106 protein-coding genes (2 of these 106 only partly in view) are annotated in these 111,626 nt (G+C 67.3%); 62 read left to right on the top strand and 44 right to left on the bottom strand.

From position 1 onward, the window contains the following. The 3 genes from rpsB to pyrH all read left to right on the top strand — a co-directional run. A protein-coding gene (rpsB, locus tag QSJ34_RS10905; protein ID WP_285575059.1) for a 30S ribosomal protein S2 crosses the window boundary here: on the top strand, positions 1-446 show its 3' portion. 307 nt of this gene lie to the left of the window's left edge; the window shows 446 of its 753 coding nt (coding positions 308-753); its start codon lies off the left edge, out of view; its stop codon occupies positions 444-446. An 87-nt stretch (positions 447-533) separates the two neighbouring features. Then, a complete protein-coding gene (gene tsf / locus QSJ34_RS10900) occupies positions 534-1,184 on the top strand; it encodes a translation elongation factor Ts (protein WP_285575058.1) in 651 nt (216 codons plus the stop codon). 79 nt (positions 1,185-1,263) lie between these two features. Next, positions 1,264-1,968 (top strand): UMP kinase, encoded by a 705-nt coding sequence (pyrH, locus tag QSJ34_RS10895; protein ID WP_285575056.1) that lies wholly within the window; start codon positions 1,264-1,266, stop codon positions 1,966-1,968. Between the two features lie 112 nt (positions 1,969-2,080). On the opposite strand, the gene QSJ34_RS10890 is transcribed toward pyrH, so the two are convergent. Further along, entirely contained in the window at positions 2,081-2,527 is a 447-nt protein-coding gene (locus QSJ34_RS10890; protein WP_285575054.1) for an SRPBCC family protein, read from the bottom strand. A 90-nt stretch (positions 2,528-2,617) separates the two neighbouring features. Next, positions 2,618-5,092: an ATP-binding protein gene (locus QSJ34_RS10885; protein ID WP_285575052.1), complete on the bottom strand. Its 2,475-nt coding sequence runs from the start codon at positions 5,090-5,092 to the stop codon at positions 2,618-2,620. Between the two features lie 90 nt (positions 5,093-5,182). On the opposite strand from QSJ34_RS10885, the gene QSJ34_RS10880 reads away from it, so the two are divergent. Next, entirely contained in the window at positions 5,183-6,520 is a 1,338-nt protein-coding gene (locus QSJ34_RS10880) for an FAD-binding oxidoreductase (protein WP_285575050.1), read from the top strand. A 45-nt stretch (positions 6,521-6,565) separates the two neighbouring features. Here QSJ34_RS10880 and QSJ34_RS10875 read toward each other — a convergent pair whose 3' ends face one another. Then, the gene (locus QSJ34_RS10875) at positions 6,566-7,765 is read right to left on the bottom strand and encodes a response regulator (RefSeq protein ID WP_285575048.1); all 1,200 of its coding nucleotides are present in this window, start codon (positions 7,763-7,765) and stop codon (positions 6,566-6,568) included. A 130-nt stretch (positions 7,766-7,895) separates the two neighbouring features. Between QSJ34_RS10875 and QSJ34_RS10870 the strand changes: the two genes are divergently transcribed. Continuing rightward, positions 7,896-8,555: a glycerophosphodiester phosphodiesterase gene (locus QSJ34_RS10870; protein ID WP_285575046.1), complete on the top strand. Its 660-nt coding sequence runs from the start codon at positions 7,896-7,898 to the stop codon at positions 8,553-8,555. A gap of 148 nt (positions 8,556-8,703) precedes the next feature. After that, a complete protein-coding gene (locus QSJ34_RS10865; RefSeq protein ID WP_285575044.1) occupies positions 8,704-9,123 on the top strand; it encodes a c-type cytochrome in 420 nt (139 codons plus the stop codon). Between the two features lie 58 nt (positions 9,124-9,181). On the opposite strand, the gene thrC is transcribed toward QSJ34_RS10865, so the two are convergent. The 5 genes from thrC to QSJ34_RS10840 form a co-directional block, all read right to left on the bottom strand. Then, positions 9,182-10,450 carry a threonine synthase gene (gene thrC / locus QSJ34_RS10860; protein ID WP_285575043.1) on the bottom strand — a complete coding sequence of 423 codons (1,269 nt, stop codon included), beginning with the start codon at positions 10,448-10,450 and terminating at the stop codon, positions 9,182-9,184. After that, on the bottom strand, positions 10,447-11,487 hold the full coding sequence (locus QSJ34_RS10855; protein ID WP_285575041.1) for a homoserine kinase: 1,041 nt from the start codon (positions 11,485-11,487) through the stop codon (positions 10,447-10,449). The genes thrC and QSJ34_RS10855 overlap by 4 nt, the downstream gene beginning before the upstream one ends. Continuing rightward, positions 11,487-13,964 (bottom strand): bifunctional aspartate kinase/homoserine dehydrogenase I, encoded by a 2,478-nt coding sequence (gene thrA / locus QSJ34_RS10850; protein WP_285575037.1) that lies wholly within the window; start codon positions 13,962-13,964, stop codon positions 11,487-11,489. The genes QSJ34_RS10855 and thrA overlap by 1 nt, the downstream gene beginning before the upstream one ends. Before the next feature lie 68 nt (positions 13,965-14,032). Beyond that, entirely contained in the window at positions 14,033-14,164 is a 132-nt protein-coding gene (locus QSJ34_RS10845) for a hypothetical protein (RefSeq protein ID WP_285575035.1), read from the bottom strand. Positions 14,165-14,195: 31 nt separating this feature from the next. Further along, positions 14,196-15,476, bottom strand: a complete 1,281-nt coding sequence (locus tag QSJ34_RS10840) for an NTP/NDP exchange transporter (protein WP_285575033.1) — start codon at positions 15,474-15,476, stop codon at positions 14,196-14,198. 101 nt (positions 15,477-15,577) lie between these two features. Here QSJ34_RS10840 and QSJ34_RS10835 point away from each other — a divergent pair, with 101 nt between their 5' ends. Further along, positions 15,578-16,717 carry an SDR family oxidoreductase gene (locus QSJ34_RS10835; protein ID WP_285575032.1) on the top strand — a complete coding sequence of 380 codons (1,140 nt, stop codon included), beginning with the start codon at positions 15,578-15,580 and terminating at the stop codon, positions 16,715-16,717. 12 nt (positions 16,718-16,729) lie between these two features. Here the strand turns inward: QSJ34_RS10835 and QSJ34_RS10830 are convergent, their stop codons facing one another. From QSJ34_RS10830 to QSJ34_RS10820, 3 genes are all read right to left on the bottom strand, one after another. Continuing rightward, positions 16,730-17,206, bottom strand: coding sequence for a hypothetical protein (locus tag QSJ34_RS10830; RefSeq protein ID WP_285575030.1), 477 nt, complete (start codon positions 17,204-17,206; stop codon positions 16,730-16,732). Between the two features lie 17 nt (positions 17,207-17,223). Next, positions 17,224-17,694 carry a hypothetical protein gene (locus QSJ34_RS10825; protein WP_285575028.1) on the bottom strand — a complete coding sequence of 157 codons (471 nt, stop codon included), beginning with the start codon at positions 17,692-17,694 and terminating at the stop codon, positions 17,224-17,226. A gap of 86 nt (positions 17,695-17,780) precedes the next feature. Beyond that, entirely contained in the window at positions 17,781-18,209 is a 429-nt protein-coding gene (locus QSJ34_RS10820) for a CBS domain-containing protein (RefSeq protein WP_285575026.1), read from the bottom strand. A 236-nt stretch (positions 18,210-18,445) separates the two neighbouring features. Between QSJ34_RS10820 and QSJ34_RS10815 the strand changes: the two genes are divergently transcribed. The 7 genes from QSJ34_RS10815 (at position 18,446) to QSJ34_RS10785 (ending at position 25,198) form a co-directional block, all read left to right on the top strand. Further along, the gene (locus tag QSJ34_RS10815; protein ID WP_420798844.1) at positions 18,446-19,969 is read left to right on the top strand and encodes an acyl-CoA carboxylase subunit beta; all 1,524 of its coding nucleotides are present in this window, start codon (positions 18,446-18,448) and stop codon (positions 19,967-19,969) included. A gap of 76 nt (positions 19,970-20,045) precedes the next feature. Beyond that, entirely contained in the window at positions 20,046-20,369 is a 324-nt protein-coding gene (locus QSJ34_RS10810; protein WP_285575022.1) for an acyl-CoA carboxylase biotin carboxyl carrier protein subunit, read from the top strand. A gap of 80 nt (positions 20,370-20,449) precedes the next feature. Then, a complete protein-coding gene (locus QSJ34_RS10805) occupies positions 20,450-21,385 on the top strand; it encodes a polysaccharide deacetylase family protein (RefSeq protein ID WP_285575020.1) in 936 nt (311 codons plus the stop codon). Between the two features lie 116 nt (positions 21,386-21,501). Beyond that, on the top strand, positions 21,502-22,494 hold the full coding sequence (gene argF / locus QSJ34_RS10800) for an ornithine carbamoyltransferase (protein WP_285575018.1): 993 nt from the start codon (positions 21,502-21,504) through the stop codon (positions 22,492-22,494). 230 nt (positions 22,495-22,724) lie between these two features. After that, the gene (locus tag QSJ34_RS10795) at positions 22,725-23,222 is read left to right on the top strand and encodes a hypothetical protein (protein WP_285575016.1); all 498 of its coding nucleotides are present in this window, start codon (positions 22,725-22,727) and stop codon (positions 23,220-23,222) included. Between the two features lie 32 nt (positions 23,223-23,254). After that, a complete protein-coding gene (locus QSJ34_RS10790) occupies positions 23,255-23,671 on the top strand; it encodes a nuclear transport factor 2 family protein (protein ID WP_285575014.1) in 417 nt (138 codons plus the stop codon). 63 nt (positions 23,672-23,734) lie between these two features. Then, positions 23,735-25,198: an MFS transporter gene (locus QSJ34_RS10785; protein ID WP_285575012.1), complete on the top strand. Its 1,464-nt coding sequence runs from the start codon at positions 23,735-23,737 to the stop codon at positions 25,196-25,198. 6 nt (positions 25,199-25,204) lie between these two features. Here the strand turns inward: QSJ34_RS10785 and QSJ34_RS10780 are convergent, their stop codons facing one another. Next, positions 25,205-26,548 (bottom strand): metallophosphoesterase, encoded by a 1,344-nt coding sequence (locus tag QSJ34_RS10780; RefSeq protein ID WP_285575010.1) that lies wholly within the window; start codon positions 26,546-26,548, stop codon positions 25,205-25,207. A gap of 165 nt (positions 26,549-26,713) precedes the next feature. On the opposite strand from QSJ34_RS10780, the gene QSJ34_RS10775 reads away from it, so the two are divergent. After that, entirely contained in the window at positions 26,714-27,469 is a 756-nt protein-coding gene (locus QSJ34_RS10775; RefSeq protein WP_285575008.1) for a cytidylate kinase-like family protein, read from the top strand. Positions 27,470-27,533: 64 nt separating this feature from the next. Here QSJ34_RS10775 and nuoF read toward each other — a convergent pair whose 3' ends face one another. The 3 genes from nuoF to QSJ34_RS10760 form a co-directional block, all read right to left on the bottom strand. Further along, positions 27,534-28,904, bottom strand: a complete 1,371-nt coding sequence (gene nuoF / locus QSJ34_RS10770; protein WP_285575006.1) for an NADH-quinone oxidoreductase subunit NuoF — start codon at positions 28,902-28,904, stop codon at positions 27,534-27,536. A gap of 13 nt (positions 28,905-28,917) precedes the next feature. Further along, positions 28,918-29,493 (bottom strand): NADH-quinone oxidoreductase subunit NuoE family protein, encoded by a 576-nt coding sequence (locus QSJ34_RS10765; RefSeq protein ID WP_285575004.1) that lies wholly within the window; start codon positions 29,491-29,493, stop codon positions 28,918-28,920. A gap of 376 nt (positions 29,494-29,869) precedes the next feature. Further along, positions 29,870-30,439 (bottom strand): YceI family protein, encoded by a 570-nt coding sequence (locus QSJ34_RS10760; RefSeq protein WP_285575002.1) that lies wholly within the window; start codon positions 30,437-30,439, stop codon positions 29,870-29,872. A gap of 114 nt (positions 30,440-30,553) precedes the next feature. Here QSJ34_RS10760 and QSJ34_RS10755 point away from each other — a divergent pair, with 114 nt between their 5' ends. Further along, positions 30,554-31,045, top strand: a complete 492-nt coding sequence (locus QSJ34_RS10755; protein ID WP_285575000.1) for a MarR family winged helix-turn-helix transcriptional regulator — start codon at positions 30,554-30,556, stop codon at positions 31,043-31,045. 59 nt (positions 31,046-31,104) lie between these two features. On the opposite strand, the gene QSJ34_RS10750 is transcribed toward QSJ34_RS10755, so the two are convergent. The 5 genes from QSJ34_RS10750 to QSJ34_RS10730 all read right to left on the bottom strand — a co-directional run bounded on the left by QSJ34_RS10750 (position 31,105) and on the right by QSJ34_RS10730 (position 34,654). Continuing rightward, positions 31,105-31,608 (bottom strand): hypothetical protein, encoded by a 504-nt coding sequence (locus tag QSJ34_RS10750; protein WP_285574998.1) that lies wholly within the window; start codon positions 31,606-31,608, stop codon positions 31,105-31,107. Positions 31,609-31,923: 315 nt separating this feature from the next. Beyond that, positions 31,924-33,096, bottom strand: coding sequence for an NADH dehydrogenase (quinone) subunit D (nuoD, locus tag QSJ34_RS10745; protein ID WP_420798843.1), 1,173 nt, complete (start codon positions 33,094-33,096; stop codon positions 31,924-31,926). A gap of 39 nt (positions 33,097-33,135) precedes the next feature. After that, positions 33,136-33,627: an NADH-quinone oxidoreductase subunit C gene (locus QSJ34_RS10740; protein ID WP_285574995.1), complete on the bottom strand. Its 492-nt coding sequence runs from the start codon at positions 33,625-33,627 to the stop codon at positions 33,136-33,138. 36 nt (positions 33,628-33,663) lie between these two features. Continuing rightward, the gene (locus QSJ34_RS10735; RefSeq protein WP_338001171.1) at positions 33,664-34,272 is read right to left on the bottom strand and encodes an NADH-quinone oxidoreductase subunit B; all 609 of its coding nucleotides are present in this window, start codon (positions 34,270-34,272) and stop codon (positions 33,664-33,666) included. Between the two features lies 1 nt (position 34,273). Next, on the bottom strand, positions 34,274-34,654 hold the full coding sequence (locus QSJ34_RS10730) for an NADH-quinone oxidoreductase subunit A (RefSeq protein WP_285574994.1): 381 nt from the start codon (positions 34,652-34,654) through the stop codon (positions 34,274-34,276). Between the two features lie 174 nt (positions 34,655-34,828). Between QSJ34_RS10730 and QSJ34_RS10725 the strand changes: the two genes are divergently transcribed. The 13 genes from QSJ34_RS10725 (at position 34,829) to QSJ34_RS10665 (ending at position 49,983) form a co-directional block, all read left to right on the top strand. After that, complete coding sequence (locus tag QSJ34_RS10725; protein WP_285574992.1) at positions 34,829-35,086, top strand: phosphopantetheine-binding protein; 258 nt, start codon at positions 34,829-34,831, stop codon at positions 35,084-35,086. 8 nt (positions 35,087-35,094) lie between these two features. After that, positions 35,095-35,502 (top strand): 3-hydroxyacyl-ACP dehydratase FabZ, encoded by a 408-nt coding sequence (fabZ, locus tag QSJ34_RS10720; protein WP_285574991.1) that lies wholly within the window; start codon positions 35,095-35,097, stop codon positions 35,500-35,502. Beyond that, a complete protein-coding gene (locus tag QSJ34_RS10715) occupies positions 35,499-36,698 on the top strand; it encodes a beta-ketoacyl-[acyl-carrier-protein] synthase family protein (RefSeq protein WP_285574990.1) in 1,200 nt (399 codons plus the stop codon). The genes fabZ and QSJ34_RS10715 overlap by 4 nt, the downstream gene beginning before the upstream one ends. After that, complete coding sequence (locus tag QSJ34_RS10710) at positions 36,695-37,801, top strand: beta-ketoacyl synthase N-terminal-like domain-containing protein (protein WP_285574988.1); 1,107 nt, start codon at positions 36,695-36,697, stop codon at positions 37,799-37,801. Before QSJ34_RS10715 ends, QSJ34_RS10710 begins: the two co-directional genes overlap by 4 nt. Positions 37,802-37,871: 70 nt before the next feature. Continuing rightward, positions 37,872-38,426, top strand: coding sequence for an SPOR domain-containing protein (locus QSJ34_RS10705; RefSeq protein WP_285574985.1), 555 nt, complete (start codon positions 37,872-37,874; stop codon positions 38,424-38,426). 438 nt (positions 38,427-38,864) lie between these two features. Beyond that, a complete protein-coding gene (locus tag QSJ34_RS10700; protein WP_285574983.1) occupies positions 38,865-40,322 on the top strand; it encodes a 4-hydroxyphenylacetate 3-hydroxylase family protein in 1,458 nt (485 codons plus the stop codon). 85 nt (positions 40,323-40,407) lie between these two features. Next, complete coding sequence (locus QSJ34_RS10695; RefSeq protein WP_285574981.1) at positions 40,408-41,721, top strand: acetyl-CoA hydrolase/transferase family protein; 1,314 nt, start codon at positions 40,408-40,410, stop codon at positions 41,719-41,721. Position 41,722: 1 nt separating this feature from the next. Beyond that, the gene (locus tag QSJ34_RS10690; protein WP_285574979.1) at positions 41,723-42,838 is read left to right on the top strand and encodes a 4-hydroxybutyrate dehydrogenase; all 1,116 of its coding nucleotides are present in this window, start codon (positions 41,723-41,725) and stop codon (positions 42,836-42,838) included. Positions 42,839-42,867: 29 nt separating this feature from the next. Next, positions 42,868-44,223, top strand: a complete 1,356-nt coding sequence (locus tag QSJ34_RS10685; RefSeq protein ID WP_285574977.1) for an aldehyde dehydrogenase family protein — start codon at positions 42,868-42,870, stop codon at positions 44,221-44,223. An 83-nt stretch (positions 44,224-44,306) separates the two neighbouring features. After that, positions 44,307-46,121 carry an acyl-CoA dehydrogenase gene (locus tag QSJ34_RS10680; RefSeq protein ID WP_285574974.1) on the top strand — a complete coding sequence of 605 codons (1,815 nt, stop codon included), beginning with the start codon at positions 44,307-44,309 and terminating at the stop codon, positions 46,119-46,121. A 21-nt stretch (positions 46,122-46,142) separates the two neighbouring features. After that, positions 46,143-48,200, top strand: a complete 2,058-nt coding sequence (locus QSJ34_RS10675; protein ID WP_285574972.1) for a (Fe-S)-binding protein — start codon at positions 46,143-46,145, stop codon at positions 48,198-48,200. A gap of 23 nt (positions 48,201-48,223) precedes the next feature. Next, entirely contained in the window at positions 48,224-49,012 is a 789-nt protein-coding gene (locus QSJ34_RS10670; RefSeq protein ID WP_285574970.1) for an electron transfer flavoprotein subunit beta/FixA family protein, read from the top strand. Then, on the top strand, positions 49,012-49,983 hold the full coding sequence (locus QSJ34_RS10665; protein WP_285574968.1) for an electron transfer flavoprotein subunit alpha/FixB family protein: 972 nt from the start codon (positions 49,012-49,014) through the stop codon (positions 49,981-49,983). The genes QSJ34_RS10670 and QSJ34_RS10665 overlap by 1 nt, the downstream gene beginning before the upstream one ends. 85 nt (positions 49,984-50,068) lie before the next feature. Here the strand turns inward: QSJ34_RS10665 and QSJ34_RS10660 are convergent, their stop codons facing one another. Continuing rightward, positions 50,069-51,553 carry an NFACT RNA binding domain-containing protein gene (locus QSJ34_RS10660; protein WP_285574965.1) on the bottom strand — a complete coding sequence of 495 codons (1,485 nt, stop codon included), beginning with the start codon at positions 51,551-51,553 and terminating at the stop codon, positions 50,069-50,071. A gap of 164 nt (positions 51,554-51,717) precedes the next feature. On the opposite strand from QSJ34_RS10660, the gene QSJ34_RS10655 reads away from it, so the two are divergent. The 4 genes from QSJ34_RS10655 to QSJ34_RS10640 all read left to right on the top strand — a co-directional run bounded on the left by QSJ34_RS10655 (position 51,718) and on the right by QSJ34_RS10640 (position 57,016). After that, complete coding sequence (locus QSJ34_RS10655) at positions 51,718-53,175, top strand: GGDEF domain-containing response regulator (protein WP_285574962.1); 1,458 nt, start codon at positions 51,718-51,720, stop codon at positions 53,173-53,175. Positions 53,176-53,271: 96 nt separating this feature from the next. Further along, positions 53,272-55,053, top strand: coding sequence for a DUF2339 domain-containing protein (locus QSJ34_RS10650; protein WP_285574959.1), 1,782 nt, complete (start codon positions 53,272-53,274; stop codon positions 55,051-55,053). Further along, a complete protein-coding gene (locus tag QSJ34_RS10645; RefSeq protein WP_285574957.1) occupies positions 55,050-56,264 on the top strand; it encodes a hypothetical protein in 1,215 nt (404 codons plus the stop codon). Before QSJ34_RS10650 ends, QSJ34_RS10645 begins: the two co-directional genes overlap by 4 nt. Beyond that, positions 56,261-57,016 carry a hypothetical protein gene (locus QSJ34_RS10640; RefSeq protein ID WP_285574954.1) on the top strand — a complete coding sequence of 252 codons (756 nt, stop codon included), beginning with the start codon at positions 56,261-56,263 and terminating at the stop codon, positions 57,014-57,016. Before QSJ34_RS10645 ends, QSJ34_RS10640 begins: the two co-directional genes overlap by 4 nt. A gap of 8 nt (positions 57,017-57,024) precedes the next feature. On the opposite strand, the gene QSJ34_RS10635 is transcribed toward QSJ34_RS10640, so the two are convergent. After that, on the bottom strand, positions 57,025-57,351 hold the full coding sequence (locus tag QSJ34_RS10635) for a sll1863 family stress response protein (protein ID WP_285574952.1): 327 nt from the start codon (positions 57,349-57,351) through the stop codon (positions 57,025-57,027). Positions 57,352-57,572: 221 nt separating this feature from the next. Then, complete coding sequence (locus QSJ34_RS10630; RefSeq protein ID WP_285574949.1) at positions 57,573-59,189, bottom strand: sigma-54 interaction domain-containing protein; 1,617 nt, start codon at positions 59,187-59,189, stop codon at positions 57,573-57,575. Positions 59,190-59,552: 363 nt separating this feature from the next. On the opposite strand from QSJ34_RS10630, the gene QSJ34_RS10625 reads away from it, so the two are divergent. From QSJ34_RS10625 to QSJ34_RS10610, 4 genes are read left to right on the top strand one after another with little or no spacing between them, the layout of a single operon-like run. Then, complete coding sequence (locus QSJ34_RS10625; RefSeq protein WP_285574946.1) at positions 59,553-60,335, top strand: 4Fe-4S dicluster domain-containing protein; 783 nt, start codon at positions 59,553-59,555, stop codon at positions 60,333-60,335. Then, positions 60,332-61,537 carry an NrfD/PsrC family molybdoenzyme membrane anchor subunit gene (nrfD, locus tag QSJ34_RS10620; protein ID WP_285574944.1) on the top strand — a complete coding sequence of 402 codons (1,206 nt, stop codon included), beginning with the start codon at positions 60,332-60,334 and terminating at the stop codon, positions 61,535-61,537. The genes QSJ34_RS10625 and nrfD overlap by 4 nt, the downstream gene beginning before the upstream one ends. 39 nt (positions 61,538-61,576) lie before the next feature. Then, the gene (locus tag QSJ34_RS10615; protein WP_285574941.1) at positions 61,577-61,735 is read left to right on the top strand and encodes a hypothetical protein; all 159 of its coding nucleotides are present in this window, start codon (positions 61,577-61,579) and stop codon (positions 61,733-61,735) included. A gap of 11 nt (positions 61,736-61,746) precedes the next feature. Then, the gene (locus QSJ34_RS10610) at positions 61,747-61,911 is read left to right on the top strand and encodes a hypothetical protein (RefSeq protein ID WP_285574939.1); all 165 of its coding nucleotides are present in this window, start codon (positions 61,747-61,749) and stop codon (positions 61,909-61,911) included. Positions 61,912-61,920: 9 nt separating this feature from the next. On the opposite strand, the gene QSJ34_RS10605 is transcribed toward QSJ34_RS10610, so the two are convergent. The 3 genes from QSJ34_RS10605 to QSJ34_RS10595 are packed head-to-tail and all read right to left on the bottom strand — an operon-like array spanning position 61,921 to position 63,640. Beyond that, on the bottom strand, positions 61,921-62,802 hold the full coding sequence (locus tag QSJ34_RS10605; protein WP_285574936.1) for an EamA family transporter: 882 nt from the start codon (positions 62,800-62,802) through the stop codon (positions 61,921-61,923). Continuing rightward, positions 62,802-63,140 (bottom strand): antibiotic biosynthesis monooxygenase family protein, encoded by a 339-nt coding sequence (locus QSJ34_RS10600; protein WP_285574933.1) that lies wholly within the window; start codon positions 63,138-63,140, stop codon positions 62,802-62,804. The genes QSJ34_RS10605 and QSJ34_RS10600 overlap by 1 nt, the downstream gene beginning before the upstream one ends. Further along, the gene (locus tag QSJ34_RS10595) at positions 63,137-63,640 is read right to left on the bottom strand and encodes an Lrp/AsnC family transcriptional regulator (protein ID WP_285574930.1); all 504 of its coding nucleotides are present in this window, start codon (positions 63,638-63,640) and stop codon (positions 63,137-63,139) included. The genes QSJ34_RS10600 and QSJ34_RS10595 overlap by 4 nt, the downstream gene beginning before the upstream one ends. 117 nt (positions 63,641-63,757) lie before the next feature. Here QSJ34_RS10595 and kdsA point away from each other — a divergent pair, with 117 nt between their 5' ends. From kdsA to QSJ34_RS10580, 3 genes are read left to right on the top strand one after another with little or no spacing between them, the layout of a single operon-like run. Continuing rightward, positions 63,758-64,588 (top strand): 3-deoxy-8-phosphooctulonate synthase, encoded by an 831-nt coding sequence (gene kdsA / locus QSJ34_RS10590; RefSeq protein WP_285574927.1) that lies wholly within the window; start codon positions 63,758-63,760, stop codon positions 64,586-64,588. Between the two features lie 8 nt (positions 64,589-64,596). Continuing rightward, a complete protein-coding gene (locus QSJ34_RS10585) occupies positions 64,597-65,145 on the top strand; it encodes a GNAT family N-acetyltransferase (RefSeq protein WP_285574922.1) in 549 nt (182 codons plus the stop codon). A gap of 31 nt (positions 65,146-65,176) precedes the next feature. Next, positions 65,177-65,626: a hypothetical protein gene (locus QSJ34_RS10580; protein ID WP_285574919.1), complete on the top strand. Its 450-nt coding sequence runs from the start codon at positions 65,177-65,179 to the stop codon at positions 65,624-65,626. A gap of 119 nt (positions 65,627-65,745) precedes the next feature. Here the strand turns inward: QSJ34_RS10580 and QSJ34_RS10575 are convergent, their stop codons facing one another. Further along, the gene (locus tag QSJ34_RS10575; RefSeq protein ID WP_285574917.1) at positions 65,746-66,606 is read right to left on the bottom strand and encodes a bifunctional 5,10-methylenetetrahydrofolate dehydrogenase/5,10-methenyltetrahydrofolate cyclohydrolase; all 861 of its coding nucleotides are present in this window, start codon (positions 66,604-66,606) and stop codon (positions 65,746-65,748) included. Positions 66,607-66,677: 71 nt separating this feature from the next. Between QSJ34_RS10575 and nth the strand changes: the two genes are divergently transcribed. Continuing rightward, positions 66,678-68,219 (top strand): endonuclease III, encoded by a 1,542-nt coding sequence (gene nth, locus QSJ34_RS10570; protein ID WP_285574914.1) that lies wholly within the window; start codon positions 66,678-66,680, stop codon positions 68,217-68,219. A 78-nt stretch (positions 68,220-68,297) separates the two neighbouring features. Beyond that, positions 68,298-69,341, top strand: coding sequence for a TlpA family protein disulfide reductase (locus tag QSJ34_RS10565; protein ID WP_285574911.1), 1,044 nt, complete (start codon positions 68,298-68,300; stop codon positions 69,339-69,341). Positions 69,342-69,426: 85 nt separating this feature from the next. Here QSJ34_RS10565 and QSJ34_RS10560 read toward each other — a convergent pair whose 3' ends face one another. Beyond that, a complete protein-coding gene (locus QSJ34_RS10560) occupies positions 69,427-71,091 on the bottom strand; it encodes a protein-disulfide reductase DsbD family protein (protein ID WP_285574908.1) in 1,665 nt (554 codons plus the stop codon). Between the two features lie 192 nt (positions 71,092-71,283). Between QSJ34_RS10560 and QSJ34_RS10555 the strand changes: the two genes are divergently transcribed. From QSJ34_RS10555 to QSJ34_RS10535, 5 genes are all read left to right on the top strand, one after another. Next, the gene (locus QSJ34_RS10555; RefSeq protein WP_285574906.1) at positions 71,284-71,949 is read left to right on the top strand and encodes an HD domain-containing protein; all 666 of its coding nucleotides are present in this window, start codon (positions 71,284-71,286) and stop codon (positions 71,947-71,949) included. A gap of 15 nt (positions 71,950-71,964) precedes the next feature. Next, positions 71,965-72,315, top strand: a complete 351-nt coding sequence (locus QSJ34_RS10550; protein ID WP_285574903.1) for a 6-carboxytetrahydropterin synthase — start codon at positions 71,965-71,967, stop codon at positions 72,313-72,315. After that, the gene (locus tag QSJ34_RS10545) at positions 72,312-73,904 is read left to right on the top strand and encodes a polysaccharide deacetylase family protein (RefSeq protein ID WP_285574900.1); all 1,593 of its coding nucleotides are present in this window, start codon (positions 72,312-72,314) and stop codon (positions 73,902-73,904) included. Before QSJ34_RS10550 ends, QSJ34_RS10545 begins: the two co-directional genes overlap by 4 nt. A gap of 201 nt (positions 73,905-74,105) precedes the next feature. After that, complete coding sequence (locus tag QSJ34_RS10540; RefSeq protein ID WP_285574897.1) at positions 74,106-76,685, top strand: FtsK/SpoIIIE family DNA translocase; 2,580 nt, start codon at positions 74,106-74,108, stop codon at positions 76,683-76,685. 143 nt (positions 76,686-76,828) lie between these two features. Then, positions 76,829-78,205: a rhodanese-like domain-containing protein gene (locus QSJ34_RS10535; RefSeq protein WP_285574895.1), complete on the top strand. Its 1,377-nt coding sequence runs from the start codon at positions 76,829-76,831 to the stop codon at positions 78,203-78,205. Between the two features lie 47 nt (positions 78,206-78,252). Here QSJ34_RS10535 and QSJ34_RS10530 read toward each other — a convergent pair whose 3' ends face one another. After that, on the bottom strand, positions 78,253-79,233 hold the full coding sequence (locus QSJ34_RS10530; protein ID WP_285574892.1) for a hypothetical protein: 981 nt from the start codon (positions 79,231-79,233) through the stop codon (positions 78,253-78,255). Between the two features lie 89 nt (positions 79,234-79,322). Between QSJ34_RS10530 and gmhA the strand changes: the two genes are divergently transcribed. From gmhA to QSJ34_RS10490, 8 genes are all read left to right on the top strand, one after another. After that, positions 79,323-79,886, top strand: a complete 564-nt coding sequence (gene gmhA, locus QSJ34_RS10525; RefSeq protein ID WP_285574889.1) for a D-sedoheptulose 7-phosphate isomerase — start codon at positions 79,323-79,325, stop codon at positions 79,884-79,886. A 9-nt stretch (positions 79,887-79,895) separates the two neighbouring features. Further along, on the top strand, positions 79,896-80,654 hold the full coding sequence (locus tag QSJ34_RS10520) for a DUF4124 domain-containing protein (protein ID WP_285574887.1): 759 nt from the start codon (positions 79,896-79,898) through the stop codon (positions 80,652-80,654). Further along, entirely contained in the window at positions 80,644-81,822 is a 1,179-nt protein-coding gene (gene hemW, locus QSJ34_RS10515) for a radical SAM family heme chaperone HemW (RefSeq protein ID WP_285574885.1), read from the top strand. The genes QSJ34_RS10520 and hemW overlap by 11 nt, the downstream gene beginning before the upstream one ends. 53 nt (positions 81,823-81,875) lie before the next feature. Beyond that, positions 81,876-82,763 carry a DMT family transporter gene (locus QSJ34_RS10510; protein ID WP_285574882.1) on the top strand — a complete coding sequence of 296 codons (888 nt, stop codon included), beginning with the start codon at positions 81,876-81,878 and terminating at the stop codon, positions 82,761-82,763. Between the two features lie 43 nt (positions 82,764-82,806). Further along, entirely contained in the window at positions 82,807-83,772 is a 966-nt protein-coding gene (pip, locus tag QSJ34_RS10505) for a prolyl aminopeptidase (RefSeq protein WP_285574880.1), read from the top strand. 46 nt (positions 83,773-83,818) lie between these two features. Continuing rightward, positions 83,819-84,559: a glycosyltransferase family 2 protein gene (locus tag QSJ34_RS10500; protein WP_285574878.1), complete on the top strand. Its 741-nt coding sequence runs from the start codon at positions 83,819-83,821 to the stop codon at positions 84,557-84,559. A gap of 69 nt (positions 84,560-84,628) precedes the next feature. Beyond that, complete coding sequence (locus QSJ34_RS10495) at positions 84,629-86,698, top strand: ATP-binding protein (protein ID WP_285574876.1); 2,070 nt, start codon at positions 84,629-84,631, stop codon at positions 86,696-86,698. Between the two features lie 102 nt (positions 86,699-86,800). After that, positions 86,801-87,067 carry a hypothetical protein gene (locus tag QSJ34_RS10490; RefSeq protein ID WP_285574874.1) on the top strand — a complete coding sequence of 89 codons (267 nt, stop codon included), beginning with the start codon at positions 86,801-86,803 and terminating at the stop codon, positions 87,065-87,067. A gap of 7 nt (positions 87,068-87,074) precedes the next feature. Here the strand turns inward: QSJ34_RS10490 and QSJ34_RS10485 are convergent, their stop codons facing one another. Then, a complete protein-coding gene (locus QSJ34_RS10485) occupies positions 87,075-87,731 on the bottom strand; it encodes a DedA family protein (RefSeq protein WP_285574872.1) in 657 nt (218 codons plus the stop codon). 46 nt (positions 87,732-87,777) lie between these two features. On the opposite strand from QSJ34_RS10485, the gene smpB reads away from it, so the two are divergent. Together smpB and QSJ34_RS10475 are read left to right on the top strand one after the other, a co-directional pair. Next, entirely contained in the window at positions 87,778-88,233 is a 456-nt protein-coding gene (gene smpB, locus QSJ34_RS10480; RefSeq protein WP_285574868.1) for an SsrA-binding protein SmpB, read from the top strand. A 53-nt stretch (positions 88,234-88,286) separates the two neighbouring features. Further along, entirely contained in the window at positions 88,287-89,621 is a 1,335-nt protein-coding gene (locus QSJ34_RS10475) for an MFS transporter (protein ID WP_285574865.1), read from the top strand. Here QSJ34_RS10475 and QSJ34_RS10470 read toward each other — a convergent pair. From QSJ34_RS10470 to QSJ34_RS10455, 4 genes are all read right to left on the bottom strand, one after another. After that, positions 89,618-90,046, bottom strand: coding sequence for a type 2 periplasmic-binding domain-containing protein (locus QSJ34_RS10470; protein ID WP_285574862.1), 429 nt, complete (start codon positions 90,044-90,046; stop codon positions 89,618-89,620). The two genes, QSJ34_RS10475 and QSJ34_RS10470, sit on opposite strands and share 4 nt — an antisense overlap. A 13-nt stretch (positions 90,047-90,059) precedes the next feature. Continuing rightward, positions 90,060-91,277, bottom strand: a complete 1,218-nt coding sequence (locus tag QSJ34_RS10465; protein ID WP_285574859.1) for a hypothetical protein — start codon at positions 91,275-91,277, stop codon at positions 90,060-90,062. Positions 91,278-91,407: 130 nt separating this feature from the next. Then, positions 91,408-92,055, bottom strand: coding sequence for a riboflavin synthase (locus QSJ34_RS10460; protein WP_285574857.1), 648 nt, complete (start codon positions 92,053-92,055; stop codon positions 91,408-91,410). 27 nt (positions 92,056-92,082) lie between these two features. Then, positions 92,083-93,693, bottom strand: coding sequence for an amino acid permease (locus QSJ34_RS10455; protein WP_285574855.1), 1,611 nt, complete (start codon positions 93,691-93,693; stop codon positions 92,083-92,085). 34 nt (positions 93,694-93,727) lie between these two features. On the opposite strand from QSJ34_RS10455, the gene QSJ34_RS10450 reads away from it, so the two are divergent. The 3 genes from QSJ34_RS10450 to QSJ34_RS10440 all read left to right on the top strand — a co-directional run bounded on the left by QSJ34_RS10450 (position 93,728) and on the right by QSJ34_RS10440 (position 97,964). Beyond that, the gene (locus tag QSJ34_RS10450) at positions 93,728-94,681 is read left to right on the top strand and encodes a DUF58 domain-containing protein (protein WP_285574852.1); all 954 of its coding nucleotides are present in this window, start codon (positions 93,728-93,730) and stop codon (positions 94,679-94,681) included. Between the two features lie 16 nt (positions 94,682-94,697). Then, complete coding sequence (locus tag QSJ34_RS10445) at positions 94,698-95,114, top strand: cytidine deaminase (RefSeq protein WP_285574849.1); 417 nt, start codon at positions 94,698-94,700, stop codon at positions 95,112-95,114. A 69-nt stretch (positions 95,115-95,183) separates the two neighbouring features. Beyond that, on the top strand, positions 95,184-97,964 hold the full coding sequence (locus QSJ34_RS10440) for a tetratricopeptide repeat protein (RefSeq protein WP_285574848.1): 2,781 nt from the start codon (positions 95,184-95,186) through the stop codon (positions 97,962-97,964). Between the two features lie 144 nt (positions 97,965-98,108). Here QSJ34_RS10440 and fmt read toward each other — a convergent pair whose 3' ends face one another. Then, positions 98,109-99,029 (bottom strand): methionyl-tRNA formyltransferase, encoded by a 921-nt coding sequence (gene fmt, locus QSJ34_RS10435; protein WP_285574846.1) that lies wholly within the window; start codon positions 99,027-99,029, stop codon positions 98,109-98,111. A gap of 2 nt (positions 99,030-99,031) precedes the next feature. Next, on the bottom strand, positions 99,032-99,535 hold the full coding sequence (gene def, locus QSJ34_RS10430) for a peptide deformylase (protein WP_285574844.1): 504 nt from the start codon (positions 99,533-99,535) through the stop codon (positions 99,032-99,034). Between the two features lie 74 nt (positions 99,536-99,609). Between def and QSJ34_RS10425 the strand changes: the two genes are divergently transcribed. Beyond that, a complete protein-coding gene (locus QSJ34_RS10425) occupies positions 99,610-101,505 on the top strand; it encodes a peptidylprolyl isomerase (protein ID WP_285574842.1) in 1,896 nt (631 codons plus the stop codon). Here QSJ34_RS10425 and QSJ34_RS10420 read toward each other — a convergent pair. The 6 genes from QSJ34_RS10420 to QSJ34_RS10395 all read right to left on the bottom strand — a co-directional run bounded on the left by QSJ34_RS10420 (position 101,502) and on the right by QSJ34_RS10395 (position 109,453). Next, positions 101,502-102,194, bottom strand: coding sequence for an ABC transporter ATP-binding protein (locus QSJ34_RS10420; protein WP_285574839.1), 693 nt, complete (start codon positions 102,192-102,194; stop codon positions 101,502-101,504). The two genes, QSJ34_RS10425 and QSJ34_RS10420, sit on opposite strands and share 4 nt — an antisense overlap. A 68-nt stretch (positions 102,195-102,262) precedes the next feature. Continuing rightward, positions 102,263-103,852, bottom strand: a complete 1,590-nt coding sequence (gene serS / locus QSJ34_RS10415) for a serine--tRNA ligase (RefSeq protein WP_285574836.1) — start codon at positions 103,850-103,852, stop codon at positions 102,263-102,265. Between the two features lie 105 nt (positions 103,853-103,957). Further along, positions 103,958-104,965, bottom strand: coding sequence for an asparaginase (locus QSJ34_RS10410; RefSeq protein ID WP_285574833.1), 1,008 nt, complete (start codon positions 104,963-104,965; stop codon positions 103,958-103,960). Positions 104,966-105,057: 92 nt separating this feature from the next. Continuing rightward, positions 105,058-105,648 (bottom strand): hypothetical protein, encoded by a 591-nt coding sequence (locus QSJ34_RS10405; RefSeq protein WP_285574829.1) that lies wholly within the window; start codon positions 105,646-105,648, stop codon positions 105,058-105,060. Between the two features lie 36 nt (positions 105,649-105,684). After that, positions 105,685-108,771, bottom strand: a complete 3,087-nt coding sequence (locus QSJ34_RS10400; protein ID WP_285574826.1) for a TonB-dependent receptor — start codon at positions 108,769-108,771, stop codon at positions 105,685-105,687. A gap of 34 nt (positions 108,772-108,805) precedes the next feature. Next, positions 108,806-109,453, bottom strand: a complete 648-nt coding sequence (locus tag QSJ34_RS10395; RefSeq protein WP_285574823.1) for a hypothetical protein — start codon at positions 109,451-109,453, stop codon at positions 108,806-108,808. A gap of 261 nt (positions 109,454-109,714) precedes the next feature. On the opposite strand from QSJ34_RS10395, the gene QSJ34_RS10390 reads away from it, so the two are divergent. Then, positions 109,715-110,623 (top strand): YoaK family protein, encoded by a 909-nt coding sequence (locus tag QSJ34_RS10390; RefSeq protein ID WP_285574820.1) that lies wholly within the window; start codon positions 109,715-109,717, stop codon positions 110,621-110,623. A gap of 10 nt (positions 110,624-110,633) precedes the next feature. Here QSJ34_RS10390 and QSJ34_RS10385 read toward each other — a convergent pair whose 3' ends face one another. Both QSJ34_RS10385 and QSJ34_RS10380 read right to left on the bottom strand, forming a co-directional pair. Further along, positions 110,634-111,278 (bottom strand): hypothetical protein, encoded by a 645-nt coding sequence (locus tag QSJ34_RS10385; RefSeq protein WP_285574817.1) that lies wholly within the window; start codon positions 111,276-111,278, stop codon positions 110,634-110,636. Between the two features lie 54 nt (positions 111,279-111,332). Then, positions 111,333-111,626, bottom strand: the final stretch of a protein-coding gene (locus tag QSJ34_RS10380; protein WP_285574815.1) for a response regulator. Its footprint extends 1,065 nt past the window's final position; only the last 294 of its 1,359 coding nucleotides appear in the window; its start codon lies off the right edge, out of view; the stop codon is at positions 111,333-111,335.

Genomic DNA, 111,626 nt, shown 5'->3' with positions numbered 1-111,626 from the left:
ACTTCGCGACCATCAAGAAGAGCCTGGAGAAGTTCCGCGAGATCGAGGCCACCCTGGCCGATCCCGCCCGCACGGCCATGCTCTCCAAGAAGGAACTGCTGACCCTGAACCGCACCCGCCTGAAGCTGGAGGCCTCCTTCCACGGCATCCGCGACATGCGCTCGCTGCCCGATGTCATCTTCGTCATCGATCCCCATCGCGAAGACATCGCCGTCACCGAGGCCAAGAAGCTCGGCATCAAGGTCGTGGGCATCGTCGACACCAACTGCGATCCCGACATGGTGGACTACGTGATCCCCGCCAATGACGACGCGATCCGCTCCATCCTGCTCTTCTCCGAGCGCGTGGCCGACTCCATCCTCGAGGGCCGCCAGTCCTTCCGCGACAAGGGCGACAGCGACGAGATGAAGAAGATGATGGCCGAAAAGATGGAAGCCGAGGGCTAGACCCTTTCCCATGACCTTCGTCAGCCATCAGAGGGTTCGCCCGCTGGTGGCTGATGCTCTGAAGCCCCCAATGATTCAGGAGATGACATGGCATTCACCGCCCAAGACGTGAAGACCCTGCGCGAAAAGACCGGCCTCGGCATGATGGATTGCAAGAAGGCCCTGGAAGAGAGCAACGGCGACATGGAACAGGCCAACGAGTGGCTGCGCAAGAAGGGCCTCGCCGCCTCCGCCAAGAAGGCCGACCGCATCGCCGCTGAAGGCATCGTGGAAGCCTACATCCACCCCGGCGGCCGCGTGGGCGTGCTCGTCGAAGTGAACTCCGAGACGGATTTCGTGGCTCGCAACGAGGCCTTCCAGCGCCTGGTGAAGGAAATCGCGATGCACATCGCGGCCGCCGATCCCGCGCCCCGCTTCGTCACCAAGGAAGAGGTCACCCAGGAATTCCTCGACACCGAGAAGCGCATCGCCACCGAGCAGGCCCTGGCCACCGGCAAGCCCGCCAACATCGTCGAGCGCATCGTCGAGGGCAAGATGAACAGCATCTTCAAGGAGGTCTGCCTCCTCGAACAGCCCTTCATCATGAATCCCGACCTCACCATCCAGCAGTACCTGTCCCAGAAGACCGCGGAGATTGGCGAGAAGCTGAGCATCCGCCGCTTCACGAAGTACATCATGGGCGAGGGCCTCGAGAAGCGCAGCGAGAACTTCGCCGCCGAAGTCGCCGCCGCCAAGTAAGGTTCATTTCGACCAAACGAGGGCGGCATCCGTGCCGCCCTTTTTTTGGGCTAGGCTTTATTCAATCTCCGGAGTACCCATGAAATTCAAGCGCATCCTGCTCAAGCTCTCTGGCGAAGCCCTCATGGGCGAGCAGAAGGGCGGCATCGATCCGGCCGTGGTCTCCATGATCGCCGACCAGGTGAAGACCATCTGCGAAATGGGCGTGCAGGTGGGCCTCGTCATCGGCGGTGGCAACATCTTCCGCGGCGTCGCCGGCGCCACCAAGGGCATGGACCGCACGACGGCCGATCACATGGGCATGCTGGCCACCATGATCAACGCCCTGGCCCTGCAGGACTCGCTGGAGCACAAGGGTGTGCACACCCGCACCCTCTCGGGCCTGGAGATGCCCAAGGTTACCGAGACCTACATCCGCCGCCGTGCCACCCGCCACCTCGAGAAGGGCCGCGTCGTCATCTTCGGCGCGGGCACCGGCAACCCCTACTTCAGCACCGACACCGCCGCCGCGCTGCGCGCCAACGAGGTGAACGCCGAGGTGGTCATGAAGGCCACCAACGTGGACGGCATCTACACTGCCGATCCCAAGAAGGATCCGACCGCCACGCGCTTCGACCACATCAGCTTCCAGGAAGTGCTGGAGAAGGGCCTGAAGGTCATGGACGCCCCCGCCATCGCCCTGTGCATGGACAACAAGCTGCCCATCCTCGTCTTCGACATGAACAAGCCCGGCAACCTCGTCGCCGCCGTCAAGGGCGAGGCCGTCGGCACCCTGGTCGACTAAACCGACTGCCCAAAAAAAATCAAACCGCCCATGGCGCGAGTGAAGCACCGGATCGCGATACCGTCCGTGCTTTTCATTCGCGCCCATTCGCGTCATTCGCGGTTTCCTTCCTTCAATCCGGGATGTCGGGCTCGACGAGCTGGGCCAGCAGCGTGAGCGATTCCTGCCAGCCCAGGTAGCAGGCTTCAGTTGGAATGACCTCGGGGACGCCTTCCTGCAGAATGCTGAGTTCGGTGCCGCAGAAGACGGGCCTGAGGGTGATCGTCGTCGTCATCTCGCCGGGCAGGTTGGCGTCCTCGAATTTGTCCGTGTGCCGGATCCGTTCGTGGGGCACCAGCTCGAGGAAGGTCCCGCCGAAGCTGTGGCCGTGGCCGGTGCTGAAGTTCGTGAAGGACATCCGGTACGTGCCGCCAACCTTCGCGTCGAGATGGTGGACCCGGCAGGTGAAGCCATGGGGCGGAAGCCACTTGGCCATGGCGTCGGCATCCAGGAAGGCCCGGTAGATGCGCTCGGGCGCCGCGCGCAGCACCCGATGCAGTCGGATCGTGTTCGTGGGCATGGCCGGTCTCCTTTTCGAAGGTGACGCGTGATGAAGGGGCGGGCATCCCTTGGATGGCCGCGTCCAACGGGCTGTGACGCCCCCTGCAGTTCAGGCCAGGGCTTCCCGCACGCCCGCCAGCAGATCCTCCGCGCTGAAGGGTTTGTGGAGGAAGGTGGCGCGGTGGTCCCTGGTCGCGTCGTGCTGCGTGTACCCGCTCCAACGGATGACGGGGCCGAGGAAGCCCATGGCGCGCATCTCCGCCAGGGCCTCGTCTCCGCCCAGCCGCGGCATGGTCAGGTCCAGCAGCACGAGCCGCAATTCCCGCTGATGGGCCCGGACGTGCTCGACCGCCTCCTGGCCGTCGGCGGCAGCCACCGTTTCGAAGCCCGCGCGCTCCAGCACCCGCCGCGCGAAATCGCGGATGCCGGGTTCGTCGTCGGCCACCAGCACCAGGCCGGCGCCCACCACCTCGCCGACCAGGCCGGGTGCCGTGGTCTCCTCATGCGGCACCAGGCCCTCCTGCGCGGGCAGGTAGATCCGAAAGACGGTGCCCGCCCCCGGGCTGCTCTGGATCTCCACGCCTCCGCCGTGGCCGCGCACGATGCCCTGCATGGCGGCCAGGCCCAGGCCCCGCCCGGCGAACTTGGTGGTGAAGAAGGGATCGAAGATCCGCGCCAGCGTGGCGGCATCCATGCCCGAGCCCGTGTCCGCCACCTCCAGGAAGACGAAGGGCCCCGGCTCCAGGGTCTCGGCCACGCGCAGGCCGGTGACGTCCGTCTCGCCCAGCATGCGCAGACCCGAGCGCAGCGTGATCTGGCCTTCCGCCTCACCGATGGCCTCTGCGGCATTGGTGACGAGGTTCATCACCACCTGGTGGAGCTGGGCCGCATCTCCCGAGACGGGAGGCAGGCCCGCAGCCCATTCGTAGCGAAGGGTGATGGTCTTCGGAATCGAGACGCTGAGCAGCTGGGCGATCTCCTGCACGAGACGATTCAGATCGAGGAGCTGCACCTCGACCCGGCCGCGTCCCGAGTAGGCGAGCATCTGGCGCACCAGGTCCGCCGCGCGGCGGCAGGTGTCCTCGATGTTCCGCAGGCAGGTCGCGGCCACCTCGGGTTCGTCCAGGGCCTCGCGCACCATCCCCGCATTGCCCTGGATGACCGTGAGCAGGTTGTTGAAGTCGTGGGCCACGCCGCCAGCGAGCAGGCCCAGGCTTTCGAGCTTCTGGGCCTCCAGCAGCTTGCGCTCGACCTTGAGTCGGGCCTCGTTGGCCCGCACCCGCTCGGTGACGTCGAAGGCCGTGCCCAGGCCGAGCACGCGGTCGCCCAGGGCCACCGTCCCGGCGGCGAAATCGATCCAGCGGGTCTCGCCCTCCTTCGTCAGGAGCCGGAACTCGTAGCGCAGGGGCACCGAGTCCCCCCGCAGGCGGGCCTGGGCGCGGGAGCGCACGAGCTCCTGATCCAGGGGGTGGACCAGTTTCAGCAGGGGGTGGCCGACGATCTCGCCGAGGGAGTACCCCGTGATCCTCGATCCCGCCTCGTTCATGTACTCGATGCGATCGGAGAAGATGAAGATCGCGCAGGAGGCCGTCTCCGCCACGGACCTGAAGCGCGCCTCGCTTTCTCCCAGCTGGTGGGTCAGCACCTCGAGCCGCGAGCGGCTGTAGGCCAGGAAGAGCGTGAGGGCGAAGGTCAGCAGGCTCAGCGCGGTGCCGGCCACGACCACCATCCGTGGCCGGTTTTGGAAGGTGCCGACGGCGGCCTTGGGCAGGAAGCCGACGACGAGCGTCCAGTACCGGCCTCCGATGATCATGGGCATGTGCCTGGATCCGGGCCGCACCGCCATGGCCGTGCCGTTGGTGGCCAGGCAGAGGTCCCGGTCGTAGATCAACCCGTCCTCGCGGCAGGTGGCGTCGTCATAGATCTCCACGTCCAGTTCCGCGATGGGGCTGGCGCCATACATGGGCCGGAACATCTCGTGGCCATCCGCCACGCAGACCACCAGGCCCTGGAAGCCCGAACGGCGGGCGTCCGTGTGGTTCGGCACGGCGAAATCCCGGAACACCGGAAGCACCAACAGGATGGATGACGCGTGTTCCCCGGGCAGGGTGAGACGGCCGCTGACGGAGAACTCCCCGTGGTCCCGGGCCCGGGAGGCCACCTCCCGGAAGCCCGGCAGCGCGAAGAGGCCGGCGCCGTTGAGCCCCAGGGCCGCGGCATCGGCTTCGGGTTCCAGCAGGGGCAAAGCCGCCGGGCGGCCCTCCAGGGCCTCGCGGGACACATAGCCCATGATGCGGGTGCCGGGGGAAAGGCGCCGGAGTTCGAGGCTCTGCACGAAGGCCCGCCAGTCCTCGGCACCGAGGCGCGGCCGCCCCGCCACGAGGCCCTGGGCCGCGAGCAGCAGCTTGGTCTGTTCCTCGATGCGGTGGTCCACCGCCTCGCGGGTCTGGGCCACGGCGGCATCCAGGCGGCCCACCTGGTAGGCCCGCTCCTGCAGGCGCACGACCCTCCAGGCCCAGGCCGTGCCGCCCAGCCCCAGAAGCAGCACCAGCCAGGGCGTGGCCTGGCCGAGGATCTGGGACATCCATCCTCGGTGGGACCGGGCCGACAGCGCTTGAAACGGAGGCATGAGGGCAGCTTACCTGGGGCCGCATCCTTCCGTCACACTGGAAGTATGGACGTTCTCAAGGGCCTGCCCGAGGCCACCCTCCTGTCGGATCCCGAGGATCTGGAAGCCTATCTCCGGGACGAATCCCATGTGCGCGGCACCGCGCCCCTGGCCGTGGTGAAGCCCCGCGGGCCCGCGGCCCTGCGGGAACTGGTGCGCCTCGCCAAGGCCGAAGGTTTCGGCCTCGTGCCCCGGGGCGCGGGCACGGGCAAGGCCGGTGGCTGCCTGCCCACGGCCCGTACGGTCGTCGTGGACTTCTCCCAGTGGCCCGGCGAGATCGCCGTCTCCCCCCAGGATCTCTGCCTGTACGCCCCCGCCAGCGCGCCCCTGCGCGACGTGAAGGCCGCCGCCGAGGCTCACGGGCTCTTCTATCCGCCGGATCCCAACTCCTGGGAGAGCTGCGCCCTGGGCGGCACCCTGGCCACGAACGCAGGCGGACCCAACGCCTGCAAGTACGGCATGACGCGCCACTGGGTGCTGGCCGTGGACGTGCTGCTGGAGGACGGCGAGATCCACCGCTTCGGCATCAGCAGCGTGAAGGCCAATGCGGGCCCGGCCCTCGGCCAGCTCTTCATCGGCAGCGAGGGCATTTTCGGATTCATCGTCGGTGCCACCCTGCGCCTGGCGCCCCTGCCCCGGGAGCACACGACCCTGCTGCTGCCGGTAAAACGCTGGAGCGACCTGCTGGATCTGCCGGGACGTTTATGCGGCGCGGGTTTCCTGCCCAGCGCCTTCGAGTTTTTCGATCCCGCCGTGCTCGCGGAACTGCGCGCCCACGGCCCCGAAGCGGCCCGGCGCCTGCCCGGGGAGGCCCTGGCCATCCTCGAATTCGACGAGCGGGGCTGCCGCTCTGACGCCTTTCTCGAAGGCCTGCTGGACCTGCTGGGCCCCGTCTCCGAGGGCCTGGAAGTCGCCACCGACGAGCGGCAGCGGCAGGACATCTGGGCCGTGCGCCGCATGACGAGCGTCTTCCTGAAGGAACGCCATCCCAAGAAGGTGAGCGAAGACATCGTCGTGCCCCGCAGCCGCCTGCGCGAATTCTTCGAGGGCCTCGAGCGCCTGGGCTGTCCCGCCGTGACCTACGGCCACCTGGGCGATGGCAACCTGCACGTGAACCTGCTGGCCGCCGGCGAGACCGAGCCCGGCCTGCTGGACACCCAGCTCATGGGCCTCTTCCGCCTCGCCGTGAGCCTCGGCGGCACCCTCAGCGGCGAGCACGGCATCGGCCTCGCCAAGCGCGAGGCCTTCCTCGCCCTCGGCGACCCGGCCCACATCCAGACCCTCCGCAGCCTCAAGCAGGCTCTGGATCCCCAGGGCATCTTCAATCCCGGGAAGGTCATCTAGAGGGTCCGCCCGCTCAGCTTCCGGCCGCGTTCCGGTGCCTCAGATTCACACGTACGAATTGGACTCGCTGGTGTCCAGGGCCAGGCAGGCTTTCCATCGCTCGAAGCGCGCGGAATCGCTCAGGGCATGCGGATGCAGGCCCCATCGGCCGTCCGCGAAGATGCCCGCCATGGCCCCGCCGCCATGGCGGGCGTCCGACAGGTGCAGGGCCAGCGACAGCGGGAAGCCCTCGCCCGCGGCGGGCGGGGCGTGGTGCTCCCGGACGGGCCGGCAGAACGTGGGTGGAAGCCCCCAGAGGCTGAGAAGGTGGGCACCGATCTGGGCGTGGTCCACGCCGTAGGTATCGTGTTCCAGCACGGCCAGGGGAATCCGGCTCGATTGGGCCTGCTGGAGGATGCCCTGGTAGCGACCCACCGGATCCGTGGCCAGCACCACGAGCCCGATGTCATGCAGCAGGCCCACGGAAAAGGCCAGGTCCGTCAGTTGCGTTTCGCCCTCCAGGGCCGCCAGCTTGCGCACCCCCATGGCCACCTGGAAGGAGTGGAACCAGAGCTGCTCCAGATCCAGCCCCTGGGGGCTCGGCGACTCGAAGCTGGAGATGAAGCCGCGGAACAGCACGAGGGATTTCAGGGAATCCACCCCCAGCATGGCGAGGGCCTGGCCGATGTCGACCACGGGCCGGTTCGAGCCGAAATGCCCCGAGTTGGCCAGCTTCAGCACCTGGCTGGCCATGCCGAGGTCGCGGCGGATCAGCCGGGCGACTTCGCCCATGCCCGCCTCGTCGCGGTGCAGCAGGTCCACGAGTTCCGCGTAGAGGCTCGGCAGGCTCGGCACCTGCCTCAGGCCGCCCACGAAGGCGCGGACGGCGCGCACATTGGTCGCGTCGTCCTCGATGTCCAGGCTTTCCACCACCCCGATGAGGAATTCCGCCTCCACAGGCTTGGCGAAGAGCCGGTGCAGATCGCCATCGCCATCTTCAGGCCACTCCGAGGCGGCCTGGTCTCCCAGGGCGATGCGCACGGCGCCCGGCTGCATCTTCCGCACCCGGCGGAACAGGTCGATCCCCTCCATGGTCCCGAGCTTCAGTTCCGCGATCACGATATCGACGGCATCGCGGTCCAGCACCTCCAGCGCCTGGGCGCCCGTCGTCGCCAGGATCACCTCCCAGCCGCGGTGGCGCCTCCAGAAGACCTGGCGCAGGCGCTGCAGCATGGTCTCGTCGCCATCCACCAGCAGGATCCGCATGTATTGATTCCTCCCCTGGGACGCCCCGGCGCGGAAATCCCTTCATCGGCAGGGGAGGGCTCGAAGTCGAATCCTGTCCAACTGCCCGTGTCATTTCCAGGCAAAATCAAGCCTCCGCCTGGGAGTTTCCATGTCCTCCGCCCGTCCCCTCCTGCTCGGCCACCGCGGCCTGTCCTCGAAGCACCTGGAGAATTCCATGGAGGCCTTCCGCGCGGCCCTGGCCGCGGGCATGGACGGCTTCGAGCTGGATGTCCAGCCCACCCGCGACGGCGTCTGCCTCGTGCTGCACGACGAGGACCTGGCCCGCACGGCGAACGGATCGGGCCTCCTGCGCCACATGAAGGCCACGGAACTGCCCGCCCTCAAGAACGGCGAGCCCCTGCCGCGCCTGGCCGATGTCCTCGACCTGCCCGCCCGGCTCATCAACGTCGAACTCAAGGGCGAACCCGGCTGGCAGCAGGCCCTCGCCGCGGTGGAAGCCGCCGAGGCGCTGGACCGCGTGCTGTTCAGCAGTTTCGAGCACAGCGAGGTCCTGCAGCTCTGGGCCGCCTGCGAATCCGCCCGCTGCGGCTTCCTCTGGGAAACCGACGAGGCCCTGGAGCTCAGTGCCGAAGAACTGGCCGACCTGCCCGCGGCCCTCTGGTTCCACCCCCCCCTCAAGGCCGTGAAGGCCCGGCCCGAACTCTGGGCCCCCCATGCCGGCCGCCTGGCCCTGTGGGGCATGAAGACCCCCGCCGAAGCCAAGGACCTGCCCTTCCAGCCCGCCGCCCTCATTGCCGACGGCATCTGAACGGGGAAAAACAGGCCCCTCGGGATCTGTGCCCTCCATCACTGGCCATTCCGCACCGGCGAACCCAACCTATGGCCGATGCCCTGGCCGGGGCCCCGCCTCGGGCCGTTCGATCGTCATCCCCCCTCGACGAATCCCTGGAGCCCCCATGTCCCGTTCCGCTGCCGCATTCCTCCTGGCGGGCGTCTTCGCCCTATCCGCGTCGGCCCAGGCCGAAATCAAGAAGGTCCCTGCGCGCTACACCTCGCCCGCTTCCGGCGCCGAGATGTACGCGTCCTACTGCGCCAGCTGCCACGGCCCCAAGGGCCAGGGCGACGGCCCCGTCGCCGCGCACCTGAAGACGCCGGTGCCGGACCTCACCCAGCTCTCCAAGCAGAACAAGGGCGTCTTCCCCAAGGAGCGCGTGGGCCAGGTGATCCGCGGCGAAGCGGGCGTCCAGACCCACGGCCTGCGCGAGATGCCCGTGTGGGGGCCCTTCTTCCGCACCATGAACAACAGTCAGGAACCCGTCGTCCGCATCCGCGTCGCCAACCTCACCCAATACCTCGAAAGCCTGCAGGCCAAGTAGCCTCAGGCTCGACGTCCCCGGCCCGAGGTTTCGGGCCCGAAGTCTCAGGCCCGATGCCTCAACTCAGCCGGCGCTTCAGGGCCGCCTGATCCGCCGGCAGCGGTTCGTTCAACAGGGGCCGGGACAGCAGGTCGCCCAGCGCCTTCGGCAGCGGAATCTCGCGGCCGAGGGCGGGGGCCAGGGCCTCGCGGAACTTCGCCGGGTGGGCCGTCGCGAGGAAGATGCCCCGCTCACCCCCGCGCAGGTTGGCGCGAAGCACGCGGTGGGCCACGGCCCCGTGGGGATCCGCCAGATAGCCCGCGCGATCAAGTTCGACCACGGTGGCTTCCGTCTCCGCATCGCTGCAGCTGCCCCAGCGCAGGGCCGCGGCCATGGCGTCGTGATCGCCCTTGAACAGCGCGTGGATGCGCTCCCAGTTGCTGGGCGAACCCACGTCCATGGCGTTGGAGAGCGTGGCCACCGAGGGTCGCGGCTGGTACCGGCCGGTGTCAAGATAGTCCGGCACCACGCGGTTGGCGTTGGTGGACGCCACGAAGGCGTGGATGGGTGCGCCCATGGCCTGGGCCCAGAGGCCCGCCGTAAGGTTGCCGAAGTTGCCGCTGGGCACGGACACCACCAGGGGCGCCTCCCCATCGGCCTGGGCCGCCGCTTCGAAGTAGTAGAGCGTCTGGGCCAGCAGCCGCGCGATGTTGATGCTGTTGGCCGAGGTGAGGCCCAGCTCTGCGACCAGCTCCGCATCCTCGAAGGCGCCCTTCACCAGCCGCTGGCAGTCGTCGAAACTGCCCTCCACGGCGAGGGCCAGCACATTCCCGCCGCAGGTGGCGAACTGGCGCTCCTGCAAGGGTGACACGCGGCCCGCGGGGTAGAGCACCACCACCTGCACGCCGGGCAGGCCGTGGAAGGCGCTGGCCACCGCCGCACCCGTATCGCCCGACGTGGCCGTGAGCACCGTGCGGCCCCGCCCACCCGTGCCCAGCGCCAGCACGCGCGCCAGGAAGCGGGCGCCGAAATCCTTGAAGGCCAGCGTGGGCCCGTGGAAGAGTTCCAGCGCCGAGATGCGATCATCCACCTTCACCAGCGGCGCGGGAAAAGTGAAGGCGGAGCGCGCCAGGTCCTCGATGACGGCGCGGGGGAATTCATCGCCGAGCAGGCGGTGGAGGATCTCCGTGGAGCGCGTGGCGAAGCCTGATTTCATCAGGTCGGGGACATCCTCGAAATGCGGAAGGGCCTCCGGCACGTAGAGGCCGCCATCCGGCGCGAGGCCCGCATGGACCGCTTCGAGGAAGGTGGCGCCGAGTGTGGATGTGCGTGTGCTGAGCAGCTTCATGGATGGGCCTCGCGCCAGGGGTGTCGTGAACCGGGGGTGAGGACGCGAGCGCCTTCGGGGTCCAGGGCGCAGACCCAGCCCTGGCTGCCGAGGCCCGCCTCCTCGAAGGCGATCTGCATGGCGGATGCGATGGCGGAGGCCTGGGCCTCGTCCTCGACCACCGCGAACACCGATGGCCCCGAGCCCGATAGGCTGCAGCCCAGGGCGCCCAGGCCCATCGCCGCCGCCTGGGCCGCGCGGAAGCCGGGCACCAGGGGCGCGCGGTGCACCTCCACGATGGGATCGCGCAGGCAGCGCGCCAGCAGCGCGCGGTCGCGGGTGTGCAGCGCGTGGACGAGGCTCGCGAGGTTGCCCGCGAAGTCCACCGCTTCACCCCAGCCCGGCCGCTCGGGCAGCGCCTTGCGGCTGTCCGCCGTGGCCAGCTGGCAGTCGGGATGCACCACCACCAGCAGGAGATCCGAGGGCCAGGGCAGGCGCCGCGCGGCGGGCGCGCCCTCGCGGCCCGGCACCATGAGTTGCAGTCCCCCGAGCAGGGAGGGCGCCACGTTGTCCAGATGCCGGTCGCCGCTGGTGAAGCCTTCGGCCCTTCCCGCCAGATCCAGCAGCTCCGAGCCGCGCAGGGGATCGCCGCAGAGGGCCTGGAGGCCCACGAGGGTGGCCACGATGGAGCTGGCGCTGGAACCCAGACCGCTGGACACGGGCAGCCGTTTCTCCAGCGTGATGGCGAAGGGCCCGGCCTCGCCGCCGGCCGCGCGCACGGCCTCGACGAAGAAATCTCGCGCCCGCAGCACCAGGTTGGGCCGCCGGTCGTCCGCCAGGGCGGCGGCGAAAGGACCCGTCACCCGGAAGCTGGATTCCGGGGCGCGGGCCACCTGCACCAGATCCCCCAGCAGGCGGCCGTCCAGGGGCGCGAGGGCCGCGCCCATCAGATCGAATCCCGCGGCCATGTTGCCGATGCTCGCGGGCGCGTAGGCCACCAGGCCCGGCGTCGACGATCCAGATAGGGATTCGGAAAGGGTTTCGGAAAGCCCCGTCATCACAGCCTCCGCGCGGGCCGGGCGCCGGGGGGCACCAGGCGCAGGATGTCGGCCAGCACGCCCGCCGCCGTCACCTCGGCGCCTGCGCCGTACCCGCGGATCACCATGGGATGGGGCTGATAGCGCTCGGTGAGCAGGGCCAGGGCGTTTTCGCCGCCCTTGATGGCGATGAAGGGATGATCGGCATCCACGGGCAGCAGGCCCACGCGACAACCGCTGTCCGAAAGGGAGCCCACGTAACGCAGGGTCTTGCCTTCGGCTTTCAGCGCGGTGAGACGCTCGCGGAAGGCGGCGTCCAGTTGCGGCAGGCGCGCCATGAAGGTGGGGATGTCGCCGCTGGCGTCGAAGTCCGCCGGCAACAGACCCTCCACCACTACGTCCTCCAGCTCCAGCTCGCGGCCCAGCTCCCGGGCCAGGATGAGGAGCTTGCGCGCCACGTCCATGCCGCTGAGGTCGTCGCGGGGATCGGGCTCCGTGAAGCCGCTTTCCTTGGCCCTGCGCACAGCCTCCGAAAGGGCCACGCCCTCGCCGAGCAGGCCGAGGATGTACGACATGGAGCCCGACAGGATGCCCTCGGCCCGCAGCACGCGGTCCCCCGTGAGCACCAGGTTCTTCACGGTGTCGATGATGGGCAGGCCCGCGCCGACATTGGCTTCGTAGAGGAAGCGGAGGCCCCGGCGGGAGGATCTGCGGCGCAGTTCGCGGTAGAAGGCCTGGGTGCTACTGTTGGCCTTCTTGTTGGCGGCCACCACGTGGAAGCCCGCGTCGAACAGTTCCGGATAGCGGGCCGCCAGTTCGCCACTGGTGCTGCAGTCCACCAGCACGGCGAGGGAGGGCGGCCCCTCCCGCACGATCTCCATGAGGCGGTCCAGATCCATGGGCTCGCCCTCTATCAGCGCGTCGCGCCAGCGGGACAGGTCGAGGCCCTTCGGATCCACCTTCATGCGGCGGCTCGTGGCCACCGTGGTCACGCGCAGATCGAGCCCCTGGGCCAGCAGCTGATCGTGCTGGCGCCGGATCTGGCCCAGCAGGCTGCCGCCCACGTTGCCCGCGCCCAGCAGGTGGACGTCCACCACCACCTGGGTCTGGAAGAAACGCCGGTGGATGTGGGCCATGGCGCGGGCGCCGCTGGCCTCCTCCACCACCGCCGAAATGATGCGTTCGCTGGCGCCCTGGGCGATGGCGACGACGTTGCAGCCCACCTCGGCCAGCGCATCGAAGAAGGTGCCCGCGATGCCGGGGCGGGTGCGCATGCCGTCGCCTACGATGCTGAGCACTGACAGGCCCGTGTGCAGGGTGATGGGATCCAGGAACCCCGCGGAGAGCTCCGCCGGAAAGGCCTCTTCGAGGGCCGCCACCGCCGCGGCACCATCGGCCCGGCGCACGGCGAAGCAGATGGAGAGTTCGGAGGAGCTTTGCGTGATGAGCACGACGGAGATGCCCCTGCGCGCCAGGGCGCCGAACACGCGGCCGGCGATGCCGGGCACGCCAGGCATGCCCGGGCCCGTGAGGTTCACGATGGACAGGTCGCGCAGGAAGGAGAGGCCCCGCACGCCGCTGGGGGGCGGCGGCACCTGCTCGCGGATCAGCGTGCCCGGATGGTCGGGCTCGAAGCTGCTGCACACGCGCACGGGGATGCCGCATTCGCGCACGGGCGGGATGGTCTTCGGATGAAGCACCTTGGCGCCGAAGTAGGAAAGCTCCATGGCCTCCTCGAAGCTGGCCTCCGGCAACGGAAAGGCCTCGGGCACGAGGGAGGGATCGGCGCTGTAGAGGCCGACGACATCCGTCCAGATCTCCAGCAGATCCGCGCCCAGCGCGGCGGCGGCCAGGGCCGCGCTGTGGTCCGATCCGCCCCGTCCCAGCGAAAGGATCCGCCCCTGGGCGTCGCCGCCGAAAAAGCCCGGCAGCACCCAGAGGCCGCCTTCACCCGCCTTCACGTCGGCGAAGCAGGCTTCGATCTCGGCCATGCGGGGACGGGCCTGCAGGGGATCGCCCTCCACCTTGATGTGCGCCACGGGATCGAGGTAGCGCGGTGCCAGGCCGCGGGCCTTCAGCAGACCCACGAGGATGGCGCATGCGGCCCGCTCGCCCAGACTCGAAACCTGGGCCAGCACCGAGGGCGGGCCCTCTTCCAGCAGGGCCATGCCGTGCAAGAGGCGGCGGCCCAGGGTTTCGAGGGCCTCCAGCTGCTCGCGCACGGTCGCGGCTTCGACGCCCAGGTCGCCGGCCAGATCGGCCACCACGTCCGCGTGCCGCGCCCGGAAGCCCGCGAGCAGCTCATCGGCCGCCTCGCGATCCGGCACGTGCCCCCCGTGCAGCAGCAGGTTCGTGACGCCGGCCATGGCCGAGGCGACGACGCAGACGCGGTGACTGGCGCGCGCGCGGGCCACCAGGTCCGCCACCTGACGGAACCGGTCCGCGCCGGCCATGCTGGTGCCGCCGAATTTCATGACGCGGATGGGTTGGCTGGACATGGGCGCTCCGGAAAACGAAAAGCCCCGCGGGGTTGGCGCGGGGCTGAGTCTGAGGGTTGGGAATCAGGTCAGGTGCCCCGCACGGCCAGATGGTTCGTCGTAATACCAATGGTACCCGTGGTGCAGAAGGCGGTGCGGAAGCCTTCCCGGCCGCCGAAGGGGGCGGAAGTCAGGGAGACCTTGGTCACGGGAAACGACATGTCCGCCATCATCCGGGAAGCGACAGAAAAGTCAACCCGGAACCTCGTTCGAAACACCTTTCACCCGCCGCCCGAGGGCCCAGGCACTGCCCAGCCACAGGCCCGAACAGCCCACCGTGGCGAGGCCCAGGGGGATGGCCAGGGCTGCCAGCGCCGTGGGCGCCCACACGCCCAGCAGGTCGCCGCCGCGGTAGATGAAGGTGTCGATGAAGGGCTTCGATTTGTAGCGTTCTTCGGGCCCGAGCGGAATGTAGAGGATCTCGCGGGCCGGGCGGTCCACGGCATAGTGCAGGCCGCGGCGCAGGATCTGGAAGACGGCCATGACGCCGAAGGTGGGCCACACCCACAGGGCGCCAAAGCCCGCCAGCGTCAGCACGGGCAGGATCGCCAGCACCACGGGGATGCCGAAGGCCGTGATGATGCGCCCCGTCAGCAGGATCTGCGTCGCCAGCGTGAGCACGTTCACCCAGACGTCGATGCGCGCGAAGGCGGCGGTCCGCGCCGCCGTGCCGCTGAAGGTGCGCTCGACGATGGCGCCCTGCTGCAGGTAGAGGAAGGTGCTCGTGATGGTGAAGAGCAGGATGTAGGCGCAGATGAGCTGCAGGTAGCGCGAGGTCGCGATGAGGCGCAGGCCCTCCAGCGGCCCGGGCCCCGGCTCGCGCGCGCCTTGGGCCGCGTCGCCCAGGTGGAAGAGGGCCACGAGGCGATTCACGCATTGCACGGCCAGTTCCAGCGTGAGCATGGACAGCAGCAGCAGCGAGAGCGGATCCACCTTCATCGGCAGCCCACCGAGCGTGAATCCCTTCGTGAGCGCGCCCGTCAACGCCGCGCCGGCGATGGCGCCGAGGGTACCGCCCGTGGCGATGAAGCCGAAGAGGCGCTTGCCCTGGGCTTCGGACCACACGTCCGACATGAGGCCCCAGAACACCGAGACGACGAAGAGGTTGAAGACACTGAGCCAGATGTAGAACGCGTAGCCCAGAGCCGCGCCGCCGCGCTGGGGCAGGAAGCGGAAGGCCAGGAAGAAGGCCAACATGTTGAGCGCGAAGAAGCGGTAGGCCCAGGGGATGAAGCGCCGCCGCGGCAGCCTCGAGACGAGGGTGGCGAAGGCCGGGTTGGCGAGCACCATGGCCAGCAGGGTGCCCGTCATCAGCCAGGGCAGCTTGTCGGCGCCCCGGGCGATGCCGATGGCCTCGCGCACGGGCCGCAGCAGGTAATAGCCGAAGAACAGCAGGAAGAAGTACAGCGCGGACCAGAGCAGGGCCGGGACTTCGCCCTCTTCGATCATCACGAGGCGGCGGAGGAGCTTCATGGGAGGTCCGGAAAAGAGGTTGCGGGAGCGGCTGGAGGGAGTATATATCGATTCACGATGTATCAACCCTTTCCCCATCGCGCCATCCCTCGGAGGTTGCCATGACCGTCTCCCGCCGCGAGTTCATCCAGTGGTCCGCCACCGCCACGGCCCTCGCCGCCACCGGCCTCGACCTGTCCGCCGCGCCGGCCCCCGTTGCGGGGAAGGCCGCTCCGAAGAAGATCCTCATCCTCGGCGGCACGGGCTTCCTCGGGCCCGCCACCATCGAGATCGCCCAGGCCCGCGGTCACAAGGTGACCATGTTCAACCGCGGGAAGACGCGGCCCGACCTCTTCCCCGGCGTGGAGAAGCTGCACGGCGACCGCGATCCCAAGAAGGGCGAAGGCCTGAAGGCGCTGGAAGGCGGAAGCTGGGACGCCGTCATCGACAACAGCGGCTACTACCCGCGCCTGGTGGGCGCCTCCGCCAGCCTGGTGGCGCCCCACGCGAAGCAGTACCTCTACATCTCGAGCATCAGCGCCTACAAGGAGCCCAACCCCGAGAACGGCACCGAGGATGCACCCCTGGCCACCCTGGCCGATCCCGCCGTCGAGGAGATGGGGAAGGAATTCCAGAACTACGGCGGGCTCAAGGCCCTCTGCGAGCAGGCCGTGCAGAAGGCCATGCCCGGCCGCGCCACCATCATTCGCCCCGGCTACATCGTGGGGCCCGACGATCCCACGGGCCGCTTCACCTACTGGCCCGTGCGCTTCGATCGGGGCGGCGAGATCGCCGTGCCCGGCGCGCCCGCCGATCCCGTGGAGATCATCGACGTGCGCGACCTGGCGGCCTGGCTGGTGCATCTCGTCGAGCAGGGCACCACGGGCGTCTTCAACGCCTGCGGCCCCGAGAAGCGGCTGGCCTGGGGCAGCCTCGTGGCGGATTTCCAGAAGGTGGGGAAGGCCGACGCCAAGCCGGTCTGGATCCCCGCGGAATTCGTCGCCAAGCAGGAAGGAATCGAGTTCCCCATCTGGGCGCCCTACCTGGGCGAGACCAAGGGCTTCCACACCTGGCGCAACGACCGCGCCGTGAAGGCCGGCCTCAAGTTCCGTCCCGCCCTCGAAACCGTGAAGGACACCCTCGCCTGGTTCAAGACCCAGGAGAAGGTGGAGAAGGGCCGCACCAGGCTCGCCGCCCCCAACGCCGAACAGGAAGCCAAGCTCCTCGCCGCCTGGCGCGAGGCCTCCAAGACCAAGGGCTGAGGCCCGAGCGGGTCACTCCGAACTCCACACCTTCAGCACCGCCAAATACCGATCGATCTCGCCCCCTTCCCTTTCAGCCCGGGGGCGGATCGTCGTGGTGCCGAGGATCGTGCCCTTGCCCGGTGCGGCCTTCGACGGGTCGCTTGAGAGCACCCTGGGTCCGGCAGTCTCCGCCTCCTGGAGGGCCTTCTTCCGAGCCTCGAGCACGCCGCGCAGCCACCTCGCGAAGGTCCGCTTGTCCCTGAGCACGTCTGCGTAGGCCTTCGTCAGGTCGGGGTCCGGCTGCACGAACTGGACGAGGGCCTGCTTGATGGGCGTGGGAAAGCCATAGGCGGGTTCGGGCAGGGTGAAGCCCCGTGGCGATTCGTAGCGCCACAGGACTTCGGAAGGCTTGGGCTTCACCTTGACGGCCGACTTCGCCTCCTGCGCGCCCAGCGCCGCCGCAAGAACGACGGTCCAAGTCACCAGGGCGCCGGCACGGCAGCTCAAGTTGCGCCTCTCAGACCTCAGTGATCGCGGCGGTGATCCCGCTCGTCGCGCTCCTCATGACGCTCTTCTCGCCGCTCACGGCCGCGTTCCTCCCGGCGGCGATCTTCACGCCGGTCCTCCCGGCGCTCCATGCGGCGTTCGTCTCGGCGTTCTTCCCGGCGCTCCATGCCCCGTTCGTGGTGCCAGTTGCGGTACTGGCCGCGGGGCACCTCGATCAGGCGGCGGGGCACACGGCGTTCCTCCACCCAGCCGAAGCGGGCGCGAGGCGAGCGGGCTCGGTACCAGCCGTCGTGGCGACGGCACCAGTACCAGCCGTCCGAGAAGAAGACTTCTTCCCCGAAGCCCTCCACCACCTGGATCCCGGGCCGGATCACCACCAGCGGGGGCGCCACGGGCAAGCCCAGTTCGATCTGCACATGCACCTGCGCCCAGGCGGAACTGGCGCCCACGGACAACAGGAATGCGAGGGGTAGCAGGCGTCGATTCATGGTCGTCTCCCTGAGGTGGGATCCTCCACCCCACCCAAGTATGCGCCCGGAAACCGGCCCGGTTTCCTTCGGGTTCGGCCCCGCCCTCAGTGCTGGATGTACGACACCAGCTGTTCGATGGTGAACTGCTGATCTGAGATGGTTTCCTTGACCAGGTCGCCGATGGATAGGATGCCGATCACGCTGTTGTTCGCCCCGAGCACGGGCAGGTGGCGGACGCGCTTGTCGGTCATGAGGGCCATGCACTCCTCGACGGTCTGGTCGAGGGTCACGCAGCTGACCCTGTCGCTCATGATCTCCCGCACCGGGGTGTCCTTGGAGGTCTTGCCCTTCAGGACGATCTTGCGGGCATAGTCCCGCTCGGAGAAGATCCCCACGAGCCGGCCCTGGTCCAACACCAGCAGGGCGCCGATGTCGAACTGGGCCATCAGATTGAGGGCCGTGAACACGGTGTCATCCGGCCGCACGGAGACGGGCGAGGGCTTTCCTTCGATCAGGTGGGACAAGGGCCGCATGATGCCTCCTGGGGTGCCTGGGTTGGGTCGGAATGGGTGGTCCTGAATATACGGCGAACGGCGGACGCGTGGAGGCCCGAATCCAGATTTGTGCTGACACCAACCGTGATGGATGCCTCAGCTCGACCCTGGTATCGTCTATTCAAGATGCCTTTGTCATCTTATTTGACTCTCATCGACGCTTGCTTTCATTCGATCGACCGCCACGAGGATTTTCCATGTCCCTGCCCAAGAAGATGAAAGACCACGCCGCCAAGCACGCCGAAGCCACCGTGCCCCACCCCGAAGCCGCCCGGAAGCAGGCGGCCCAGGGGAAGCTGCTGGCCCGCGAGCGCGTCACGGCCATCCTCGACCGGGATTCCTTCCACGAGTACGACCTCTTCGTCGAACACAAGTGCTCCGACTTCGGCATGGCCAAGAAGCAGCTGCCGGGGGATGGCGTCATCACCGGCACGGGCACCATCCTCGGCCACCCCGTGGCCATCTTCGCCCAGGACTTCACCGTGGCCGGCGGGTCGCTCGGCTTGGCCCACGCCCGCAAGATCACCAAGATCATGGATCACGCCATCAAGCTGGGCATCCCCCTCATCGGCATCAACGATTCGGGCGGCGCGCGCATCCAGGAGGGGGTGAACTCCCTGGCGGGGTACGGCGAGATCTTCTACCGCAACACCCTGGCCTCGGGGGTCATCCCCCAGATCTCCATCATCCTCGGCCCCTGCGCGGGGGGCGCCGTCTATTCGCCGGCCCTGACGGATTTCGTCTTTGTCGTCGACAACATCTCCAAGATGTTCATCACCGGCCCCGAGGTCATCAAGACCGTGCTGGGCGAAGAGATCTCCATGGAGGACCTGGGCGGCGCCCGGGTGCAGGCGGAAATGACGGGCAACGCGCACTTCTACGCCCAGAGCGAGGCCGAGTGCTTTGAGCAGGTCAAGCGCCTGGTGACCTACATCCCCTGGAACAACCGCAAAAAGGCCGATGCCTTCAGCGTCATCCCCTCCCGCAGCGAGGTCAGCCTCGAAAGCATCATCCCGGCCGAATCCAACAAGCCCTATGACGTGCGCGACGTCATCAAGGCCGTTTGCGACGGATCGGACTTCATGGAGGTCCAGGCGCTCTGGGCCGCCAACATCGTCGTGGGATTTGCCCGCATGGACGGCCGCACGGTGGGCATGATCGCCAACCAGCCGGCGGTGCTCGCCGGCGTGCTGGACGTGGACAGCTCCGACAAGGCCGCCCGCTTCATCCGCTTCTGCGACGCCTTCAACATCCCCCTGGTGACCTTCGTCGACCTGCCGGGCTACCTGCCGGGCATCGACCAGGAGCACGCCGGCGTCATCCGCCACGGGGCCAAGCTGCTCTACGCCTACAGCGAGGCGACGGTGCCGAAGATCACCGTGATCCTGCGCAAGGCCTACGGCGGCGGCTACATCGCCATGTGCTCGCGCCACCTCGGCGCCGACTTCGTCTTCGCCTGGCCCTGCGCCGAGATCGCCGTCATGGGCCCCGAGGGCGCGGCCAACATCATCTTCAAGGGCGAGATCGCCGCGGCGGCGGACCCCGAGGCCTTCCGCAAGGAGAAGGTGAAGGAATACACCGAGAAGTTCGCCAGCCCCTACGTAGCCGCCGCCAACGGCCACGTGGACGCCGTCATTGCGCCCCACCAGACCCGCGACTTCCTGCTCCACGCCCTGGAGATCTCGGAAGAGAAGCAGGAACTCCGCCCCCAGCGGAAGCATGGTGTGCCGCCCTTCTGAGCCGCGCTCCGACGCCCTCCCATCGATCCGCGAGGCACCAATGACTCAATCAGCGACCCACTCAATGACCCATCCGGTGACCCACCCGTCCAAGCCCCTCCGGCAGTCCATCGCTCTCAACGGCACGGTGTACGAAACCGCCCTCACGAAGAAGTACGCCCGCCGGAAGCCCTACGTGCCAAAGGATCCCAGCCGGCTGACGGCCATCATCCCGGGCCTCATCCTCGACCTGCTCGTGAAGCCCGGCGACGAGGTGCGCAGCGGCCAGGGCCTGCTCGTCCTCGAAGCCATGAAGATGCAGAACCACATCGCCGCCCACGATGCGGGCACCATCAAGGCCATCCACGTGAGCCCCGGCGAGACGGTCGCCAAGGGCCAGCTGCTGGTGGAATTCCAGTAGGTCACCTCGAAGACATGACCATCGGTTGGGTTGAGAAAAGTACACAAACTTGTATACTTCGATCCTCCCGCGAGGTTCCCATGCTTCCTTCCCGCTTCTTCCGCGCCTTCGGCCTGGCCCTGGCCCTGACCCCCGCAGCCCTGACCCAGTCCGTGGCCTTCACCTTCGACGACGGACCCCGGCTGCAGGCCACGCCCCGCCTGAACCCCGCCCAACGCAACGCGGCGCTGCTGGCGGCCCTGAAGCAGCACCAGGTGCAGGCGGCCCTCTTCGTGACCCTGGGCAACGGGGCGGACCAACCCGAGGGCCTGGCCCTGGCCCGGGCCTGGGGCGAGGCGGGCCACCTCATCGGCAACCACACGGTCACCCACCCGGATCTGGACGCCGCCACCACGACCCTGGCCGGCTACGAAGGCGAGATCCAGACCTGCGACCGGGTGATCCGCACCTTGCCGGGCTACCGTCCCTGGTTCCGCTTCACGTTCCTGCGGGAAGGCAACACGCCCGAGAAGCGGGACGGCATCCGGGCCTTTCTCAAAGCGCAGGGGTATCGCAACGCCTATGTGAGCCTCGACACCTCCGACTGGCGCCTGGACGAGGCCCTCCGCACCCGCCTCGCCAGCCAGCCCGACGCTGACCTCGGCCCCTTCCGGTCCGCGTACCTGGCCCACCTGCGCCAGCGGGCCGAGGCCTACCGCGACCTCTCCCGCAGACTCTTCGGGCGGGACATCCCCCAGGTGATGCTGCTGCATCACAACCTCATCAACGCCCTCTTCCTGGGCGACGCCCTGCAGCAGTTCAAGACCCTGGGCTGGACCTTCGTATCGCCCGAGGCCGCCTTCCAGGATTTCGTCTACTCCCTGTCGCCCCAGCGTCCTGCCCCCGGCCAGAGCCTGCTGCTCTCCGCCGCACGAAGCCTGGGCTACCGTCCCGAGGGCTGGGAGCGCCTGGTGGACGACGGCGATGCCGACATCGCGGCCCTGGTGAAGCGGGGCGCGCTGCCCGCCGCGCCTTGATGGCCACTGGGCGTCAGAACTGACACAGTGTCAATCGGCCCAGCCTTGTGACGTCGATTTCTTGTGGATTTATCGGCCTCCTGGTTACCCTTCGTCCTTACCAAGTGGAGGCTTCCATGGCCGTCAACCTCAAGGGTCGCAGTTTTCTTACGCTGATGGATTTCTCACCCGAAGAAGTCCGCTACCTCCTGGACCTGTCGCGGGACCTCAAGGCCAAGAAGCGCATGGGGGTGTTCAACTACCTGCTCAAGGGCAAGAACATCGTGCTGCTCTTCGAAAAGACGAGCACCCGCACCCGCTGCGCCTTCGAAGTGGGCGCCCTCGAGGAAGGCGCCCACGTGACCTTCCTGGACAGCGCCAGCTCCCAGGTGGGCAAGAAGGAATCCATCGAAGACAGCGCCAAGGTGCTGGGCCGCTTCTATGACGGCATCGAGTACCGCGGCTACAAGCAGGAAGTGGTCGAGGCCCTGGCCAAGCACAGCGGCGTGCCTGTGTGGAACGGCCTCACGGACACGGACCACCCCACCCAGATCCTGGCGGACTTCCTCACCATCGAAGAGCACGTGGCCAAGCCGCTGCACAAGGTGAAGCTGGTGTTCTGCGGGGACATCCGCAACAACATGAGCTACGCCCTGATGTACGGCGCCGCCAAGACCGGCATGCACATGGTGGCCCTGGGCCCCAAGGAACTGGCTCCCGATCCGAAGGTGCTGGAGGCCGCCCGCGAGGCCGCCAAGCTCACCGGCGCCACCATCGAAGTGACTGACAACGTCGAGGAGGCCGTGAAGGGCGCCGACGTCATCTACACCGATGTCTGGGCCAGCATGGGCGAGGAGGATCAGATCCCCGCCCGCGTGAAGCTGCTCACGCCCTTCAAGGTCACCATGGAGATGATCCAGAAGACCGGCAACCCCGACGTGAAGTTCCTCCACTGCCTGCCCGCCTTCCATGACTTCGAGACCAAGCTGGCCAAGGAGATGATGGCCCAGGGCCACGACATCCGCGAAGTCACCGACGAGGTCTTCCGCTCTAGGCACAGCGTCGTCTTCGACGAAGCCGAGAACCGCATGCACACCATCAAGGCCGTGATGGTCGCCACCATCGGGTAGTTCGACCCGCACCACCGGTTGATTCACCGCGGAGAACGCGGAGGGCGCAGAGGCATGCCTCGGCCCTCCGCTTTTCCTTTCATGGAAAAGCCAGGAACCGGTGATGAACGATGATGCACGGAGATTAAAATTCGCCACTCCCACCCATCACCGTTCATCACTGTCCATCACCGGTTATGGATCTTTTGCACTCCTGCTATGGTTGGGACACCATCCCAAACGGAGTCCCCATGCGCGCAGCCCGGCTGTTCCTCGTCCCTGCCCTCGCCGTCCTGTCCCTGTCCGCGCAGGAATCCGCGCTGAACGGCAGCTGGCGCCAGACCCGGACGGACGACATCGCCGCCGCCATCAACACCACCGTGGCTGACATGAACTTCATCAAGCGGCCCATCGCCCGAGGCCGCCTCACCAAGCTGAACCCCGCCTATCAGAAGGTGGCCATCACGATCTCGGGCGCGGGTGTGGACGTGAAGCTGGATGACCGGGCCCCCATCCACATGCCCCCCGGCGGTGCCGCCGCCCCCTGGACCCGTGAGGATGGCGAGAAGTTCATGGTCGCCGCCCAGGTTTCGGGAGACCAGCTCATCCAGACCTTCAAGAACGACGAAGGCGAGCGCACCAACGTCTTCAAGCTGAGCCCCGACGGCAAGGTCCTCACCCTCAGCGCCACCGTGAAGAGCCCCAAGCTGCCGAAGGCCCTGACCTATTCCATCAGCTTCGGGCGCTAACCGGGCCCTGCACCGGCCTCCCGGGGTGACCCATGAAGCCCCATCGCCTCCTCGCCCTTCCCGCTCTGGCCTTCCTCGTATCGTGCCATCCGGGGCCCGAGTCGACGCCCTTCCCCGCCGATGAGAACACCCAGACCGTGCAGGGTTTCCTCCGCGCCTACGGCCGAAGGGACCTGGAGGGCATGATGGGCTATCTGGACGACGAGGCCACCTTCGTGGGAACGGGGGTCCCCCTGAACAAGGCCCAGATCCGGGACTTCTTCCAGGCCACCTTCCGCAAGCACCCGAACCTACGGGTCGAGGTGCGGGCCCTTCGCGTCGTCCAGGGTCGTGTCCATGCCGACGTCCGGGTCGAGACCGACACCGCCTGGGCCGACACCTGGATCTTCGAATTGAGGAACCGCAGGATCCACCGCTACTCGCTGGCCTCGGGGACGCGCACCCGGTAGCCATCGGGCCCTTGTGCAGGAAGCCCTGGCGGGGCAGGCTGGGTCCCGCAGGCGAGGAGGATCATGGCTTCACCCGCTGGGCCTGAGACCGGTCACGAGCGGCGCTGGGCGCTGCTGGCCTTGACCAGCGTCGGCGCCTTCATGACGCCGCTGGACGGATCCATCGTGGCGGTGGCGTTGCCGAAGATGGGACCTCTGCTGCACCTCAGCTTCGCGGCCAGCCTGTGGGTGCAGGCGGCCTACCTGCTGAGCATCGCCATCCTTCTCATCCCGCTGGGCCGCCTGGCAGATCAGCACGGCCGCGTCCGCTTCTACCTCGGCGGCATCGTCCTCTTCACCGTGGCCTCCCTGGGCGCGGCCCTGAGCCGGAACGGCACCGCGCTGATCCTCAGCCGCATCCTCCAAGGCACGGGCGGCGCCCTGCTCAGCTCCACCTCCGCCGCCATCGTCACCTCGGTTTTCCCCGCCCGCGAGCGGGGGCGGGCCCTGGGCATCAACGTCATGGCCGTCTACCTGGGCCTCAGCGTGGGCCCACCCCTGGGTGGCTTCCTCGTCGATCACGCCGGGTGGCCCTGGATCTTCCTCGTGAACCTGCCCATCGGCCTCCTCGTCTTCCTGCGGGGCTGGTGGCTCCTTCCGCGGGTCCAGCCCCCGCCGCATCCGGCCTCCGCGGGACGGAAGCAGGGGCTCGACCTGCCCGGCGCGATCCTGCTGGCCTGCCTCCTGCTGGGCCTGCTGGTGCCCCTCACCTTCGCCTCGGAATGGGGCTGGCGTTCGCTTCGCGTGAGCGGATGCCTGGGCCTCGCCGCCCTCGCCTTCGTGGCCTTCCTGACGCGGGAATCCCGGGCCCCCATGCCTCTGGTGGATCTGGACCTCCTGCGACGGAACCGGCTCTTCGCCGCGGCCAACCTGGCGGCCCTGCTCAACTACATGGCGCTCTACGCCATCGCCATCCTCACGGCGGCCTACCTGCAGCTCGTGCTGGGGCTCCCGGCCAAGGTCACCGGCTGGATCATGCTGGGCCAGCCCCTCACCCAGGCCTGCCTGAGCCCCCTCGCGGGCCGTCTCAGCGACCGTCTGGGTTCCCGCCTCCTTAGCACCACGGGCATGGGCCTCGTGGCCCTGGGCATGGCCCTGCTGGGCGCGGCGAGCGGCAGCGCTTCCCTGGTCCTGGTCGTCACGGCGTTGGCCATCGTGGGCGTCGGCATGGCCGCCTTCAGCGCACCCAACACCAGCGCCATCCTGGGCAGCGTGGATCGCACCCAGCTCAGCGTGGCCAGCGCCTTCCAGGGCACCATGCGCGTGACGGGACAGGCCCTGAGTGTCGCGGTCCTCGGCGGCATCGCCGCGAGCCACCTGGGCCCCGGAGGCTGGCGCCTGCTGCTGCGCGCCGGGGGATCCCCCCAGGCCGCGGAGGCCTTCGTCCGGGGCTATCGCGCGGCCATGCTCACGGGAGCCGCCCTGGCCCTCCTGGGCCTGTGGGCCTCGTCCGCCCGGGGAGCCCACGGTCCTAGGGCGGAATCCTAGCGCGTCTCACTTCGTCAGCATGATCGCATCCAGCTCGCGCCCCTCGGCGTCGAGCTGGCGCAGCTTCAGCGTCTTCGCATCGACATCCAGCACGGTGAAGGAATGCTTGTCCGAGACCAGGGCTCGGGTCCAGGGCTGCCAGCTGGTCTTCACGTCGGTCTGCCAGGGATCGTAGAGTTCGGCGCCGCCGGCTCCCGTGACGATGTGGATGATGCCCTTGGCGCGGGTGACCGTCCGGCCGTCGAAGGCCTCGTCCACCGTGAAGTCACCCTTCACGGGCCGGCCGCGGGGACCCACCTGGGTGGGCTTGAAGCGGAGGGGCGCCGTGCGCTGGTAGTTGTGGACGTGGCCCGCCAGCACCAGATCCACGCCGTACTTCTCTAGAATGGGGCTGATGGGGCGCATCCACTGATCCTCCGAATGGCTGAGGGCGCTCTGAAAGAGCGGGTGGTGCAGGGCCACGATGCGCCAGGCGGCGCCCTGGGCGGCCTTCAGATCCGCCTCCAGCCAGGCTTTCAGCTTGGGGCTCTCCCAGTCGGCATAGACGTTCGAATCCAGCACGGTCCAGTGCACCTTGCCGTAGTCGAAGCTGAAACTGGCCATGCGTGGGAAGGCCGGGCCTGCGGCCGCCACCATGGCGTCATGCACACCCGCGCTCACCGGCGCGGCGCCCGCCTCGCCGGGCCTCAGCCCGGGGCCGTTGAGGGGTTGCGACCAGTAGGCGAAGTAGGCCGAGGCGTCGGGCCAGGCCTTGAAGGGCACGTCGTGGTTGCCCGGCACGCCGAGGAAGGGCACGTGGCGCATGAGCGGCGTCTCATCACTGTTGTAGACCGGGAAGAAGTGATCGCGGTATTCCGCCGCCCGGCCCCGGCCATAGACCAGGTCCCCGGTGATGAAAACCGCGTCGGGCTTCGCCGCCAGAACGGCCTTCGCGAGGGCGATCTGCTCGTGGCTGCCTGAAGCGGCGTCGCCGAACACGACCATGCGATGGGCGCCGGGCCTGCGGACCTGGGCCTCGGACTCGAAGACGACGGCCCCGTTGAAGCGCACCCGATAGGGAACCACCGCCCCCGGCGAGAGCTGCTTGAGCGTGGCGCGGTAGATGCGGTGCGCTGCCAGGGGCGGCGCATCGAGGCGCCGGTAGGTGGGGATCGCCTGGGCGACCCAGCCCTTGGAACCGCGCACCTCCACCGACCAGGCCGCCTCGGCGTCCGTGGCGTGCCACATCAGGTCGAGCCGCTCTAGGGCCGCGGGCCGGGGCGCGTCGCCCAGCTGCAGGTAGGGTTTCACGAGGAAGGCGTCCTGGGCCTGGAGGAACAGGGCCAGGAGGAGCAGAACGAGGGTGCGCATGCCTCCAGGTTAGAGCCGGGCGGCCGCAGCGTCATGCCTCGGCCTGGATGGTGGACCCGGTGATCCCCAAAAACCGCGGCGTAGGGACCTTGCCTTTCGCCCTGAAGGTCCTATGTTCCAGACGACGGTCCTCCCACCCAGGGCTCTGCAAAAGCCGGAGGTTCCATGAATACGTCCAAGTCCTACGGATCCCTGATTCCGAGCATCGAGCAGCGCGAATCCGCCTGGATCCGGGTGCGGGAACGCTTCGCCCAGACCCATCCGCGGACGCCCCTCCATCCCACCCTCACCATCGCCCGACAGTACGGGTGCGAAGGCTATCCCCTGGCCGAGCGGCTCAAGGTGCTGCTGGAAGACTGCACGGGCCAGCTCTGGAACATCTATGACAAGGCCCTCGTGGACAAGGTCGTCGCCGACGAGATGGTGTCCCGCCACCTCCTCACTCACCTGGGGGATGAAAGCCACGCCCAGGACCTGCTGATGGACCCCTTCGGTTACCACACCCACAACGAGGCCTACAACATCCTCGTCAGGCACCTCCTCCAGATCGCCGATGCCGGCTGCGCCATCATCATCGGCCGCGGTGGCGCCGTCGTCTGCCAGGACCGTCCGAACTGCTTCCACTTCCGCCTGATCGGCAGTTTCGGTTTCCGGACCGCCTCCATCGCCCATCGGCTGGACATGCCCCTCGAAGCTGCCGAGGCCTTCGTGCGCCGCCAGTCCAAGCTGCGCGAGAAGTTCCTCAGTCACTGCCTGCACACGGACATCACCTCGCCCCAGTGGTACGACGCGGTCTTCAACAACGAGCGCCAGGGCGTCGAGCCCATCGCCGAAGCCTGCCTGAGCCTCGTCATGCGCCGCTGGCCCGACAAGGGCTACTTCAAGCGTGGCTCCCTCCACGATTCGGCGGCCCTGCACTGATGGTCCATCGGAAACGAAAACGGGCGCCTTCGCGCCCGTTTTCTTTAGGCACCAAGGGCCCGGATCAGTGGACGCCGACCTTGGCCAGGAGCCGCGGACCCTGGCTGTAGCAGGTCTTGTGCGTGATGTGGTGTTCGAACTCGTGGCGGAACTTCTGCAGGGCCGAATCCATGGGCCCGCAGGCCGCATCGCCCAGGGGGCAGAGCGTGCGCAGGCCGATGCGCGGCGTGAGGCTGGCGATGAGGTCGAGGTCCTCCATCTTTCCTTCGCCGTGCTCGATGCGATAGAGGATCATCTCCAGCCAGTTGCAGCCTTCGCGGCAGGGCGTGCACTGGCCGCAGCTTTCATGGGCGTAGAACTTGATGAGGCGCAGGGTCGCCTGCACCATGCACGTGTCCTCGTCCATGACGATGAGACCACCGGAACCGGCCATGGAGCCGCGGGCCTTCACGGTGTCGAAGTCCAGCGGGCAGTCGAAGTCCTTGTCGTCGAACATGGGCGCGCTGGCGCCGCCGGGGATGATGGCCTTGATCTTCTTGCCGGTGCTCGACCCGCCCGCCAGTTCTTCCACGAGGAAATTCATGGGCGTGCCCAGGGGCAGCTCGTAGATGCCGGGGCGCTTCACGTGGCCGCTGACGCCGAAGATGCGCGTGCCCGTGTTCTTGGGCGTGCCGATCTTGGCGTACTCGGCGCCGCCCATGCGGAGGATCGGCGGCACGGCCGCGAGGGTCTCCACGTTGTTGATGGTGGTGGGCTGGCCGAAGGCGCCCTTGGCGGCCGGGAAGGGCGGCTTCACGCGCGGTTCGCCGCGGCGACCTTCCAGCGAGTTCAGCAGGGCCGTCTCCTCGCCGCAGATGTAGGCGCCGGCGCCGCGGTGCACGATGATGTCGTAATCCCAGCCCGTGCCGAGGATGTTCTTGCCGAGATAGCCGGCCTCGCGCGCCTGTTCGATGGCCGCCTCGAGCTTCTCGATGAGCCAGAGGAATTCGCCGCGGATGTAAACGTAGCCCGTCTGGCACTGCATGGCCCAGCCGCCGATGATCATGCCTTCGATGAGCTGGTGCGGGTTGTATTCGAGGATGACGCGATCCTTGAAGGTGCCGGGTTCGCCTTCGTCACCGTTACAGACCAGGTAGCGCGTGAACTTCCGCTCTGGCGTGTCCTTGGGCATGAAGGACCACTTCAGGCCCGCGGGGAAGCCCGCACCGCCGCGGCCGCGGATGCCCGAGGTCTTGACCTCCTCGGTCACGGCCACCGGCTCCATCTTCAGAGCCTTCTTCATGGCCACGTAGCCTTCGTGCTGTTGCTCGTAGACCTTCAGGTTCCAGTTGTCCAGATCGCCCGCGCCGCGAAGCATCAGGTTCGGGAACTTCTCGGAACCGAAACCGGGGAAGGTGTAGGTGTGGGGATCGCGCTTGGTGCGGATGGCTACCATGTCTCGTCTCCGCTCACTGGGCCCAAGGCCGATACTCGCCGCGCTTGCAGGCTTCCATCACATCGATGAGCTTCTGTTCGTCCACCAGCTCGTCATAGACGTCGTGGTTCACCTGGATGCAGGGCGCCACGCCGCAGCCGGCCAGGCATTCCACTTCCTCGACGCTCCACATGCCGTCGGGACTGGGGCCTTCGCCGGGACGCACGCCGGTCTTTTCGCAGACCTTCTCCAGCAGCTGGGCCGCGCCACGCAGCGCGCAGCTGATGTTGGTGCACACCGAGAAGTGGTACTTACCCACGGGCGCCTTCTGATACATCGTGTAGAAGGTCGCCACGCCGAAGACGTGCCCTTCGGGAATGCCGATGGCCTTGGCCACGGCCTTCATGGCCGACAGGCTCACGAAGCCGAATTCGCGCTGGGCGATGTGCAGGGCCGGCAGCGTGGCCGCGAGCTTGTCCGGGTACTTCGCCATGATCGCGTGGATCTCGGCGATGGCCTCGGGGCTGAGCTCCTTCCGCTCGGATTCGGGCAGCCGCTGGCCCGGGGCCAGGGGTTCGTTGGAGGTTTCGGGGGACTGGGGATGGTTCATGGGCGCGCTCGCATGAAGGGCCAGTTTATCTCGAAAAGGCGGGGGGGCGCCGGGTTTAAGAGTACCTAACGAAACCCCCACGGGGCCGCGCGAGGGACGCCGGGCGAGCGAGGCGAGGAACGCGAGTCGAAGCGTAGCGGGTACTACGCGCGACGAGCGTGACGCTGCATCGTGACGCCCGCCGGCCCTCGCCCATAGGGATGAAGCCAGGCAGGCGCCCCGCGGTGTCAGGTCCCTTGAACAACGAACCACGTTGCCCTGCGGGCCCTTCCTTGCGGTGCATCCTGCCTGGCTTCATCGCGGCCCCGTCGGGGTTTTGTTAGGCACTCGAGCCCGGTGCCCCCCGTCACGACAGGCTTTGCCTGGGATGCCGTGCTTACTTGCCGGCCTCGATGTTCAGGCTGATGGCCACTTCCTCGCCCACCAGGGGCACACCGTACTTGACGCCATACTCGCTGCGGTTGAGGGTCAGGGCGCCGTCGATGAAGCCCGCCACCACGGTGCCCGGCTTCATGCCCGCCTGGGTGCCCGCATTGGTGATGGGGAAGGTGATCTTCTTGGTCACGCCGTGCAGGGTGAAGTCGCCGGTGATCTCCAGCTTGCCCTTGGCCACTTCCTTCACCGCCGTGCTCTTGAAGGTGATGGTGGGGAACTTCTCCACATCAAAGAAATCCGGGCCCTTCAGGTGCTTGTCACGAGCCTCGTTGTCCGTGCTGATGCTGGCCGCGTCGATGCTGACTTCGACGCTGGACTTGCTGATGTCCTTCGCATCCACCTTGACGGTGCCGCTGAACTTGGAGAAGCGCCCGCTGACCTTGGCCAGGGCGTGGCGCACCTTGAAGCTGATCTCGCTGTGGACGGGGTCGATCTTGTAGGTGTCCTGGGCCAGGGCCGGCAGGGCGGCCAGGGCGAGGACGGCGAAAAGGGCGCGGAACGGGTGACGCATGGAACCTCCAAGGAAAGGTGTCTAAGCACCTTTTCAAAAGTCTAGGCAGCATTTCGCGAGTTGCAACACCTTTTTTGCAACAATTCTGTCATCCTGGTGTAGCAGGAGCCGGCCATGCACATCCGCGAAGAACTCCAGATCACCAAGCCCCTCGAACCCGGCCACGAGGTGGCCCTGGCCCTGCTGCTCACCCGGGAATACGTGGCGCGGCTCTTCGACGAGGGCCTCTACGAGCCCGAGGGCATCTCCGACCAGCAGTTCAACGTGCTGCGCATCCTCAAGGGCGGGCCCAAGGACGGCTACCTGGTGAAGGAAATCCGTTGCCGGATGATCTACCGCTTCGCCGATGTGCCCCGCCTGGTGAATCGCCTGGAGGCCCGCGGCCTCGTCAAGCGCTGCGAAAACCCCGCCGACCGCCGGGGCAGCCGCGTACAGATCACCGCCAAGGGCCTCGCCCTCGAAGCCAAGATGCACGGCCGCCACAACGCCCTCTGCCAGCAGGTGGACCGCTGCCTGAGCGCCGAGGAGCGCGAATCCCTGCTCGGCCTCCTGGAGCGCCTGCGCAACGACCACCGGGCTCAGCTGGAAGCGTTGATGAAGGCGTGAAGGCCCCGGGCTGTGATGGGTGCCGGGGGGTCTGATCATGGATCAGGAAGGACGCCCCGCTATGGCTTCACGACCGGAAAGGTATCCTCAAGCATTTTGAAGAAGCTCTGGTAGTAGCCTGGGTCTGCATCCGCTTGAACCCCTGTTTCATGGTGAGTGTTGAAACTGCTCTCCTGCCAGCTCTGGGTCAGCTTGACCCGAACGCGCGCCGAAGTGGGGGAAGCGTCCTGGAGCAGGAGGGTTCCCTCCACCACATTGACGTGGCGACGACTCCGGATAGATTTGTCTTCCTTTTGATGGCGGAAGCTGATCAAACCCAGATCCTGGTTGGCCGAAAGAATGATGTAATCCCGGTCCAACAGCAGCTCGATGAGTTTCGGAAACAGGGTCTTTGGGGGTGAGGCAAGCACCAGGGTGCGCGCGGCAGCCCCCGGTTGTGCGAACGCCTTCGAGCTAGCGGCCTCGGGGAAAACCCCTCCCGCTAGCGGCATCGGGAAGACCGCCGAGAGACAGACCAGGGAACAGCCCCCGGACACCGTACGCAACTTCATGGGAATCGCCATGAGGCCCCCGAAACAAGCGTTGAAGGTGACGTCCATTCCTTGAGACCCGCGGGCCCAACAAGGGTTGAGGGGAGTATGAGCCATGGGGGTCGAGACTAGCAAACGATGATGTTTTCGCCCACCGTTCACGGGGCTGATCGCCCTCAGACTGGAACCTCAGCAATCGAGTTCACCGGCAATGATGCTGACTCGGCCCATCCCGGGCCTCGCCCCTTCGGGGTCACGCGCTACGCGGGCGGTCGACCTTCGCTCCTGCTTCGGCCTCATGGCACCCAGACCGGCTGCGGGCTTCGCCCGCTCGCCGTCCTCGGCGCGTCAACGATCGAGCTCACCCGCAATAATGTTCATCGCGCCGAGGACGGCGACGGCATCGGCAATCAGCCCGCCCTTCACCTGATCCTCGAAGCTGCTGAAGATGGGCAGGCAGGGGGGACGGACGCGGATGCGGTAGGGGTTCTTGCCGCCATCGCTGACGAGGTAGAAGCCCAGCTCGCCGTTGGCGGCTTCGGTGGCGCTGTAGACCTCGCCCACGGGCATGTCCATGCCGTGCATGATGAGCTTGAAGTGGTGGATGAGGCTTTCCATCCGGGTGTAGACCTTCTCCTTGGGCGGCAACGCGACCTTCGGATCGTCCACCATGACGGGGCCGGGTTCGAGTCGGTCCAGCACCTGGCGGATGATGCGCAGGCTCTGGCGCATCTCCTCGACGCGCACCAGGTAGCGGTCGAACACATCGCCCGTGGTGCCGATGGGGATGTCGAAGTCGTAGGTCTCGTAGCCGAGGTAGGGCTGGGCCTTACGAAGATCCTGGGGCACACCGGCGGCGCGGAGGCAGGGGCCCGTGTAGCCCCAGTTCACGGCGTCCTCGGCGCTGATGGCGCCGATGCCCTTGGTGCGGTCGTGCCAGATGGGGTTGCGCGTGAGCAGCTTCTCCAGCTCGTCGATGCTCTCGCCGCATTCCACGAGGAAGCGCTCGGTGAGGGGCACAAAGCCCTCGGGGATGTCGCGGAAGAGGCCGCCGATGCGGGTGAAGCTGGTGTGCAGGCGCTGGCCCGCGGCCATCTCGAAGAGGTCGTAGACGATCTCGCGCTGGCGGAAGAGGTAGAGGAAGGCCGTGAAGGCCCCGATGTCCACAGCGTTCACACCCACGCACACGAGGTGATCGGCGATGCGGGCCAGCTCGGAGACGAGCACGCGGATCTGCTGGGCCCGCTTGGGCACCTGGATGCCCAGGAGCTTTTCCACGGCGCAGGCGTAGCCCACGTTGTTCATGATGGCGCTGCAGTAGTTCAGGCGGTCCGTGAGCGGGATGAACTGCTGGTAGCTCAGGTTCTCGCCGAGCTTCTCCACGCCGCGGTGGAGGTAGCCCATCTCGGGCGTCGCCTTCGTGATCGTTTCACCCTGCAGCTCGAGCACGATGCGCAGCGTGCCGTGGGTAGTGGGGTGCGAGGGCCCCATGTTGACGATCATCTTGTCGCCGTCGAGCATCTGCCGGGTCATGGCGATGGAATCCATGGTCATCGCCTCCTAGTTCCGTTCGCCGTTGTTGTAGGGCGCGGTGCAGCCTTCCATGCAGAAGACATCGCCGCCATCGAGAGGGAAGTCCTTGCGCAGGGCGTGGCCCTGGAAGTCGTCCCAGGTGAGCAGGCGCCGCAGGTCGGGATGCCCGTCGAAGCGGATGCCGAACATGTCGAAGACTTCGCGCTCGAACCAGTTGGCGGTCTTGAAGAGGCCCGCCAGGCTCGGCACGGCCTCACCATCGGCCACGGGCACCTTCATCCGCAGGCGCTCCTGGCTGGCCAGGTTGAGCCAGTGGTAGACGACGTCGAAGCGCTGGCCTTCCCGTTCGGGCCAGTCCACGGCCGTGATGTCCACCAGCAGCTGGAAGCCCTCGTGATGGAGCAGGTCCACCAGGGTCAGGAGGTTCTCCTTGGCCACCACGATGGTCTGGTCGCCGCGGAAGCTGTGGCGGTCCAGGATGGCCGCCGGCAGCTGGGTGTCGATGTGCTCGATGATCATGGTCCGTCCTGCCTGGAAGCCCGGCTAGAAGCCCGACTAAAAGATGGTTCCGACGCCGCGTTCGCCGGCATCCATCAGCATCTCGCGGATGGTCTGCTGGCTGGTGAGGCCCTTCTCCGCCTGCAGCGCGTCCTGGCGGGCGAGACTCTCGTAGAAGCGCTCGATGTGATCCTTGCGCATGGAGAGGGATTCCTTCTCGATCTTCTCCTGCAACTTCATCACGCCGTAGATGATGCTCTCGGGCCGCGGCGGGCAGCCCGGCACGTAGACGTCCACGGGAATCACGCGGTCCACGCCCTGCAGCGTCGCGTAGGTGCGGTACATGCCGCCCGAGCTGGCGCAGACGCCCACGCTGATCACCCACTTGGGCTCGGCCATCTGGGCGTAGATGGTGCGCAGCACGGGGGCCATCTTGTTGGTGATGGTGCCGAGGATCAGCATCATGTCGCTCTGGCGGGGGCTGAAGCGCATGGCCTCGGCGCCGAAACGGCTGAGGTCGTACTTCGACGACATCATGCTCATGAACTCGATGGCGCAGCAGGCCACGCCGAAGGGCATGGGCCAGAGGCTGTTCTTGCGGCCCCAGTTGACCACCGCATCCAGGCGGGTGGTCATCACGGCGTCGTTGATGTTCATTTCGGCCATCTCAGCGCTCCCACTCGAAGGCGCCCTTGCCCCAGGCGTAGATGAAGCCCACCAGCAGGGTGCCCATGAAGCTCAGCATGGCGCCGAAGGTCCAGAGCGCGTGCTTGAAGTTCACGGCCCAGGGCAGCAGGAAGGCGGCTTCCACGTCGAACAGGATGAAGAGCATGGCGGTCAGGTAGAACTTCACCGAGTACTTGTGCCGGGCGCCGGTCTGGAGGGGCGGCACGCCGCACTCGTAGACCCGCAGCTTGGCTTCCTTCGGGTTGTTCGGCTTGAGCATGGGCAGCACCCAGCCCGACAGCACGAGGATCGCGACCGCCGTCACGGCGGCGACCAACAACAGGATCAGGACCGACAAAAAGGGCGATGCGGGATGGGCCATGGCGCTCTCGGGCGGAGGATTCCGCGAAGAACAAGCTTAGCGCCCTTTGCCGAGGCGGTGCTCATGTGAAGATCACAAGGACCCTGGGGGCCGCACCCAGGATAGAATCTCCGGCCGACGCAGGCGTCGGCTAGGATCTAGGGAGACCCCTTCACCCATTCTGCCGGGATTCCCATGAGCGACCTCAAGCTGCGCGTCAAAGAGATGATCATCGAGCGGTTGAAGCTCGAGGGCATGACGCCCGACCAGATCGACGACGCCGCCCCCCTCTTCGGCGAGGGCCTGGGCCTGGATTCCATCGACGCCCTGGAGCTCGTGCTGGGCATCGAGCAGGTCTTCGGCGTGAAGATCGAGGACGAGGCCGCGGGCCTCAAGGCCTTCCGGTCCGTGCAGGCCCTCACGGACTTCATCGCCGAGCAGAACAAGGCCTAGGCCCCGACATGACGGACATCCCGGCCCACCTGCCGCACCGCTACCCCTTCCTGCTGGTGGACCGGATTCTCGAACGGGAGCCCGGCCGGCGCGTGGTGGCCGAAAAGCTCGTCACGAACGGCGAACCCTACCTGCAGGGCCATTTCGAGGGCCGCCCCCTCGTGCCGGGCGTGCTGCTGCTGGAGATGCTCGCCCAGGCCGGAGGCTTCCTGGAATCCGAATCCCTGCACGGCGCCGCCATCTTCCTGGCCGGGGTGCAGGACGCCCGCTTCAAGGCCCCCGCCCTGCCCGGCGACCGGCTGCGCCTGGAGGTCCAGGCCGAAGGCGCCTTCGCGGGGCTCATGAAGGTCCGCGGCACCGTGAGCTGCGAGGGCCACGAGCTCTGCACCGCCGCCCTCCTGGTCAAGCGCCTATGACGTCCCCGCACCGCGCACCCCAACGCGTCGTCGTCACGGGCCTCGGCCTCGTGTCCTCCCTGGCCCTGGATCGCGAAGGCACCTGGGCCGCCATGCTCGAAGGCCGCGACGGACTGGGCCCCCTCACGCGGCTCTCCCTGCCCCTGGAGCCCGCCCAGATCGCCGGCCAGGTGGCCCTCGAACCCGCCCGACACCAGACCCTTTGCGAAGTCATGGCCCTGAAGGCCCTCGAAGAGGCGCTCGATGGGCACCGGCCCGGCGGGGATCCCGCCCGCATCGGCGTCTTCCAGGGCGCGGGCACCAGCGGCCTGCCCGTAGCCGAGGCCTTCCTCGCCGAACGCCTCGCGGACCGGCGGAGCCGCGCCGCCGAGTCCGCCTACCAGAGCCCCGCCACCGTCACCGATGCCCTGGCCCGGCGCCTGGGTGCCACGGGCCCCCGCGGCACGATCATGAACGCCTGCTCGTCGAGCCTGCTGGCCATGGGCCAGGCCTGGGAGCGGCTGGCCCTCGGCGAACTGGACCTGGCCCTCGCGGGCGGGGCTGAAAGCCTCTGCCGCACGACCTACGGCGGCTTCTCCTGCCTCAAGGCCGTGGATCCTCAGAAATGCCGCCCCTTCAGCCGCGACCGCGCGGGCCTGAACCTGGGCGAGGGCGCCGTGCAGATGCTCCTGGAACCCCTCGACGCCGCCCTGGCCCGGGGCGCCGACATCTACGCCGAGGTGCTGGGCTATGGCGCCAGCATGGACGCGCACCACCCCACCGCGCCCCACCCCGAAGGCGAAGGCGCCGCCCGCGCCATGGCCATGGCCCTCCGCACCGGCGGCCTCGACGCCTCCGAAGTGGATCTCGTCTCGGCCCACGCCACCGCCACCCCCGCCAACGACGGCGCCGAATGCCTGGCCATCCGCCGGGCCCTGGGCGCGGCCGCCGACCTCGTGTCCGTGACCAGCACCAAGAGCCAGTTCGGCCACACCCTGGGCGCCGCCGGGGCCTTCGGCGCAGCGGCCGCCATCCTGGCCCTGCGGGACCAGGTGGTGAGCCCCACCCTGCGCCTGGAGGATCCCGACCCTCTCTGCGATCTGGACTGCACGCCGAAGGTGGCGAAGGCGCGCCGGATCCGAGCCGCCCTGGTGAACGCGTTCGCCTTCGGCGGCAACAACGTGTCGCTGGCACTCCGGCGCTGGGAGGGGCGATGAATGCGATGAGTGTGTCGCCCGCCGACCTCGTCATCACGGGCCTGGGCCTGGTGCTTCCCTGCGGCGACGGCTTCGACGCGGCGCAGGCCAGCCTTCGATCGGGCGCATCCTGCTTCGCGGACCTGCCCGAATCCTTGGGCCGGGGCCGCGGCGCGGCCTGCAGCGCCTTCAACCCGGCGGGCATCATTCCGCCCATGCAACTGCGGCGCCTGGACCGCCCCTCGCGCTTCGCCTGGGTCGCCGCCCACCAGGCCTTCCAGGATGCGGGGCTCGATCCCAGGTTCAGCGCGGAGGCGGGAGCGCGCATCGCCGTGGCGGTGGGCACCCTCACGGGAGGCAGCGAGGCCAGCGAAGCCTTCATGCGCCCCTACCTCCAGCGCGGCCCCGAGGGCGCCTCGCCCCTCGTCTTCCCCAACTGCGTCGCCAACGCCGCCAGCGGCCACCTGGCCCTGGCCTTCGGATTGAAGGGGCCCGCGGCCACCTTCGTCGATCGGGAGAACGCCGCCTTCGCCGCCCTGGAGCAGGCCAGCCGCTGGCTCCGCGCCGGACTGGCGGACGCGGCCCTCGTGCTCGGCACCGACGGCCTCTTCCCGCTCCTGCTCGACGTCTGCGGGGGCGCCCGCCTGCTGGCGCGGCACGGCGATCCCGAAGTGGGCTCGGGGGGCGGCTTCCTGCCCGGCGAAGGCGCCCAGGCCTTCCTGCTGGAGACCCGCGCCCGGGCCGAGGCCCGCAGCGTCAAACCCCGGGCCCGGCTCCGCGCCCTGGTCTCCCGATCCGCCAGCGAGTCCACCGAGACCCAACGGATCCAGGCCCTCCAGGCCGCCATCTCGGACCTCGGCGAGTTCGAAGTGGATCGCCGCATCGGCGGCGCCAACGGCCTGGCCCGCCTCGACACGCTCGAATCGCGCCTCGCCGAAGTCCATCCCCGCTGGCCCGCGGCCCTGCATCCCAAGGGCCTCTGGGGCGAGTTCGGCGGCTCCGGGGCCCAGCTGCTTGCGGCGGCCCTGCTCGAACCCGCCTCCAGCGTCCTCGTCACCGCCCCCGCCAGCAGCGGCAGCCAGTTCGCGGCCCTGCTCGAAGGCGTTAGGCTGGAGCGGTCATGAGCATGAAGCAGGAGCGAAGTGCCACTTTGGCGCAGCCGAAGCCCGAAGGGCGCGGCACAGGAGGTGCCGCGTGAGCCAGCGCGACCAGATCAGCATCGGCAGCCAGTCCATCCTGTGGGTGGCAGGCGTGGGCGTGGGCCTGCTCACCCTCGCCTTCGTGCTGGGCGTGCAGGTGGGCAAGCAGAGCGCGGCCCTGCGCCGGCCCGTGCAGAAGGGCGTGGAAGACGAATTGAAGGAGCTGCCCGAACCCCTGGTGGACCAGCTCAAGATCTTCGAAGGCGACGGCCCCGACAAGCTCGTGCCCACCCCCAAGGTCGACGCCACCGCGCCCAAGGAAGAGCCCAAGTCCGAGGCGAAGCCCGAGACCAAGGCCACCGACAAGCCCGCCGACAAATCCACTCAGACCGAGGCCTGGACCCTGCAGCTGCTCTCCACCGCCGATGCCGCCGAAGCCAAGAAGACCGCCGAGAAGGCCAAGGCCGCGGGCTTCGCCACGACGACGACGAAGGAGAAGGGCCAGCTCAAGGTGCGCCTGGCCAAGTCCGCCGATCGCGCGGCCGTGGACAAGACCGCCGAGAAGCTGAAGAAGGCTGGGTTCAAGCCCTTCGCCGTGAAGGCGGAGTAGACCGGGCACCCCACAAAATGGGCCACATCGAGCCCTGATGCGGGTATCCAAGGCCATCCACGATGCGCCGCCCCGATACCTTCATTCACGATGGATTGGTAATCTACGGTGATCTTCGACACAACCAATTCGGGATAACAACCTCCGAAAATCCGATCCGTGAACCTCGAAAGGCCCGCCATCACTGGGTTCTGAATTAGCTACAGGAACAGGAATTCAGAATTTCCACCTTCGCGATGGAGACGAATTTCGTTGACGCACCGCGAGGCCTGGTTCTTATACTTTACCGATCGGTAATGATTTACCGATTTGTCTTCTCGATCCATCAACGCCGGATTGAAGAAGCATGGAAGGCAAGCCGGGCGCAGATGAGGCCCGGTGAGGAGCGGTCTGCATTGTCTTTCATTGAAAAATCCGGCCCTTTCACGTGGTGCTGACATGAACAAAGACCAATACATCGCAAGCATCCGCAAGCTGAACCTGAAGGTTTACCTCTTCGGCGAGCTGATCGAGAACCCGGTCGACCACCCCATGATCCGCCCCTCCCTGAACTCCGTGGCCATGACCTACGAGCTGGCCGAGCAGGAAGAGCACAAGGACCTGATGACGGCGACGTCGCACCTCACGGGCAAGACCGTGAACCGCTTCTGCCACCTGCACCAGAGCACCGAAGACCTGGTGAAGAAGGTGAAGATGCAGCGCCTGCTGGGCCAGAAGACGGCCTCCTGCTTCCAGCGCTGCGTGGGCATGGATGCATTCAACGCCATCTTCTCCACCACCTTCGAGATCGACGCCAAGTGCGGCACCGAGTACCACAAGCGCTTCACGGAATACATGAAGTTCGTCCAGGAGAACGACCTGACGGTGGACGGCGCCATGACCGATCCCAAGGGTGATCGGTCTCTCGCTCCCTCCAAGCAGGAGGACCCGGACATGTACCTCCACATCGTGGAGGAGCGTGCCGACGGCATCGTCGTGCGCGGCGCCAAGGCCCACCAAACCGGCGCCCTGAATTCCCACGAACACCTCATCATGCCCACCCAGGCCATGAAGGAAGAGGACAAGGCCTACGCCGTGTCCTTCGCCGTGCCCTCGGATGCCGAAGGCGTCTTCATGATCTACGGCCGCCAATCCTGCGATACGCGCAAGATGGAAGAAGGCGCCGACATCGATGTGGGCAACTCCGAGTTCGGCGGCCATGAGGCGCTGGTGATCTTCGAGGATGTCTTCGTGCCCTGGAACCGCGTCTTCCTCTGCAAGGAGTGGGAGTTCGCCGGGATGATGGTGGAGCGCTTCGCGGGCTACCATCGGCAGTCCTACGGCGGCTGCAAGACGGGTGTGGGTGACGTGCTCATCGGCGCCGCCGCCCTGGCCGCGGACTACAACGGCGCGGCGAAGGCGAACCACATCAAGGACAAGCTCATCGAGATGACCCATCTCAACGAGACCCTTTATGCCTGCGGCATCGCCTGCTCCGCCGAGGGTTGCAAGACCAAGGCCGGCAACTACCAGATCGACAACCTGCTGGCGAACGTCTGCAAGCAGAACGTCACGCGCTTCCCCTACGAGATCGCCCGCCTCGCCGAGGACATCGCCGGCGGCATCATGGTGACCATGCCCTCCGAGGCGGACTACCGCGACAAGAAGGTGGGCCCCTTCGTGAAGAAGTATCTCAAGGGTGTCGCGGGCGTGGGCACCGCGAACCGCATGCGCGTCCTGCGGCTCATCGAGAACCTCACGTTGGGAACGGCGGCCGTGGGCTACCGCACGGAATCCATGCACGGCGCCGGGTCGCCTCAGGCCCAGCGCATCATGATCGCCCGTCAATCGAACCTCGAGCTCAAGAAGCTCCTGGCCAAGAAAATCGCAAAGGTGAACGAAAGCGAGAACAAGTAGGCCTCAACCAGGCCGTCACGAAAGGCCGCGCGGCGAAGGCCCCGGCTGAAGGCAGGCTGCCCTTTCCGGGGCGGAAGGAGAAGTCATGGATTGGCAAAGGATCTACCGGGAGAAACTGACCACCGCGGAAGCCGCCGTTCGGGTCATCAAGAGCGGTGACCGGGTCGTGGTGGGCCACGCCGCAGGCGCCCCCCAGGAACTCCTGAAGGCCCTGGTGGCCCAGAAGGATCGGTTCCACAAGGTGGAGATGGTCCACATGCTCTGCCTGGGCGATGGAGGCTACCTCGACGAGGGCCTGGAGGAGCACTTCCGCTTCAACGGCATCTTCCTGGGCAGCAACAACCGGAAAGCCGTGGAGGAGGGACGCGGCGACTACACGCCCTGCTACTTCCACGAGTTCCCAGGCCTCTTCAGGAAACAGCTGCCGGTGTCCGTGGCCGCCATCCAGGTGACCCGGCCCGACGCCAACGGCTTCTGCAGCTTCGGCGTGTCCTGCGACTACACCAAGCCCGCCGCGGACCGGGCCAAGATCGTCATCGCCGAGGCCAACGACCGCATGCCCTTCATCGGCGGCGACAACCTCATCCATGTCTCCAAGCTCACCCACATCGTCGAGACGTCCAACCCCATCCTTGAACTGCCCCTGCCCAAGATCGGCGAAACAGAAAGGCGGCTGGGCGAGTACTGCGCCACCCTCATCGAGGACGGCTCGACCCTCCAGCTGGGCATCGGCGCCATTCCCGATGCCGTCCTGATGTTCCTCAAGGACAAGAAGGATCTGGGCATCCATTCCGAGATGTTCTCGGATGGCCTCATCGACCTGGTGGAACTGGGCGTCGTGAACGGCAGCCGCAAGTCCATCCACAAGGGCGAACTGGTGTCGACCTTCCTCATGGGCAGCCAACGCCTCTACGACTTCGTGAACCATCACCCGAAGGTCAAGCTCTTCCCCGTGGACTATGTGAACCACCCCACGGTCATCATGCAGAACAACAAGATGGTCTCCATCAACTCCTGCATCGAAGTGGACCTCATGGGTCAGGTGGGTTCGGAATCCATCGGGCTCAGGCAGTTCAGCGGCGTGGGCGGCCAGGTGGACTTCGTTCGCGGCGCCAGCATGGCCCTCGAGGGCAAGTCGATCATCGCGGTGCCCTCCACGGCGGCGGGGGGCAAGGTATCGCGCATCGTGCCCTTCCTCGCCACCGGTGCGGCCGTCTCCACCTCGCGGAACGACGTGGACTACATCGTCACCGAATTCGGCATCGCCCACCTCAAGGGCCGCACGCTCAAGCAGCGCGCCCAGAGCCTCATCAATATCGCGCACCCCTCCTTCAGGGCCGGCCTGCGCGAAGAATTCGATCGCCGTTTCGCACCCGTCCAGTGCGCCGTCGGAGTCTGATATGCAGCTCTTCTCTCTCAAGACCCGGCTCAGCCGCTTCGATACCTTCGCGGCCTTCGCCGAAGCCTTCCAGCTCTCCGAGCGTGACCTGGTCATCACTCACGAGTTCCTTCACGCTCCCTTCATGAAGGCGCTGGACCTGCGCTGCCACGTCGTCATGCAGGAACACTACGGCGCCGGCGAGCCTTCGGATGTGATGATGAACAGCATCCTCGGCGACGTGAAGGGCCTGGTCTTCGACCGCGTGATCGCCGTGGGCGGCGGCACGGTCATCGACATCGCCAAGCTCTTCGTGCTCGAAGGCCTCGAAGACGTCGTGCAGGCCTTCGACCGCACCATCCCCATCGTCAAGGCCAAGCAGCTGGTCATCCTTCCCACCACCTGCGGTACCGGCAGCGAAGTCACCAACCTCTCCATCGCCGAGATCACCTCCAAGCACACCAAGATGGGCCTGGCGGACGACGCCATCCTGGCCGACGACGCCGTGATCATCCCGGAACTGCTCAAGGGCCTGCCCTTCAAGTTCTACACTTACAGCGCCATCGACGCCTTCATCCATGCGGTGGAATCCTACGTTTCGCCGAAGTCCAACCCCTACACCCAGCTCTACGCCAAGGCCGCCGTCGAGCTGATTCTCGATGTGTTCAGCCGCATCGTGGCCGAAGGCCCCGAGTACCGTTTCCAGCGCCTGGAAGACATGCTGATGGCCAGCAACTTCGCGGGCATCGCCTTCGGGAATACGGGCGTGGGCGCCGTGCATGCGCTTTCCTACCCGCTGGGCGGGACCTATCACGTGCCTCACGGCGAGGCGAACTACCAGTTCTTCACGGCCGTCTTCAAGCGCTACCAGGCCAAGCAGCCTCAGGGCCGCATCCAGGAGTTGAACGCCCTGCTGGCGGGCCTCCTCCATTGCGGCCAGGACAGCGTGTACGACCGGCTGGACCTGCTCTTCGGCCAGCTCCTCCAGAAGAACAACCTGCGCTTCTACGGCATGAAGCGCGAAGAAATCGAGACCTTCGCCGACACCGTCATGCAGAAGCAGGGACGGCTGCTGGCCAACAACTACGTCGCGCTGACTCGAGACGAGATCCGCGACATCTACCAATCCCTTTTTTAACCGCATCACCCGCAAAGGAGGATGAATCCATGGAAATCAAGAGCATGGTTGCCAAGGCTCGCAAGGCTCAGGCCATTTTCGAGAAGAATTTCAATCAGGAGCAAGTGGACGAGATCGTGCAGACCGTCGCCCAGGTGGTTTACGACAACGCCGAGATGCTGTCCAAGCTGGCCGTCGAGGAGACGGGCATGGGTACCGTCGAAGACAAGATCGCCAAGTGCCTCGGTAAGTCCACGGGCGTCTGGCATGACCTGAAGGACAAGAAGTCCATGGGCATCCTGCGCGTGGATGAAAAGACGAACCTGGTGGAGATCGGCAAGGCCATCGGCGTGGTGGCGGGCATCACGCCTTCCACCAACCCCGTCGTGACCCCCATGTCCAAGATCATGTTCGCCCTCAAGACCAAGAACGCCATCATCATCGCGCCCCACCCGAGCGCCAAGCAGTGCTCCGGTCTCACCGTGCACCTCATCAACCAGGCCCTGGAGAAGTTCAACCTTCCCGAGGGCCTCGTCCAGGTCATCGAAGATCCCTCCGTGGCGAAGACCCAGGAGCTCATGAAGACCTGCGACGTGGTGGTGGCCACGGGCGGCATGGCCATGGTCAAGTCCGCCTACTCCTCCGGAAAGCCCTCTTTCGGCGTGGGCGCCGGCAACGTCCAGGTCATCCTCGATCGCCAGATCGATTACCAGGATGCCGCCCTCAAGGTGGTCACGGGCCGCAAGTTCGACAACGGCATCATCTGCTCGGGCGAGCAGTCCTTCATCTATCACGAGGATGACCGGGCCGAAGTCTTGGCCGCCTTCGTGGCTCAGGGCGCCTACATCGTGCCGGAATCCGAACGCCAGATGGTGGTGGATGCCATCTTCGAGAACGGCGCCCTGGCGCGCGACACCGTGGGTCAGTCCGTGAATTTCATCGCCGCCAAGGCCGGCATCACCATTCCCGAAGGCATCAAGGTGCTCGTGCTCGAGGCCAAGGGTATTGGCGCGGCCGACATCATCTGCAAAGAAAAGATGTGCCCCGTGCTGGCGGCCTTCAGCTACAAGAACATCGACGAGGCCATCCAGATCGCCACCGCCAACCTGCTGTTGGAAGGCAGCGGCCACACGGCCGGCATTCATTCCAACAACCAGGAGCACATCGCCAAGGCCGGCAGCCGACTCCCCGTTTCCCGCGTCATCGTGAACGCCCCCTGCGCCACCACCGCCGGCGGTTCGGTCGAAGGCGGCCTGGCCTTCACCAACACCCTGGGCTGCGGCAGCTGGGGCGGCAATTCCATCTCCGAGAACTTCACCTACAAGCACCTCCTGAACGTCACGCGCATCGCCTCCATCCCCAAGAAGAAGGGCTCTGCTCCCAAGGCCAAGCCCACCTTCGCCTAGACCGCACGCTTTCACCGAAACCACTCACATCAGGACGCGCCGGTCCCGGCGCGTCCTGATCCCCGGATCCCACGGAGGCCCCCATGGCCCAGATTCTGGCTGACCGCCGCGACATCGACTTCGTCCTCTACGAGCAGTTGAAGGTCGAAGAACTCGCCAAGCACAAGCCCTTCGCCGACTTCAACCGCAAGGCTGTCGATCTCATCGTTTCGGAAGCCAGGAACCTGGCGGTGAAAGAAATCCTCCCCACCCAGGTGGATGGAGACCGCATCGGTGCCCATTTCGCGAACGGCGCCGTCACCATGCCCACCTCCTTCCACAAGGCCTGGAAGGCCCTGGTGGACGGCGAGTGGCTGGCCATGAGCGATGACGCCGAGTGGGGCGGCCAGGGCATGCCCCACACCGTCGCCAGCGCCGCCACGGACTACCTCATGGGCGCCAACTTCGCCTTCATGCTCACCGCGGGCCTCACCCACGGCGCGGGCAAGCTGGTGGAAAAACTGGGCACGGACAAGCAGAAGGAGCTCTACCTCCAGAAGCTCTACAGCGGCGAATGGTGCGGCACCATGCTGCTCACCGAAGCCGAGGCGGGTTCTGACGTGGGTGCCCTGAGCGCCACAGCCACCCCGAATCCGGATGGCACCTACTCCATCACCGGCAACAAGATCTTCATCTCCGCGGGCGAACACGACCTCGTACCCAACATCATCCATCCCGTGCTGGCCCGCATCGAAGGCGCCCCCGCCGGAACCGCCGGCATCTCCATGTTCCTCGTGCCCAAGTTCCGGGTGAACGACGACGGCAGCCTGGGCGAATTCAATGATGTCGTCTGCACGGGCATCGAAGAAAAGATGGGCATCCACGGCAACGCCACCTGCTCCCTCTCCCTGGGCAGCAAGGGGCAGTGCATCGGCACCCTCCTGGGCGAGCCCAACAAGGGCATGCGCGGCATGTTCATGATGATGAACGAGGCCCGCCTCATGGTAGGAAGCGAGGGCCTGGCCTGCGCCAGCACCTCGTACCTCTACGCTGTGAACTACGCGCGCACCCGCGTGCAGAGCCGCCACCTGCTGAAGGGCGCGGACAAGAGCGCCCCCTCGGTGCCCATCATCCAGCACCCCGACGTGCGCCGCATGCTCATGACCATGAAGTGCTACGTCGAAGGCATGCGCAGCCTCGGCTACTTCGTTTCCCACTGCATGGACCGCAACCACGTGGCCACCCAGGCCGAGGAGAAGGCGCGAACCCAGGCCCTCATCGATCTGCTGATTCCCATCGCCAAGGGCTACGTGACCGAGCGTGCCTTCGAGGTCTGCAGCCTGGGCGTCCAGGTCTACGGCGGCTACGGCTACTGCCGCGAGTTCCCGGTCGAGCAGCTCCTGCGCGATGTGCGCATCACCGCCATCTACGAAGGCACCAACGGCATCCAGGCCCTCGATCTCATCGGCCGCAAGCTCAGCCAAAACAATGGCCAGGCCATCCAGGATCTCTTCGCGTCCATGAAGTCGGCCATCTCCAACGCACAGGATCTGGCGCGCACGGCCCCCGTCGCAGCCCGCCTGGCCACGGCCCTGGCCCGCCTGGAGACCGTCACCACGCACATGACCACGACCATGCAGTCCGATCCCATGACGGGTTCGGCCCACGCCTTCACCTTCATGGAAGCGGTGGGCGACATGGTCATGGCCTGGATGCTCCTGTGGCGCGCCAACCTCGCCGCCGCCGCCCTCCAGGCCGGCGCCAAGGAGAAGGACAGCGCCTTCTACGAGGGCCAGATCATGAGCGCCGAGTTCTACACCCGCAACCTGCTGCCCGTGACCCTGGGCCGCATGGAGGCCATCCTCGGCGCCAGCAGCATCGCCAACGACATCCCTGAAGATGCCTTCGGCGGCAAGTAGCGCGGTTCCACGGAGGTCTTCATGGCATTCACGGCTCCTTTTTCACCCGCCTCCGCAACCCTGGCGGGGGTGCCGGCCCGGCTGCTGTTCCTGCTCATCCCCCTGGTGGGCGTGATCTGCTTCACCTGGATGATGGCGCGTCGCATGGCGCCCCTCCTCAAGGCCGCGCCAGATCCCCGCTTCGACAACCTGGGCGCGCGCACCATCCTCGTGCTCAAGGTCTGGCTGGCCCAGTGGCGGCACCCGCGCTACATGCTGGCGGGCGTGCTGCACATCGTCCTCTTCCTGGGCTTTCTGGTGCTGGGCCTGCGCTCCTTCCAGCTCATCTTCCTGGGCTTCATGGAGCGCTTCACCCTGCCGGGCTTCGGCGGTTCCCTGGGCGCCGCCTACAACGTGGCGAAGGACTACGCGGCCACCGCGGTCTTCCTCTCCGTCGTGGTGCTGGCGTATCGCCGCGGCATCGTGCGCCCGGCCCGCTACGCCGTGCCCAAGGAACTTGGCAAGGACCACACGGGCGAAGCCCTGCTGGTGCTGGGCCTGATCGGCACCCTGCTGGTGTCGGAAAGCGCCTTCGAAGGCAGCCTCCTGGCGGCGGGTGCCCACGGCGGCGCCGCTCCGTTCACGCTGGCCTGGGCCTTCCAGCACCTGTTCACCGGGATCTCGATTCCGGCCCTGGCCAAACTCAACCTGGCCAGCTATGCCATCCACGACCTCACCTTTTTCTACTTCCTCTGCCTGCTGCCCATGGGCAAGCACTTCCACGTCATCACGTCCCTGTTCAACGTCGCCTTCATGCGGTTGCGGCCCGGGAATGTGAAGCCCGTACGCCACGGCGTGGACGACAAGGGACTCGACGAATTGAAATCCTTCGGCGTGAAGAAGCTCGAGGATTTCACCTGGAAGCACATCCTGGATTTCTACAGCTGCGCCGACTGTGGCCGCTGTTCGGACCAGTGCCCCGCCAACCGCGTGAAGCGCCCCCTGTCTCCGCGCTTCATCAGCATCAAGGGCCGCGATCACACCTTCAAGCGCTATCCCTTGGGCCAGATCTCCGACGGCCAGTCCGAGCCCCTCATCGGCGGCATCTACAGCGAGGACGAAATCTGGTCCTGCACCACCTGCGGCGCCTGCGAAGCGGAATGTCCCATCGGCATCGAGTACATCGACAAGATCGTGGATCTGCGCCGCGGCATGGTGGATGAGGGCATGGTGCCCCAGTCCCTGCAGAAGCCCCTCAGCGCGCTCGAGAAGCGCGGCAACCCCTGGGGCAAGCTGGAGAAGAAGCGGGCCGACTGGGCCGCCGGCGTGGGCGAAGGCGTCGACGTGAAGCTGCTCGAAAAGGGCGACACCGCCGAAGCGCTCTACTTCGTGGACAGCATGACGTCCTACGACGACCGCATGCAGAAGATCGCCCAGGCCACGGCCCGCATCCTCACCAAGGCCGATATTGATTTCATGGCCCTGGGCAAGGAGGAGAAGGACAGCGGCCACGAGGTGCGGCGCTACGGCGAGGAAATGCTCTTCCAGAGCCTGAAGGAACAGAACACCGAAGCCATCCTCGAATCCCAGGCCAAGCGCATCGTCACCAGCGATCCCCACGCCTACAACGCCCTCAAGAACGACTACGCGGGCCTGCCACCGGTGGAGCACATCAGCGAAGTCATCGCCGCGGGCGTGGAGAGCGGCAAGCTCAAGTTCAACCCCCTGGCCGATACAACGCGCACCTACACCTACCACGACCCCTGCTACCTGGGCCGCCACAACGGCATGTATGAAGCGCCCCGCACGGCCCTCGACGCCATCCCCGGCATCAAGCGGGTGGAAATGGAAGGCGCCTGCCGCGACCGCTCCTTCTGCTGCGGCGGCGGGGGTCTGGGCCTCTTCTTCGAGCCCGAAGAGGAGCAGCGCATGGGCGTGGTGCGCATCAACATGGCCAAGGAGGCCGGCGCCAACGTCATCGTCACCGCCTGCCCCTTCTGCCTCACGAACATGGAAGACGCCATCAAGGTGGCGGGCCTCGAAGGCCAGATGGAAGCCATCGACCTCTGCGAACTGGTCGACGGACAACTGCAGCACTGATTCATCCCCATCGGAGGACATGTATGGAAATTCTCGTCTGTGTGAAACGCGTTCCCGATTCGGCGGAGAACGAGATCAGCGTGGCGTCCGGAGGGGCTGACATCAGCCGCGAGGACCTGGTCTACGCCGTGAACGAGTGGGACAACTACGCCGTGGAAGAGGCCATCCAGATCGTGGAGCGCGAAGGCGGCTCCGTGACCGTGGTCGCCCTGGGCGACTCGGACACCGAGGAAGTGGTGCGCCGGGAAATGGCCATGGGCGCCGAAGCCGGCCTCATGCTGGTGGACGATGCCTTCGCCGGTTCGGACGGCCTGGGCGTGGCCACCATCCTCAAGGCCGCCGCCGAAAAGAAGAGCTACGACCTCATCCTCACGGGGGCCCAGGCCGATGACGGCGCGGCCCAGGTGGGCGGCATGCTGGCGGCCCTTCTGGATCGTCCCTACGCCTCCCTGGTCAACAAGGTCGAAGTGAACGGCCCGACCCTGCGCATCGGCCGCGAGATCGAGGGCGGCAGTCAGGAACTCAGCGACATCGACCTGCCCTGCGTGCTGTCCATCCAGACCGGCATCAACGAGCCGCGCTACGTGGGCCTGCGCGGCATCCGCAAGGTGGCTTCGGTGGAAATCCCCGTTCTCGACGGCGCCGCCCTGGGCGTCGATGCGGCGGCGGTGGGTCAGGCCGCGGCCAAGGTGCGGCGCGTGGATTACTTCGTGCCCGCCGTGGGCGCCGGCGCCGACATGCTGACGGGCAGCACCAAGGAAGTGGCCGCCCAGCTGGTGGATCTGCTCAAGGCCAAGGGAGGGCTCAACTAATGGCTGCCAACGTCTTTGCACTCATCGCCCACGCCGCGGGCAAGGCCGATGATTCCGCACTGGAACTGCTCAGCGCCGCCAAGAGCCTCTTTCCCGAGGCTGCTCCCACGGCCCTCGTGCTGGGTTCTGGCCCTGGCCTGAAGGCCGTGGCCCAGGAAGTGGCCGCCTCCTTCCCCGAAGTCTGGTCCTTCGATCAGGAGACCCTGGCCTATCCCAATGCGGAACTCATCCGCCCCCTTCTCGTGAAGGTTCTGCCCGCCGGATCCATCGTGATCCTGCCCCACAGCACCCTGGGCATCGACCTGGGCCCCGGCCTCTCCGTGAAGCTGGGCGCCGCCTACCTGCCCGACGTGGTGGGTTTCGACGGCGTCGAGGGCACGCAGCTCAAGGTGGTGCGCCAGGAATTCGCGGGGCAGGTATCCGCTCACGTCCAGGGCGATGTATCCAAGGGCGCCGTCGTCACCGTGCGCTCGGGTGCCTTCGCGCCCGCGAGCCCTTCGGCTGTCGGCACGGTGATCGACAAGTCTCCTGAAGCCGCGGGCCTCAGCGCCCGCCGCCGCTTCGTGGAGGTGGTGCAGGCCGAAGCGGGCGACGTGGACATCACCCGCGAAGAGGTGCTGGTGGCCGTGGGCCGCGGCATCGGCGAGCAGGACAACCTGTCGCTGGTGGATGACCTGGCCGAAGCTATGGGCGCCACCGTGTGCTGCTCGCGTCCCATCGTGGACGCCAAGTGGCTGGAGAAGGGCCGCCAGGTGGGCACCTCGGGCCAGACCGTCAAACCCAAGATCTACCTGGCTCTGGGCATCAGCGGCGCCTTCCAGCATCTGGGCGGCCTCAAGGGCAGCCCCTTCATCGTGGCCGTGAACAAGAACCCCAAGGCCCCCATCTTCCAGGCTGCCCAGGTGGGCGTCGTCGCCGACCTCGTGGAACTGCTGCCCGAACTCACCGAGCAGATCCAGAAGGCCCGGTAGAAAGACTCGATTCCTCCTCCGACCCGGAATCGAGGCCAGGGCCCGGCTTTCGCCGGGCCCTGGTGTTATCTGTGGCTTTTTTTGTTCAGGGCTTGGGATACACCCGAACGCCGATCCATTTTTTGAGGATCACCTTGCCCGGCGCGAAGCCCCTGGGTTTGCTGATGTCCGCGATACGGGCGAGGTGGACTTCGACCTTGCCGCCGTCCCGGGCCTTGCTGTGGTAGGCGGCCAGCTCGGCGGCGCGCTCGATTACGTGGCGCGGCAGCTCGCTCAGCTTGTCGGGGTTGCGGATCACGACATGGCTGCCGGGCACGCTGGCCACGTGCAGCCAGAAATCCAGGTTGTCGGCGACCTTGAAGGTGAGCTGATCGTTCTCGGCGTCGCCCTTGCCGATGAGCACCTCGAAGCCATCCACCATGACGCTGCGGAAGGCCGTGCCCTTGCCGTCCTTGCGCTTTCCTTCGCCTGCATTCATCCGCTTCGTCCCCTTGTCGCCCGATGTGATCTTCGAGGCGGCCTTGCCCTTCGCCTGCCCCTTCGCCAGTCCATTCGGTTGTCTCGCGGCGGGAGGCTCGGGCGCAAGGCCTTCGGCCTCTAGCGCGGCCCGGGCCTCCCAGGCGGCCCGCTCGCGCCGGAGCTCGGCCTCCAGTTCGGAGACCCGCGCCAGACCCCGCTCCGCCTTCTTGGCGGCCGCGAACCAGTCCTGCACGGCCGCCTCGGCCGAGCTGCCCTCGGGAAGCGCCAGCGCGCTGCCATCCAGCAGGACCACCTGCCGGGTCGCGCCCTTCAGGCGGTAGAGCTCCGCCGAAATCCGGCGGGCCTGATCCTTCAGCGGGAGCTGGGCCTCGTGCTTGGCGCGGTCCCGCGCCAGGGCCTGGGCCAGCCGATCCAGGCGCGCCGATTCGGCCTGGCGCCTGCGCGCGGCGGCAGCCTGGGCGGGCCCGAGGATCAGGGTTTCGGCCCGGCCCTCGGACCAGGCTTGATGCCGCGCCAGCAGATCGCCCTCACCCTCCAGCACCTCGGGTTCCTCGCCCGCGAGGGCGGCTTCCAAGCGGTCTCCCCAGCGCTCACGCCAGCGCTGCAGCGGAGGTGGATCCGCCGCGGGCTGGGGCGCTGCGGCGGGAAAGGGCGAACCCAGCCCCAGGCGCGGCACCTGGGTATCCAGGCCATCCACGCGCAGGCCCGGCCGTCCGGGAATGGCCTGGTAGGCGAGGCGCAGCGTCTCCAGCCGTCCGGTGATCGCCCGCCGCTGGAACACGAGGCCCAGCCACCGCTCGCGGGGATCGCCTTCCACCGCTCTCAGCCGCGCACCCTGAAACCAGGGGCCCCAAAGCCTGGCGCTGTCCTTGGCGGCCTCGGCCTGAAGGCGCTTCCAGGCGGGATGTTCGGTGCCGAGCAGCCAGAGTTCGGGCTTGGGCTGCAAGAGCAGCACCCAGCCTTCCGCGCGCTTCCGGCCCGCCCAGCGCAGGCCCAGGGCCCGGCCCGAGGCCCAGACCGCCTCCAGGGGCAGGTCTCCCCGTTCCCTCAGCCAGGCCCGGGAAAGCGCGAGCAGCAGCGGCGCGTCCACGGCTACCCCTCCGACCGCATTTGATCTCCGTCTCTTGTCATTTTCCGGCCCCAGTAGTCATCATGATGCGAACGCATAACCCCAGCATCCCATGGGTGAGTGTTCCACCCGAGAGGCCGCCCGATCTCATGTTGAGATCCGCCCGTCTCGATACCTGAGAACCTATGACGAATGTTGCACCGAAGGGTCCCCGATCACTCCAGGTCCTCCTGGTGGATGACAACCCCATCCAGCTGAGCCTGCTGCGGCACCTCTTCCAGCGGCACGGCCACATGACCATCGAGGCCCGCAACGGCGCCGAAGCCCTCATCGTCCTGGCCACCGAATTCCCCGATGTGGTGGTGAGCGACTGCGTCATGCCCCTGCTCGACGGCTACCAGTTCTGCCGCCTCCTGAAAGACGACCGGGCCACCCGCCATCTGCCCGTGCTTCTCCTCACCGCCCAGGGCACGGGCCTCGCGCGGTTCTGGGCCAAGACCTGCGGGGCGGACCGCTTCCTCGTGAAGGGCCGCGACCTCGATCACGTGGTGGAAGTGGCGGAGGCCCTCGCGGAACAGTCCCCCCGACCCCGCACCGCCCACGCGATTCCCAAGCTGGCCCAGGAGAACTTCGGCGTAGACGCCATCCAGCGGCGCCTGGCCCAGGCCCTGGAGCAGCGCCTCGTGGAGACCGCGCTGCGGGATTCCATCGCGCGCCTCTACACGTCCGATCACGACACACCCCACCTGATCCAGGGCTTCGTCGAGATCCTGCAGGAGCTCGTCCTACCCGGCGCCATCATCGTGGCCTACCTGGGCGAAGAGGGCCTCTGGTGCCACGGCGTGCACGGCTCCTCCTCCAGCACCGAAGACCGCCAGGCCCTCGAAAAGGCCGTGGCCGAGCAGGGCCTCTTCCAGCCCCCCATGAACTGCCACTGGCACCCCGCATCTGACGACGACGAGCGCCGCCGCAGCCTGCGGGACCCCGTGCTGCGCGTCTTCTCGGCCACCACACCGGGCTATCCCGCCGTGGGTTCGCTGGCCTTCCTCACGGAGCGCCGCTCCGCCGAGGACTTCGAGCGCCTCTTCGAAATCGCCGCCGAGGAACTGGGCCGCCTGCTCTGCCTCGAGGATTCCCGCCTGCGCCTCTACCACCAGGCCATCCGCGATCCGCTCACGGGCCTCTACAACCGCCGCCACATCTTCGACATGCTCGAGATGGAGCTGGACCAGTGCACTCGGTTTGGACAGGGACTGTCCATCATGTTGATGGACCTGGACCACTTCAAGGCCGTCAACGATCGCTTCGGCCACGCCACCGGCGACCAGGTGCTGAGCGTCATGGCGCAGCGCATGGCCTTCGGGCTGCGCAAGGTGGACCAGTTGGGCCGCATCGGCGGCGAGGAGTTCCTGGCCTACTGCCCCCAGACCGATCTGGAAGGCGCCCGGTCCCTGGCGGACCGCCTCCGCGAGCAGGTGATGCGGGACTCCGTGCCGGGCCTGCCGCCCCAGGACCGCATGACCCTGAGCATCGGCCTCGCCACCTGGGAAGGCGGCGAGGATACCGCCGAGCGCATGATCTCGCGCGCCGACGCCGCCCTCTACCAGGCCAAGGCCGAGGGCCGGAACCGCGTCGCGGGCTGACCCGGCGGGAGGCCTGAATCAGGGGCTTAGACCGGGGGCCTTGACAGGCTTCGGGACGGGGCTGCATGATTCCATACGCTTCCGTATGGAGTTTTCATGGAACCCCAAGCTCCGCAGGGACCCGTCGATCCCCAGGATCTGACCGCGCGCGTGGCGCGGCTGGAGGCCCAAGTCGCCTGGCTGCTCCAGCAGCAAACCCCGGCTCAGGTATCGGCTCAGGTATCGGCCCAGGCTGCCGCGCCAGCTCAAATTCCGGCCCGGGTCCAGCCTCCAACGGCCACACCCGCCCGTCCGAAGGCGCCCCCCGCGCCTCTGAAGCAGATCTCGCCCGTCGTGTGGATCGCGGGCATCGGCGCCTCGATCTTCCTGCTCGGCGCCCTCTTCTTCTTCCGCTGGGCCATCCAGCAGGGCTGGGTGGGCGCGGAGCTCCGCTTCATCCTCGGCCTCCTCGTGGGCGGCGGCATCTCGGCCTTCGCCGCGAAAACCCTCCAGGGCCGCAGCCGCGCCCTCGGCGTGGCCCTCCTGCTGGCGGGCCTCGGCACCCTGCAGTTCGCCTTCCGCGCCGGCACGATGGAATACCACTTCTACGCCGCGCCCATCGGGCTGGCGGCCACGGCCCTCGTCACCCTGCTGGCGGGCGCGCTGGCCGCGCGGGTCCGCAGCGGCGGAGCCCTCGTCGTGGCGCTGGTCTCGGGCCTGGCCGCACCCCTCGTCTTCAGTCAGGGCGGCCATCACGAGGTGGCCCTGGCCACCTACCTGGCCGTGCTCATGGCCGCCACGCTGGCCGTGCCCTACCTCGCCCGCACGGGCGGCGCCTGGCACGGCGCGCGGTGGGTGGCCCTCGCCGGCACCTGGCTGCTGCTCCTGCCCGCCTGCACCGACGTGCTCAAGGCGGACGCCACCCCGTTGGCCGCGCTGCTCCTGCTCCACCTGATCCTCGCGGGCCTCTGGGCCTGGCTGCCGGGCACCGAGGAGACCCCCGGAACGCCGACGGTGCTGTGGCTGGTGGCCTCGATCCTCGCCACCACGTACGCCTGGATGATCTGGAAGCGCCTGGACCTGAGCCCCGAGGCCTTCGCCCTGCCCGTCATCGCCGTGGCGGCCCTGAACCTGGGCCTGGTGCAGCCCCTGCGGAGGCGCATGGCGGGCCGCCGCGCGGACTGGGGCCTGCTGGCCCTGGCCGCCGGACACCTGGCCCTCGCCGTGCCCGTGGCCCTCGCCTGGGCCTGGGTGGGGCCGCTCTGGGGCGCCTTCGCCCTGGGCCTCGCCTGGGTTTCGCTGAAAGCCGAGGACAGCCACTTCGCCGAGGAGGCCTCGGCCCTGCGCTGGCTCGCGGCGGCCCTGGCCCTGCTGACCACCCTGCGCTGGGCCTTCCACGGCTTCGACAGCTTCTCCTTCAACGACGCCTCCCTGACGCCCTTCCTCAACGCCTCCTTCGCCGAAGGTGCCCTCGCCTCGGTCGCGTGGTGGCTGCTGACGCGACGGAGTGGCCCGCTTTCCCTGCTGTCCTTCCTCGCCCTCGAACTCACGGCCAACCTGAGCCTCGCCTTCGAGGCGGCGCGCCTCGTTCATCACCTCCAGACACCGGCGCACCTGGGCTACGGGCCCAGCCGGGCCGCGTCCATCACCCTGACCCTCGTCTGGGCGCTCTCGGGCGCCTGCCAGTGGATGCTCGGGCTCGGTGGGCGCGACGCGGCCCGTCGCGCGCTGATGATCGCGGGCTACGTCTGGATGGGTGCGGCCAGCTTCAAGCTCATCGCGCTCGATCTGGATCACGCGGACACGCCGCTGCGGGCCCTCGCCTTCCTCGGCGTGGGCGGCATCGGCATGGCCGCGGCCATCCTCGCGAACCGCAAGAAGGCCGGAGAACCCTCATGAAGCGCGCCGCCTGCCTCCTGCTCCTGCTCCTCGCCTGCACCCGGGAGGACCGCGCCTCCCTGCAGCGCCGCCCCATCTCTCCCTCTCCCGCGCCCACCAGCGGATGGGCGCGGCTGCCCCTGGACGCCGCCTCCCAGCGGCTTCTGAAGGGCGCCTGGATCGGCGACGCCACGGGTCGGAGCATCCCCTTCCTCGAGGCTCGCGAAGGTTTGTGGGCCTCGCGGGCGCTGCCCCTGGAGAACCTGCTCCTCGGCAAGGATGCGGAGGGCCGGCCCACGGCGGAGTTCACACTGAAGCTGCCCGAGGGTTGGCAGGTGGGTGAGCGCGAAACGCTGCGGCTCGATCTGGACCTCGACGGGCACGCCCCTTGGGTTGCGCAGGTGAAGGCCGAACGCCAGCGCGAGGGCGGAGGCTTCATCGCCTATGATCCCGTCGCGCCCCTGCACCTCTACGATCTGTCTCCTTCAGGCAGCCGGCGCGGCCTGGACCTGCCCTGGGACGGGCAGCGCTACCGTCTCACGCTCATCGCCTCCCAGGGCGAGGCCCCACGCCTTCGCAGCCTCTCCGTCCGCGCTGAGACGCGGCCCGAGGCCCTGGAGGCGGAGCTGGCCCTGGAGGGCGCCTTCGCCCCCGAACCCGGCCAGCCGGGGACCTGGCGGCTGAGGCTTCCCGACACCGAACGGATCGTTGGCCTGGAGCTGACGCTGGCCCCGCCCGCCGCGCCGCTGCGGCCCGAGATCCGCATCGGAGAGAGCCCCGCCGACGCGCTCACCTGGTCCTGCAGCGACCTCGTCTGGAACCTGCCCGCCCTCGGCACGCGCGCCACCCGCATCGCCCTCGCGCCCGTGCAGGCGGGCACGCTCACCATCAGCCTGCCCGAAGGCGCCACCCCCCTGAGCCTGCGGGCGCTCGTGCGGCGCCAGACCCTGCTCTTCCCCGCGGAAGCCGGCCAGGCCTACGCCCTCCACCTCGGCGGCGAGGCCAAGCCCGCCCCCGGCAGCCTCGGTGCGTTGCCCTCGCTGCGCAGCCTCGCCTCCAGCGCCCCCCTCAGCCTCGGCGCGGCGGAACCGGACGCACAGGGCCTGCCCCACCGTGAAGGCGCCGACCAGCGCGCCCGGCCCTGGATGCCCTGGATCGCGGGGCTCGCCCTGCTCGTGCTCGGAACGGCCGCCTGGCGCTTGTTCAAGGCCGGAGAAGGATCCGCTTCTTGAAGCCCGGGATCGTCCTGATCCTCGCCCTCCTGGGCCTGGGCTGTCGCTCTCCCCTGACCCAGGTCGCGTTGCGGAAAGGCGAGCCCGCCCTGGGTTTGACGGTGGACGTGGAGGACCACAGCCGTCGGTTGTCCCACCTGTGGAGCGCCACCGGGGAGGCCGATTCCCCCGCGGCGCGCCGGGCTGCGCTGGAGCGGCACCGGCAAGCCTTCGAGGCCGAGCTGCGCACCGAAGCCACCTCGCGCGGGCTGCGCCTCGATCCAGCCGCCCCTCTCCAATTGCACCTGACCCTCACCAGCCTCGGGGAGGTGAGGACCAAGTACATCGCCTGGGGCATCCTCAGCGGCGTGGCCTGGGGCGTCGGCACGGGCCTGCTCGTCCACAACACCCGGCTGGCCGTCGGGCTCGGCCTCTACGAGTTCGTGGAGGAAAGCGCCTTCTGGATCGGCGGCTCCATGCTCATGGGGCGCTGGTCCTCGCCCGCCGTGGTGGAAGCGCGCCTCTGTTCGCCAGGTTCCGACAAACCCCTCTGGGAGGAGACCTACCACGTGCTGTGGGCCCGTCGGGAACTTGCGGCCCTTCCCCGTGAGGAACAGGGCCGACGTGAGCAGCAGCTGCAGGCCTCGCTCCGCAAGATCCGGTCAAACCTCTTCGAGGATCTGGAGCGCATCCCGGATTTCCCCCACGGCCGCACGACACCTGCGCCGACATCAGCCTTGGCGCCAACCTTGGCATCGGGCGCCACACCCTAAGGCCTTCTTCAAAAGCTGGCCCGGATCTTCTGGAACGAAGCCCGGACGGCCCGCCAGACCGCTTCGATCTGCGCCTTCTCGGATTCCCACTCGGTGTCGGCGGCATGCTTCAACCGCAGGAGCTGGACGCTGGCGGCGTTCCGTTGAAGCTGCAGTTCGTCCGTGAGGTGGTCGAGCTCCACCTGGACCTGCGGCGCCGACCTCCGCGCATGGGCACGGCACTGGCCGATGAGGGCGGTCCATTCGGCCAACTGGGCTTCGAACCGTTCGAGTTCCATCCTTCGTGTCGATGCAGATGCGACGCCGATGGAAGGCGCCATTTCGTGAGCGCGCATGGGCGGTTCCTTTGATCGGGCTGCGGATCGTTCCAGCCGGGTTCCTCGATGTCCAGGTGTTGAAGACTTCAATTCACGTGCCAAGCTGAACCGCGCGACGCGTAGCGCCCTATGTCTTTTAAAAAGGAATCTTGGAAGCCCGCGGCCCCTCGCTGCGGCTTCGAGGTGCGGGCCCAACCGCCGCGTCATGAGGCGGAATCGTCAAATGTGACGGATGGCCCTCAGGGCCGGCGGATGCCTTCCTTCCGCATGCGCCCACGCAGGGTGCTCGGATTGATGCCGAGGATGTGGGCCGCGCCCTTGTCGCCTTCGATCCGCCAATTGGTGCGGTTCAGTACCTCGCTGATGTAGTCGCGTTCCAGATCGATCAGGGGTTTCGCCTCATCTGCCGCCCGGACCGGGACGGCCGTCTCGAAATGATCCAGCACCTGCAGCGTCGCGCCGGGCGAGATGATCGCGGCCCTTTCGATCACGCTTTCCAGTTCGCGGACATTCCCAGGCCAGGCGTGGGCCATGAGGCGGCCCATGGTCTCGTTCGTGACGTGGCGCAGGCTCTTGCCCAGCTTGCGGTTGAATTTCTCCAGGAAATACTCCACGAGCAGCGGGATGTCCTCCTTGCGATCGCGCAGCGGAGGCAGGGTGATGGGGAAGATATTCAGACGATAGAACAGGTCCTCCCGGAAGCGCCCCAGGCGGATCTCCTCGTAGAGGTCACGATTGGTGGCGGCGATGATGCGGACGTCCACCTTCACGGTTCTCGAACTGCCCAGCCGGCTGAACTCGCCCTCCTGGATGACCTGCAGCAGCTTGGACTGGAGTTCGAAGGGCAGGTCGCCGATCTCGTCCAGCAGGATGGTGCCCTTGTCGGCCATCTCGAAGCGGCCCAGCTGCTGGGCGCTGGCGCCCGTGAAGGCGCCCTTCTCACGGCCGAACAGTTCGCTTTCGATGAGGCTGGCGGGAAGCGCCGTGCAGTTGACCACGACGAGCGGCCGGTGCTTCCGCAGGCTGCGGTTGTGGATCGCGCGCGCCACCAGCCCCTTGCCGGTGCCCGTCTCCCCCAGCAGCAGCACCGTCGAATCCTGCGGGGCCACGGCTTCCACGCGGAAGAAGACGTTCTCCAGGCAGCGGCTCTGCCCGATCACCTCGCCGAAATGGTAGGTGTGGTTGGTCTCGTGGAAGGGATAGATGTCGGCGGACCGGATGCGGTCCTTCAGGGCCTGGAGTTCCACCTTGGCCCGGTGCAGGTCGTTCTCCGCCTGCCGCCGCAGGGCCTGCTCCTGCGAAAGCAGATGATCGGCGCCGGCCTGCTTCGTGAAAGCTGCGGCCTGATTCGAGCTCAGCTGTTCGCCCCAGGTGATGTCGGAGTGGATGCCGACGGCGCCGATGATCCGGCCCTTCGCCAGGATGGGCGCCGCCGTGATGCGCAGCGTGATCTCTTCGCCCGTTTCCGCGTGGATGGCCAGCACCACTTCGGTGACCGACTCGCCTTTGAGCGCGCGCGTGAGTGGGCGCTCGTCCTCGCGGAGCGGAAGCAGGTTCTTTGGCCAGCGGAGGAGGAAGCCCTCTCCCTTCCTTCCATACTTGTTGCGCAGCTCGTTGAGCGACGCCACGCCGAGCATGCGTACCGCGGCGCGGTTGCAGCGCGTGATGCCGTCCCGCGTGAGGATGAACACGGCGTTCGGCGTCGTGTTCAGGATCGCGTTCATCTCCGTACGCTTCAGGAGCAGCGTGGAGACGTGCGCCGCGAACGTCGTGCGCTTCTTGATCTTGATGGAATCGCGGCGGATGCCAATCTCGTCGCCGCTGATTAATTGATTTTCGTAAGATTCTGTCCGCATAGGCATTAACGCCTCAAGACATCCGTTGATTACACAACGGTCATCTTTAAGTGTAGCGGTTTCGCGCGCGCGGAAATCCATACAAATCACAAAATTTTTGGACGCATGTGCACGGTCCTTTCGACGATGGCCGCGCGTTCACCCGTCGTATTTGACGGTTCTGCGCCATGGCGCGGTGGAAAGGATGGCGCGGCCTTCCGCGCTCTCCACAAATCACTGTCCAAGTCCATTTTTTGAAGCGGATAGTGAATCCGTTTTGAGCCGCGTGTCCTGGCATGCAACTTGACCAATGGGTTTTGCGTCGGACTTCGTTCCCTTGAAGTCTGCAGGATTTTTGACGCCCATCTCTGATTGGAACCTTCTATGGCGAAGAAGAAAGCCATGCTGATCGACGTCTCGCTCTGTGTGGGCTGCAACGCCTGCCAGGCCGGCTGCAAGGCGCAGAACGGGCAACCGCCGAACGAAGAAAAATTCCTGTCGTTGACGGCCTACACCGCGCTCAGCAAGTACAACGATCTGTACGTGCGCCGCATGTGCCAGCACTGTGACGTGCCCACCTGCGTGTCCGTGTGCCCCGTGGGGGCGCTGACCAAATCGGAGCTGGGACCCGTCTCCTACGACGGCGAGAAATGCATCGGCTGCCGGTACTGTCTCCAGGCCTGCCCCTTCCATGTGCCCAAGTACGAATGGAGCAGCACCAAGCCTTCCATTCGCAAGTGCACCTTCTGCGCGGCCAGGCTCGCAAAGGGCCAGCCGACGGCCTGTTCCGAGGCCTGCCCCACAGGGGCGACGACCTTCGGCGACCGCGATCAGTTGTTGATCGAAGCAGCCCGCCGCATCGGCGCCGAGCCGGGCAAGTACGTGCCGAAGATCTACGGCGAACAGGATGTCGGCGGCACCTCGATGCTGTTCATCAGCCCCGTTCCCTTCGAGCAGCTCGGCTTCGATTCGCGGCTGGGGAAAACGCCCATGCCCCTTCTGACGATGAGCGCCCTGTCCAAGGTGCCGAACGTGCTCTCCGTCGGCGGCGTGCTGCTGGCGGGCATCTGGTGGATCACGGACCGGCGCACCGAGGTGCAGGCCTACGAGGCGTCCGAGGCCTCGAAGAAAAAAGGCGCCGCGATCCAGCCCAAGGATGACGCATGAGACTCCCGAGACTCCCCCACGTCACCGGATGGCGCCCCATCGCCACCATCCTCATCCTGGCCGGAGCCCTGGCGGCCACGGCGCGGTTCACGCTCGGCCTCGGCGCCACCACCAACCTCAGCGACGCCTTCCCATGGGGCCTCTGGATCGGCTTCGACTTCCTCGGCATCGGACTCGCGGCCTCGGGTTTCACCATCGTCGCCGCCGTCCACCTCTTCCACGCCCACGAGTACGAACCCATCGTGCGACCGGCCATCCTCACGGCCTTCATCGGATACCTCCTGGTGGTCCTCGTGCTCATCATCGACCTCGGACGGCCCGACCACTTCTGGCATCCGCTGGTCATGTGGAACCCCCATTCCGTCATGTGCGAGATCAGCTGGTGCCTGATGCTCTACACGACCGTGCTCTCGCTGGAGTTCGCGCCCATCGTTTTGGAGAAGTTCAACATCCACTCGCCGATCAAATGGATCCATGCGGTGTCGCTGCCCTTCATGATCTTCGGCGTGCTCCTCTCCACCCTGCACCAGTCCTCCTTCGGATCGCTCTACCTGATCGTTCCGAACCGGTTGCACCCGCTTTGGTACACGCCGCTGCTGCCGGGCCTCTTCTTCATCTCGTGCATCGCCTCGGGTCTCTCGATGGTCACCCTGGAATCCCTCCTCTTCTCCAGGAATGGTCGCCCCTTCCTGCCCACGCATCTGCAAGCGAAGCTCGCCAAGATCGTCGCGCTGGCCCTGGCCGTCTACCTCGTCGTGCGGATCCAGGACCTCCTGTCACGGGGCACCCTGCACGAAATGATCACGCTGAGCTATTACAGCGTGGCCTTCTATGCGGAGCTCTCGATCGGCTTCCTGATCCCCTTCGCCATGCTGCTCTTCGAAAAGGTGCGCACCTCCCAGACCGGCCTCTACGTCGCGAGCCTGCTCGTCGTGCTGGGATTCGCCTTCAACCGCATGAACACGGCCATCACGGGCCTGGAGCACTACCCGAGCCAGACCTATTTCCCGTCGCTGATCGAAGTCTTCATCATGCTCGGCATCACTGCCATCGGCTTCTGCGCCTTCTCCTACATCGCCCAGTACCTGCCCGTCTTCAAGACCGCAGAACCCGAGCCGGCCCACCCGCAGGAGGAGGCCCCGAGCCGCGTGGAGGAGCCGCTGTTCGTGGCCTCGCAATGGGACGATCCGCGACCGTCCTGAACCATCACGCTTTCCATGCCGTACCCCAAGGAGGTGGACATGTTCGATCTCGCCAACTGGCACAACTCAGAAACCCTCATGCTGAACATCACCAACAGCGTCCTGGGGATCGTCACGATCCTGCTGATCGCCTGGATCTGCGGTGAGGCCATCTACGAGCACGTGATCCTGCACAAGAAAACGAACACGGATCAGTAGAGGGGGCTGCCATGACCGTTCTGCTCGTCTTATTCCTCTTCCTTGCCTTCGTCGGCACCGATCATGTCGTGCGTCTGGCCGCCCGGCGCGCGGCAGCCCGGGCCGCCCGGCCCAAGGTACCCGCCCGAACCACGGTTCCCTCCTACCCGGCACTTACCAAGCGCGCCGCCCACTGAGCGGGAAGGTCAGACGTCCGCGCCCTCCGGCGCGGAGGCCGCCGCTTTGGGTCTCAACTGCACCAGCGCCACCGCCGCCAAGATGACGGCCATGCCCAGGATTTCGCGGGGGCCGAAGGCCTCGTGCAGGATGAGGCTGCCCAGCAGCACGGCGACGAGGGGATTCAGGTAGGCGTACGTGCCCATCTTGGCGGGGGGCCAGGCCTTCGCCAGGTAGATGTAGGCGCTGAAGGCCAGGACCGATCCGAACAGCGCCAGGTAGAGGACGGCGAGCAGGGCCCGATGCGTGAGCGGGGCCCGCAGCAGGCCGCCCGTGAGCGGCGCCACCAGGAGGCCGATGAGGGCCGCCGTCGCCATCTGCAGACCCACGTTGGTGAGCAGGCCGCCGCCATGGATGTGGCGCTTGCCGTGCAGGGTGCCCCAGGACCAGATGAGCGGCGCGGCCACCATGGCGATGAGGCCGCCCGTGTGGATGCGCACGCCACCGCTGGGCCACACGAGCACGGCCACGCCCGCGAGGCCCAACGCGAGGCCCGCCCAGCCCTTGGGGCCGAGGGGTTCCTTGGTCGCCGAGAACACCGCCAGCCACAGGGGCACCAGGGCCCCCATCACGGCCACCAGCCCCGAGGAGACGTACAGCTCGGCCCAGGACACGAGCGGGTTCGAGCCGCCCAGCAACAGGGCACCGACCACCGCGATGTGGATCCACTCCCGCTTCGGCGGCCAGGGCTCGCGGCGCAGCCGGCCCAGGCCCAGGGCCAGCACGGCGGCCACCGTGAACCGCGCCGCGACCATGCCGTAGGGCGTGAAGGATTCCACGCCCATGGCGATGGCCATGTAGGTCGATCCCCACACGATGGCCACCGTGAGGTAGGCGATCCAGGCGAGCATCAGCGCAGGCCTTCTCGCGGCCCCATGAGGTGGGCGCGCTCCACGCGGCAGACGCGCACCTGGAAGGTCTCGTACCACTGCTCGCGCCCCAGTCGCTGGGCGGCGGCGTGCTCCGCCTGGGCCTTCCAGGCCGCGATGGAAGCCTCGTCCTTCCAGTAGGAGACGGTGATGCCGAAGCCTTCGGCATCCCGGGCGCTTTCCACGCCCAGGAAGCCCGGCTGGCGACGGGCCAGCTCCTCCATCCGATCCGCCATCGCCGCATAGCCGCGATCGCCATCGGTGCGCTGGCTGCTGAAGATGACGGCGTAGTAGGGCGGCTCCGGCGTCGGAGCGATCACTTCTTGACCTTCTTCACGCCGCTGTCGACCGGGAAGGGGCTCGGGCCGGCCTTCTCCCAGTGCGTTTCCAGCACCATGGTGGTGCGCGTGGTGACCATGGGGCCCAGCACGCGGATGCGACGCAGACGCTCGGCGATGCCCGCGGGCGTGTCGGCCACCACCTTCAACAGGAGGGCGTCCTCCCCGGCGATGGTGTGGGCCTCGAGGATGTCGGGTTCCTCTTCCAGGGCCTTGATGAAGCGCTGCTCGATGCCCTCGTTGTTGTCCTTGTAGCGCACCGCCACGAAGGCCACCGTGGGCTTGTTCACCGAGGCCGGCGTCACCCGGGCCGCATAGCCGCCCAGCACGCCGTCGGCCTCCAGACGCTTCACGCGGTCGATGATCGTGGGGCGGCTCACGCCCAGGCGTTCTGCCAGCTCCGCGTGGCTCATGCGCCCCTCCTGCTGGAGCAGCGCCACCAGGCGGCGGTTCAGATCGTCTTCCATCAGAAGCTTCGCCATAGCGGCTCCAGGCAAGGGTGGATCCCACCTCAGGTGAACATTATGACAGCGAGTCGGCTGCGATGGATGACAACCCGTCAATGGCCGTGCGGCGTTAAACTTGGGGCTGAGGTGGCCATGGACTTCGCCCGACCCTATACCGATCAGAGTTTCTTCCTCATCGCCGGGCCCTGCGTCATCGAGAGCCGGGAGCACGCCCTCATGATGGCCTCGGCCCTGCGGGACCTGGCCGAGGCGCGGGGCATCCCCTTCATCTACAAATCCAGCTTCGACAAGGCCAATCGCACCAGCGGCGGCAGCCATCGCGGGCCCGGCATGGAGGGCGGCCTGGACATCCTCGCCGAGGTGCGCAGCCGCTTCGGCGTGCCCGTGCTGACGGACGTCCACGAGAGCGACCAGTGCGTCCCGGCGGCCCAGGCCGTGGACGTGCTGCAGATCCCCGCCTTCCTCTGCCGCCAGACGGATCTGCTCATCGCCGCCGCCGGCACGGGCCGCACCGTGAACCTGAAGAAGGGCCAGTTCCTCGCGCCCTGGGACCTCAAGCACGGCGTGGAGAAGCTGAAATCCGTCTCCGGCCACGGCCCCGTGTGGGTGACCGAGCGCGGATCCAGCTTCGGCTACGGCAACCTGGTGGTGGATTTCCAGAGCTTCCCCCACCTGCGCAAGACCGGCTGCCCCGTCGTCTTCGACGCCACCCATAGCGTGCAGAAGCCCGGCGCCCTGGGCAACGCCACCGGCGGCGCCCGGGAGATGATCCCCACCCTGGCGCGGGCCGCGGCCACCTGCGTCGACGGCTTCTTCTTCGAAGTCCACGACTGCCCCGAGAAGGCCCACAGCGACGGCCCCAACGCCATGCGCCTGGAACAGTTCGGCGACCTGCTCGACCAGCTGCTCGTCCTGTGGCGCGCCGGCCGCGCCGCGGCCCTGCAGGACCCCGCCGGGAAATAGGGGGAACCGTGCCCGAAGTGTTGAAGGCCGGCCGCGGCCTGGAGCTGCGCCCGCTAAGCCCGGGCGACGCGAAGGCCCTCTATGCGTTGGTAGACGCGAACCGGGAGCGCCTGCGCCGCTGGCTGCCCTGGCCCGACGGCAATCGCAGCGCCGCCGATTCCCGCGCCTACATCCTGCGCATGCGGGCCCTCCGGGAGGCGGGGCTGGGCCAATCCTTCGGGCTCTGGTGGAAGGACCGGCTCGTGGGCGTGGCGGGCTTCAACTGGATCGACGGGGTCAACCTCAACGCCGCCATCGGCTACTGGCTGGCCCAGGAGGCCGAGGGCCAGGGCCTGATGAGCGCCGCCGTCGCGGCCCTGCTCAAACACGGTTTCCGCACCCTCGGCCTCCACCGCATCGAGATCCGCGCCGCCGTCCGCAACCGCCGCAGCCGAGCCATCCCCAAGCGCCTGGGCTTTCGCCACGAGGGCACCCTCCGTCAGGCCGAGCGTCTGGGGAGCCGCTACGTGGACCATGCGGTCTATGGCCTGCTGGCTTCGGAGTGGCGGGCCCGCTAAACCGCTCAAGGGCCCGGCCGGTAGCCCCTCCATGCGCCGCCTCCTGCCCCTCCTGTTGCTGCCGGTCCTGCCCCTGTCGGCCCAGTCGGCCTTCGTGTCGGTGATCCGCCAGCCCCACGCCACGGCGGCGGAATTCACCACGCCGGTCACCGAGATCGAGTTGAAGGATCCGGGCAGCCTCTCCCGCGTCCACCTCGGCGTCGGCCTGGGCCTGCGCCACTGGGACGACGGCACCGATGCTTTCCGTTTCATCGTGGATGCCAATGCCACGGCCGAGGACGTCTTCCTGGGCTTCGGCGCCGTCGCCGAGGCGCGCTCCGGCGACGGCGGCTACATCGGCCCCCGCCTGCGCGTGGGCTGGGCCTTCCACCCCAACTGGGCCCTCAGCCTCGAAGGCGAGCACCTGGAAAAGCCCTTCGCCGACGGCACGAGCCCCAAGCGCCACAGCGCCCTGGGCCTCGTGCTCACCGTGCGGTTCTAAAAGATCGTTAACCGCGAATGACGCGAATCGCCCTCCGGGCGCGCGAATGAAAACAAGAAGCCATCTTTTCATTCGCGCCCATTCGCGCCATTCGCGGTTTCATTTTTTAGCGGATTGCCTCAGCCCAACCCCGCCGCGTAGGTGAGGTTCAGCAGGGCCATGGCGCGGGTGACCTTGCCCACGCTGTTCTTGGTGGTGTCGGTGTAGGGGATGCCGCGGCGCTCGAGGGCCTCGTAGTCGAAGTTGCCATCGCCGCTGAGGTCGAAGCAGAGGGCGCCGTTCTTGATCCAGTTCGTGTTGATCTGGTAGCCCGGCGCGGGCACGGCGCTGACGATGACGTCGGCCATGCGCAGGAAGCCCTCGAGGTGATCCTTGTTGGTGGCCGCGTGGCAGAGGATGGGCGTGGCCTTGAGGTTGGCCACCATGGCCGTGAGCGGGCGGCCGATGCGCAGGCTGTCGTTGATGACGACGACGGTCTTGCCCGCCAGCCAGCCCTCGCCGAAGCCGCGCTTGAGCGTCTTCACGATGGCCCGCGCGGTGCAGGGCGTCATGCAGCGGTGCTGGGTGCCGTCGTCCATGCGCTTCCGGTACTTGTTCAGGAAGCCGATGTTGATGGCGTGCAGGCCCTCGATGTCCTTGCCCGGGTCCACCAGGTCCATGACCTCGTCGTCCTTGATTTCGGCGTAGCGCAGGGGATAGAAGATGAAGACGCCGTGGGTCTTCTCGTCCTGGTTCAGGCGCGCCACCAGCTTCACCATCTGCATGCCGTTTTCCACGCGCAGGTCCGCGGCGTTGATGCCCACGTCTTCGCAGTCCTTCATGAGCCAGCGCTGGTAGGTGACGCTGCCGGGATCCTCGCTGCCGAGGATGACGCCCAGGCCCGGGGCGAAGCCCAGCTTCTTGATGTTGGAACGGACCAGGTCCAGGTAGTGACGGGCGGTTTCCTGGCAATCGAGCTTCCCAGTCAACGTGGTGGGCATATTGCACCTCGATCCCTAGTCTATCGAATCCTGCGCTGCTCATCGGCAGACGCCGCCTTTATGCTGATTCCATGAGCCCCGACAAGCCCAAGTCCGCGCCGAAGCCGACACCCAAATCCCGAGAGCTCCAGGCCCGGCTCCGGGCCGCCTACCCCGATGCCCGCTGCGCCCTCGACCACATGGATCCCTTCCAGCTGGTGGTGGCCACCATCCTCAGCGCCCAGTGCACGGACGCCCGCGTGAACCTCACGACGCCCGCGCTCTTCGCGCGCTTTCCCGATGCGAAGAGCCTCGCCGCGGGCCGTCTGGATGAGATCGAGGCCCTCATCAAGTCCACGGGCTTCTTCCGCAACAAGGCCAAGAACCTGCTCGGCCTCGGCCAGGCCCTGATGGCGCGCCACGGCGGCCAGGTGCCTTCGGATCCCGACGAATTGGGCGCGCTGCCGGGCGTCGGCCAGAAGACCGCCAACGTCGTGCTGGCCAACGCCTTCGGCGTGCCGGCCCTGGCGGTGGACACCCACATCTTCCGCGTGGCGCGCCGGCTCGGCCTTTCGAAGGCCACGACGCCCGAGAAGGTGGAAGCCGACCTCTGCCGCGCCTTCCCCCGCGAGGACTGGATCGAGCTGCACCACCAGCTCATCTTCCATGGCCGCCGCGTCTGCGACGCGCGCCGCCCGGACTGCGCCGCCTGTCCGCTGCTGGACCTCTGCCCCACGGGCCTCGGCAAGATCAAGGATCCGCACCTGGGCGTCAAGCTCCTGGTCCCCGACCGCCCAGAGGCGCTCGTGTTGACGGGCGCCTCGAGCCTTCGCCCTCAGGCTTTGCCTGCGGGCGAAGAGGGGGCCCGGGGGGACTTCGCGAGTGAAGCGAGCAGGCGGTCCCCCCGGAACATGTCAACCCCGCAGCGCATCGTCAGCCTCGTGCCTTCGGTGACAGAGCTGCTCGTCCAGTGGGGCCTCGGCGCCCGGCTGGTGGGCCGCACCCGTTACTGCATCGAACCCCGCTGGATCCGCAACAGTGTGCCCACCGTGGGCGGCACCAAGGATCCCGACCTGGCGCGCATCCGCGACCTGGCGCCGGATCTCGTGATCCTCGAACGCGACGAGAACCCCAAGGCCGTGGCCGAAGCCCTCACGGCCCTGGGCCTCCCCTGGATGGCGCTGGAGATCCGCACGGTGAAAGAGGCCGTCGCGGGCCTGCGCGAGCTGGGCGAACGGTTGGGCGTGGCGGACCAGGCCGAGGGCCGTGCCAAGGCCCTGGAGGCCATGCTGAAGGGCCGCAAGCGCAAGGGCCCGCGCACCCTCACGCTGATCTGGAAGGAGCCCTGGATGAGCGCCGGGCCCGATACCTACGTGGGCGACCTGATCCGGCACGGCGGGCTCACACCCATCGGCCCCGACCGCTATCCCACGCTGACGGATGAGGATCTCGCCGCGTTGAACCCGCAGATCATCCTGCTGCCCACGGAGCCCTACCGCTTCAACCGCCGCCACCAGACCGAGCTGCAGAAGCGCTTCCCCGACGCCAGGGTCGAGCTGGTGGATGGGCAGGCCCTGACCTGGTACCTCAGCCGCACCGAAGCGGGGCTGGAGCTGGTGAAGGACCTTTCCTGACCTGTCTCCTTCTGGAAGGGAAACATCGCCATCTGAGGTATCCTGTCCGCCGAGGTCTATCCGCCTCCTGGAGGATCCATGGCTTTGCCCCTGATGCTATTGATGCTGCCCGCGCTGCAGGCGCCCGCCAATCCCGCCCCGGCCAACGATGTCCAGGCCATCCTCGACGCGGCCCGCGCCAAGGCCAAGGCCGTGCAGGAGGCCCGCGCGGCCCACGTCAAGGCCGGCAAGAACCGCAAGGATTTCCGCGGCGACTGCGCCAAGGAGCTGGCGGATCTGAACGCTCGCCTCGCGCTCGAGAAGCGCCCCGAGGTCCGCCAGGCCCTGCTGGTGAGCAAGCTCTACCACCTGCAGCTCGCCAGGATCGAAGCCGACAAGGCCTTCCTCGAGCTCATCAAGAAAGAGGTGCCCGCCACCGCCACGGTCTGGAGCCTGGAGCCTTCGCTGATCCAGGCCCTCAGCGACGAATCCGCCCCGGGCTGGGGGCCCTACATGATCGAGGCCCGCGCCAAGCATCCCGACCCGGCCATCCGCCGCGACCTGCTCTTCGAGTACTTCTGGGACCGCGTCGACGCCAAGGATGAGGCCGCCTGGAAGCCTGCTTACGACACGCTGCAAGCCGAGTTCAAGGACACCAAGCAGGCCAAGATGGCCAAGGACATCCTCGAGAGCGAGCAGAAGACCGGCGTCGGCAAAGCCGCGCCCGCCTTCAGCGTGACCGCCCTCGGCGACCCCAAGACCACGTACACCCTGGACACCTTCAAGGGCCACTACCTGCTCCTCGATTTCTGGGCCACCTGGTGCGGCCCCTGCCGCGCGGAAATGCCCAGCCTGCACGCCGCCTGGGCCAAGTTCCACGGCAAGACCTTCGACATCCTCTCCCTGTCCTTCGACACCAAGGCGGAGCACATCGCGCCCTTCCGCGCCCAGGCCGCCACGCCCATGCCCTGGAAGCACGCCTACATCGAGGGCGGCTTCACCAACCCCCTCAGCGAAGCCTACGGCGTGAAGGGCATTCCCAAGCCCCTGCTCATCGGCCCCGACGGCAAGATCGTCGCCAGCGGCGCTCAGCTGCGCGGCGAGAACCTGGAGAAGACGCTGGCGAAGTTCCTCGGGAAGTAGTCCGAAACGGACTGAATTCGCGCTGCGAATTCAGATGAGGAAGGGGCCCGCAGTCGCGGGCCCCTTCTGCTTATTTGCCTTCCAGTTATTTGCCTTCCAGCCAGGCCTTCATCGACTCGGGCTTCTGGAAGCCCAGGATGCGGCGCAGTTCCTTGCCTTCGGCGTCCAGCAGGATCACGGTGGGGTAGCTGCGGATCTGCAGCTTCGCGGCGAGATCCTTCCGCTTGGCGTCCGTATCGATGCGGATGGCCACGGCGTTCTGGCCGATCCAACCCTTCACGCCCGCCTCGGGCCAGGTCTTCTCGTCCAGCTCCTTGCACTGCGCGCACCACTCCGCGTAGATGTCCACCAGCACGACCTTGTGCTCGGCCTTGGCCTTGGTGAGGGCGCCCTCGAGATCCTGCTCCATCCAGCCGCCGTGCTCCTCCTTGGCGGCAGCGGCCGCGCCGCCCCTGGGCAAGATCTGGATACCGAACGCCACCTCGTTTGCTCGGATCCAATGAAGGATGCTCAACACCAAGAGAAGAACTGCAAATCCCTTCCGGATCTGCGCCAGAAAATCCTCTGCCTTCTCGAACACTCCGAAAACAGCAGCGCCCACCAACTGGACGACACCCATCATTCCGAGCAAGGCCCATTCGGGAACGATAAGACGAATACTCCACACAGCAAAGCTCAGGATCACCAGACCCATGATTCGCTTGAAGCGCGTGAGCCACTCACCACTCTTGGGGAGTGCCGCGCTGAAAGTCCCGACCAAGAGGAACAACACACCCATGCCGAGTGCGAACACAAACAACTGAATCGCACCAAAGAGCACATCTCCTTGCTGGGCGATCCCCACCAGAACCGCGCCAATGACGGGGCCCACGCAGGGGGCCGAGAGGGGACCAAGCACGAGGCCCATGAGGAAGGCGCCACCGAGCCCTTTTCGAGATCCATCGCCCTGCAGTTTCATCGCGAGGCTGGGCGGCAGCGCAATTTCAAAAGCCCCAAAGAGTGAAAGCGAGAACGCAACGAACAATAGAGCCATCGGAATCAAGAAGGCTGGTTTTTGGGCGGCGGCACCAAATACGGCACCGCTCTTCGCTGCAATCACCCCCAGACTTGTGTAGGTGACGGCCATACCAAGCACCAACATTGTCGAAAGGACAAAACCCTTGGCCTTACCGCCTCCCTTGGCGCCAATGATGGCCATGGTGATGGGAATCATTGGGAACACGCAGGGCGTGAGCGAAGCGCCCATGCCCGCCAGGAAGACGAGGAGGAGGGAGAGCATCAACCCAGCGCGCGGCGCGGGCGCAGACGTGACCGTCTGCGCCACAGGAGAAGAGGGAGCGGCCGAAGACGCCGCCTCCACCTTGGGCACATCCCTCTCTTTTTCAACCGGAGAAACCGCAGGTTTCTCCGCCGGGGCGGCCCCAGAGGGGACTCCAGGGATATCGGAGGCCTTCACGTCCAGGGGTCGCGTCGTGGGCGGGTAGCAGACGCCGCCTTCGCCCTCGGTGCAGGGCTGGTAGGTCACCTGCAGGGTCACGGTGCCCGACAGGCCCTCGCCGCTGACGGGCACCTTTACCTGGCCGTGCCAGATGCCGTCGCCCAGCTCGTCCTGATCCGTGGTGGGCGGCAGCTTGCCCATCTTCAGGGTGCCGGGTCCCGCCTTCTTGGAGACGTCCATGAAGGCGGCCTTCAGGTGGGCGCCGGCGGGCACGCCGACGACCACGGCGCCCTTTTCGAAGCGGAGGGACACATCCTTCGCGGGATCGAAGCCTGGATCCGCCCGCTGGGCCCAGGCCGTGACCGCGAGGCCCAGGCTGAGGAAGAACGGGATGATGGCTCGCATGGGGCCTCCGGACCGGAATCCTCCAGTCTAACGCTCTCTCGTAAGGCGATGCATGCGTCCTCCCATGCGTCATCCAGGCGGAGCCGTTAGCCTGGATCGATGGTCCATGACTTCCCCTTCCCCTGGTTCGAACCGCTCCTGGCGCGGCTGCGCGCCCATCTGGCCGACGAGCCCTTCACCCGCGACGCGGCCCACGACCTGGGTCACATCCTGCGCACGGCCCGACTGGCCCAGCGGCTGGCCCGGGCCGAAGGCGCGGACGTGGAGGTCTGCGTGGCCGCGGCCCTGCTCCATGACCTGGTCTACCGCCCCAAGAACCACCCCGAATCGCCCCAGACGGCCCAGATGGCCGCCGAGCTCGTGCCCCTCTGGTGCCGCGAGACGCCGGGCTTGGAAAACCGCGCCGAGGCCGTGGCCTCGGCGGTGGAAAGCCACAGCTGGAGCGGGGGCGGCACGCCAGCCACCCTCGAAGCCGCCGTCGTGCAGGATGCGGACCGCCTGGAGGCCCTCGGCGCCATCGGCGTGGCGCGGGTCTTCGCCACCGGCGCCAGTTTCGGTGCGGGCCTCTGGCATCCGGAGGATCCCTGGGGAGAACGGCGCGAGCTCGATGACAAGACTTGGAGCCTCGATCACTTCGAACGCAAGCTGCTCAAGCTCGCCGCGGGCATGAAGACGACCGCCGGGCAGGGGAAGGCCGCCGACCGTCAGCGTGCCATGCTTGCCTACCTCTCGGCGCTTCGTGCCGAGCTCGACGCCGGGAACTGACGGCTATACTCAGCCATGCCCTTCACCCTGTCCCTTCGCCGCGCCTTCGTCGCCGATCACTTCCATGACCTGCCGGGCTTCCAGGAAGACCGCCACGGACACAACTGGGAGATCGAAGCCGCCGTGGAACTCGCGCGCGAAGCCGAGGAGGCGGCCTTCGCCGAGGCCCTGGATGCCTGGGTGGCCGGCGTCGACTACCGCCTGCTGAACGAGTTGCCCGAACTCGACGGGCGCAATCCCACCGCCGAAGCGCTCGCCGAATGGGCCATCCGCCATTTCCAGAACGCGGCGCTGCGGCCGGTCTGGGTGAAGATCCGCGAGAAGTCGAACTACTGGGCCCTCTGCAGCACCGGGGCCGCTCGATGAGAGCCCGCCACGCCGCGGCCCTGCTGCTGGCGTTGGCGGCCTGTGGACGCAACACCCCTCCCGAAGCGGCCTCGCGGCAGGCTTCCCCCGCGATCCCCGTGACCCGCGCCTGGAGCTGGCATCCCCTCGGCGGTCTGGCGGTCATCGAGGGCGAGGTGGGCGAAGCCACGGACCTTCTGTTGGAGGGCCGCTCCATCAAGGAGCGCCGCTTCGCCGAGGCGGGCCCCGTGCGCTGGGAATTCTTCCGCCCCCCCGAAGGCGAGGAGGCCGTGCTGCGCACCCTCGATGGCCGGGAACTGGCGCGGTTCACCTTCTCGCCCCAGCCCCCCTCGCGCTTCGCGCGCCGGCCCCAACCCGCGCCGGAACCTGAGCCGCATCCCTCACCGGCGCCCAGAGTCGCCCCCTCCGCACCCCAACCCCCCTCGCCGAGCGTGCGCTCCGAGGCCCGGCTGCACAGCCAGGCGATGCCTTCCATCCCCGAACGCAAAGCCCAGGCCCTGCCCACGCCAAGCCCTGCGCCCACGACGGAAGCGCCCGCGCCGAAAGCCCGTCTCGAAGCCTGGCTGCGCAAGCTCCTCTCCCTTTCCGGCTCCGAGGCTCCGGCGCCGAAAACCCGCGCCGAAGCGCGGCTTCGCAGCGCCCCGCCCACGGCGATTCCGGATCGCCAGCCCCTGCGGATGCCCAGCGTCTCCACGGCCCCCGAGATCACCGGACGGGCTGCGAATTCCACCCTGCCGGAATTGGCGCCACCCCCGGCCAAGGCCGCACCGGCCCCCTCGCCGTCTCTTCCCTTGGGCGCATCATCCCTTCCCGCAAGCGCATCCCCCCAGTGGCCGGGCATGGGCGAGGCGCTGAACCTGACGCGGGGCCCCGGCGGGCAGAAGCGCATCCTGCTGAGCTTCGATGGCGGCTCCAGCGCCGAGGTGGCCGCCGAGGTGCTCGACCTGCTGAAGGCGCGGGGCGTGCACACCACGCTCTTCCTCACGGGCGCCTTCATCGAACGCTATCCCGCCCTCGTCAGGCGCATGGCCGCCGAAGGGCACGAGCTGGGCAACCACACCATGCACCACCCCCACTTCGCGCCGGGCATGAAGCGCGATCCCCAGTGGACCCGAGAGCGCATCCAGCGCGAACTGCTGGATGCGGACGCGGCCCTGGTGCGCCTCCTGGGCCGGCCCATGGACCCCTTCTGGCGCGCGCCCTACGGCGAGCACACGCCCGAGATCCGCCGCTGGGCCGAGGAACTGGGCTACCGCCACGTGGGCTGGAGCGAGGGCGCCGACACCCTGGACTGGGCGACCCCCAAGGACCGCCGGCTCTACCGCACGGGCGATGCCATCGTGCAGCGGCTCCAGCAGCGGCTCGGCCGCGACGGCGACGGCCTCATCGTGCTCATGCACCTGGGCTCGGCGCGGGTCATGGGCGACCGCCCCACCGACGGCCTGGGCGCCTTCATGGACCGCGCACAGAAGGAGGGCTGGACCTTCGTCTCCGCCGGCACCATCCTGCGCGACCTCGGCAAACCCATCTGGGATCCCCACCAGCGCCTCGCCTGGCTGAACGGATCCGCCCCCGCTCGGTCCCGCTGAGATAGACACGAACGAGGGGGACCGCCGGACACTTCGCGTCCTCTGCGTCCCCCTCGTGCACCCCACGTGGTGCCCAGACCAAGTCCGGCCACCACGTCCGGTCCTGCATCCATCTGGTCCCGCATCCGCTGGGCTACACTGGAACGAGACCACCAGGGAGGCGCGTTGCAGGGGATTGGCCGTTGGATGCTGAGGGCAGGCTTGGGTTTCACGGCTCTCGTGCTGCTGCTCTCCCTCGGCAGCTACTATCCTCCGGACCCGCATCCCTTCAACCAGGGGCTGGTGGCCGCCGTGCAGAACCTCTGCGGCACCGTGGGCGCGACCCTGGCGGGCCTGCTGCACCTCCTCGTCGGCCTCGGCGCCTGGATCGTGCCGCCCTATCTGCTTTGGGAGGCCTGGCCGCGGACGGGCCGCCACTGGCCGGGCCGCCTGGCTTGGCTTGGATTGGCACTGTCGTTCTGGACGGCCCTCGGGGCCTTCGGCAACCGGGTCTGGGTGGGACCCTCTGAAATCGGCACGCTCCAGCTCCGCTGGGGCGGCTGGCTGGGAAGCGCGCTTTGGCCCGTGGCGCGGCGCTTCCTCGGCCGCGTGGGACTGCCCCTCCTGCTCAGCCTCGTCGTGCTCGTCTGCGCCCTCGTGCTGGCGCCCACCCTGACCCGCGCCCTGGTCAGCGGCACCGGCCGCCTGCTCGCGCGCTGGCTCGGCGAGAAGGCCTGGCCCTGGATGAAGCCCATGCCCGCCAAGGGCTTCCAGGGTTTCATCGGCATGGTGAAGCGCCCCTTCTTGCGGGGCCGCAATCCCCAGCAGGCCGATATCGACGCCGGAGACGCGGTCGCCCTGCAGGCCCTCGCCCTGCGCCAGCAGGCCCTGGAGGACCAGCGGGAAGCCCTGCTCAAGGCCGAACTGGAAACCGCCGAGGCCAAGCGGAAGCAGCCCCTCATCCGCACCGAGGACCTGCTCCCGGCCATCCATTCCATGAACCTGGATGCCGCTTCCACGATCCTCGAAGCCCAGGTGTTGCCCGCGACGCCGGCCACCTCACTGCCCGTGGCTCTTCCAGCCGCCCTCCCAGCGACGGGCCCCGTGCTGACGGGCACTGAGGCCACCGCCCCCTTCAGGACCCGCCTGCTGGCGGAGGCGCCGCCCCCGCCCACGCCCAAGCCCACCGTCGCCCGCGCCCGGGTGGCCAAGGACCGCTACGGGCGCGAGATCGTCCAGCCGCCCCTTCCGCTCACCGAGCCGACACCCGCCAAGCCCCTGCCCCCGCTGCCTCCGCCGCCTGCGGAGCCCGTTCATCCCTCCGTGACCGAACGGGAGACCCTGCCGCCCCGCCGTCTCTTCGATCCTCCGGGCCAGCACGCCAAGGTGGACGTGGCCACGCTGGAGCACATCAAGGAACTGATTGGACAGAAACTGTCCGAATTCAAGATCAAGGGTGCCGTCACCGGAATGCAGCCGGGCCCCGTCGTCACGGTCTTCGAATTCCAGCCGGACGCGGGCATCCCGCTCTCGCGCATCCTCGGCATGGAAGAAGATCTGGCCCTGGCTCTGCAGGCCGAGGCCGTGCGCATGGACCGCATCCCCGGCAAGAACCTGGTGGGCATCGAAGTGCCCAACCCCAAGCGCGAAATCATCACCTTCCGCGAGGTCATCGACAGCCCGTCCTTCCGCGACGCGGGCGGCCTGCTGCACCTGGCCCTGGGCAAGGACATCGCGGGCCGGCCCGTGGTGGCCGACCTCAACAAGATGCCCCACCTGCTCATCGGCGGCAGCACGGGTAGCGGCAAGAGCGTGGGCGTCAACGCCATGATCTGTTCCTGCCTCGTGCGCGCCATGCCCGACGAGGTGAAGCTCATCCTCGTGGATCCCAAGATGGTGGAGCTCGGCGTCTACGAGGACATCCCACATCTCTGGGCGCCCGTCGTGACGGACATGAAGGAAGCCGGCCGGGTGCTCAAGTGGGTGGTGGCTCAGATGGAGGACCGCTACCGCCGCCTCGCCCTGCTCAGCGTCCGCGACCTCAAGAGCTTCAACCACAAGATCGCCGAGGCTGGCGGATCCATGGACCTCACGGACCGCACGCCCAACCCGCGCTGGCCCGACCGGCCCACGATGCTCGAACCCCTGCCCTACGTGCTGGTGGTCATCGACGAGCTGGCGGACCTCATGATGGTCGCCCGCAGCGAGGTGGAAGACAGCATCGCGCGCATCGCCCAGAAGGCCCGCGCCGTGGGCATCCACCTCATCCTCGCCACCCAGCGGCCCAGCGTGGACGTCGTCACGGGCGTCATCAAGGCCAACCTGCCCAGCCGCCTCAGCTACCGCGTGCGCACCAAGATCGACAGCCGCACCATCCTCGACTGCGGTGGCGGCGAGCAGCTGCTGGGCGCAGGCGACGCCCTCTTCCTGCCCAACGGCGCCAGTCACCCCAAGCGCATCCACGCCCCCTTCCTCAGCGAGGAGGAAACCCTGCGCCTCGTCACCTGGCTGCGGGAGCGCGGCCGGCCCGACTACAACCAGGCCCTCATCAGCGCCATGGAGACCGAAGAAGAAACGGCCCTCTTCGACGAGGCGGACATGGCGGGCGGCGACGATGTCTACGCCCGCGCCCTCGCCGTCGTGAAGCGCGAGCGCAAGGCCAGCACCAGCCTCCTCCAGCGCAAGCTGAACCTCGGCTACGGCCGCGCCGCCCGCCTCATCGACCGGATGGAGGAGGAGGGCATCGTCGGTCCCGACCGGGGTGCGGGCAAACCCCGGGAAGTCTTCGCCCAGGAGGAATAAACAGCCAGCCGGATGTCGGGGTCAACCGCCCTGCATGTGGCCTGAAGTCGCCATCCGAGTGGCTGTAGACCTCGGTCACACCTTTCTCGGCTTATAGGTAAACAACTATAGACTCCTACCGTCATCCGACCCCAGGAGCCTCCATGCGACATGTCGTCCGAACCACCCTGCTGCTGGCCGCTAGCGCCGCAGCCCTCTCCGCCGTCGAACCGCAGGCCCCGAAGCCCGCTGCCGCAAAGATCTGCACCACCTGCCACACCACCGCCCCCGACAACCTCCGGGGGCACTTCGACAACCTGGCCCTCAAGAACAGCTCCTTCCAGCTGAAGATCGACGAGCGCACTGAGGTGCTCCGCTTCGACAAGGCCACGGTAAAGGTCGTCACGCCCGAGCCCGCCGCCGACGTGGAGGCGGCCTTCAAGAGCATCGCCAAGGGCCATGAAGTGCGAGTTCAGTTCATCGAAAAGGACGGCGTGAAGACCGCGGTGACCGTGGCCGTGAAGCCGCCCGTGAAGCTGGCCGCGAACGAGACCATCACCCTCGACGAAATCCAGAAGCTCGTGGCCATGGGCCCCGAGAAGGGCGGCTACTTCCTCTTCGACTCCCGCCCCGCCCCGCGCTTCCTTGAGGGCGCCATCCCCACGGCCGTGAACCTGCCCTTCCCCGCCTTCGACAAGAACCTGGACAAGCTGCCCGCCGACAAGGGCGCGCTCGTGATCTTCTACTGCAGCGGGAAGACCTGCAACATGAGCCCGGGCTCCCTGGCCAAGGCCAAGAAGCTGGGCTACACGAACGCCAAGGTATTCGTCGAGGGCATGCCCGCCTGGACGAAGAAGCAGCCTGGCGTGCTGAGCCCCGCCGCCCTCAAGGCCGCCTACCTCGACACGAACACACCGCTGGTGATCCTCGACGCCCGGCCCGCTGCCCAGGCGGAGAAGGGCTTCCTGAAGGGGGGCGTGGCCGCCGAGCCAGCCAAGGTCGCCGACCTGCTCAAGACCTTCCCTGCCGCCAAGCTGAAGCCTCCCGTGGTGGTGGTGGATGAGACCGGCGGCGAGGCCGCCAAGACCGTGGCCGCGGACCTGGTGAAGGCCGGCTATGTGGGCGTGAACATCCTCACCGGTGGCTTCAAGGCCTGGCAGGCCGCCGCCCTGCCTGTGGAGACCGGAACCCTTGCCGCCAAGGCCGTCTTCGTGCCGAAGCCGCGACCCGGTTCCGTCTCCGTGGCGGAGTTCACGAAGATCGCTGAGGCCGCTCTCGCCGAACGCGGGGCGATCATCCTCGATGTGCGCAATCCCGACGAGACGAAGAACGGAGTCATCAAGGGCGCTCTCACGATCCCCGAGCCCCAGCTGCTGGCCCGCCTGTCCGAGATCCCCAAGGGCAAACCGGTCCTCTGCCACTGCTCCACCGGGATCCGCGCCGAGCTGGCCTACCACCTGCTGAAGGAGAAGGGCTACGACGTCCGCTTCCTCCCCGCCGAGATCACCATCATCGACAGCGGTGAATTCACCCTCGACTGATCCTCTGCATCCAGGAGAAGGGGCCGGCTGCAGGGCCGGCCCCTTCTTCATTCACCGGGAACAACCTTCTTCGCGCGCCAGCGGCTCCGCTGGGCCGGGTCGGCCATGCCCGTGGCGTGACAGCTGCGGCAACTGACGAGATGGATGTCGTCTCCCCGCCAGTAGGCCCGTGATTCGCCGCCGAACTCCCTGCGCCGCTCCATGGGAATGCGCGCCCAGTAGAAACTGAGGGCGGGTCCGCTCGGCTTTATCTCCAACGCGAAGAGGGGGCCCGCATCGGGGCCGGGGCGCCCCCAGCGATCCTCCACCGAGCTGAGCACCACCATCGCCCCCTGGGGCAGGGGCTGGCCCGCCCGGTAGGCCGCGGCGGCCTCGGGGCTGGCCCAGGCGCGGATCCAGCGGCCGCCGTGGGCAGGGGATTTCACCGGATCGGGCTGGATGGGTTCCAACGCGGCGTAGTCCAGGGCCCGCACCGGGATCTTGGCTTCTGTATCCACATCCGCCCGGGGGAGGCTCGGCGGCGCCGGGGCCGGTACGGGTTTCACCTCGACCGCCGGGGCCACCACGGGGACCGGCGCGTGGCCATGGGCCAGCCGGTAGCCGCCCTCCCCCGCCAACAGCAAGGCCGCGGACCAGGCCAGGCCCAGCAGAAGGGTCAGGAATCCGAGGCTCTGATGATCCTTCCGGGAGCGGTTCATGGCCCAGACGGCCACGATGCCCAGGATGAGCGACCCGGCTGCCAAGGCCGCGTGGCGGTAGAGCAGCGCTTCGGGGCCCGAGCCTGAAACCGCCAGGGGCAGGAGGCGATGGGCCGGGATGATCCCCAGGAAGCGGCCCGAGGCGAACCCGCTGACGAAGGCGCAGAGGGTGCCGAGCAGCCCCATCCAGCCCAGATAGCGGCTTACGGTCCACCAGGGGCGGATGCCGCGCCCGGGCCGCTGGGCGGCGATCAGGGGCCAGGGCAGCAGGAGGCCTGCAGCCACCGGGAGGTGGGACAGCAAAGCGTGCTTGAGGGCAATCCAATCCATGGTTCCCACACCTGTCGATGGCAATACTTCCCGCAGTCTGCCAGCCCTGGGCAAATTCAGGGAGTGGAATTCCTGTCACAATTCTGATCATGAAACAGACCCTTCTCCAGCACGTCCAGGTGTCCATTCAGCTGAAGCAGACCTTCTTCGAGCAGGAGATGGACCGCATCGTGGCCCAGGCGGATGACATGGCCGAGCGGCTGCGCCGGGGCGGGAAGATCCTCGTCTGCGGCAACGGCGGCAGCGCCGCGGACGCCCAGCACCTGGCGGCCGAGCTGACCGGCCGCTACGTCAAGGAGCGCCGCGCCCTCGCCGGCATCGCCCTTACCACCGACACCTCGGCCCTCACGGCCATCGGCAACGACTACGGGTTCGATCAGGTGTTTTCCCGCCAGGTCGAGGCCCTGGGCCGCCCCGGCGACCTGCTCATCGGCATCAGCACCAGCGGGAACAGCCCCAACGTCATCCGCGCCGTGGCCTCCGCCAAGGAGATGGGCGTGCGCACCCTGGGCCTGCTCGGCCGCGACGGCGGCAAGCTCGCCGGCCTCATGGACGACGCCCTGATCGTGCCCACCACCGTCACGGCCCGCATCCAGGAGATCCATCAGATGGTCTACCACTTCTGGTGCGAGGCCCTCGATGCCCATTTCTGAGCCGCTCCCTTGAGCCTGGCGAGCGCCGGACTGCTGGCCCTGGTCCTCCTGGCTCAGGCCCATCCGGCCGCCCCGGCCCAGCCCCGCCTCTACCGGTGGCGCGATACGGCGGGCCAGGTCCACATCACCACCACCCGCCCCCCGGCGGATGCCGAGATCCTCGAAGGGCCCCAGGCCCCGGCCGTGGAGCCCGAGAAGGCCATCCGACCCGACAAGGTGCGCCGCAGCGAGGACCGGGACGGGCATCGCCAGCCCCAGCTGAGCCCCGCCCAGCAGCAAGCCTGGGAGGCCATCGACCACAGGCTCACCGAGGCCCGCGCCGGCGGCGACAAGCAGACGATTGAAGCCGTGGCCGATGCGCTCTTCAGCCACTGCCTGTGGGGCAACGGGCTGTGGATCATGCCCGCGGTGCCGCTGCTTTCCGTGGCGCTCATGGGCCTGCTCGGATGGTGGCTGGCGCTCGGTCTGCGCTCGGGACCGAGAATTCCGCTGATCGCGGGCTTCCTGCTGCTGGGGTTCGGGTTCGGACACCTGCTGTTGAATCTCTTCCTCTACCAGCCCCAGGCCGTGCGCCTGCGCCAGAACCTGGAGCTGCTCGAACACCACCTGGGCACCAGCCGGGACCTGCGCGACGCCCAGCGGACGCTCCTCCAGCAGCGCTACCAGGCCATGGAAGAGGCCGCCGAACCTCTGCAGGCGCCCTGGCGCTTTCCCGCCGAGGTCGAGGCCCTGCGCGCGGCCATGAAGCAGGTGATGGTTGAACCCTGAACTCGAGCGCCGGCTGCCTGAACTCCGGCGGGCGGCCCAGGCCGAACCCCTCGGCCTCTACCTCCACGTGCCCTTCTGCCTGGACCGATGCACCTACTGCTCCTTCGCCACGACGCGGGACCGCAGCCTCCAGCCCGACACCATCGCCCGGCTGATCTCCGAGGTCCGCGCCTGGGGCGCGGCCCTCGGCCGGCCCGCCGTGGACACGCTGTACCTCGGCGGCGGCACGCCGTCCCTCCTCTCCTCGACTGAACTGGCCGACCTCACGGGGGCCGTGCGCGAAGCCTTCGACCTGGGGCCGCTCGTGGAGGCCACGCTGGAAGCCAACCCGGGCACGGTGGACCTGGCCTGGCTGAGCCGCACCCGGGACCTGGGCTGGGATCGCATCAGCCTCGGCGTACAGGCCCTGGACGACACCCTGCTGGCCCGCCTCGGGCGCATCCACGGCTCGGCCCAGGCCTTGGAAGCCCTGGGCTGGGCCGAGCAGGCCGGGTTCCGGCGCCGCAGCGCGGATCTCATGGTGGGCATCCCTGGACAGTCGCTGTCCAAAGTGGTGGAGGATGCCCGTACCCTGGCTGCCACCGGCCTCGAGCACATCAGCATCTACCTGCTCGACCTGGACAAGGCCTGCCCCCTGCGCGCCGAGATCGACGCCGGGCGGCTCCAGCTCCCCACCGAGGACGACGTGGCCGATGTCTTCGAGGCGCTCCAAGAGGAGCTGCCGCGCCTGGGACTCCTGCCCTACGAGATCAGCAACTACGCCCGACCCGGCGCGGAATCCCGCCACAATTCGCGCTACTGGGAGCGCCGGCCCTACCTGGGCCTGGGCCCCAGCGCCGCCTCCCAGCTCGGCGAGCTGCGCTGGACCGAAAGCGGCGTCATCTCCGCCTGGACGGAGCAGCGCGGCGAACTCGACCTGCAGGAACTCGATGCGACCGAAAGCCTCGCGGAGATCCCCCTGCTGGGCCTGCGCCTGCACCGCGGCCTCGACTGGGCGGCCCTGCGCGAAAAGGCCTCCAGCCTCAACCTCCGCCCCCTCTGCGATGCCTGGGAAACCCGCCTCCGGTCTCTGGAGAAGGAGGGGCTGGTGTGCTGGGACAGTGATCGGGTGCGCCTGAGCGGGCGCGGTATGCTCATGAGCAACGGGATCCTGCAGATGTTCGCCTAGCCTCGTAACATGAGGGTATGTCCCCGCCGCATGGGGAGCGTCCTGGAGTCCCCGTGCCCTACCTCGGCGAAAGCGCCGCCCTCCTCACGGCCGCCTGCTGGGCGCTGAACTCGGTCTGCTTCACCGTGGCCGGCCGCCGTGTGGGCTCGGCCTCCGTGAACCTGGGGCGCCTGCTCATGGCCCTGGCCGCCATGATCCTCGTGCACCAGGTCGCCCTCGGCAGCCCCTTCCCCCTGCAGGCCGGCGCCGCGCGCCTGGGCTGGCTGGGCGCCTCGGGCCTCATCGGCTTCGCCCTGGGCGACGCCGTACTCTTCGAAGCCTTCGTCCTCATCGGCGCGCGCCTCTCCATGCTGCTCATGACGCTATCCCCCATCTTCAGCGCCCTGCTGGCCTGGATGTTCTTCCGCCAGAGCCTGAGCCTCGCAAAGATCCTCGCCATGGTCGTCACCCTCGCGGGCATCGCCTGGGTGGTGTGGGATGGCGGCGAACAGGAGGCCCACCCCCATCTGTGGCGCGGCATCCTGCTCGGCATCGGCGGCGCCTTTGGCCAATCCGTGGGCATGATCTTCAGCCTCTTCGGCCTGGCGGGTGGCTTCTCCCCGATCTCCGCCAACCTCATCCGCGTGAGCGCGGGCACGATCGCGCTGCTGCTCTATTTCGGCGCCACGGGTCGCCTGCGGGGCACCCTGGGATCCATGCGGGACGGCCGGGCCACGGCCTTCATCGCCCTCGGCGCGCTCACCGGCCCCGTGCTGGGCGTGGTGCTGTCCCTCATCGCCATCAGCCGGTCCTCCATGGGCGTGGCCGCCACCCTGATGTCGCTTTCCCCCGTGATCCTGCTGCCCGTCTCCCACTTCACGTTCAAGGAGAAGGTGGGCGGACACGCCATCCTCGGCACCCTGCTCGCCCTTGCCGGCGCCGCCGCGCTGTTCTTCGTGTAGCCTTCGGGAAACCCTTCTGAGACCTTCCAGACAAGGAGCATCGATGACCCTCCGCAAGGATCCCGTGAGCTGGCTCTACCCCGCCCTCGAGCCCACCCGTGTGCTCCGCCTGAAGGTCTCCGAGCTGCACGAGCTGTACGTGGAGGAGAGCGGCAACCCGGAAGGCAAGCCCGTGATCTTTCTGCACGGCGGTCCCGGCGGCGGCACCAGCCCCAAGCATCGTCGCTACTTCGATCCGGAGAAGTACCGCATCATCCTCTTCGATCAGCGCGGCTGCGGCCAGAGCACGCCCTACGCCGAGGTCCGCGAGAATTCGACCTGGGACCTCGTGGCCGACATCGAGCGCATCCGCGAGCACCTCGGCATCGACCGCTGGATGGTCTTCGGCGGCTCCTGGGGCGCGACGCTGGGCCTGGCCTACGCACAGAAGCACCCGCAGCGCGTGACCGAGCTGATCCTCCGCGGCATCTTCCTGCTGCGCCAGCGCGAGGTGGACTGGCTCTACCAGGAGGGCGCCAGCCGCATCTTCCCCGATGCCTGGGAGCCCTACCGCGACGCCATCCCCGAGGCCGAGCGCGGCGACTTCCTGCAGGCCTACGCCAAGCGCCTACTGAGCGAGGATCCCGAGCTGAACCTGCCCGCCGCCAAGGCCTGGAGCATCTGGGAAGGCGCCACCAGCAAGCTCATCCCCGATCCCGACTTCATCGCCTCCTACGGCGACGAGGCCACCACGCTGGCCTTCGCGCGCATCGAGTGCCACTACTTCCTCAACAAGGGCTGGATGGATGAGGCCCAGCTGTTGCGCGACGCGCCGAAGCTGAAGGGCATCCCCGGCGCCATCATCCAGGGCCGCTACGACATGGTCTGCCCCATCGAAACCGCCTGGGCCCTGTCGAAGGCCTGGCCCGAGGCGGACCTCGTCATCGTGCCCGACGCCGGCCACAGCGCCTACGACGCGGGCATTTCGCGGGCCCTGGTGGCGGCGACGGACCGCTTTTCGTCGCTATAAATAGAAGGGGTCGGAAGCGACCCGAACCCGCGTTGGAGTCCGAAGCATGGTTTTCGAAACGAGCCTTCCCACGGTCTCCATCTGCACCCTCACGCGGGATCGGCCCACCTTCCTCTCGCTGCTTCGAACCTGCATCGAGGCGCAGACCTACCCCAGGGAATTGATCGAGTGGGTGGTCATCGACAACGGCGCCGCTTCGATCGAACCACTCGTTCAATCCCACGCGGGCGTACGCTACACCAGGCTTCCTCCGGGACCCGAAACCCACACCATCGGCGCTTTGCGGAACCTCAGCCACCGCGTGGCCACGGGAGACATCCTCGTCTACATGGATGACGACGACTACTATCCGCCGCAGCGAGTGGCCCATGCGGTGCAAGCCCTTCGTTCCAATCCAGGGCGCCTGATCGCAGGATCAAGCGCATTGCCGACCTACTTTTCGGATCGCGATGAAGTGTGGATTCTTGGCCCCTATGGTCCGAACCATGCCACCGCCGGCACCTTCGCATTCCGCCGAAGCCTGCTTGAGAACACGGCCTATCTTGAATCGGCGACGAGATCCGAAGAACGCGCCTTCCTCAAGGAATACAGCATTCCCATGGCTCAGCTCGAATCCCGTCAGACCATCCTCTGCATGTCTCACGGGATGAACACGTTTGACAAGCGAGTGCTCCTCGCCGATCCCAAGCGCGCCTTCATCCGGAAAGCCAAATGGACCATCGCGCAGATCATCAAGGATCCCCAGCTGCGAGAGGCCTACCGGGAGGCCTGCAGATCCACCCGCTAACAGCTTGGAACCCTGCGGTCATAAATTCGGGTATCCGGGTATATAGTCATGCACGAAACGGGGGCAGACATGTCGGATCCCGATCCTGCATGCAAGAGGGCCGGGGCGGCCTCCGCGGGCCTCAGTGTGGAGCGCATGCGGGCGCTCCTGTCCTATTCATGGGACATCCTCAGCCTCCTCGATGGCCAGGGACGGCTCATCTACAATTCCCCGGCCGCCCAGCGGCTGCATGGCTTCGATCCCGCGGAGATGGAGGGGCGCAGCACCTTCGAATTCTTCCATCCGGACGACGCGCCCGGGGTCGCGGAAGTCTTCGAATCCTGCCTGGCCCAACCGGGTCTTCCGGTCTGCGTGCAGTACCGGTACGCCCGGAAGGATGGATCCTGGATCTGGATGGAGGCCGTGGCCGTCAACATGCTGGACAACCCCAGCATCCGAGCCATCGTGGTCAACTCCCGGGACATCTCCGAGCGCAAATATCATGAGCGCGAACTGGAGCGCATGAACCGGCTCTACGGCATGCTCAGCCACCTGGGGCATACCCTCGTGAGGGTCCAGAACCGCGAAGGGCTGTTCCAGGAAATCTGCAACATGGCGGTCGAGAAGGGCGGTTTCCGATTGGCCTGGATCGGATGGACGGACCCGGTCTCCCAGCAGGTCATTCCCGTGGCCAAGGCCGGCCCGGGCCTCGGCTACCTGGAAGGCCTCAGCGTCTGGGCCGATGCGCGAGCCGAAGGCATGGGGCCCACGGGACGCTGCATCCGCGAAAACCGGAGCTACATCTGCCAGGATTTCTTGGAGGACCCCGCGACCGCCCCATGGCGGGACAAAGCCGCCGCCTTCAACCTCCACGCCTCCGCCTCCGTTCCGATCCGTTTCCAAGGCCAGGCCGCCGGCGCCCTGATGGTCTACTCCAGTGAAGCGGGCGTCTTCCAGGATCAGGACGTGGCCCTGCTCGAAGAAGCCTCGGCGCAGATCTCCTTCGGGCTGGAACACCTGGCTTCGGAGGATCAGCGCCGGGTTCTCGAATCCGAGTTGTTTCAGGTCCAGAAAATGGAGAGCCTCGGAAGCCTGGCCGGGGGCGTCGCCCACGACATGAACAATGTGCTCGGCTCCATCCTCGCGATGGCTTCCATGCACCAGGAATTGCAGCCTCCCGAGACGCCGGCCCACCAGGCCTTCTCGGTCATCGTCCACGCCTGCGACCGGGGCGCGAGCCTGCTGCGCAGGCTGCTGGACTTCGCCCGGCGGGATCTTTCCGACATCCAAGTGGTCCACCTCAATGCCCTGATCCAGGAGGAGGTGCTGCTGCTGGAACGCACCACCCTCGGGCAGATCCGCCTGGCGATGGACCTCGATTCCGCCCTTCCGGCCATCCGAGGGGATGCCAGCGCCCTGCTCCACGCCATCATGAACCTGTGCATCAACGCGGTGGACGCCATGCCTTCCGGGGGCTGCCTCACACTCCGCACCCGCACCACGCCGGGCGGCTGGGCCGAACTCGAGGTGGAGGATTCTGGACACGGCATGTCGAAAGAGGTGATGGAAAAGGCGCTGGATCCCTTCTTCACGACCAAGCCCACGGGCAAGGGAACGGGTCTGGGGCTTTCGATCGTCTACAGCACCGTGAACGCCCATCACGGGATCATGGAACTCCGTAGTGAGGTGGGCGTGGGCACCAGGGTCATCCTGCGCTTTCCCGCCGCCGAAGCCATCGAAGATGGCCAATGCATTTCTGCCGAGCCTGCTCCCGGGGAACCCACGCCCAGCCTCGACGTCGTGCTGGTGGACGACGACCCGCTGATCCGCGACACGCTGGCCTCCGTGATCCAGTGCCTGGGCCACCGCGTCACGCCCCTGGACAGCGGCGAGGCCGCCCTGGCCTGGCTCGCCTCCGACAGGGTCGCCGAAGTGCTCATCCTGGATATGAACATGCCGGGCCTGGGAGGAGGGGGCACCCTGCCCTACCTCCGCGACCTGCGACCGGAGTTGCCCGTTCTGCTGGCCACGGGACGGGTGGACCAGACCGCCCTGGATCTGGTCCAGGCCTTCCCCCACGTCAAGCTGCTGCCCAAGCCCTTCAGCATGAACGAGCTCAAGGCAAGGCTGGAGGCACTCGTCGCACAGACGCACAGCTAGGCGTGCTTCCGACAAGGGTTCGGCGCAAGAATCGGCTCGCCGAAGCCGGGCTCGGGCGGGATCCTGCCCCAGGGCATCGGCGCCCTGGAGGGGGCACAGCTGATGTGGGAACCGCGCATCAACCAGGGCCTCGTCCGTTTTCCGGATCCCTCACCCTCGGCCACGGCGGCCGATCATGACGCCCACACGGACCGCATCATCGCCGAAATCGTGAAGACGGGCCGCACCTTCGTCGGAGGAACGACCTGGCGGGGCCAGCGCTGCATGCGGATCTCCGTGTGCAACTGGCAGACCACCGAGGCCGATGTGGCGGTCACCCTTTCGGCCGTCGAAGGCGTGCTGAAACGCGCGAGGGAAGGCCGGAGCTGAGGCGGACTCAGCCCTTCGCGCGGTTCCTGAAGTGGTCGATCACGAACCAGGCCACGCCCGCGAGCAGCAGCACGCCGATGACGGCGTCGAGCTTGTGGAAGTAGACGCCGAGGGTGTTCCACTTCTCGCCGAGCTTGAAGCCGATCCAGGCGAGACCCAGGCACCAGGGCAGGCTGCCCACGAAGGTGTAGATGTGGAAGCGCGTGCGGTTCATCTGGGCGATGCCCGCGGGCAGGGCGATGAAGGTGCGCACGACGGGCAGCAGGCGGCCGATGATGATGGCCTCGCTGCCGTAGCGTTCGAAGAAGCGGTGGGCCTGATCCAGGTGGCCCGTGTGCAGCCAGATGTACTTGCCGTACTTCTCGACGGCACGCCGTCCACCCCAGGCGCCCACCTCATAGGCGGGCAGGCTGCCCAGGTTGCAGCCCAGGGCGCCGAAGACGCCCGCGATCCAGATCTGCGCCACGGGACTTCCCGCACCCAGCCCGAAGAACGTGAGCTGACCCTTGAAGGCGAGATACCCGGCGAAGGGCATGATCACTTCGCTGGGCAGGGGGATGCAGGCGCTTTCGATGGCCATGAGCAACATGACGCCGAGGGGCCCCATGGCGGCCATGAGGGCCACCATCCAGGCGACGATCGGGGCGAGGATCTTCTGCAGCATCGGGATGTCCCAAAAGGACAAGTCTAGCGGCGGATACACTGGAGTCATGTCCGAGGATCTCGTCCGCAACCGCAAAGCCCTGCACAACTACCACGTCCTCGAGACCTGGGAGGCCGGGATCTCGCTGCAGGGCACCGAAGTGAAGGCCCTGCGCGCGGGCCTGGGCCAGCTGCAGGACGCCTACGTCGATGCGGTGGGCGGCGAGCTCTGGCTGAAGCAGGCCCACATCTCACCCTACGAGTTCGGCACCTACGCCAACCACGAGCCCCTGCGGGCCCGCAAGCTGCTGCTACACAAGGCGGAGATCACCAAGATGACCGCCAAGGTCGTACGCAAGGGCCTCACCATCATTCCGCTGGCGATCTACCTGAACGACAAGGGCATGATCAAGGTGAAGGTTGCCCTGGCCGAGGGCAAGGCCCACAGCGACAAGCGCGAGGCGCTGAAAGAACGCGAGCAGAAACGCGAGATGGACCGCATTCGCAAGGGGGCACGGGACTGACGGCGTTCTCGTCCCGTTGATTGCCCCGCCCATCCGATCACCCCGGAGCCTTCATGTCCGCACCTTCCGCCGCATCAACGCCGCGGCTCTTCGCCAACCGCAACTTCACGCTGCTCTTCACCGGCAGCGCCATCTCCGCCGTGGGCGACCAGTTCACCCTCGTGGCCCTGCCCTGGCTGGTGCTCAAGCTCACCGGCAACCCCGGCGCCCTGGGCCTGGTGCTGATGGTGATGGCCCTGCCCCGCGCGGCCTTCATGCTCATCGGCGGCGCCGTGGTGGACCGCATGTCCCCCCGCCGCGTCCTCCTGGTGTCCCGCGGCGTGAACACGGCCTTCGTCGTGCTCCTGGCCGCCCTGGTGCTCGGCGGCGGCATCCGCATGAGCCTGCTCTACCTCATCGCCGCGGGCATCGGCCTCTCCACGGCCTTCGCCTTCCCGGCGGCCTCCTCGATCCTGCCGCAGATGCTGCCGCGGGAGCAGCTCCAGGCCGCCAACGGCCTCGTCATGGGCCTGCGCCAGGCCAGCATGATCCTGGGGCCCGTGCTCGCGGGCCTGCTCATCGCCGGCGGCGCCGCCCCGCACGCGCCGGGCGCGCTGGCGAATGCTCATGGCCTGGCGGATGCCCGGGGCATGGGCCTCAGCTTCGCCGTGGACGCCCTCAGCTTCGTCGTCTCCCTCGCCAGCCTCCTGCTCATCCGCCTGCCGGGCGAGGACCGGCCGAAGGCCGCGGAAGGCGGCGTGCTGGCGGACGTGGTCAAGGGCATCCGCCACATCGGCGCCGACGCCCAGCTCCGCGCCTTCTTCCTCTACCTGGGCCTGGTCTCTGTCTTCGTCGGCGGCCCCGTGCAGGTGGGCCTGCCCGTGCTGGCGGACACGCGCCTGCACCACGGCGCCGCCTCCCTGGGCCTGCTCATGACCTCGTACGGGGGCGGCATCCTCCTGGGCAACCTCGCGTCGCAACGCAGCCTCCGCCTCTCCGGCGGCCGCCTGGGCCTCCTGATCCTCGGCTTCGATACGCTGGCGGGCCTGCTGCTGGCCGCCCTGCCACAGGCCCCCTCCACCACGTTCTGCGCGATCCTGCTGGCCCTCATGGGCTGCTTCGCCGGCGTCGCCCAGGTGGGCGTGGTGAGCTGGATCCAGCGGCGCGTGCCCATCGCGCTCATGGGCCGGACCATGAGCCTGCTCTTCTTCGTCCTCATGGGCGTGGGCCCCATCTCCGCCGCCCTGGCGGGCGCGCTGCTGAAGGTCACCTCACTGCGCACCCTCTTCATGGGCGCCGGCTTCCTCCTCAGCGCCATCGCCCTCGCCTGCCTCAGCCGGCCCAACCTGAGGGGCCTGGGCGTGGGAGAGGCGGAGAGGGCGACGGATCCCGAAGGTGTTTCGGGTTAGGGCGCCAGCACCACCTTCACGCTGGCATCCACCGCGGCCTTGTCCACGTAGCCGATGTACTTCGGATTCTCCGCCACGAGCTTGACCACGGCGTGGTTATCGGGGAGCGCCTTGGGCGGCTGGGCGGCCCCCGAGAAGCTCAGCTTCGCCCAGTGGGCCTTCACCTGGGCTGCGTTCTTGCCGGTGACCTTCTGATAGAACTCGTTGCGCGGTCCCGAGCCTTCCGCCTGATCCACGGCCTCGGCCTGGCCGCCCGTGTAGAAGCTCTTGGCCTGCCCCAGGAAGATCTGGGAGACCTGATCGGCCGACAGTTTCGAAATGGGGTTCTTGGCGGAGATGATGACCACCACCTGAGCCTGGGCCGAGAGGGCCGCCATGCCGATGGCTGCGGTCAGGACTGCACCGGATAAGCCTTTCGTCTTCATGGTCGGCTCCTTCTCAGAACACGAAATCGAGGTTGGCGGTGATCACGCTGTAGCTTTGTCCCTTTTGGAAGGCGGGCTGGTTGTTGCTCAAGGCCCCGTAGGCATTGGTGTCGTTCTTGAACTGGTCGTACTGGATCTTCAGATCCATGTTCTTCATGAAGTCCCAGCGCAGGCCCACCGAGAAGCTCTGGTCGGCCCGGTTCCCGCCGGACAACAGGGCGTTGGCGATGGGGTTCGGATTCGTCGTAGGCGAATCGTTCTTCCGCTGGGCCACCGTCAGGTAGGGCGTCCAGTCGCAGAGGCGGTAGCCGCCCGTGATGTAGGCCGCCGTCGCGTGGATGACGGCATTCTCGTCGCCGCCGTTGCGCGCCGCTTCGGCCGTGATGAACCAGTTCCCCGGGTCGTACTGGTAGCCCACGGACATGTAGGTGACACGGTCGTCCTGGAGTTCCAACTGGGAGGCCAGGGCGGGATTGCCCGGCAGCCCCAGGGGCGGGATGCCGTTCCGAATCTGGTTGAAGACCACGTTCAAGGCGGGATTGTTGGCCGTGAGCTTTCCCTGCAGGTAGTAGATCCGGTACAGGGAATTGCCGTGGTTCGCCGACATCCAGGCGCCCACCAGTTCCTTGGCGTCGAGGTCCGTGACCGCGCCCCGCTGGACCAGCTTGACGTTGTTGGAGCCCGCGAAGGCCTGCACCGTGAACGCCACGCCGCCGAGGGTCTTCTGCCAGGTGATGTCGGCCCCGTCGTAGTTGAAGATCGGATTGAACTGATAGACCTCCACCGGAGGGCGCACCCAGGTGTAGGTGTAGCCCACTTTCTGATAGTCCGAGATGAGGTAGGCGTTGAAGGGCATGCGCCCGGCCCGAATGGACAGTTCCGGAAGCACCTGGGCCTTGAGGAAGGCCATGTTGATGTAGGGGTTGAAGGTCCCGTCGTACCGGTACTCAGAGACTCCCTGAACCACCGCCGACAGCCATTCGGCGATGTGGGCGTTCGCCTGCAGGCCCACCTTCTTGTCGATGCTGTAGCTCGTAACGCGACTGAAGCCCGTCCCGTCCGGCTGGACGGCGGTGCTGGTGAAATCCGCGTTCTTCTCGCTGGAATGGGCCCCGCCGAGGGTACCGAATCCGCTGAACTTGAGAAAGTCCTCCCCCTTGTCCTGGGCCAGTGCCGGGACTCCAAGGCTCAGGAGGGCGAGAACGCCGGAAAGGTACTTGCCTAGGGTCATGGCAACCTCCTTGGGAGGCCTGCGGTCTGCATAAACCTGGTGGCCTGTCAAGGCTCAACGGTCAACCTGTGACGAACTTGAATACTCGATCGGAGGTCATCCCTTATGCGACGCCAGCATCGACTGAAAGCTAGGCCCAACCCCGTTTGGCGAAGGCCGCCAGTTTCTCCTCGCTGCCGCGCAGGGCAAGGGCCCGCGCCACGAAGCGGCCGATGGGATCGGCCTCCAGGTTGACCGGGTCGCCGGGCCGCATGCCGTTCAGGGCCGTGCGCACCACCGTCTCGGGGATCAGGGCCACGCTGAACCAGTCGTTCCCGCAATCCACCACCGTGAGCGAGATGCCGTCCACCGCGATGGAGCCCTTGGGCGCCGTCATGGGCGCGAGGTCGGTGGGCATGGAAAAGCGCCAGATGCCCTCGTCCACGCCACCTTGACCCTGGGGGCGCGACAGCAGCTGTCCAATGCCGTCCACGTGGCCAGAGACCAGATGCCCATCCAGCGGATCGCCCACGCGCAGGGCCGGTTCCAGATGGAGGGTCGTCCCCAGGGCCAGACGTCCCAGGGTGGTCTTGGCCAGGGTCTCCTCGCTGAGATCCGCCTCCCAGGCCCGCCCATCCTCCGCGACGGCCGTGAGGCAGGCGCCGTTCACCGCGATGCTCGCCCCCAGTTCGGCGCGGGCCAGCAGGTCCGCGGGCGCCGCGATGCGCAGCCGGGCCCCGCCGGGCCGGGAGGCGCGGGATTCGAGGGTGCCCAAATATTGGATCAGGCCGGTGAACATATCCCCAACATCATGACGCAACCGGGCTCAGGCCGTGGGGGATGTCTCCAATCGGCTCTTCCGGGAACCGTAGAAAAAGTAGATCACCAGGCCGATGCCCAGCCAGGCGAAGAAGCGGTACCAGGTGAGCGCGGGCAGACCTTTGGCAATCCAGAAGCAGCCGAGGATCCCGAGGGGCGCGACGATCCACGCGAAGGGCATGAGGAATTTCCGGGGCGCCTCGGGGCGACGTTTGCGCAGGATCAGCACGGCGCCGCAGACGATGACGAACGCGAAGAGGGTGCCGATGTTGGCCAGCTCCACCACCTCGTCGATGTTGAGCAGGGCCGCGGGAATGGCGACGAGAAATCCCGTGAGCACGGTGGCGTGGGAGGGCGTCTTGAAGGTGTCGTGCACCTTGCCGAACCAGGGCGCCAGCAGGCCGTCCCGGCTCATGCTCATGAAGATGCGGGGCTGCCCCACCTGGTAAACGAGGAGGGCAGCGGTGGTGGCGATGACGGCGCCGAAGCTGATGACGCCGGCGATGGCGCCCATCTTGTGCTCGGTGAAGATGTAGGCCAGGGGATCGGCGATGCCGCCCAGCTTCGTGTAGTGCAGCATGCCCGTCACCACCAGCGCGACGGCTGCATAGATCACCGTGCAGATGAGCAGGGACCAGAGGATGCCGCGGGGGAGGTCACGGCCCGGGTTGCGGCATTCCTCCGCCGTCGTGCTCACGGCGTCGAAGCCGATGAAGGCGAAGAAGATGATGGCCGCCCCCGCCTGGATGCCCCGCCAGCCGTGGGGCACGAAAGGATGCCAGTTGCCGGGGCTGATGAACTTGATGCCCAGGCCCACCACGGCAAGCAGGATCATCACCTTGATCACCACCATGACGCTGTTCACCCGGGCGCTTTCCTTGATGCCGATGTAGCAGAGCCACGTGATGAGCGTGGTGATGATGACGGCGAGCAGGTTGATGGTGATGGGAAAGCCCGCCACGGTGGGTGCGGCCTTCACCACGTCCCAGTTCACGAAGGTGGCGCCGCCGTTGATGAGGCCGGCCTTGGCCTGGGCCAGCAGGTGCACCTTGGCGGACAGCCCGGCGACGGGCACACCCTCGACCAGTTTCAACGCGCTGCGGGGATCCATGCCCAGCCAGCCGGGGATGTCCACGTGCAGCACGGTGGAGAGGAAGCTTCGGGCGTAGTCGCCCCAGGAGATGGCCACGGCCACGTTGGAGATGGCGTATTCCAGCAGCAGGTCCCAGCCGATGATCCAGGCCATGAGCTCGCCGAGGGTGGCGTAGGCGTAGGTGTAGGCGCTGCCCGAGACGGGGATCATGGAGGCCATTTCGGCGTAGGCCAGGGCCGTGAACCCGCAGATGAGGGCCACGATGAGGATGCTGAGCACCAGGCCCGGGCCCGCCGGCAGGCGGCCATCGGCCATGTTGCCGGCCGCGGCGGTGCCGATGCTGGAGAAGATGCCCGCGCCGATGATGGCGCCGATGCCGAACATGGTGAGGTCGAAGGCCCCCAGGTTCTTCTTGAGCTGGTGCTCGGGCTCTTCGGCGCTGGCCCGCAGCTGTTCCAGGGACTTGGTTCGGAAGAGTCGATTCAGCATGGGAGCCCTGGTGGGTGTCTGGGGGAGAAGGTTCATGCTAGCAGGGCCTCTCCGGCGTAGTCTGAAGGCCATGAGGCTCTGGAACGACCGCCGCCTGCGTCTGTCCCTCACGGGGCTGGGCGCACAGTACCTCCTGGCCCTGCTGGCCGTGGGCGCCTTTTCCGTCAACACGGGGAACAACCTGCTCTACCTGGTCTTCTCCCTCATGCTCGGCCTCTTCCTCGTGTCGGGCATCCTCAGCCGCCGGGCCCTGCAGGGCCTCAAGGTGGCCGGCCTGGAGGAGGGCAACCTCTTCGCCCGGGTGCGCGGGGGCCTCCGGCTGCGGCTTGAGGATGGCGCCCGGGGCCGCGCCCGGAGTCGCATCCGGGGCCTCGAGCTACACCTCGTCATGGACGAGGCCAAGGTGGAGCCCAGCTTCATGGGCGCCTCCAGCCGCAGCGGCGAGACCACGGTGATCCTGCAGACCCGCGCCGAGCGCCGGGGCTGGGCCCGCCTGCGCAGCCTGGAGCTGCGCACCCGCTTCCCCTTCGGCCTGCTGGAGAAATCCCGCTTCATCGAGCTGGATCATTCCGTACTGGTGCTGCCCCATCCCCGCACGCCGCCCGCCCAGCCCGCGAGCTGGCGCGGCGAAGGCCACCGCACCGTGGCCCAGGAGGGCACCAGCAGCCCCGAGGGCGCGCGGCCCCTGCGCCTGGGCGACACGCCGGCCCGGGTCCACTGGAAGCGCACGGCCCAGCGCAGCCAGCCCTGGGTGCGCACCTTCGAGGAGGAGCGCCCCCTGGGCCTGCACCTGCGCCTGGACCTGTCGGCCTGGGGCCCCGGGCGCCCCTTCGAGCGGGAGCTGGAGCGCCTCTCGGGCGCCATCCTGCAGGCCCGGCTCACCAAGCGCGACATCAGCCTGGAGATCCAGGGCACCGAGGGCACCCGGGAGATCCACGGCCATGCCGCCTGCTGGCGGGCCCTGGCGCTGGCCCAGGCCGCGGGAAGGGGAACGGGCATTGGAGGGGAAGCTCCGCTAAGCTGAAAGGCCGGAGGCTCTGGTGTTTGACGATCCGCAATCCCCGGCCTGGACCCCCCTTCTGGAGGCGGCCTGGACGGCCCGCAGCCACGCCCACGCGCCCTATTCCCACTTTCAGGTGGGGGCGGCCCTGCTGACGGCCGAGGGCGCCGTCTTCGGCGGCTGCAACGTGGAGAACGCCGCCTACCCGGTCTGCCTCTGCGCCGAACGCGGGGCCCTCAGCGCCGCGGTGGCCGCCGGATTGCGGCCCGGGGGCCTGGTGGCGGCCGTGGTCGTCACCGATGTGGCCGAGCTGACGCCGCCCTGCGGGGCCTGCCGCCAGGCTTTGATTGAGTTCGCAGGGGAATTGCCCGTGCTCCTGGCCAACCACCACGGCCGCCAGCTGCACCGCTTGGAAAACCTGCTGCCCCACAGTTTCACGGGCAGCCATTTTCAGTAGCCCTATCCAAGGCTGACCGCCCCGCCTACACTTTCCGAACTCCCAGCCAAAGCATCACGAGGCAGCTGAATGGCCATAGATCGCGTCAGAGTCAAGAAGGAAGCCGACAAACTCCTGACGGCGGGCAAGGTCGAAAGGGCCATCGAGGAGTTCCAGAAGCTCGTCGACGACAATCCGAAGGACTACAACACCCTCAACCAGATCGGGGATCTCTGCGTCCAGATCGGGCGCGTGAAGGAAGGCGTCGAGATCCACAAGCGCCTCGGCGGGTCGTACGAGCGCGACGGCTTCCACGCCCGCGCCGCCGCCATCTTCCAGAAGGTCGTTCGCAACGCCCCCGAAGACATCGACGCCGCCCAGCGCCTGGCGGACCTCTACCGGCAGATGAACAAGACCGGCGACGCCGTGAAGGTGCACCTGCAGGTGGCCGAGCACTTCCAGAAGAAGGGCCTCATCAAGCGGGCCCTGGAGGAGTTCAACAAGGTCGTCGACCTGGATCCCAAGAACCTGAAGATGAAGGTCAAGCTGGCGGACCTCTACAACAAGGAAGGGATGAAGGACCGCGCCGCGGGCATCTACCTCGAGGTGGCCGAGTCGCTCGCCATGGAGCAGATGCACGGCGAGGCCAACCAGATCCTCGAGCGCGCCAAGGCGATGATCTCCACGCCCCAGGTCTTCCTGACTCAGAGCCGCCTGGGCGTGATCCAGGGCGATTACATCTCCGCGGCCCAGCACCTGCGCGAAGGCCTCACCAGCAATCCCCGCAACACCGAACTGCTGGAGGCCCTGGCGGAGATCGAGCTCCGCAGCGGCCACCCGGATCAGGCCCTGGAAGCCCTGGCCGAAGTCGCCCAGCTGCCCGAAAAATCCCTGCCCCTCTGCGAGAAGGCCCTGCGCAACCTCGTCAACGCGGATCGCGGGGAGGAGGGTCTGCGCCTCTTCGCCCCCATCGCCCGCGAGCTGGCGCGCCGCGGATCCGGCGACATCATCGGGCGCAGCCTCCGTTCGGCCCTTCAGGGCAACATCGGGATCGAGGCTTGGATCCTGCTCGCCGAAATCGCCCACCAGAGCGGCAACCGCGCCGACCAGATCCAGGCCCTGCAGAACGCCTACGGCATGGCCTACCAGAACAACGACCAGGCCCTCATCAGCCAGCTCTCGGGCCAGCTGCAGGCCCTGGGCGCCGTTCCGGGCGCCGCCGCGCCGCCGCCCGCCCCGCTCCCCCAGACGACCTTCGGAGCCCTGCCCACCCCAGAGATCACCCGCGGCGGCGAAACCGAGGTCGATCCCCTCAAGCGCCTGCGCATCGAACAGCTCGCCCGCGAGGCCGAGGCCATGCTGCGGGGCGGCAGCCCCGAGCGCGCCATCGAATCCTACAAGAAGGCCCTGGAGATCGATCCCGCAGACCTCACCATCATCGAGGCCATCGTCGCCGTGCACCGCACCACGGGCCATCTCACCAAGGTGCAGATGCAGTACGTGCAGAGCGCCCAGGCCCTCGTCCAGCTGGACCGCAAGCGCGAAGCCGCCCACCTGCTGGACATGGCCGAGCAGCTCTTCCCTGGCTCGACCCGGATCCACCGCCGCGCCTTGGGCCTGCCCGAACCCGGCGTCCTGCCGCCGCCGGCTTCCCGCATGCCCATCGCGATGCCACCCCCGGCGCCGCCCATCCCGATGCCGGCCTCAAGCGATCTGGACCACCTGATCCCGTTGGACGTGCCCGGATTCGAGGCCCCGGCGCGCCAGGCGCCCGCAGCCTTCACGCCCGAACCCATCGCCCTGGGCGAAGGCCTGCCCCTGCTGTCGGACCTGGACACCCTGCCCCCCGATCCCTTCGCGCCGCCGGCCTTCACCCCGACGATCGGGGGTAGCGAACCCTTCGCGCCTCCGGTGGAAACCTGGCCTCCCCTCCAGGAACTGCCGCCCGTCCCCGAGCCCCCCAGCCTGGAGCCTTCGGACCTCCACTGGATGGACACGACACTCACGGACTTCGTGCCCGAACCCGAGTCCACGTCGGCTCCGACGGCGCCCCTGCCACCCATGCCCACCCGCCAGCTGGAACCCGAGGTCATCGAGGCCCTGTCCACGCTGCCCGAGGCGGGAGCCGCCGGTCCCGTTTCGGTTCCGGCCTCGCAGGAGGAGATCGACAGCCTGCTGGGCGACATCGACTTCCAGCTGGATTACGGCAGCCCCGAGGAAGCCAAGCTCGAGATCCAGAACGCCCTCGCCCAGTACCCGGGACATCCGGAGCTGGAGCATCGCCTCGAGCGGGCCGAGGCCGCGCTGCAGAAGCTGGGCCACGTGCCCAAGGCCAGCGCCCTCGACGAAAGCGACTTCGCCAACTCCTTCTTCGACCTCACCGACGTGCTGGGCACGGCCCTCATGGATACGGGCGAGGGCGAGGAGATGCACGACGCCACCCACGTCGTGGAGAAGATCCAGAGCGTGGACGAGCTGTTCAGCGCCTTCCGCGAAGGCGTGGAAAAGCAGGTCAAGGGCGACGACTACGACACCCACTACAACCTGGGTATCGCCTACAAGGAGATGATGCTCATCGAGCCCGCCCTCGAGGAGTTCAAGATCGCCATGGGCGACCCGGAGCGCACCCTCGAATGCTGCTCCATGCTCAGCATCTGCGAGCAGGCCCGGGGCGACCTCGGCGCCGCCGTGGAATGGCTGCGCCAGGGCATCCTGGCTCCAGGCTTCCCCCCTGAGGACAGCATCGGCCTGCGCTACGATCTCGCCGAAATCTACCTTCAGCAGGGCCACACGGACATGGCCTCGGAGGAATTCAAGGCCGTCTACGAGATGGATCCCGACTACCGCGACGTGGCGGCCCGCCTGGGATAGTGTCCTCCGGGGGTTCCGCGCTGCGCGCACACCCCCGGGCCCCCGCGTTCGAGCCCGGCGAAGCCGGGCTCGAACTTCGTTCATGTACGCCTGGATCCCGCCTCCCCCCTGGCGTACGCATGCGCTCCGACTCGCGCAGGGAGGCTAGGTCAGGGCCTGCAGGCCGCTGGCGCCCCAAGGCTGCAGGGCCTGGAGGGCGGGCTGGACGGGTTTGCCGGGGCGCTGAAGGCGGGTCAATTCGAGGGCGCCGTCGGTGGTGATGAGCCAGGCCCCCTCCTTGTCCCACACCAGCTGGCCGGGGTCGCGGTAGCAGGCGCGCAGCGCGCCCACGCCGCAGACCTTGAGGGCCTGGCCCGCCATCCGCAGTTCGGAGCCGGGCCAGGGCCACAGGGCGCGGACCTGGCGGTGCAGCTCGGCGGCGGGGCGGCGCCAGTCGAGGTGGCCCATGTCCTTGCAGAGCTTCGAGGCGTAGGTGGCCAGCTCATGGCGCTGCTCCACGGGTTGGGCCGCGCCGGAAAGCATGAGCGGCAGCTGGTCCATGAGCAGGTCGGCCGCGTCGTCCGCCAGGCTCGAAAGCAGGCCCTCGGCCGTGTCCTGCTGGCCGATGGCCCGGCGGCTCTGGGCCAGCACGGGGCCTTCGTCGAGGCCCGGCGTGAGCCGCATGAGGCTGACGCCCGTCTCCTCATCACCCGCCAGCAGGGCGTGGTTCACCGGCGCCGCACCGCGCCAGCGGGGTAGCAGGGAGAAGTGCAGGTTCCAGACGCCCATGGGGCAGGAGTCCAGCATCCAGCCGGGCAGGATGTGACCGTAGGCCACCACCACTGCCAGATCGATGTTCAGGCTCTCCCATAGCTCGCGGGTTTCGGGCGCCTTCCAGCTCAGGGGCTGGTGGAGGGTCAGGCCGAGTTCCTGGGCCGCCACCTTCACGGGCGGGGCCTCCAGGTGGCGCCCCCGGCCCGCAGGCCGATCCGGATTGCAGAAGACCACCTCGACACCCTCTTCCGCCAGCGCCCGCAGCGCCGGGACGGCCGGCCGGGGGGTGCCGAGGAAGGCGATGCGAACCATGATCAGCCCTTCATTTGCTTCTGGTACTTCCGCTGGAGGACCTGGCGCTTCACGGGGCCGAAGTACTCGACGAAGAGGCGGCCGCGCAGGTGGTCGATCTCGTGGCAGAAGGCGCGGGCCATCAGATCCTCGCCGACGAGCTCGTGCCAGCTGCCGTCCTTGGCGCGGTTGCGCAGGGTCACCTTCTGCGGGCGCTCCAGCACCTCGCGGATGCCGGGAATGGACAGGCAGCCCTCGGGGCCGATCTGCGAGCCCTCTTCCTTGATGATTTCAGGGTTGATGAGCACGATCTGCTGGGCCGGATCCTCGCCGCAGGAGCAGTCGATCACGGCCAGGTTGAGGTTCACCCCGACCTGGGGCGCGGCCAGGCCGACCCCCTCCTCGTCGAGGGCGGTCTCGAACATGTCGGCCACGAGCTGTTCCAGCTCGGGACTCCATTCCCCCACATCGGCGCTGTTCTTCTTGAGGTGGGGATCCCCCCAGGTCAGCACGGGCAATACGGCCATTCAACCTCTCCAGCATTCCAGTGTAATCCAACGGCCATCCCTTGTTAATCTGGGGGGTCCGTCTGGAGCCACGCATGCTTCGTTCCTTCCGCCAGGTCTTCAAATCCAACCGCACGCCCATGGCCGCGGTGATGATCGTCGTGCTCCTGGGTCTGGTGGCCTACCTGGCGCCCTCCGGCGGGGCGGTCTCGGCCGACACGGTGGTGGCCCGGGTCTACGGCCATGAAATCCTCATGCGGGAACTGGCCGAGCACATGCAGGAGCTCTACCAGCGCTACGGCAAGCAGGCCAGTCCCGAGGCCCTCAAGCCCTTCGTGCAATCCCAGGCCCTGCGCGACCTCACGAACCAGAAGCTCATGGAAGAACTGGCCGAGCGCCACCACGTGGTGGTGACCGACGAGGAACTGGCCGCCCGCCTGCGGGCCCAGCTCCGCCAGTACCCGATGCTGTGGGATGCCAACGGCAAGCTCAAGCCCACCGCTGAACTGAAGCAGGAGTACGGCTTCAACCCGGCGCTGATGGAACGGGGCCTCCGCTCCGAGCTGCTGCGCACCAAGCTGATCCAGCAGGCCGCCCTCCAGGTGCCCGTGGACGAGGCCTGGATCACCGTTGAAAACCGCCTGCGCAACGAGAAGGTCGCCTTCCAGCAGGCCACCCTGACCGTGGATCCCAACACCGTGGCCGACCCCGGCGATGCCGCGCTGGAGGCCCTCTACAAGGCCGGCGGCGACCGCTTCCTGCAGCCTCCCCGCCGCATCATCCAGTTCGTGGCGGTGGATCGCGCGGCCCTCAGCAAGGACCTACAGGTGGACGACGCGGCCCTCAAGGCCGCCTTCGACGCCCGCAAGGCCGACAACACCGAATTCAAGGCCCGCCACATCCTCTTCAAGGCCGAAGGCGATGCCCAGATCCAGGAAGCCACGGCCAAGGCCCAGCTGCTGCGCGAGCGGCTCGTGAAGGGCCTGGACTTCGCCAAGACCGCCGAAGAGCTGAGCGAAGATCCCAGCGCCAAGGGCAATGGCGGCGACCTGGGCTGGTTCAACAGCTCCAAGATGGTGAAGCCCTTCTCGGATGCTGCAGCCACCCTGAAGGTGGGCGAGATCAGCCAGCCCGTGAAGACCCAGTTCGGCGTCCACCTCATCAAGCTCGAAGGCCGCCGCGAAAAGAAGTTCGAGGACGTGAAGGCCGACCTGGCCCGCGAGATCACCGACAGCCGCTTCAACGCCCGAGCCCAGGAACGCCTCGAGCAGATCCGCAAGCGCGCCAACGGCGGCGACCTGGCGGCTGCGGCCAAGAGCCTCGGCAGCCCCGCCCAGCTCAGCCAGCCCTTCAGCAACGAGCCTTCCGCCCAGGTGGAGGGCCTGCCCGAACTGCCCCAGATCGCCGGTGAGGCCTTCCGCCTGAAGGTCGGCGAGGTCTCCAAGCCCATGGCCTTCGGCGATCGCCACCTGCTGTTCCGCGTGCAGGAGGAGCGCCCCGAGGCCGTGCCGCCCTTCAAGGAGATCCGCACCAAGGTGCTCGCCGCCTACCGTCTTGAGGAGGCCCGCAAGCAGGCCGTGGCCAAGGCCGAGCAGGCCCTGAAGTCCGGCGGACTGCAGGCCGTGGGTCCCGTTACCGACCAGGCCGCGGCGCCCCTCAGCGGACTGCGCGACCTCGTCAACCACCCCGGCATCCGCAAGGCCCTGCTGGATACGCCCGTCGGCCAGACCACGCCCGTGCTCTGGAGCCAGGACGGCAAGCTCTGGGTGGCCCGAATCACCTCGCGCGAACCCGCCCCGGCTCTCACCTTCGAAACGCGGCGCACCCTCATCCAGGACGTGCAGACCGCCGAGGCCCAGAAGCTGCTCTCCGCCGAGATGCAGTCCCTGGACCAGCAGGGCCGCCTGCGCCCCGGCTTCAGCAGCCTCTGGGGCCACTTCGGCGGCATCTACATCAATGCCAGCGCCGTCCAGGTGCAGGTGGAAGACTAGGTTTCGGACAAACCGATTACCGCCTCCAGCAGCGATGACAGGTGGGGATGCGGCGGATCGGACATCAGTTGTTCCAAGGGGCCCCGGCACACCGGGGCCCCGTTTTTTAGCACCAGCACCTGATCGCAGAGCCTGCGCATTTTGGGCAGGTCGTGTCCCGCGAGGAGCAGGGCCGTGCCCGCGGCCCTCAGGTCCAAGAGCAGCGACATCAGGTGGCTGCCCAAGGTCGGATCCAGGGCCGAGAAGGGTTCGTCCAACACGAGCAACCGCGGTTCGAGCATCAGGGCCCGCCCTAGACAAAGGCGCTGTGCAAGCCCACCGGACCAGGCCCGGGGAAGTTGATCCAGGGCCGCCTCGGGGAACTTCACCCGCGCGGCCATGCGCGCCGCGGCCTCGCGGCGGGAACGCTGGTCCCCGCGCCGCCAGACCTCCAGCGGCTCCTGCAGGATCTCCCAGCCGCTGAGGTGGGGCGGCAGGCTGGCGAGGGGATCCTGGAAGACCGCCTGGATGCGCGGACGGCGGACCCGGCGTTCCCGCTCGGGCAGGGAAGACCAGGGCGCGCCCTCCAGCTCGATCCGGCCTTCGGTGGGCTCCAGCAGGCCCAGCACCAGGTTCAAAAGCGTCGTCTTGCCCGCGCCGCTCTCACCGATCAGACTCCAGGCTTCGCCCGGGGCGATGGAAAAGGACACATCCTTCAGGCACCAGCTTTCTCCGCGCCGAAGGCCCAGGCCCTCGACGCGAAGGAGGGGCGCGTGGGTCAGCGGATCACCTCGGCGCCCAGGTAGGGGCGCAGGGCCTCGGGCACGCGGATGCTGCCGTCGGGCTGCTGGTAGTTCTCGAGGATGGCCACCCAGGTGCGGCCCACGGCGAGGCCGCTGCCGTTGAGCGTGTGCGCGAAGACCGGCTTGCCCTCCTTGCCCTTGGCGCGGATGTTGGCGCGCCGCGCCTGGAAGTCGCCGAACCAGCTGCAGGAGCTGATTTCGCGATAGGTGTTCTGGGAGGGCAGCCACACCTCCAGGTCGTAGGTCTTCTGGCTGCTGAAGCCCATGTCCCCCGTGCAGAGCAGCACGCGGCGGTAGGGCAGGCCCAGCGCTTCGAGGATGGCTTCGGCGTTTTCCGTCAGCCGCTCCAGCTCGGCCTCGGCCTGGTCCGCGGCGGCGAAGGTGACCAGCTCCACCTTGTGGAACTGGTGCTGGCGGATGATGCCCTTGGTGTCCTTGCCGTAGCTGCCGGCCTCGCTACGGAAGCAGGGCGTGAAGGCGCAGTGCCGCATGGGCAGGGCTTCCAGAGGCAGGATCTCGTCGCGGTAGAGGTTGGTGACGGGCACCTCGGCGGTGGGGATGAGGTAGAGGGAGGGATCAACCGCGAATTCTTTTTTGATCTCCTCCGTCAAATCTCGAGTAAAGGTCTCTATTAGTGATTGATCAATAGTGGAACGGTCAATAATTTCTTCCATTTTTGGAGGAGTGGCAACAAACACCCTAATGGATTCATTTATCGCTTTGGACAAGGCGTTGCATTCGATCGGCTGGTTCTTTATCACGAAGAAATCGAAATTACCGACCTTCAATCGAAGTAAATCGCCCCCTGCGTAACCAAACTGCAGAGATAGATAATGGTGGTACTGCTCGGGGCGAACAGCCGATGGCTTCCGTAGAACACTCAACTCGAGAGTCCTGAAACGCTCCCGAGGCGCACGAAAAAGATCTTCTTGGAACTTGGGCAACTGGCCCGTGCCGTACATGCTGTCGGCGTTCACGAGGTAGGGCGGGATCACTTCGAGGTATCCCGCGGCCGTCTGCCGGTCGAGCATGAAGGCGATGAGGGCGCGCTCCAGCTTGGCGCCCTGCCCCTTCAGCACCGAGAAGCGCGCGCCGCTGATCTTGGCCGCGCGGTCCAGGTCGAGGATGCCCAAGGACGTGCCCAGCTCCACGTGATCCTTGGGCGCCTCGATATGGGGCACCTGGCCCCAGCGCTTGATCTCGACGTTGGCGTGCTCGTCGCGCCCGCTGGGAACGCTGGCGTGGGGCGGGTTGGGGATGCCCGCGAGGAAATCCTTGAAGGCGGCTTCGACCTCACGCTCAGAGGCCTCCAGTGCCTTCAGTTTGTCGCCCACTTCCCGCTGTTGGGCGATGAGGTGATCCGCGTTCTCCTTGGCCCGCTTGAGGCGGCCCACTTCTTCGCTCACGCGATTCCGCTCGGCCTTCAGAGTCTCCGCCTCCTGCAGCACGCTGCGCCGCCGTTGATCCAGGGCCTGGTACTGGGCCCGGTCCAGCGTGTAGCCCCGTTCGGACAGGCGGGCCGCCACGGCGTCGAGGTCGTTGCGCAGGAGGGTGGCGTCGAGCATCTGGGAATCCCGGAAACCCCCAGTTTAACGGCTCTGATCGTTGACTGCGGAATCAGCCCTCAGGCCTGCGGCCAGGTCCTCGTCGGGCCTGCGGCCAGGTCCTCGTCAGGCCTGCGGCCAGGCCCCTTCCGGCGTGGGCTCGCCGGCCCAGGCGGTGGCGAAGGCCTCCCGCACCTCGGCCACGCCGCCGCCCGCGCCGAGCACGATGCCCAGCTTCGCCAGGGCGGCCCAGCGCGTGTGCAGGCCGCCGGAGATGGCGCCCAGCGTCTCGATCTTCCGCCCCAGTTCGTAGGCCGAGAGATCCACGCCGCCATGGGGGCACTGGGAGGTCACGACCACCGGCAGCTGACGCCGGTGGCAGTCTTCCAGGAAACCCATCAGATCGCTGCGGCCCATGGGCAGGTTGCCCGCGCCGAAGGCCTGGATGAGCACGGCCTTCGCGCCCGCGGGCGCGGGGAACCAGGGCATGCCCGGATGGGGCGTCATGGTGCGGATGCTCAGTTCCAGCGCACGTCCCATGTCCACGGGCATCTGGCGGGCGAACTGACCGGCCGTGGGATGCAGGCGGATCTCCGCGCCGATCTCGGCCAGGGGCGGGAGGTTCAGGCTCTGGAAGGCCTCGAACTGGCTGACGCTCAGCTTGTCCGCGGCCACGCCGCGCAGCCAGTGGGTACCGAAGCAGATGCCGATTTCAGGAATGGCCCGGCAGGCCAGGTCCACCGCGTTGACGAGGTTGCTGCGCGCGTCGCTGCGCACGAAGGCCAGGGGACGTTGGCTGCCCGTGAGCACAACGGGCTTGCCCAGGTCCGCCAGCAGGAAACCGAGCACCGAGGCCGTGAAGGCCATCGTGTCCGTGCCGTGGATGATGACGAAGCCATCGAAGGCCGGCGCCGCCTCGCGCACGCGCTGGGCCAGCACGAGGATGTCGGCGGGTTCGAGGCAGGAGGAATCCTGGTTGAAGGGAACTTCCACCGACAGCTGGGCCAGCTGCCCCAGTTCAGGTACCTGCACGAGCAGGTGCTCAAGGAAACGCCCGGGCGCCAGGGAGGCGGGTTCCCCGCTGGGCATCATGCCCAGGGTGCCGCCGGTGTGGAGGAGCAGGATCTTTCGCATGGTTCCACCCTACCCAATCTCCCCGCCCCGCTCTATCCGCGACACGAAAAAGGGAGGGGCCAGAGCCCCTCCCTTAACAGTTCGTAGCCGTCCTAGTTGAACAGGTAAGTCAGACCCACCGAATACCAGGAGGGGTTGAAGACCTTGTTGAACTCGGCCTGCTGGAAGCTGAGGTCCGTGCGCAGCTTCTTGCTGAAGCGGTATTCCGCGCCGATCCGGAAGCCGAACTTGGTGCCATCCGCGTAGTTGTTTCCGCCGTTGGGGAAAGCGGAAGAGGCCGGCTTCGAGTTGTTGAAGCTGGGATCCGTGGCCTGGTTCTTGTTCTGCTTCCACTGCACGGCCATGGGGCCGCCGAAGACGGACCACTTGGCATTCAGCTCCTGCATGACGTCCATGCCGCCGAAGAAGTGCGGGCGGTTGGCGTTCTTGAGGCCGGTGCCGTCGGCGCCACGAAGGAACATGAAGTTGAGGTGGTAGCGCAGGTCGAGACCCGGCTTGACCTCCGAGCGGAGCGCAAGACCTGCCGTGTAGCCGGCCAGGTTGCCGCTGCGCACGAGCTTGTTCATATCCTGGCTGGCGATGACGAGGTTGAAGCTCCCCTCGAGGGGAATCGTGTCGGCGTTGGCCTGGCCCAGCAGGGGAAGGGCCGCAAGGGGAAGCATGAGGAATCGCTTGAGGGTCATGTAGCTATCTCCATTCATGAAGGATCGGGTTCGCGACTACCACTTGATGCCGGTGGAGAGCACCACAGACCGGCCACCGACCATGTCTGCGGCTCCGTAGGTTCCGAACCCGGTTCCATAGCTGGAGGAGGCGGTGTTGGTGTTGAGGGCGTTGGCCTGGAATCCGGAGAGCGCGCCGTTGGTGGCGAGCGCCGAGCTGCCCGCCGCTCCTGCGATGGAGTACGAAGTCTGCTGCCAGTGGTTGAACACGTTGAAGAAGGTCAGCTCCATGAAGTAGCGGAGGGTCTTCATCACGGGCACATCCATGCCCACTTTCAGGTCGAAGTTGTAGGTGTCGTTGTAGCGGCCGATGCCGCGGGGTCCGAAGTACCGGGTGTAGGTGTTGCCATACTGGGCGGCCGCAAATGCAGGGGTGGCGCCGGCGGCGATGGCATCCTGCTGGACTTCGAAGGCGTTGACGCGGGTGAGGCTGTAGGCGGCCCCACTCAGATAGTTGAAGAGCAGGGAAGCCGTGAAGATGGACCCCTGGGTGCTCTTGTCGCTGTAGTCCAGGTGGAAGGTCGCCTTGTGGGGACGGTCGCCCAGCAGCTTGCCGTAGGGAGCGTAGTAGCTGGCATCGCGGCCGCGGCTGGCGTGCACGGACTCGTAGTCGCCGATGACGTCGCCGGTGACCGCGAGGGTGCTGGCGTTGCCTTCGGAACCTTCGCCGTTGCCCTGCAGGCTGGAGTAGGTGTAGTTGCCACCCAGGTTCCAGTTGGCATCGAGGCGGCTGGCGAACTCGAATTCCAGGGCCTTGTAATCGCGCACCAGACGGGAATCGTTGCCCCAGCGGGTGGCCAGCACGGGGGCCGTGGTGGGCACCGCCGTGGCGCGGAGGGGCACGTTCACGATGTCCTGGATGTAGAGGAAATCGTTGAAGAAGTTCTTGCTGGTGCGCTTCACGTAGGTGAAGGACAGGAAGGATCCGTCGTTGTAGCTGCGGCGCAGGCCCACGGTGGTTTCATCCGAGGAGGGGGCCTTCGTCTTGCTGTCGATGGTGTTGGTGAGGGGGCTGCTGACGCCCGTCAGGCCCGCAGCGCTGATGTTCCAGTTGCGCAGGTCGATCACCTGGGCGGTGGTCAGGGCATTGTTGGAGATGCCGTTGATGGCGCCGCCCCAACCGTAGTTCTCCTGGATGGGATTGCCCGCCAGGGTGAACTGGTTGGCGAAGCCGTCCTGGAGCTTGGCGGTGTAGCGGGCCCAGCTGGCCGTGACCAGCCAGGACTGATCGCCCTTGATGTCGTAGGTGAACTTGGTGCGGGGAGAGGTCTGGGTGCTGCTGATGGTCTTGGAACCCAGCGTATCCGACGCGGAGACCTTGTCGTAGCGCATGCCCAGGGAGACCTGGAAGCGGTTGGTGATGCTCCATACGTCGTTGACGTAGTAGGCGTCGAGGTTGGTGTCGGCCGCACCCTTGTCGCTGAAGTAGGCGCGATAGACGTTCTGCTGTCCGGCATTGGCGCTGAAGGCCAGACCGGCGGCGCGGTAGGTGCCGTCGGCGTTGCGGCCCCAGACGCGGAAGCGCTGGTTGGTGGGCGCCTGGTCATTGGCGGCCTTGCGCTCCTGGCGGAGGATCTCGAAGCCGATGTCCACCTGGTGGCTGCCCAGATCGGACTGGGGAGAGAACCACTGCAGGTTGGACATGTAGGTGACGATGTCGCGGTTGTCGCCGCCGTCCGTGATATTGAAGATGCCGTTGTTGAACTGGTAGTAGGAACCGTTGCTGTAGCGGGCGAAGATGGTCGGACCGTTGGCCGGATCGCCGCCGGAGATGAACACCTGGTGCTTGTTCGAGTAGCGGGCTTCCAGGTTGGTGCTGTTGTTGAGGATGCCGCGGTAGCCCAGGGAGTAGTACTCGAAGATCTGGGAGCCGATGTTCAGGGTGGCGGGATCGAAGGATCCGCTGCCGTCCGATCCAGAGAGGTACTGGCGGTTGTTGATGGACAGGACCTGGCGGCTGCCGGAGGCTTCCACCGTGTGGTTCTGGTTGATCTGGCCCGTCAGCTTCAGTTCATAGAACTGGGTGGAGTTGGTCTGGGTGTGGTTGCCACCCGCGCCCGTCAGGTAGGCCGGGCCGGCAGTGGCCGCGGCATCACCGGTGTTGGTGCCGCCGGAGAGGGCCGGGTTCGCCCAGGTCACCGTGGTGCCCGTGGAGGGATCGAGCTTGGTGGAGGCGGTGAACCAGAGCCTGTCCTTGACGATGGGGCCGCCGATCCAGATGGTGTAGGCGCGGCTGGCGTCGTCCACGCCCGGGGCGGGCTTGGCGTTGGCCGGGGCGTTGCGCATGCCCAGGGGAGCATTGGCGATCCAGCTCGGACGGCTGATGTTGGCGCGGATGACGCCGGTGTACTCGTTGCCGCCCACCTTGGTGATGGCGTTCACGACGCCTCCGGTGAAGCCGCCGTAGCGGGCATTCACGGGGCTCTGGATGACCTGGGTCTCGGCCACGGAGTCGTCCACGAAGAACTGGCGTCCGTCCGTGGTGCCGAAGGCGTTGTCCGAGATGTCCGTGCCGTTCAGGAGGAAGCGGTTGCCCGTGCCCTGGCCGCCGCGGATCTGGATGCGGTTGACGCCGTTGGCGGTGTTCTGCACCACGCCCGGCGCCAGGAGCGCCACGGTGTTGAGGCCGCGGGTGGTGCGGGGCAGCAGGTCCATGTCCTCAGAGGTCACGTTCGTGCTGGCCTTCACATCGGACTTGTCCACGCGGGCGGCGGTGCCGACCACTTCGACCACGGCGCTGGCCTGGGCCGAGGCCATGGGGATGTCCTGGTTGACCGTCTGGCCCAGGCCGATGGTCACGCCATGGATGGGGTTGCTGACCATGCCGGCCTTGGTGGCGGCCACGGTATACGAACCCGGAGGCAGCAGGGGGGCACGGAAGGCGCCGCGCTCGTCGGTCACGAGGACGCGGACGCCCTGCAGCACGGGCGAAGTGAGGCGGACTTCAGCCCCGGCCACGGGCTCGCCCGCGGGGGTCTTCACGCGGCCGACCATCTGGCCCGTGAGTTCCTGGGCCATGAGGGAGGGGGCCGCCACCATGGACAGCGCCAGAAGGGTCAGGTTCCTGCAGGAAAATCGATTCATATATGACTCCAGTCAGAAGGCGAGAGGCCGGGGCCTAGAAGCGGATACCAAAAACCATTTCAGCCACCATGCCGGACTTCTTGCCGGACGTCGGAGATTCCATCCCGGTGGTGTACAGGTTCAGTTCGCCCGCGAACTTCTCATTGAACTGCTGGTGGATGCCACCCAGCACGCCAATGGCAAAGGTCGATTTCCGGGTGGAGGACACGATGGTGTCCACCCGGGTGATGGCGGCGGCGGCATTGGTGGTGAGCGTCGAGCCCGTGTCCGTCTGGGTCACTTCATTTCGGTTGATGCGGAGGCCGGCCTGCCAGGACATGCCGTCCATGAACGCGGCCTTGCGGTAGAGGGCGGAAGCCTGGATTCCCTTGGACTCGTCCTTGCGCGCCAGGCCCGTCACGGTGCTGGAGGCGGGCAGGGTGGACGGGATGTAGCTCAGGGTGACTTCCTTGCCCGGGAAGAAGCGGTAGCCCAGGTCGAAGGCCAGCACGCTGGTCTTGTCCAGGCGGTAGGTGACCTCCACCGATCCGCAGAAGGTGTTGAGGATCTCGTTGTTGTTGAGGATCTTGGTGGCGTTGCCGTCGATGTGGCCGCCCGCGAACTTGAAGGAGGCGTCCCAGGGCGAAGTCTGGGCGCTGAGGCCGAGTCCGGCAGCGAGAGCAAGGGTCAGGAGCTTGGTCATTCGAGTGATACTTGCCACTTTGTGATCCTCCGCGGGGTAATCCGCCGTTAGGTTAAAAGCCCAGAGAGATGGGCTGACGAGAGGTGAACCGCCATAAATGGGATGAGCATACCCTAGCTAGCGAGGTGACGATGCTGATACATCAGCAAAGGTTCCCAGCTCAAATAAATATTTTTCAAGTCCACTCGTCCCAGGTTTCACCCCATTCCAGCTTTGACCCTGGCCACCCCCGGGTCATGGTTCACTGGGGCTTGGTACCCCATGCGTCGCATCCCCCGAACCATCCAAATCATTGTGGCCCGCTACCTGCGGCGCCTGCTTCGGAACCGTCTGGATGGTCAACAATTGCAGGCAGCGGTGGAATCGGCCCTCGCCACGCTGCCCATCCAGGAAAAGCTGCTGGTGCGCGAAGGATCCCTGCGCTCGGAGACCCTGAACCGCCAGCTGGCCTGGGCCATGGCCTTCGTGGCGGGCGCGGTGAACGCCGGTGGGTTCCTCGCCGTGAGCCACTACACCTCCCACATGACCGGCGTGGTCTCCTCCATGGCCGACGAGCTAGCCGACGGCGACCTCACGACTGCGCTCGCCGCCTTGGCCATGATGCTGAGCTTCCTCGGGGGCGCCTTCGTCTGCACCACCCTCATCAGCTTCGGGCAGCGGCACCGCATGCGCAGCCGCTATGCGCTGACCCTGGCGCTGGAGGCCGTGCTGATGCTCGTCTTCGGTTTCATGGGGAACCGGCTCCAGCAGGAGATCCGGTTCACGCTGCCCACGACGGTGATGCTGCTCTGCTTCATCATGGGCATGCACAACGCGGTGACGTCGATCATTTCCGGCGCCGCGGTTCGCACCACGCACCTGACGGGCACGGTGACCGACATCGGTATCGAGCTGAGCAAGCTCACCTATGTGAACATCCACAACCGGCACGGCCGTGAGCGCATCATCGCCAACCGCCAGAAGCTGAGCCTGCTGCTCCTCATCCTGGCCGCCTTCCTCGGCGGTGGCGTCGTGGGGGCCCTGGGCTTCCGCCACGTGGGGTTCAAGATCACGGTCCCACTGGCGGCCTTCCTATGCTTCCTGGCGGCCCGCCCCCTGCTCCTGGAACTGCGCCTCCTGCTTCACCGGATCCGGAAGCAGTGGAACCCCGAGGAGCGCGAGCCGTCCTGAAGCGGAGCTTCTAGACCGACACCACCACGGCCTTCAGCTCATCGAAGCCCTGGTCGCTGGTGCAGCTGACCACCACGGCGCACTGGCCGGGCTGGCTGGGAGGAAGCTGGACCTCACCGGTGAAGACGCCATCACTGCCCGTGCGTCCCGACAACAGCCCGGTGGCTTTCTTGAGGCTGGAGACCAGCTTCACGGCCACCTCAGCACCCTCCACGGGGCTTTGGCTCTGGCAGAGCCGCGCCCTGAGGCGCACGCGGAACAGGCTGCCGAAGGCCGGCCTCAGGGGCTGGTCCAGCACCAGCTCGAGGGTGTCCACATCGCCTTCCTGCTGCAGGAATTCCAGGATCGCCTGATCCAGGGGACGGTCGTTGAAGGCCCGCTGTTCCAGGAGGTCCGGCGGCGTCAGGTCGTACTTACCGTTCTTGATGTCGCGGATGATGGCGCGGTGCTGCTCATCCATGCGCTCCTGAATGGTCGATTCGACCACCGGCGGCGTGGCCAGCAGGTCCTCGTACGAGGAACGATAGCTGTCCAGGATCTCGCCGCCCACATAGATGAGCGTTTCAATCCTGGGATTGGAAAGCCCCTTGTCCTCCGTCTGGACATGGAAGATCCGGTTCCCGTGGCGCACATCCGTGTTGTAGTCAGTGATCATGGGAGGGACCTGGGGAGCAGCCTCGAAGGCAGGGGGGCGGAAAGGTTCATCCAGCTACCGCTGCAATCTTCCCGCCAAATCGGGCATGACCTCCCAGGCGATCTCGCGGATCACCTGGTCGCCCATGCGGGCCACGACGGCCTTGACCAGGGCGTCCACCAGCACGGGGTCGGCGAGCAGGGCCTGCACCAGGGCCTGGGCCTGCTCTGGACCGACGGTGGCCGCTCCGGAAGGAGCCGCATGCCCAGGCGCGGCAGGGGCGTGCCCGGTTGCGGCAGCCGGGACCCTGGTTTCGACCACAGGGGTTTCGACCGCAGGCGCGGGGGCCAGATCGGACTCGAACATCGG

The sequence above is a fragment of the Geothrix limicola genome (assembly GCF_030268085.1).
GTDB lineage: Bacteria > Acidobacteriota > Holophagae > Holophagales > Holophagaceae > Geothrix > Geothrix limicola.
The sequence above is the reverse complement of the archived record's forward strand: the minus strand, read 5'-3'. Positions and strand labels throughout refer to the sequence as shown.

Bases quoted from the DNA above. Each gene is read 5' to 3' on its own strand.
- QSJ34_RS10750 (WP_285574998.1), bottom strand. From the start codon at position 31,608: ATGGCGATTCCCATGAAGTTGCGTACGGTGTCCGGGGGCTGTTCCCTG.
- QSJ34_RS10840 (WP_285575033.1), bottom strand. From the start codon at position 15,476: ATGAAGCTCCTCCGCCGCCTCGTGATGATCGAAGAGGGCGAAGTCCCG.
- QSJ34_RS10785 (WP_285575012.1), top strand. From the start codon at position 23,735: ATGGCTTCACCCGCTGGGCCTGAGACCGGTCACGAGCGGCGCTGGGCG.
- QSJ34_RS10555 (WP_285574906.1), top strand. From the start codon at position 71,284: ATGGTCCATGACTTCCCCTTCCCCTGGTTCGAACCGCTCCTGGCGCGG.
- QSJ34_RS10775 (WP_285575008.1), top strand. From the start codon at position 26,714: ATGAATACGTCCAAGTCCTACGGATCCCTGATTCCGAGCATCGAGCAG.
- QSJ34_RS10825 (WP_285575028.1), bottom strand. From the start codon at position 17,694: ATGAATCGACGCCTGCTACCCCTCGCATTCCTGTTGTCCGTGGGCGCC.
- QSJ34_RS10845 (WP_285575035.1), bottom strand. From the start codon at position 14,164: ATGTCGTTTCCCGTGACCAAGGTCTCCCTGACTTCCGCCCCCTTCGGC.
- QSJ34_RS10695 (WP_285574981.1), top strand. From the start codon at position 40,408: ATGGATTGGCAAAGGATCTACCGGGAGAAACTGACCACCGCGGAAGCC.
- QSJ34_RS10425 (WP_285574842.1), top strand. From the start codon at position 99,610: ATGCTTCGTTCCTTCCGCCAGGTCTTCAAATCCAACCGCACGCCCATG.
- QSJ34_RS10635 (WP_285574952.1), bottom strand. From the start codon at position 57,351: ATGCGCGCTCACGAAATGGCGCCTTCCATCGGCGTCGCATCTGCATCG.
- nuoD (WP_420798843.1), bottom strand. From the start codon at position 33,096: ATGCTCGACGGCGACAAGATGATCGTCAACATGGGGCCCTCGCACCCC.
- QSJ34_RS10455 (WP_285574855.1), bottom strand. From the start codon at position 93,693: ATGAACCTTCTCCCCCAGACACCCACCAGGGCTCCCATGCTGAATCGA.
- QSJ34_RS10805 (WP_285575020.1), top strand. From the start codon at position 20,450: ATGCTTCCTTCCCGCTTCTTCCGCGCCTTCGGCCTGGCCCTGGCCCTG.
- tsf (WP_285575058.1), top strand. From the start codon at position 534: ATGGCATTCACCGCCCAAGACGTGAAGACCCTGCGCGAAAAGACCGGC.
- QSJ34_RS10730 (WP_285574994.1), bottom strand. From the start codon at position 34,654: ATGGCCCATCCCGCATCGCCCTTTTTGTCGGTCCTGATCCTGTTGTTG.
- QSJ34_RS10665 (WP_285574968.1), top strand. From the start codon at position 49,012: ATGGCTGCCAACGTCTTTGCACTCATCGCCCACGCCGCGGGCAAGGCC.
- QSJ34_RS10855 (WP_285575041.1), bottom strand. From the start codon at position 11,487: ATGACGGGGCTTTCCGAAACCCTTTCCGAATCCCTATCTGGATCGTCG.
- QSJ34_RS10725 (WP_285574992.1), top strand. From the start codon at position 34,829: ATGAGCGACCTCAAGCTGCGCGTCAAAGAGATGATCATCGAGCGGTTG.
- argF (WP_285575018.1), top strand. From the start codon at position 21,502: ATGGCCGTCAACCTCAAGGGTCGCAGTTTTCTTACGCTGATGGATTTC.
- QSJ34_RS10545 (WP_285574900.1), top strand. From the start codon at position 72,312: ATGAGAGCCCGCCACGCCGCGGCCCTGCTGCTGGCGTTGGCGGCCTGT.
- def (WP_285574844.1), bottom strand. From the start codon at position 99,535: ATGGCCGTATTGCCCGTGCTGACCTGGGGGGATCCCCACCTCAAGAAG.
- pip (WP_285574880.1), top strand. From the start codon at position 82,807: ATGACCCTCCGCAAGGATCCCGTGAGCTGGCTCTACCCCGCCCTCGAG.
- QSJ34_RS10760 (WP_285575002.1), bottom strand. From the start codon at position 30,439: ATGCGTCACCCGTTCCGCGCCCTTTTCGCCGTCCTCGCCCTGGCCGCC.
- QSJ34_RS10630 (WP_285574949.1), bottom strand. From the start codon at position 59,189: ATGCGGACAGAATCTTACGAAAATCAATTAATCAGCGGCGACGAGATT.
- QSJ34_RS10880 (WP_285575050.1), top strand. From the start codon at position 5,183: ATGGACGTTCTCAAGGGCCTGCCCGAGGCCACCCTCCTGTCGGATCCC.
- QSJ34_RS10490 (WP_285574874.1), top strand. From the start codon at position 86,801: ATGTGGGAACCGCGCATCAACCAGGGCCTCGTCCGTTTTCCGGATCCC.
- QSJ34_RS10410 (WP_285574833.1), bottom strand. From the start codon at position 104,965: ATGCGAAAGATCCTGCTCCTCCACACCGGCGGCACCCTGGGCATGATG.
- QSJ34_RS10460 (WP_285574857.1), bottom strand. From the start codon at position 92,055: ATGTTCACCGGCCTGATCCAATATTTGGGCACCCTCGAATCCCGCGCC.
- QSJ34_RS10535 (WP_285574895.1), top strand. From the start codon at position 76,829: ATGCGACATGTCGTCCGAACCACCCTGCTGCTGGCCGCTAGCGCCGCA.
- QSJ34_RS10690 (WP_285574979.1), top strand. From the start codon at position 41,723: ATGCAGCTCTTCTCTCTCAAGACCCGGCTCAGCCGCTTCGATACCTTC.
- QSJ34_RS10795 (WP_285575016.1), top strand. From the start codon at position 22,725: ATGCGCGCAGCCCGGCTGTTCCTCGTCCCTGCCCTCGCCGTCCTGTCC.
- QSJ34_RS10820 (WP_285575026.1), bottom strand. From the start codon at position 18,209: ATGCGGCCCTTGTCCCACCTGATCGAAGGAAAGCCCTCGCCCGTCTCC.
- QSJ34_RS10740 (WP_285574995.1), bottom strand. From the start codon at position 33,627: ATGATCATCGAGCACATCGACACCCAGCTGCCGGCGGCCATCCTGGAC.
- QSJ34_RS10440 (WP_285574848.1), top strand. From the start codon at position 95,184: ATGGCCATAGATCGCGTCAGAGTCAAGAAGGAAGCCGACAAACTCCTG.
- thrC (WP_285575043.1), bottom strand. From the start codon at position 10,450: ATGAAGCTGCTCAGCACACGCACATCCACACTCGGCGCCACCTTCCTC.
- gmhA (WP_285574889.1), top strand. From the start codon at position 79,323: ATGAAACAGACCCTTCTCCAGCACGTCCAGGTGTCCATTCAGCTGAAG.
- kdsA (WP_285574927.1), top strand. From the start codon at position 63,758: ATGGACTTCGCCCGACCCTATACCGATCAGAGTTTCTTCCTCATCGCC.
- QSJ34_RS10870 (WP_285575046.1), top strand. From the start codon at position 7,896: ATGTCCTCCGCCCGTCCCCTCCTGCTCGGCCACCGCGGCCTGTCCTCG.
- QSJ34_RS10710 (WP_285574988.1), top strand. From the start codon at position 36,695: ATGAATGCGATGAGTGTGTCGCCCGCCGACCTCGTCATCACGGGCCTG.
- QSJ34_RS10755 (WP_285575000.1), top strand. From the start codon at position 30,554: ATGCACATCCGCGAAGAACTCCAGATCACCAAGCCCCTCGAACCCGGC.
- QSJ34_RS10735 (WP_338001171.1), bottom strand. From the start codon at position 34,272: ATGGCCGAAATGAACATCAACGACGCCGTGATGACCACCCGCCTGGAT.
- QSJ34_RS10685 (WP_285574977.1), top strand. From the start codon at position 42,868: ATGGAAATCAAGAGCATGGTTGCCAAGGCTCGCAAGGCTCAGGCCATT.
- QSJ34_RS10780 (WP_285575010.1), bottom strand. From the start codon at position 26,548: ATGCGCACCCTCGTTCTGCTCCTCCTGGCCCTGTTCCTCCAGGCCCAG.
- QSJ34_RS10655 (WP_285574962.1), top strand. From the start codon at position 51,718: ATGACGAATGTTGCACCGAAGGGTCCCCGATCACTCCAGGTCCTCCTG.
- smpB (WP_285574868.1), top strand. From the start codon at position 87,778: ATGTCCGAGGATCTCGTCCGCAACCGCAAAGCCCTGCACAACTACCAC.
- QSJ34_RS10385 (WP_285574817.1), bottom strand. From the start codon at position 111,278: ATGATCACTGACTACAACACGGATGTGCGCCACGGGAACCGGATCTTC.
- QSJ34_RS10470 (WP_285574862.1), bottom strand. From the start codon at position 90,046: ATGAAGACGAAAGGCTTATCCGGTGCAGTCCTGACCGCAGCCATCGGC.
- QSJ34_RS10815 (WP_420798844.1), top strand. From the start codon at position 18,446: ATGAAAGACCACGCCGCCAAGCACGCCGAAGCCACCGTGCCCCACCCC.
- QSJ34_RS10400 (WP_285574826.1), bottom strand. From the start codon at position 108,771: ATGAATCGATTTTCCTGCAGGAACCTGACCCTTCTGGCGCTGTCCATG.
- QSJ34_RS10405 (WP_285574829.1), bottom strand. From the start codon at position 105,648: ATGACCCTCAAGCGATTCCTCATGCTTCCCCTTGCGGCCCTTCCCCTG.
- QSJ34_RS10575 (WP_285574917.1), bottom strand. From the start codon at position 66,606: ATGCCCACCACGTTGACTGGGAAGCTCGATTGCCAGGAAACCGCCCGT.
- QSJ34_RS10875 (WP_285575048.1), bottom strand. From the start codon at position 7,765: ATGCGGATCCTGCTGGTGGATGGCGACGAGACCATGCTGCAGCGCCTG.
- QSJ34_RS10625 (WP_285574946.1), top strand. From the start codon at position 59,553: ATGGCGAAGAAGAAAGCCATGCTGATCGACGTCTCGCTCTGTGTGGGC.
- QSJ34_RS10715 (WP_285574990.1), top strand. From the start codon at position 35,499: ATGACGTCCCCGCACCGCGCACCCCAACGCGTCGTCGTCACGGGCCTC.
- QSJ34_RS10475 (WP_285574865.1), top strand. From the start codon at position 88,287: ATGTCCGCACCTTCCGCCGCATCAACGCCGCGGCTCTTCGCCAACCGC.
- QSJ34_RS10790 (WP_285575014.1), top strand. From the start codon at position 23,255: ATGAAGCCCCATCGCCTCCTCGCCCTTCCCGCTCTGGCCTTCCTCGTA.
- QSJ34_RS10530 (WP_285574892.1), bottom strand. From the start codon at position 79,233: ATGGATTGGATTGCCCTCAAGCACGCTTTGCTGTCCCACCTCCCGGTG.
- QSJ34_RS10765 (WP_285575004.1), bottom strand. From the start codon at position 29,493: ATGAACCATCCCCAGTCCCCCGAAACCTCCAACGAACCCCTGGCCCCG.
- QSJ34_RS10835 (WP_285575032.1), top strand. From the start codon at position 15,578: ATGACCGTCTCCCGCCGCGAGTTCATCCAGTGGTCCGCCACCGCCACG.
- QSJ34_RS10485 (WP_285574872.1), bottom strand. From the start codon at position 87,731: ATGCTGCAGAAGATCCTCGCCCCGATCGTCGCCTGGATGGTGGCCCTC.
- QSJ34_RS10680 (WP_285574974.1), top strand. From the start codon at position 44,307: ATGGCCCAGATTCTGGCTGACCGCCGCGACATCGACTTCGTCCTCTAC.
- nuoF (WP_285575006.1), bottom strand. From the start codon at position 28,904: ATGGTAGCCATCCGCACCAAGCGCGATCCCCACACCTACACCTTCCCC.
- QSJ34_RS10450 (WP_285574852.1), top strand. From the start codon at position 93,728: ATGAGGCTCTGGAACGACCGCCGCCTGCGTCTGTCCCTCACGGGGCTG.
- pyrH (WP_285575056.1), top strand. From the start codon at position 1,264: ATGAAATTCAAGCGCATCCTGCTCAAGCTCTCTGGCGAAGCCCTCATG.
- thrA (WP_285575037.1), bottom strand. From the start codon at position 13,964: ATGTCCAGCCAACCCATCCGCGTCATGAAATTCGGCGGCACCAGCATG.
- QSJ34_RS10700 (WP_285574983.1), top strand. From the start codon at position 38,865: ATGAACAAAGACCAATACATCGCAAGCATCCGCAAGCTGAACCTGAAG.
- QSJ34_RS10550 (WP_285574903.1), top strand. From the start codon at position 71,965: ATGCCCTTCACCCTGTCCCTTCGCCGCGCCTTCGTCGCCGATCACTTC.
- QSJ34_RS10865 (WP_285575044.1), top strand. From the start codon at position 8,704: ATGTCCCGTTCCGCTGCCGCATTCCTCCTGGCGGGCGTCTTCGCCCTA.
- QSJ34_RS10500 (WP_285574878.1), top strand. From the start codon at position 83,819: ATGGTTTTCGAAACGAGCCTTCCCACGGTCTCCATCTGCACCCTCACG.
- QSJ34_RS10595 (WP_285574930.1), bottom strand. From the start codon at position 63,640: ATGGCGAAGCTTCTGATGGAAGACGATCTGAACCGCCGCCTGGTGGCG.
- QSJ34_RS10395 (WP_285574823.1), bottom strand. From the start codon at position 109,453: ATGACCAAGCTCCTGACCCTTGCTCTCGCTGCCGGACTCGGCCTCAGC.
- QSJ34_RS10890 (WP_285575054.1), bottom strand. From the start codon at position 2,527: ATGCCCACGAACACGATCCGACTGCATCGGGTGCTGCGCGCGGCGCCC.
- QSJ34_RS10675 (WP_285574972.1), top strand. From the start codon at position 46,143: ATGGCATTCACGGCTCCTTTTTCACCCGCCTCCGCAACCCTGGCGGGG.
- QSJ34_RS10670 (WP_285574970.1), top strand. From the start codon at position 48,224: ATGGAAATTCTCGTCTGTGTGAAACGCGTTCCCGATTCGGCGGAGAAC.
- QSJ34_RS10580 (WP_285574919.1), top strand. From the start codon at position 65,177: ATGCGCCGCCTCCTGCCCCTCCTGTTGCTGCCGGTCCTGCCCCTGTCG.
- QSJ34_RS10390 (WP_285574820.1), top strand. From the start codon at position 109,715: ATGCGTCGCATCCCCCGAACCATCCAAATCATTGTGGCCCGCTACCTG.
- QSJ34_RS10465 (WP_285574859.1), bottom strand. From the start codon at position 91,277: ATGACCCTAGGCAAGTACCTTTCCGGCGTTCTCGCCCTCCTGAGCCTT.
- QSJ34_RS10645 (WP_285574957.1), top strand. From the start codon at position 55,050: ATGAAGCGCGCCGCCTGCCTCCTGCTCCTGCTCCTCGCCTGCACCCGG.
- nth (WP_285574914.1), top strand. From the start codon at position 66,678: ATGAGCCCCGACAAGCCCAAGTCCGCGCCGAAGCCGACACCCAAATCC.
- QSJ34_RS10885 (WP_285575052.1), bottom strand. From the start codon at position 5,092: ATGTCCCAGATCCTCGGCCAGGCCACGCCCTGGCTGGTGCTGCTTCTG.
- QSJ34_RS10605 (WP_285574936.1), bottom strand. From the start codon at position 62,802: ATGCTCGCCTGGATCGCCTACCTCACGGTGGCCATCGTGTGGGGATCG.
- QSJ34_RS10610 (WP_285574939.1), top strand. From the start codon at position 61,747: ATGACCGTTCTGCTCGTCTTATTCCTCTTCCTTGCCTTCGTCGGCACC.
- QSJ34_RS10650 (WP_285574959.1), top strand. From the start codon at position 53,272: ATGGAACCCCAAGCTCCGCAGGGACCCGTCGATCCCCAGGATCTGACC.
- QSJ34_RS10565 (WP_285574911.1), top strand. From the start codon at position 68,298: ATGGCTTTGCCCCTGATGCTATTGATGCTGCCCGCGCTGCAGGCGCCC.
- QSJ34_RS10615 (WP_285574941.1), top strand. From the start codon at position 61,577: ATGTTCGATCTCGCCAACTGGCACAACTCAGAAACCCTCATGCTGAAC.
- serS (WP_285574836.1), bottom strand. From the start codon at position 103,852: ATGCTCGACGCCACCCTCCTGCGCAACGACCTCGACGCCGTGGCGGCC.
- fmt (WP_285574846.1), bottom strand. From the start codon at position 99,029: ATGGTTCGCATCGCCTTCCTCGGCACCCCCCGGCCGGCCGTCCCGGCG.
- QSJ34_RS10495 (WP_285574876.1), top strand. From the start codon at position 84,629: ATGTCGGATCCCGATCCTGCATGCAAGAGGGCCGGGGCGGCCTCCGCG.
- nrfD (WP_285574944.1), top strand. From the start codon at position 60,332: ATGAGACTCCCGAGACTCCCCCACGTCACCGGATGGCGCCCCATCGCC.
- fabZ (WP_285574991.1), top strand. From the start codon at position 35,095: ATGACGGACATCCCGGCCCACCTGCCGCACCGCTACCCCTTCCTGCTG.